This window comes from Streptomyces sp. NPDC051217 (assembly GCF_044455465.1).
Classification (GTDB): domain Bacteria; phylum Actinomycetota; class Actinomycetes; order Streptomycetales; family Streptomycetaceae; genus Streptomyces.
Genome location: NZ_JBITEV010000013.1, coordinates 168,540 through 283,882, shown reverse-complemented (window position 1 = coordinate 283,882; position 115,343 = coordinate 168,540). Strand labels below are relative to the sequence as shown.

102 protein-coding genes, 1 tRNA gene and 1 pseudogene (2 of these 104 cut by a window edge) are annotated in these 115,343 nt (G+C 68.4%); 64 read left to right on the top strand and 40 right to left on the bottom strand.

The features are described from left to right. Positions 1 to 947, top strand: partial view of a PAS domain-containing protein gene (locus ACIBBB_RS27290; RefSeq protein ID WP_398986441.1) — the end only. Its footprint begins 3,271 nt before the window's first position; 947 of the gene's 4,218 nt are visible here — the last part of the coding sequence; its start codon lies off the left edge, out of view; it ends in the stop codon at positions 945 to 947. 51 nt (positions 948 to 998) lie between these two features. On the opposite strand, the gene ACIBBB_RS27285 is transcribed toward ACIBBB_RS27290, so the two are convergent. The 3 genes from ACIBBB_RS27285 to ACIBBB_RS27275 all read right to left on the bottom strand — a co-directional run bounded on the left by ACIBBB_RS27285 (position 999) and on the right by ACIBBB_RS27275 (position 4,267). Beyond that, a complete protein-coding gene (locus ACIBBB_RS27285; RefSeq protein WP_398986439.1) occupies positions 999 to 2,657 on the bottom strand; it encodes a long-chain fatty acid--CoA ligase in 1,659 nt (552 codons plus the stop codon). A 169-nt stretch (positions 2,658 to 2,826) separates the two neighbouring features. Continuing rightward, positions 2,827 to 3,435 (bottom strand): SigE family RNA polymerase sigma factor, encoded by a 609-nt coding sequence (locus tag ACIBBB_RS27280; RefSeq protein ID WP_398986437.1) that lies wholly within the window; start codon positions 3,433 to 3,435, stop codon positions 2,827 to 2,829. Between the two features lie 526 nt (positions 3,436 to 3,961). Continuing rightward, the gene (locus tag ACIBBB_RS27275; protein WP_398986435.1) at positions 3,962 to 4,267 is read right to left on the bottom strand and encodes a hypothetical protein; all 306 of its coding nucleotides are present in this window, start codon (positions 4,265 to 4,267) and stop codon (positions 3,962 to 3,964) included. Positions 4,268 to 4,596: 329 nt separating this feature from the next. On the opposite strand from ACIBBB_RS27275, the gene ACIBBB_RS27270 reads away from it, so the two are divergent. Then, positions 4,597 to 5,625 (top strand): bifunctional DNA primase/polymerase, encoded by a 1,029-nt coding sequence (locus tag ACIBBB_RS27270; protein WP_398986433.1) that lies wholly within the window; start codon positions 4,597 to 4,599, stop codon positions 5,623 to 5,625. 90 nt (positions 5,626 to 5,715) lie between these two features. Here ACIBBB_RS27270 and ACIBBB_RS27265 read toward each other — a convergent pair whose 3' ends face one another. Further along, positions 5,716 to 6,642, bottom strand: a complete 927-nt coding sequence (locus ACIBBB_RS27265) for a hypothetical protein (RefSeq protein ID WP_398986431.1) — start codon at positions 6,640 to 6,642, stop codon at positions 5,716 to 5,718. 206 nt (positions 6,643 to 6,848) lie between these two features. Next, on the bottom strand, positions 6,849 to 7,307 hold the full coding sequence (locus tag ACIBBB_RS27260) for a lamin tail domain-containing protein (RefSeq protein WP_398986429.1): 459 nt from the start codon (positions 7,305 to 7,307) through the stop codon (positions 6,849 to 6,851). 821 nt (positions 7,308 to 8,128) lie between these two features. Between ACIBBB_RS27260 and ACIBBB_RS27255 the strand changes: the two genes are divergently transcribed. Next, the gene (locus ACIBBB_RS27255; RefSeq protein ID WP_398986427.1) at positions 8,129 to 9,205 is read left to right on the top strand and encodes an MrcB family domain-containing protein; all 1,077 of its coding nucleotides are present in this window, start codon (positions 8,129 to 8,131) and stop codon (positions 9,203 to 9,205) included. 179 nt (positions 9,206 to 9,384) lie between these two features. Here the strand turns inward: ACIBBB_RS27255 and ACIBBB_RS27250 are convergent, their stop codons facing one another. Next, positions 9,385 to 9,819 carry a hypothetical protein gene (locus ACIBBB_RS27250; RefSeq protein ID WP_398986424.1) on the bottom strand — a complete coding sequence of 145 codons (435 nt, stop codon included), beginning with the start codon at positions 9,817 to 9,819 and terminating at the stop codon, positions 9,385 to 9,387. A 237-nt stretch (positions 9,820 to 10,056) separates the two neighbouring features. Here ACIBBB_RS27250 and ACIBBB_RS27245 point away from each other — a divergent pair, with 237 nt between their 5' ends. From ACIBBB_RS27245 to ACIBBB_RS27235, 3 genes and pseudogenes are all read left to right on the top strand, one after another. After that, positions 10,057 to 10,890 carry a hypothetical protein gene (locus tag ACIBBB_RS27245; RefSeq protein ID WP_398986422.1) on the top strand — a complete coding sequence of 278 codons (834 nt, stop codon included), beginning with the start codon at positions 10,057 to 10,059 and terminating at the stop codon, positions 10,888 to 10,890. Between the two features lie 18 nt (positions 10,891 to 10,908). After that, positions 10,909 to 11,124: pseudogene (locus ACIBBB_RS27240) on the top strand (helix-turn-helix transcriptional regulator); the annotation flags it as partial. A gap of 117 nt (positions 11,125 to 11,241) precedes the next feature. Continuing rightward, the gene (locus tag ACIBBB_RS27235; protein WP_398986464.1) at positions 11,242 to 12,093 is read left to right on the top strand and encodes an ImmA/IrrE family metallo-endopeptidase; all 852 of its coding nucleotides are present in this window, start codon (positions 11,242 to 11,244) and stop codon (positions 12,091 to 12,093) included. Positions 12,094 to 12,126: 33 nt separating this feature from the next. Here ACIBBB_RS27235 and ACIBBB_RS27230 read toward each other — a convergent pair whose 3' ends face one another. Further along, entirely contained in the window at positions 12,127 to 12,990 is an 864-nt protein-coding gene (locus ACIBBB_RS27230; RefSeq protein WP_398986420.1) for a class I SAM-dependent methyltransferase, read from the bottom strand. A gap of 56 nt (positions 12,991 to 13,046) precedes the next feature. Here ACIBBB_RS27230 and ACIBBB_RS27225 point away from each other — a divergent pair, with 56 nt between their 5' ends. From ACIBBB_RS27225 to ACIBBB_RS27155, 15 genes are all read left to right on the top strand, one after another. Continuing rightward, entirely contained in the window at positions 13,047 to 13,763 is a 717-nt protein-coding gene (locus tag ACIBBB_RS27225) for a GntR family transcriptional regulator (protein WP_398986418.1), read from the top strand. Positions 13,764 to 14,354: 591 nt separating this feature from the next. Continuing rightward, on the top strand, positions 14,355 to 14,645 hold the full coding sequence (locus ACIBBB_RS27220) for a hypothetical protein (protein ID WP_398986416.1): 291 nt from the start codon (positions 14,355 to 14,357) through the stop codon (positions 14,643 to 14,645). Further along, positions 14,642 to 14,974 (top strand): hypothetical protein, encoded by a 333-nt coding sequence (locus ACIBBB_RS27215; protein ID WP_398986415.1) that lies wholly within the window; start codon positions 14,642 to 14,644, stop codon positions 14,972 to 14,974. Before ACIBBB_RS27220 ends, ACIBBB_RS27215 begins: the two co-directional genes overlap by 4 nt. After that, entirely contained in the window at positions 14,971 to 15,855 is an 885-nt protein-coding gene (locus ACIBBB_RS27210; RefSeq protein WP_398986413.1) for a DUF2637 domain-containing protein, read from the top strand. The genes ACIBBB_RS27215 and ACIBBB_RS27210 overlap by 4 nt, the downstream gene beginning before the upstream one ends. Then, a complete protein-coding gene (locus tag ACIBBB_RS27205) occupies positions 15,856 to 16,242 on the top strand; it encodes an RRQRL motif-containing zinc-binding protein (RefSeq protein ID WP_398986411.1) in 387 nt (128 codons plus the stop codon). Positions 16,243 to 16,269: 27 nt separating this feature from the next. Further along, positions 16,270 to 16,494, top strand: a complete 225-nt coding sequence (locus ACIBBB_RS27200; RefSeq protein WP_398986409.1) for a hypothetical protein — start codon at positions 16,270 to 16,272, stop codon at positions 16,492 to 16,494. A 143-nt stretch (positions 16,495 to 16,637) separates the two neighbouring features. Then, the gene (locus ACIBBB_RS27195) at positions 16,638 to 18,182 is read left to right on the top strand and encodes a hypothetical protein (RefSeq protein ID WP_398986407.1); all 1,545 of its coding nucleotides are present in this window, start codon (positions 16,638 to 16,640) and stop codon (positions 18,180 to 18,182) included. Continuing rightward, positions 18,182 to 20,308 (top strand): hypothetical protein, encoded by a 2,127-nt coding sequence (locus tag ACIBBB_RS27190; protein WP_398986405.1) that lies wholly within the window; start codon positions 18,182 to 18,184, stop codon positions 20,306 to 20,308. Before ACIBBB_RS27195 ends, ACIBBB_RS27190 begins: the two co-directional genes overlap by 1 nt. A 212-nt stretch (positions 20,309 to 20,520) precedes the next feature. Further along, a complete protein-coding gene (locus ACIBBB_RS27185; protein WP_398986403.1) occupies positions 20,521 to 20,829 on the top strand; it encodes a hypothetical protein in 309 nt (102 codons plus the stop codon). 153 nt (positions 20,830 to 20,982) lie between these two features. After that, the gene (locus tag ACIBBB_RS27180) at positions 20,983 to 21,768 is read left to right on the top strand and encodes a hypothetical protein (RefSeq protein ID WP_398986401.1); all 786 of its coding nucleotides are present in this window, start codon (positions 20,983 to 20,985) and stop codon (positions 21,766 to 21,768) included. Next, positions 21,765 to 22,667, top strand: a complete 903-nt coding sequence (locus ACIBBB_RS27175) for a bifunctional DNA primase/polymerase (RefSeq protein WP_398986399.1) — start codon at positions 21,765 to 21,767, stop codon at positions 22,665 to 22,667. The genes ACIBBB_RS27180 and ACIBBB_RS27175 overlap by 4 nt, the downstream gene beginning before the upstream one ends. Then, a complete protein-coding gene (locus ACIBBB_RS27170) occupies positions 22,664 to 23,020 on the top strand; it encodes a hypothetical protein (protein ID WP_398986397.1) in 357 nt (118 codons plus the stop codon). Before ACIBBB_RS27175 ends, ACIBBB_RS27170 begins: the two co-directional genes overlap by 4 nt. Further along, a complete protein-coding gene (locus tag ACIBBB_RS27165) occupies positions 23,017 to 24,270 on the top strand; it encodes a DUF3631 domain-containing protein (protein ID WP_398986395.1) in 1,254 nt (417 codons plus the stop codon). Before ACIBBB_RS27170 ends, ACIBBB_RS27165 begins: the two co-directional genes overlap by 4 nt. A gap of 181 nt (positions 24,271 to 24,451) precedes the next feature. Then, positions 24,452 to 24,640: a helix-turn-helix transcriptional regulator gene (locus ACIBBB_RS27160; RefSeq protein ID WP_398986393.1), complete on the top strand. Its 189-nt coding sequence runs from the start codon at positions 24,452 to 24,454 to the stop codon at positions 24,638 to 24,640. A gap of 59 nt (positions 24,641 to 24,699) precedes the next feature. Beyond that, on the top strand, positions 24,700 to 26,085 hold the full coding sequence (locus ACIBBB_RS27155; RefSeq protein WP_398986391.1) for a tyrosine-type recombinase/integrase: 1,386 nt from the start codon (positions 24,700 to 24,702) through the stop codon (positions 26,083 to 26,085). A 144-nt stretch (positions 26,086 to 26,229) separates the two neighbouring features. Here ACIBBB_RS27155 and ACIBBB_RS27150 read toward each other — a convergent pair. Further along, positions 26,230 to 26,316, bottom strand: a tRNA-Ser gene (locus tag ACIBBB_RS27150). Between the two features lie 1,623 nt (positions 26,317 to 27,939). Next, a complete protein-coding gene (locus ACIBBB_RS27145; protein WP_398986389.1) occupies positions 27,940 to 28,266 on the bottom strand; it encodes a hypothetical protein in 327 nt (108 codons plus the stop codon). A gap of 1,001 nt (positions 28,267 to 29,267) precedes the next feature. On the opposite strand from ACIBBB_RS27145, the gene ACIBBB_RS27140 reads away from it, so the two are divergent. After that, positions 29,268 to 30,191: an FkbM family methyltransferase gene (locus tag ACIBBB_RS27140; RefSeq protein WP_398986387.1), complete on the top strand. Its 924-nt coding sequence runs from the start codon at positions 29,268 to 29,270 to the stop codon at positions 30,189 to 30,191. A 262-nt stretch (positions 30,192 to 30,453) separates the two neighbouring features. Here the strand turns inward: ACIBBB_RS27140 and ACIBBB_RS27135 are convergent, their stop codons facing one another. Next, positions 30,454 to 30,843, bottom strand: a complete 390-nt coding sequence (locus tag ACIBBB_RS27135; protein WP_398986385.1) for a hypothetical protein — start codon at positions 30,841 to 30,843, stop codon at positions 30,454 to 30,456. After that, positions 30,840 to 31,574 (bottom strand): GntR family transcriptional regulator, encoded by a 735-nt coding sequence (locus ACIBBB_RS27130; protein WP_398986383.1) that lies wholly within the window; start codon positions 31,572 to 31,574, stop codon positions 30,840 to 30,842. The genes ACIBBB_RS27135 and ACIBBB_RS27130 overlap by 4 nt, the downstream gene beginning before the upstream one ends. A gap of 866 nt (positions 31,575 to 32,440) precedes the next feature. Here ACIBBB_RS27130 and ACIBBB_RS27125 point away from each other — a divergent pair. Next, positions 32,441 to 33,196 (top strand): GntR family transcriptional regulator, encoded by a 756-nt coding sequence (locus tag ACIBBB_RS27125; protein ID WP_398986381.1) that lies wholly within the window; start codon positions 32,441 to 32,443, stop codon positions 33,194 to 33,196. Positions 33,197 to 33,347: 151 nt separating this feature from the next. Here ACIBBB_RS27125 and ACIBBB_RS27120 read toward each other — a convergent pair whose 3' ends face one another. The 3 genes from ACIBBB_RS27120 to ACIBBB_RS27110 form a co-directional block, all read right to left on the bottom strand. Then, on the bottom strand, positions 33,348 to 35,825 hold the full coding sequence (locus ACIBBB_RS27120) for a tetratricopeptide repeat protein (protein WP_398986379.1): 2,478 nt from the start codon (positions 35,823 to 35,825) through the stop codon (positions 33,348 to 33,350). 999 nt (positions 35,826 to 36,824) lie between these two features. Then, positions 36,825 to 37,586 carry a glycosyltransferase family 2 protein gene (locus tag ACIBBB_RS27115; protein WP_398986377.1) on the bottom strand — a complete coding sequence of 254 codons (762 nt, stop codon included), beginning with the start codon at positions 37,584 to 37,586 and terminating at the stop codon, positions 36,825 to 36,827. A 5-nt stretch (positions 37,587 to 37,591) separates the two neighbouring features. Beyond that, positions 37,592 to 38,380 (bottom strand): GntR family transcriptional regulator, encoded by a 789-nt coding sequence (locus tag ACIBBB_RS27110; RefSeq protein ID WP_398986375.1) that lies wholly within the window; start codon positions 38,378 to 38,380, stop codon positions 37,592 to 37,594. A gap of 337 nt (positions 38,381 to 38,717) precedes the next feature. Between ACIBBB_RS27110 and ACIBBB_RS27105 the strand changes: the two genes are divergently transcribed. From ACIBBB_RS27105 to ACIBBB_RS27055, 11 genes are all read left to right on the top strand, one after another. Continuing rightward, positions 38,718 to 39,104, top strand: a complete 387-nt coding sequence (locus ACIBBB_RS27105) for a hypothetical protein (RefSeq protein WP_398986373.1) — start codon at positions 38,718 to 38,720, stop codon at positions 39,102 to 39,104. Positions 39,105 to 39,199: 95 nt separating this feature from the next. Then, on the top strand, positions 39,200 to 39,478 hold the full coding sequence (locus ACIBBB_RS27100) for a hypothetical protein (RefSeq protein ID WP_398986371.1): 279 nt from the start codon (positions 39,200 to 39,202) through the stop codon (positions 39,476 to 39,478). Next, positions 39,475 to 40,422 carry a DUF2637 domain-containing protein gene (locus tag ACIBBB_RS27095; RefSeq protein WP_398986369.1) on the top strand — a complete coding sequence of 316 codons (948 nt, stop codon included), beginning with the start codon at positions 39,475 to 39,477 and terminating at the stop codon, positions 40,420 to 40,422. Before ACIBBB_RS27100 ends, ACIBBB_RS27095 begins: the two co-directional genes overlap by 4 nt. A gap of 108 nt (positions 40,423 to 40,530) precedes the next feature. After that, entirely contained in the window at positions 40,531 to 42,660 is a 2,130-nt protein-coding gene (locus ACIBBB_RS27090; RefSeq protein WP_398986367.1) for a cell division protein FtsK, read from the top strand. Positions 42,661 to 42,822: 162 nt separating this feature from the next. After that, a complete protein-coding gene (locus tag ACIBBB_RS27085; RefSeq protein WP_398986365.1) occupies positions 42,823 to 43,053 on the top strand; it encodes a hypothetical protein in 231 nt (76 codons plus the stop codon). 36 nt (positions 43,054 to 43,089) lie between these two features. After that, on the top strand, positions 43,090 to 43,284 hold the full coding sequence (locus ACIBBB_RS27080; RefSeq protein WP_398986363.1) for a hypothetical protein: 195 nt from the start codon (positions 43,090 to 43,092) through the stop codon (positions 43,282 to 43,284). A 29-nt stretch (positions 43,285 to 43,313) separates the two neighbouring features. Then, positions 43,314 to 43,562, top strand: coding sequence for a hypothetical protein (locus tag ACIBBB_RS27075; RefSeq protein ID WP_398986361.1), 249 nt, complete (start codon positions 43,314 to 43,316; stop codon positions 43,560 to 43,562). 14 nt (positions 43,563 to 43,576) lie between these two features. Next, positions 43,577 to 44,239, top strand: a complete 663-nt coding sequence (locus tag ACIBBB_RS27070; protein WP_398986359.1) for a hypothetical protein — start codon at positions 43,577 to 43,579, stop codon at positions 44,237 to 44,239. Between the two features lie 227 nt (positions 44,240 to 44,466). Beyond that, entirely contained in the window at positions 44,467 to 46,440 is a 1,974-nt protein-coding gene (locus ACIBBB_RS27065) for a DUF3987 domain-containing protein (RefSeq protein ID WP_398986357.1), read from the top strand. A gap of 222 nt (positions 46,441 to 46,662) precedes the next feature. Continuing rightward, on the top strand, positions 46,663 to 46,854 hold the full coding sequence (locus tag ACIBBB_RS27060; protein WP_398986355.1) for a helix-turn-helix transcriptional regulator: 192 nt from the start codon (positions 46,663 to 46,665) through the stop codon (positions 46,852 to 46,854). After that, positions 46,848 to 48,239 carry a tyrosine-type recombinase/integrase gene (locus ACIBBB_RS27055; RefSeq protein WP_398986353.1) on the top strand — a complete coding sequence of 464 codons (1,392 nt, stop codon included), beginning with the start codon at positions 46,848 to 46,850 and terminating at the stop codon, positions 48,237 to 48,239. Before ACIBBB_RS27060 ends, ACIBBB_RS27055 begins: the two co-directional genes overlap by 7 nt. A gap of 173 nt (positions 48,240 to 48,412) precedes the next feature. On the opposite strand, the gene ACIBBB_RS27050 is transcribed toward ACIBBB_RS27055, so the two are convergent. Next, positions 48,413 to 48,592 (bottom strand): hypothetical protein, encoded by a 180-nt coding sequence (locus tag ACIBBB_RS27050; protein WP_398986351.1) that lies wholly within the window; start codon positions 48,590 to 48,592, stop codon positions 48,413 to 48,415. On the opposite strand from ACIBBB_RS27050, the gene ACIBBB_RS27045 reads away from it, so the two are divergent. Next, positions 48,591 to 50,021 (top strand): hypothetical protein, encoded by a 1,431-nt coding sequence (locus ACIBBB_RS27045; RefSeq protein WP_398986349.1) that lies wholly within the window; start codon positions 48,591 to 48,593, stop codon positions 50,019 to 50,021. The two genes, ACIBBB_RS27050 and ACIBBB_RS27045, sit on opposite strands and share 2 nt — an antisense overlap. A gap of 987 nt (positions 50,022 to 51,008) precedes the next feature. Further along, on the top strand, positions 51,009 to 52,499 hold the full coding sequence (locus ACIBBB_RS27040) for a family 43 glycosylhydrolase (RefSeq protein ID WP_398986347.1): 1,491 nt from the start codon (positions 51,009 to 51,011) through the stop codon (positions 52,497 to 52,499). A gap of 39 nt (positions 52,500 to 52,538) precedes the next feature. Here ACIBBB_RS27040 and ACIBBB_RS27035 read toward each other — a convergent pair whose 3' ends face one another. Further along, complete coding sequence (locus ACIBBB_RS27035) at positions 52,539 to 54,149, bottom strand: cytochrome bc complex cytochrome b subunit (protein ID WP_398986345.1); 1,611 nt, start codon at positions 54,147 to 54,149, stop codon at positions 52,539 to 52,541. 306 nt (positions 54,150 to 54,455) lie between these two features. Between ACIBBB_RS27035 and ACIBBB_RS27030 the strand changes: the two genes are divergently transcribed. The 4 genes from ACIBBB_RS27030 to ACIBBB_RS27015 all read left to right on the top strand — a co-directional run bounded on the left by ACIBBB_RS27030 (position 54,456) and on the right by ACIBBB_RS27015 (position 57,391). Next, the gene (locus tag ACIBBB_RS27030; protein WP_398986343.1) at positions 54,456 to 56,222 is read left to right on the top strand and encodes a hydrogenase maturation protein; all 1,767 of its coding nucleotides are present in this window, start codon (positions 54,456 to 54,458) and stop codon (positions 56,220 to 56,222) included. Between the two features lie 200 nt (positions 56,223 to 56,422). Beyond that, positions 56,423 to 57,061: a dihydrofolate reductase family protein gene (locus tag ACIBBB_RS27025; RefSeq protein ID WP_398986341.1), complete on the top strand. Its 639-nt coding sequence runs from the start codon at positions 56,423 to 56,425 to the stop codon at positions 57,059 to 57,061. A 25-nt stretch (positions 57,062 to 57,086) separates the two neighbouring features. Then, positions 57,087 to 57,212, top strand: coding sequence for a hypothetical protein (locus ACIBBB_RS27020; RefSeq protein WP_398986339.1), 126 nt, complete (start codon positions 57,087 to 57,089; stop codon positions 57,210 to 57,212). A gap of 41 nt (positions 57,213 to 57,253) precedes the next feature. After that, positions 57,254 to 57,391: a hypothetical protein gene (locus ACIBBB_RS27015; RefSeq protein WP_398986337.1), complete on the top strand. Its 138-nt coding sequence runs from the start codon at positions 57,254 to 57,256 to the stop codon at positions 57,389 to 57,391. A gap of 170 nt (positions 57,392 to 57,561) precedes the next feature. Here ACIBBB_RS27015 and ACIBBB_RS27010 read toward each other — a convergent pair whose 3' ends face one another. Both ACIBBB_RS27010 and ACIBBB_RS27005 read right to left on the bottom strand, forming a co-directional pair. Next, positions 57,562 to 58,683, bottom strand: a complete 1,122-nt coding sequence (locus ACIBBB_RS27010; protein WP_398986335.1) for an asparaginase — start codon at positions 58,681 to 58,683, stop codon at positions 57,562 to 57,564. Between the two features lie 212 nt (positions 58,684 to 58,895). Then, positions 58,896 to 60,392 carry a S1C family serine protease gene (locus ACIBBB_RS27005; RefSeq protein ID WP_398986333.1) on the bottom strand — a complete coding sequence of 499 codons (1,497 nt, stop codon included), beginning with the start codon at positions 60,390 to 60,392 and terminating at the stop codon, positions 58,896 to 58,898. 269 nt (positions 60,393 to 60,661) lie between these two features. On the opposite strand from ACIBBB_RS27005, the gene ACIBBB_RS27000 reads away from it, so the two are divergent. From ACIBBB_RS27000 to ACIBBB_RS26990, 3 genes are all read left to right on the top strand, one after another. Next, on the top strand, positions 60,662 to 61,471 hold the full coding sequence (locus ACIBBB_RS27000) for a glycerophosphodiester phosphodiesterase (RefSeq protein ID WP_398986331.1): 810 nt from the start codon (positions 60,662 to 60,664) through the stop codon (positions 61,469 to 61,471). Positions 61,472 to 61,546: 75 nt separating this feature from the next. Beyond that, positions 61,547 to 62,149, top strand: coding sequence for an ATP-binding protein (locus ACIBBB_RS26995; RefSeq protein WP_398986329.1), 603 nt, complete (start codon positions 61,547 to 61,549; stop codon positions 62,147 to 62,149). 254 nt (positions 62,150 to 62,403) lie between these two features. Beyond that, on the top strand, positions 62,404 to 63,384 hold the full coding sequence (locus tag ACIBBB_RS26990; RefSeq protein WP_398986327.1) for a DUF5926 family protein: 981 nt from the start codon (positions 62,404 to 62,406) through the stop codon (positions 63,382 to 63,384). A gap of 272 nt (positions 63,385 to 63,656) precedes the next feature. Here ACIBBB_RS26990 and ACIBBB_RS26985 read toward each other — a convergent pair whose 3' ends face one another. Beyond that, on the bottom strand, positions 63,657 to 64,172 hold the full coding sequence (locus tag ACIBBB_RS26985) for a hypothetical protein (protein ID WP_398986325.1): 516 nt from the start codon (positions 64,170 to 64,172) through the stop codon (positions 63,657 to 63,659). Between the two features lie 198 nt (positions 64,173 to 64,370). Next, positions 64,371 to 65,054, bottom strand: a complete 684-nt coding sequence (locus ACIBBB_RS26980; RefSeq protein ID WP_398986322.1) for a bifunctional DNA primase/polymerase — start codon at positions 65,052 to 65,054, stop codon at positions 64,371 to 64,373. 520 nt (positions 65,055 to 65,574) lie between these two features. On the opposite strand from ACIBBB_RS26980, the gene ACIBBB_RS26975 reads away from it, so the two are divergent. Both ACIBBB_RS26975 and ACIBBB_RS26970 read left to right on the top strand, forming a co-directional pair. Further along, positions 65,575 to 67,089 carry a PP2C family protein-serine/threonine phosphatase gene (locus ACIBBB_RS26975; RefSeq protein WP_398986320.1) on the top strand — a complete coding sequence of 505 codons (1,515 nt, stop codon included), beginning with the start codon at positions 65,575 to 65,577 and terminating at the stop codon, positions 67,087 to 67,089. 145 nt (positions 67,090 to 67,234) lie between these two features. Further along, entirely contained in the window at positions 67,235 to 68,758 is a 1,524-nt protein-coding gene (locus ACIBBB_RS26970; protein WP_398986318.1) for an aminopeptidase P family protein, read from the top strand. A gap of 122 nt (positions 68,759 to 68,880) precedes the next feature. Here ACIBBB_RS26970 and ACIBBB_RS26965 read toward each other — a convergent pair whose 3' ends face one another. After that, entirely contained in the window at positions 68,881 to 69,366 is a 486-nt protein-coding gene (locus ACIBBB_RS26965; RefSeq protein ID WP_398986316.1) for an ATP-binding protein, read from the bottom strand. 192 nt (positions 69,367 to 69,558) lie between these two features. On the opposite strand from ACIBBB_RS26965, the gene ACIBBB_RS26960 reads away from it, so the two are divergent. From ACIBBB_RS26960 to ACIBBB_RS26920, 9 genes are all read left to right on the top strand, one after another. After that, on the top strand, positions 69,559 to 70,425 hold the full coding sequence (locus ACIBBB_RS26960) for a hypothetical protein (RefSeq protein ID WP_398986314.1): 867 nt from the start codon (positions 69,559 to 69,561) through the stop codon (positions 70,423 to 70,425). 107 nt (positions 70,426 to 70,532) lie between these two features. Continuing rightward, on the top strand, positions 70,533 to 71,402 hold the full coding sequence (locus ACIBBB_RS26955; protein ID WP_398986312.1) for a YcnI family protein: 870 nt from the start codon (positions 70,533 to 70,535) through the stop codon (positions 71,400 to 71,402). 68 nt (positions 71,403 to 71,470) lie between these two features. Continuing rightward, positions 71,471 to 72,130, top strand: coding sequence for an SCO family protein (locus tag ACIBBB_RS26950; RefSeq protein ID WP_398986310.1), 660 nt, complete (start codon positions 71,471 to 71,473; stop codon positions 72,128 to 72,130). A 59-nt stretch (positions 72,131 to 72,189) separates the two neighbouring features. Continuing rightward, positions 72,190 to 72,633, top strand: coding sequence for a copper chaperone PCu(A)C (locus ACIBBB_RS26945; protein ID WP_398986462.1), 444 nt, complete (start codon positions 72,190 to 72,192; stop codon positions 72,631 to 72,633). A 14-nt stretch (positions 72,634 to 72,647) separates the two neighbouring features. Next, a complete protein-coding gene (locus ACIBBB_RS26940) occupies positions 72,648 to 74,624 on the top strand; it encodes a copper resistance CopC/CopD family protein (RefSeq protein WP_398986308.1) in 1,977 nt (658 codons plus the stop codon). Between the two features lie 4 nt (positions 74,625 to 74,628). After that, positions 74,629 to 75,927: an iron uptake transporter deferrochelatase/peroxidase subunit gene (gene efeB, locus ACIBBB_RS26935; RefSeq protein ID WP_398986305.1), complete on the top strand. Its 1,299-nt coding sequence runs from the start codon at positions 74,629 to 74,631 to the stop codon at positions 75,925 to 75,927. A gap of 83 nt (positions 75,928 to 76,010) precedes the next feature. Then, positions 76,011 to 76,946, top strand: coding sequence for a prephenate dehydratase (gene pheA / locus ACIBBB_RS26930; RefSeq protein ID WP_398986302.1), 936 nt, complete (start codon positions 76,011 to 76,013; stop codon positions 76,944 to 76,946). A 557-nt stretch (positions 76,947 to 77,503) separates the two neighbouring features. Then, the gene (serS, locus tag ACIBBB_RS26925) at positions 77,504 to 78,793 is read left to right on the top strand and encodes a serine--tRNA ligase (protein WP_398986300.1); all 1,290 of its coding nucleotides are present in this window, start codon (positions 77,504 to 77,506) and stop codon (positions 78,791 to 78,793) included. Continuing rightward, complete coding sequence (locus tag ACIBBB_RS26920) at positions 78,790 to 79,638, top strand: HAD family hydrolase (protein WP_398986298.1); 849 nt, start codon at positions 78,790 to 78,792, stop codon at positions 79,636 to 79,638. The genes serS and ACIBBB_RS26920 overlap by 4 nt, the downstream gene beginning before the upstream one ends. A 332-nt stretch (positions 79,639 to 79,970) precedes the next feature. Here ACIBBB_RS26920 and ACIBBB_RS26915 read toward each other — a convergent pair whose 3' ends face one another. The 5 genes from ACIBBB_RS26915 to ACIBBB_RS26895 all read right to left on the bottom strand — a co-directional run bounded on the left by ACIBBB_RS26915 (position 79,971) and on the right by ACIBBB_RS26895 (position 84,556). Beyond that, positions 79,971 to 80,663 carry a hypothetical protein gene (locus ACIBBB_RS26915; RefSeq protein ID WP_398986296.1) on the bottom strand — a complete coding sequence of 231 codons (693 nt, stop codon included), beginning with the start codon at positions 80,661 to 80,663 and terminating at the stop codon, positions 79,971 to 79,973. Between the two features lie 280 nt (positions 80,664 to 80,943). Then, entirely contained in the window at positions 80,944 to 81,663 is a 720-nt protein-coding gene (locus ACIBBB_RS26910) for an ABC transporter permease subunit (RefSeq protein WP_398986294.1), read from the bottom strand. Positions 81,664 to 81,691: 28 nt separating this feature from the next. Beyond that, positions 81,692 to 82,603 carry an ABC transporter ATP-binding protein gene (locus ACIBBB_RS26905; RefSeq protein ID WP_398986292.1) on the bottom strand — a complete coding sequence of 304 codons (912 nt, stop codon included), beginning with the start codon at positions 82,601 to 82,603 and terminating at the stop codon, positions 81,692 to 81,694. Continuing rightward, positions 82,600 to 83,481, bottom strand: a complete 882-nt coding sequence (locus ACIBBB_RS26900; RefSeq protein ID WP_398986290.1) for an ABC transporter permease — start codon at positions 83,479 to 83,481, stop codon at positions 82,600 to 82,602. Before ACIBBB_RS26900 ends, ACIBBB_RS26905 begins: the two co-directional genes overlap by 4 nt. Continuing rightward, positions 83,471 to 84,556: an ABC transporter ATP-binding protein gene (locus ACIBBB_RS26895; RefSeq protein ID WP_398986288.1), complete on the bottom strand. Its 1,086-nt coding sequence runs from the start codon at positions 84,554 to 84,556 to the stop codon at positions 83,471 to 83,473. The genes ACIBBB_RS26900 and ACIBBB_RS26895 overlap by 11 nt, the downstream gene beginning before the upstream one ends. A 264-nt stretch (positions 84,557 to 84,820) precedes the next feature. On the opposite strand from ACIBBB_RS26895, the gene ACIBBB_RS26890 reads away from it, so the two are divergent. From ACIBBB_RS26890 to ACIBBB_RS26860, 7 genes are all read left to right on the top strand, one after another. Continuing rightward, on the top strand, positions 84,821 to 85,663 hold the full coding sequence (locus ACIBBB_RS26890; RefSeq protein ID WP_398986286.1) for a M24 family metallopeptidase: 843 nt from the start codon (positions 84,821 to 84,823) through the stop codon (positions 85,661 to 85,663). After that, a complete protein-coding gene (locus ACIBBB_RS26885; RefSeq protein WP_398986284.1) occupies positions 85,663 to 87,606 on the top strand; it encodes an SDR family oxidoreductase in 1,944 nt (647 codons plus the stop codon). The genes ACIBBB_RS26890 and ACIBBB_RS26885 overlap by 1 nt, the downstream gene beginning before the upstream one ends. An 86-nt stretch (positions 87,607 to 87,692) precedes the next feature. Continuing rightward, positions 87,693 to 88,580: a metal-dependent hydrolase gene (locus ACIBBB_RS26880; RefSeq protein ID WP_398986460.1), complete on the top strand. Its 888-nt coding sequence runs from the start codon at positions 87,693 to 87,695 to the stop codon at positions 88,578 to 88,580. Between the two features lie 30 nt (positions 88,581 to 88,610). Beyond that, a complete protein-coding gene (locus ACIBBB_RS26875; protein ID WP_398986282.1) occupies positions 88,611 to 89,573 on the top strand; it encodes a MerR family transcriptional regulator in 963 nt (320 codons plus the stop codon). Positions 89,574 to 89,738: 165 nt separating this feature from the next. Further along, entirely contained in the window at positions 89,739 to 90,314 is a 576-nt protein-coding gene (locus ACIBBB_RS26870; protein ID WP_398986280.1) for an RNA 2'-phosphotransferase, read from the top strand. A gap of 56 nt (positions 90,315 to 90,370) precedes the next feature. Further along, positions 90,371 to 91,276 (top strand): LLM class flavin-dependent oxidoreductase, encoded by a 906-nt coding sequence (locus ACIBBB_RS26865; RefSeq protein ID WP_398986278.1) that lies wholly within the window; start codon positions 90,371 to 90,373, stop codon positions 91,274 to 91,276. 100 nt (positions 91,277 to 91,376) lie between these two features. Beyond that, positions 91,377 to 92,249 (top strand): Cof-type HAD-IIB family hydrolase, encoded by an 873-nt coding sequence (locus tag ACIBBB_RS26860; RefSeq protein ID WP_398986275.1) that lies wholly within the window; start codon positions 91,377 to 91,379, stop codon positions 92,247 to 92,249. Between the two features lie 134 nt (positions 92,250 to 92,383). Here the strand turns inward: ACIBBB_RS26860 and ACIBBB_RS26855 are convergent, their stop codons facing one another. From ACIBBB_RS26855 to hisC, 5 genes are all read right to left on the bottom strand, one after another. Then, positions 92,384 to 94,225 carry a GAF domain-containing sensor histidine kinase gene (locus tag ACIBBB_RS26855; RefSeq protein WP_398986273.1) on the bottom strand — a complete coding sequence of 614 codons (1,842 nt, stop codon included), beginning with the start codon at positions 94,223 to 94,225 and terminating at the stop codon, positions 92,384 to 92,386. A gap of 10 nt (positions 94,226 to 94,235) precedes the next feature. Beyond that, positions 94,236 to 97,775, bottom strand: a complete 3,540-nt coding sequence (gene cydD, locus ACIBBB_RS26850) for a thiol reductant ABC exporter subunit CydD (protein WP_398986271.1) — start codon at positions 97,773 to 97,775, stop codon at positions 94,236 to 94,238. Positions 97,776 to 97,852: 77 nt separating this feature from the next. Then, on the bottom strand, positions 97,853 to 98,854 hold the full coding sequence (gene cydB, locus ACIBBB_RS26845) for a cytochrome d ubiquinol oxidase subunit II (protein WP_398986269.1): 1,002 nt from the start codon (positions 98,852 to 98,854) through the stop codon (positions 97,853 to 97,855). A 66-nt stretch (positions 98,855 to 98,920) separates the two neighbouring features. After that, positions 98,921 to 100,450 carry a cytochrome ubiquinol oxidase subunit I gene (locus ACIBBB_RS26840; protein ID WP_398986267.1) on the bottom strand — a complete coding sequence of 510 codons (1,530 nt, stop codon included), beginning with the start codon at positions 100,448 to 100,450 and terminating at the stop codon, positions 98,921 to 98,923. Positions 100,451 to 100,661: 211 nt separating this feature from the next. Further along, positions 100,662 to 101,756 (bottom strand): histidinol-phosphate transaminase, encoded by a 1,095-nt coding sequence (gene hisC / locus ACIBBB_RS26835; protein ID WP_398986265.1) that lies wholly within the window; start codon positions 101,754 to 101,756, stop codon positions 100,662 to 100,664. Between the two features lie 484 nt (positions 101,757 to 102,240). Here hisC and ACIBBB_RS26830 point away from each other — a divergent pair, with 484 nt between their 5' ends. The 3 genes from ACIBBB_RS26830 to ACIBBB_RS26820 all read left to right on the top strand — a co-directional run bounded on the left by ACIBBB_RS26830 (position 102,241) and on the right by ACIBBB_RS26820 (position 105,949). Further along, complete coding sequence (locus ACIBBB_RS26830) at positions 102,241 to 103,353, top strand: LacI family DNA-binding transcriptional regulator (RefSeq protein WP_398986263.1); 1,113 nt, start codon at positions 102,241 to 102,243, stop codon at positions 103,351 to 103,353. A gap of 229 nt (positions 103,354 to 103,582) precedes the next feature. Continuing rightward, positions 103,583 to 104,983 carry a metallophosphoesterase gene (locus tag ACIBBB_RS26825; protein WP_398986261.1) on the top strand — a complete coding sequence of 467 codons (1,401 nt, stop codon included), beginning with the start codon at positions 103,583 to 103,585 and terminating at the stop codon, positions 104,981 to 104,983. 147 nt (positions 104,984 to 105,130) lie between these two features. Further along, positions 105,131 to 105,949 (top strand): hypothetical protein, encoded by an 819-nt coding sequence (locus tag ACIBBB_RS26820; RefSeq protein WP_398986259.1) that lies wholly within the window; start codon positions 105,131 to 105,133, stop codon positions 105,947 to 105,949. Between the two features lie 46 nt (positions 105,950 to 105,995). On the opposite strand, the gene ACIBBB_RS26815 is transcribed toward ACIBBB_RS26820, so the two are convergent. The 9 genes from ACIBBB_RS26815 to thiC all read right to left on the bottom strand — a co-directional run. Further along, positions 105,996 to 106,634 carry a response regulator gene (locus ACIBBB_RS26815; RefSeq protein ID WP_398986257.1) on the bottom strand — a complete coding sequence of 213 codons (639 nt, stop codon included), beginning with the start codon at positions 106,632 to 106,634 and terminating at the stop codon, positions 105,996 to 105,998. Positions 106,635 to 106,659: 25 nt separating this feature from the next. Next, positions 106,660 to 107,757, bottom strand: a complete 1,098-nt coding sequence (locus ACIBBB_RS26810) for a sensor histidine kinase (protein WP_398986255.1) — start codon at positions 107,755 to 107,757, stop codon at positions 106,660 to 106,662. A 157-nt stretch (positions 107,758 to 107,914) separates the two neighbouring features. Then, positions 107,915 to 108,469 (bottom strand): hypothetical protein, encoded by a 555-nt coding sequence (locus ACIBBB_RS26805; RefSeq protein ID WP_398986253.1) that lies wholly within the window; start codon positions 108,467 to 108,469, stop codon positions 107,915 to 107,917. A gap of 30 nt (positions 108,470 to 108,499) precedes the next feature. After that, a complete protein-coding gene (locus tag ACIBBB_RS26800) occupies positions 108,500 to 110,218 on the bottom strand; it encodes an AMP-binding protein (RefSeq protein ID WP_398986251.1) in 1,719 nt (572 codons plus the stop codon). Next, complete coding sequence (locus tag ACIBBB_RS26795; RefSeq protein ID WP_398986249.1) at positions 110,194 to 110,565, bottom strand: acyl carrier protein; 372 nt, start codon at positions 110,563 to 110,565, stop codon at positions 110,194 to 110,196. Before ACIBBB_RS26795 ends, ACIBBB_RS26800 begins: the two co-directional genes overlap by 25 nt. Positions 110,566 to 110,569: 4 nt before the next feature. After that, positions 110,570 to 111,088 carry a PaaI family thioesterase gene (locus ACIBBB_RS26790; RefSeq protein WP_189106317.1) on the bottom strand — a complete coding sequence of 173 codons (519 nt, stop codon included), beginning with the start codon at positions 111,086 to 111,088 and terminating at the stop codon, positions 110,570 to 110,572. A gap of 78 nt (positions 111,089 to 111,166) precedes the next feature. Further along, positions 111,167 to 112,423 carry a ferritin-like domain-containing protein gene (locus ACIBBB_RS26785; RefSeq protein WP_398986247.1) on the bottom strand — a complete coding sequence of 419 codons (1,257 nt, stop codon included), beginning with the start codon at positions 112,421 to 112,423 and terminating at the stop codon, positions 111,167 to 111,169. A 24-nt stretch (positions 112,424 to 112,447) separates the two neighbouring features. Further along, positions 112,448 to 113,935, bottom strand: a complete 1,488-nt coding sequence (locus ACIBBB_RS26780; protein WP_398986245.1) for an MFS transporter — start codon at positions 113,933 to 113,935, stop codon at positions 112,448 to 112,450. 277 nt (positions 113,936 to 114,212) lie between these two features. Beyond that, positions 114,213 to 115,343, bottom strand: partial view of a phosphomethylpyrimidine synthase ThiC gene (gene thiC, locus ACIBBB_RS26775; protein ID WP_398986244.1) — the 3' portion only. 660 nt of this gene lie beyond the right edge of the window; only the last 1,131 of its 1,791 coding nucleotides appear in the window; its start codon lies off the right edge, out of view; it ends in the stop codon at positions 114,213 to 114,215.

Genomic DNA, 115,343 nt, shown 5'->3' with positions numbered 1-115,343 from the left:
CCTCCCCGCACGACCCCGAAGACACCGGCACCGGCGCCACCGCCTCCGGCCCCTCCCACGGCGGCCAGGGCGGATCCCTCGGCCACGGCCCTCACTCCGAGGGCCGCGCCTACGCCATAGGAGCTCCGGACGAGGGCGCCGAAGGCCCCCAGCCGCTCGACGGCCCCGGCGGCGCGGTCGAGGTCGCGAACCGCCCCCAGCCCCGGCCCGTCGACGACGAACTGCCCCCCGAGCCGCTGGACAACCCGCGCCGACTGCTGGTCTGGCCCGCCCCCGACGTCTCCACCCAGCAGGCCCTGAGCGACCGCGGCTACCGCCCGGTGATCGTCCACTCCCGCGAGGAGGTCGACGCGCAGATCGCGGCCTTCCCCGCGGCGCTGTTCGTGGACCCGCTGACCGGCCCGATCACCCGGACCGCGCTCCAGTCGCTGCGCCAGGCCGCGGTCGCCGCCGAGGTCCCGGTGCTGGTGACGGCCGGGCTCGGGCAGGCGACGCGCGAGGCGGCGTACGGGGCCGACCCCGCCGTACTGCTCAAGGCGCTGGCGCCGCGCGACAGCGAACAGCACCCGCCGCGCGTGCTGTTGATCGAGGAGAGCGAGGAGATCGCGCTCGCGCTGACGGCGACGCTGGAGCGCCGTGGCATGCAGGTGGCGCGCGCGGGGACGGACAGCGAAGCGGTGACGCTCGCGGGTCAGATGCGGCCGAATCTGGTGGTCATGGACCTGATGCAGGTACGGCGCCGGCGCGCGGGCATCATCGACTGGCTGCGCGCCAACGGCCAGTTGAACCGTACGCCGCTGGTCGTGTACACCTCCACGGGCATCGACCGCGCCGAACTGCCGCAGCTGTCCGCCGGGGAGACCGTGCTGTTCCTCGCCGAGCGGTCCACGAGCGAGGACGTGCAGGCGCGGATCGTGGACCTGCTCGCGAAGATCGGTACCAACTGACCCTCGAAAAGGGCCAGTTGGTACCGGCGTAGCACGAGTCCCCGAGGGGCCCTACACCTCGGTGACGTCCAGCTCCCCGTCCGCGTACTGCTTGCGGATCACCTTCTTGTCGAACTTCCCCACGCTCGTCTTCGGCACCGACTCCACCACCGACCACCGCTCCGGCAGCTGCCACTTGGCGATCTTCCCGGCGAGGAAGGCCTTCAGCGACTCGTAGTCGGCGCTCGCGCCTTCCTTCAACACCACTGTCGCGAGCGGCCGTTCGCCCCACTTCTCGTCCGGCACGGCGACGACCGCGGCCTCGGCGATGTCCGGATGCGCCATCAGCGCGTTCTCCAGCGCCACGCTGGAGATCCACTCGCCGCCGGACTTGATGACGTCCTTCGCGCGGTCGGTGAGGGTGAGATAGCCGTCGGGGCTTATGACGCCGACGTCGCCCGTCTTGAGCCAGCCGTCCTCGCTGAACTTGTCCTCGGGCCTGAGCGGTTCGGCGCCGGCGCCGCCGTAGTAGGAGGTCGCGATCCAGGGTCCGCGTACCTCCAGCTCACCGGCCGACTCGTTGTCCCACGGCAGCGTGTCGCCGCCGGGACCGGTCAGCCGCGCCTCGACGCCGACGGGGAAACGGCCCTGAGTGATGCGGTACGGCCACTCCTCCTCGGCGGTGAGACCGGCGGGCGGGTTGGACGTCGTGCCGAGCGGCGAGGTCTCCGTCATGCCCCAGGCATGGCAGAGCCGTACGCCGAGCTTGTCGTACGCCTCCATCAGCGCGGGCGGACAGGCCGCGCCGCCGATGGTGACGCGGGCCATGGAGGTCAAATCGCGCGGCTTGGCGAGGACTTCGGCGAGCAGTCCCTGCCAGATCGTCGGCACGGCGGCCGCGTGCGTGGGCTTCTCGCTCTCGATCATGTCGGCGAGCGGAGCGGGCTGGAGGAAGCGGTCAGGCATGAGCATGCCGACGCCGGTCATGAAGGTGGCGTGCGGCAGGCCCCAGGCGTTGACATGGAACTGCGGTACGACGATGAGGGTCGTGTCCTTGTCGGTCAGCCCCATCGACTCGGCCAGGTTGATCTGCATCGAGTGCAGATAGATCGAACGGTGCGAGTAGACGACGCCCTTCGGCTCACCGGTGGTGCCGGAGGTGTAGCACATGGCGGCGGCGGTGCGTTCGTCCAGCTCGGGCCAGTCGTACGTGGTGGGCCGGCCGGCGATCAGGTCCTCGTACTCGTGCACCTGGACAGCGCTGCCCGCGGCGGCTTCCGTCAGCGGGCCCCGGTCGCCGGGGCCGGACACGACGACGTGCTCGACGGTCGTCAGATGGGGCAGGAGCGGCGCGAGGAGCGGCAGCAGGGAACCGTTCACCAGGACGACGCGGTCGGCGGCGTGCCGGACGATCCAGACCAACTGCTCGGGGGGCAGGCGCAGGTTGAGCGTGTGGAGGACGGCCCCCATGGAGGGGATCGCGAAGTATGCCTCGACATGTTCGGAGTTGTTCCACATCAGCGTGGCGACCCGATCGTCGCCCGTGACACCCAGCTCGTCGCGCAGGGCGCCGGCGAGCTGTGCCGCGCGTGCGCCGATCTCGGCGAAACTGCGGCGCTGCGGCTCACTCTCCCCGGTCCAGGTGGTGACCTGCGACTTCGCGTGGATGGTCATCCCGTGGCGCAGGATGCGGGTCACAGTCAGCGGTACGTCCTGCATGGTGCTCAGCACGGCGTCCTCCCGGTGGGCGCTGGCGCCAGGCGACAGCGGCGCGGTGTGCAGAAAGGCTTGCGGAGATTCTGCGCACATACCATTCGGTATGTCACTACCCGGGAGTACAAAACAGTCGGTGCGGAGTGGGACACCCGGCATCCGACCCGGCATCCGCCGTGGTTGTGGGTCAGCGGACGGGCCTCAACTCCGGGTCCTCGCGCAGCTTCCCGAGCGCACGCGACACCGCGCTCTTCACCGTGCCGACGGAGACCCCGAGCACCTCGGCGGTCTGGACCTCGCTCAGGTCCTCGTAATAGCGGAGCACCACCATCGCGCGCTGCCTGTCGGGCAGCTTCATCACCGCGCGCCACATCGCGTCGTGGAGCACCTGCTCGTCGGCCGGGTCGGGCGCGGGAAGACCGGTCGGCTCGGGCAGCTCCTCGCAGGCGAACTCGTCGACCTTGCGCTTGCGCCACTGCGAGGTACGGGTGTTGACGAGGGCCCGGCGGACGTAGCCGTCGAGGGCGCGGTGGTCCTCGATCCGGTCCCAGGCGACGTAGGTCTTGGTGAGAGCGGTCTGCAGCAGGTCCTCGGCGTCGCTCGGATTCGCGGTGAGCGAGCGCGCGGTACGCAGCAGCACGGGCCCCCGCGCCCGTACGTACGACGAGAAGGACTTGTAGGGCGTGTGCGGGTGGGACTGCTGGTGCGGTTGGGCGTGAGCGGGTGGATGTGAGTTCGGGTGGTACGGCGAATACGAGGCGGCCTTGGAGGCGCTCGTGCAGACAGGCGTGGTCATGGCTCCACGCTAGGAGCGGGCCCTTCGCAGGGGATCGGCCCCAGGTCCCGAAGGTACGTCCGCCTCAGGGAGTAGAAGTGGTGCCGGCCACACCTCCTGAAGATGGAGGAGGGGATCACTCTCGTCAGGGTCGGCCCCGGGGGCGGGTGGCCCCTGTGGATCTTCGGCGCGGTGCCGTGGAGTGGCCCTGAGACCTTGGGGGGACCGACTCCGCAGGTGGGAGCGGTGCGGGCCGCGCACGCGAGGGCGGGGGTGTCGGAGCCGTACACCTTGGTGATGAGGGGGAGACGCGCCGCGGCGTGTCGTACGGGGGGCGGGACGTACTACCAGAGGTGTCGAGGGGGTGGCACCGGTTGGAGGGGGGCAAGCAGCCGCGCGGCCGGAGGGCTGGCTGGAGGGCTGGCTGGAGGGAGAAGCCCGGCGGGGGGCTGAGGGGAAAAGCGAGGGCGGTCTGCACGGCGGCACCGAAGTGCCGTCGTGCAGACCGCCGCTCACCCCTCAGCCACGCCCCCCGTCGGGCCGCGCATTAGAAGAGATCGAAGAAGTTCACCGCGATGTTCTCGTTGGACTGGTCGATCACGGTGAAGCCGGAGCCGTTCACGTTGGCGGTGTTGTTCTGGTTCGACGCGCCCGCGCCGGTCGCCGTCTGCTGTGTGGTCGTCGAGTTGCCGGAGTTGTCGTCGCCCACACCACTGCCGATGATCGTGGCCACGCTGGCGTTCGATCCGTCGTCCGCGAAGTCGTCGGCGGACGCCGAGCCGGTGAACAGGGCCGCGGCGAGCGGAAGGGCGGCGACGGCGGCGAAGACGCGGGCGGTACGGAAGCTTGCCATGTCAGTTCCTCCAGGAACGAGATCTTCTGAACGAGAAGTACGGCTCTTGCCAGGGCAGTTGGCCGACCGCCCTGACGTTGTTCTCGACGTCGCGGATCAAGAATTGCCCACCGAATCCCCGGCGAACCAGCCCTGAGCGGGTTATTCCCTCGCAAGCGTGAGGACATGTCGATAAACCCCCTTCACGACATCAACAGGCCAGTTCGGTCGGTATGCACCCGTACGGAGCTCATCACGACCCGGTTCCCGCAAGAGGTGAAGCGTTTCGGCACACTTTCGGCCAATCTTTCCCACTCCCTTTCTTCGAACAACAGTGCGAACATGGATCCATGGCCATCACTGCCCCGCACTCGACCACCCTGGCCCTCGCATACGCGCTCTCAGCAGCCGAAAGCGGGTTCCCCGTCATCCCGCTGTCCCCCAACAAGCTCCCCGCCCTGCGCTCACCACATCGGGACCGGCCCGGTTCCGGCGCCGGCCCCTGCCGCGGTGAGTGCGGCCTCCCCGGCCACGGCGTGCACGACGCCACGACCGACCCGGCCGCCGTACGGGCACTGTTCGCCGCCGCGCCCTGGGCGACGGGTTACGGCATCGCCTGCGGACGGGCGCCGCATCACCTGGTCGGCATCGACCTGGACGTCACGCCGACGGCGGCGAGGGTGGGGGCGGGGCGCGGTGCGGATGCCGGGCGCGATGCGGGCGCGGGTATGAGTGCCGGTCCGGGCGCGGGGGTCGGTCCGGGCGCGGGCGTCGGTACGGACGCGGGCGTCGGTCCGGGCGCGGGCGTCGACGCCACGCCGGACTCCGTGGCCGCGCTCCAGCAGCTCGCCTTCCAGCACCTGTTCACGCTGCCCGAGACCGTCGTCGTGCTCACCCCGAGCGGCGGCCGGCACATCTGGCTGTCGGGCCCGGCCGGAGTCACGGTCCCCAACTCGGCGGGCCGCCTGGCGCCCGGCATCGACGTACGGGGCGCGGGCGGCTACCTCGTCGGGCCCGGCTCCGTCTCCGCCCGTGGCGCGTACCGGCTGGCCCCCGGCTCGGCCGGACTCACCCCCGCGCCCTGCCCGCGCGCCCTGCTGCGCCTGCTCACGCCCCCCGAGCGCGCCCGCCACGCGGGACCGGGCGGGCGCCGGGGCCGCCCGGCGCAGGGCCACGGCCTGGTGCAGTTCGTACTCGCCGCGCACGCGGGCCAGCGCAACACCCGGCTGTTCTGGGCGGCGTGCCGGGCGTACGAGCACGGCTTCGGCGAGGCTCTCGCGGAGTCGCTGGTCGACGCCGCCGTACGCACGGGCCTCGCCGAACACGAGGCGCGCGCGACGATCGCCTCGGCGTCACGCCTGACGGCCGGGCCCGCGTAGCGCCGTACGTACGAAGACAGAAGAGGGGCGCTCAACGGCATCGAACCACTGAACGCCCCTCCTCCTCGCTGATGGCTACCGCGCCGGTGGCTACCGCACGTCGATGCTCAACGTGGCCTTGTTGTTGGACTTGTCGTTGTCGTAGACCGGCTCGATGTCGTAGTTCGACGTGGCCTTGACCTCGCCGGACGTATCGGCCCGCCGCCCCTTGTCGATCTTCAGGACGATGGCGAACGCCTCGATCTCACCGACCTCCAGGGTGTAGTCGTCCTCCTGGCAGACGTACTTCGGATGCCCCGGCTCCGAGGGGCCGGTCGGCCCGTCGACCCCGAACGGCCTGCACTCCTCGGGGACTTCGACGGCCTTCGTGCCCTTGGGGATGTTCACGAGGAGCGCGGGGTGGTCGTCGCTCTCGTTGTTCTGGATCCAGCCCGGTCCGTCGTTGCGGATCGAGGGTGTGACGACGACCTTGCTGCCGGGCTTCCCCGCGGCCTCGTCCCCCGCCGCGACGAGATCGGCCGAGCTGTCCGTGTTCAGCGCGAGCCGGCGGTGGGCCTCGTCGTAACCCTCACCCGGTGCCTCGCCGGTACGGTCCGTGCCGTACTCGACGACCTCCATCAGCGCCTTCTTCAGCACCTTGTACGTCACCGGCACCGTGTAGCCCTCGCCGGGCGCGATGCCGACGTCCAGCTCGCACAGCGCCTGCTTGATCTTGTCCCCGACCATCGAGTACGTGCAGCCGTCGACGGGCTCGGTGAAGGCCAGCCCGCGCGTGAGCCGCAGCCGGAAGGTGACGCCGTCGGTGGCGGCGGTGCCGTTGTTGGTGAGGGTGACGGAGTCGGTGCGGACCTCGCCGGGCCTGAGCTGATTCCCCGACAGCTCAGACACGGTCAGATCCGGCGCGACGGGCTCGTCCGCGTACGCGCCGGGCGCGAGGGCGAGCGGCAGGGCGGCGGCAACCGCGGCTGCTGCCACGGCTGTTGATGTCAGGCGCGAGAGGCGCTTGTGGTGGTGCACGGTGGGTCTCCTCGAACATGCGGAGCCGGGACTGCGAGTCCCGCTGGTCATCTGCCAGACACCGAAATTCCATGCCTGGTTGTGCTCGCGGATGTAGAGGAACGATGACCGGGATCGGCGCCCGCCCTCCCCCGCGACGTACGGGATACGAGGACGGGCGCCGACGTTTACGGCCGGACGGTTCAGCCGGTCAGCCGGTCAGCCGGTCAGCAGATCTTGTAGTCGACGCGGGTCGAGTTGTACGAGCAGGTGTCCACCAAGGCCCCGGTCGACTTCTTGAGCGTGGCCTTGTCCCGGTCGTTGTTCCAGACGTACGCGGCACGCCCCTGATAGCGGCTCGTCGCGGTGTTCGTTCCCGAACCCGTGCGTATGGTCACCGTCTTGCCCCGGGCGAGCGAGTAACTGCCGAAGGTGTACTTGTGGCTCGCGCTGTCGACCACCGTCCAGCCCGTCAGGCTGACGGCCCTGGTGGTGGTGTTGCGGATCTGCACGTACTCACCGTTGAGACTGGCGTTGGAGCGGCTGTCCGTGCCGGGACTGTCGTAGTGGACCTTGTACAGGTGGACCGACCCGACGGCCTGAGCCTGCGCGGGCAGCAGAACCGTTCCGGTGACCACCACCGCCGCCGTGGCGGCGACAGTGGAGAGCGTGCGGGAATAGCGCATGTGCGTCCTCTGATCGAGGCCGGGCACCCCCCAAAGGGCCCGGCAGGCGCCCAGATTATGACCAAGCATCCACAACCGGTTCCCTTTTCAAGAACAAGGACATACTGGCCGGTAGAGGCACCAACTCCCGTACAGTGAGGCCCATTTCACCGCCACTGCCCGTTCCCCGACTACACGACAAACCCAGCCGCACTCCCGAGCCTCGTTCAAGGCACTACGGGTTATATCCACCCCCTCGCCCTTCCGCTCCCGTCCCCCTCCACCGCACACGAAGCGCGGCAGACCGACTTCTCTCTTCCTTCCGGACCGGCCGGGCCATCCGTGGCCTCTGGGGCGTTATAGGCACAGACGCGCCGTCCGTCGGCCTCCGTGTGTGCACCCTCGGGTCCCGGCTCACACGGTCAACGCAGAAGGGGCACCTCCCTGACTGGAGGCACCCCATCTGACCTGCAACTACTCGGACTCGCTGCGGTGGGTGTGGGATTTGAACCCACGGTGACATCGCTGCCACGACGGTTTTCAAGAGCGCTCCGCTTGCAGTGCCTACCTGAGGTCTGACCTGCGCTTTTACCTGCCCAGTCCCATCGACGTTGAGCGCTGGCCCACACATGGCCCATGGCGAGGCAATAGACGTCCGCCTCTACTGTCACAACTGCCATTGGGTGCAGGCGAGATGGGAGCGTGCCCGCAGGCCTGCAGAAGCATCAGGGAAGTGGCGCCAAGTCACCTGCGCCGGGCAGGTAGATCCCCAACTTGACCTCGTTTGAAGGCTCTTGTCGTCTCCAGCAGGGTTGTCAGTGGTGGGCCTTAGCATCGTCTCTATGAAGCTCGGAGACTTCCTGTACCAAGTCGGCACTACCTTCGGAGTCGGTGACGACAAGAGCCTCGGCAGCCCCGTGGCCCGCCTGATGCGGGCCGCTCCCGCAGAGATCGGCCCCTTGGTGCCAGGCGGGTATCTGGTCGTGGGAAGCCCCGGTAAGGGCCAGTTGGCTCTCTGCCCCTGGGTTTCGGTCTTCGACCCTGATGAGACAACGACAGCGACGCGTGGGATGTACCTCGTCTACCTGCTCGCTGAGGACCGGAAGACGTTCGCCCTCAGCCTGAACCAAGGTGTCACAGAGATCACCAAGGCGCTCGGGGCGCAAGAAGCGCGCAAGAGGCTCGCCGCGGAAGCCGCTGCCATCAGGGACGCCCTCCCCGCCGACACCAAAGCAGGACTGAGTCCCACGATTGATCTCGGTGGTCGATCAGGCCTGCCCCGCTCCTACGAAGCCGGCAACCTCTTGGCTATCACCTACGAGATTGCCGCGCTGCCGGACGAACTGACCCTGCGGGCTGACCTGAGCCGCATGATCAGCCTCTATCAGGAGGCGTTGGCCGTTCGGGAAGAGGTGCGCCAGACCACGCGGGACACCATCGTCACAGTGATCGAGCAGCCGCCGGCAACGACAACTGAGCTGTTGCTGCACTTCGCACCGAAGGACGATGGCGAGTATCTGCAGACGGTCAAAGCGCGAAAGCTACGCAAGAGCCGTAGCCACGAGACGCTCGTAGCCCGCTACGGCCAACACCTGCGCGCCCAGAACATTGAGGTAGGTACCAACGTCCACCCCCGGGACCTGGTGGTGGTGAAGAACGGCACACACTGGCTCACCGAAGCCAAATTCATCAGACGCGGCAACGCCACCAGCGCAGTACGTGAAGCCCTGGGACAACTGGCTACCTACGCGTTCTGCCTGTACCCGCTCGACGCACAGCCTCACAAGCTGGCGCTGTTTTCCGAGCCAATCGGCGACGTCTACACGCGACTCTTGGAGCACCACCACATCGCGGCGGTCTGGCCCACGGACGAGGGTTGGGCCGGGTCTCCGACTGCGACAGCGGCCGGACTCACCTGACTGCGGACCTGCTCTCTGAGTAGCGCATGCCGCCGGGAGTCGCCAGGCACCCTCTGATCCGTAGGCAGGTGCGGCGCTGCTACGGATCACTCAAGCTCAATGACCGAGCCGCGCAGACCTGCCAGCGGGGTAAGAGGCCCGGAGCGTTCGCCCTGCGTCGTTGTGCGCCCATGTTGATGTCAAGAATTGATGTCAACGGCCCCCTCCTGGCCGGGCCGAGGCGGCGACGACTCCGGCTGGCTCGGAGCTGCAATGTGTAGAAGCTGGAGACCATACATTGCGGCGTGGAACGCGGCTCCGATCTCGCGTGCCCTCTCTTCGGTCTCGATCGGCCACATGGAGATGTAGTCAGCTCCGATGTTGGCCTGCTCCACGGTGCCGTCCAGGACGAGCGCTTCAGCCGCTGATTGCAGGACGGCCATCGCCTGATCCGATACATAGGGCTTGCGGTTGGCCATGACGTCAAGCTGCACCTTCCAGCGCTGCCCATGGCGAGCAATGCATACAAAGATCGCGTCGTTGGCCTTGGCTGTTTTGTAGGCAGCACGGTGGGCTTCCGGCTCGGTGCAGTCGGGGATGAGCGCGGCTTGGAGAGGCGTTCCGGGCTTCGACATGACGACATCGTCGCAGCGCTCGCGCCGTTGATCAGGCGAATGCCGCGACTGTCACCAACATCCAGGATCGATCCTGGCCCCCAGCACTAGCAGAGACGGGGTACTGGTGGGCAGGTCGGCAAGACGATAGGTTCAGCCTCAGATTAGATCACATGTTCGGTTTAGTTGAACGCGCCACCGCGGGCGATTGGTTCATTTTTACGCACCACTTACTTGAATGAGGTAGAGTCATGCGGCATGAGCGAACAGCAGGATGCACTTGAGGACCTTGAGTCCAGTGGTGTTCTCGCGACCCTCACATGGGCTAGTGCGTCGGCCTACCGACGCACTATGGAGGACTACGACCCCGACACGGGTCATGACCAGGGCTGGGTCGGATCTACCGCCCACAAGCTCTTCGTTGACCGGCTGCATCGAGCCTTCTCCACGGGCAAGCACGGCGTGGACTCACCCGAGTCCGCCTCAGCCGGCCTGGACCTCGTGGCCGCCGGACTGGCCCCGGGCGAGCACCGGAAGATGCCCCTCATCACCCCAGGCACAGTCGTCCGGTCCGACCTCAATCAGTCGCCAGGGTGGCGGTACAGGGATTGGCGTTTCCTGCTCACGTCGTTCGTGTTCGGGGAGAGCAATCGCATCCCGTGGCCTCAGAAGAGCCCCACCAAGCAGCGCGTTGCGGCTCAGGGGAAGCCGGCGGGGTGGCTGGACCCTCACCCCACCCTTTGGGAGGACGAGGCCGAGTCGCTCGCCGCCACCATCCAGGCGCTGAGGGAAGAGAACGCGGAGCTCAACGCGACAACGCTCATCATCGCCCACAGTATTGAACGAGAACTGAACATCCGAGAACTTTACTTGGGGCGCTCTCGTTTGAATCGTGGGGGCGGAGATGCCTGGTACTGGAAGCATGATCTACTTGCAGCCGAACCAGGTACTCCCACTTCGGTACCGATTCCCACTTCACCCGACCCTCGTCCCGGATTGTCCGGCATTCAGGACGCACCCGTTCGCCTTCGCCGTCAGTCGTCGGAAGGGAGCGGAGAGCGTCGCCTGGCGTCGGGAGAGAACGACAAGTAATGAAACGAGTGGATAGTCATGGATTCCTCACGCCGCACAGATGTGCAGGTTAGTGACGCCTCTCGCCTCTTCGACGGACGACGTTTGACGCTCGCGCGACAGCTGATCGGCCTAAGAAAGAACGCACTCGCAACGAAAATCGACAAAAGCGCTACCGCTATCGCAGCGTATGAAAACAACACGAAGCGCCCAGCGCCCGCCACGGTTGCTCAACTATGCCTGACGCTTGGAGTGGATCCAGGTTTCTTCCTCCCTGGCCCTCACCAATCTACAGCTAGCGACTCCGTACCCCACTTTCGCTCGTTGCGTTCGACAACGCAGTTGGCGCGAGACCAAGCTTTCGCGTACGGAGTGATCTCTGGAGATGTGGGTGCCGCTCTCGAACGGCACGTCGAGTTCCCGGAACCCAATCTGCCGCGTCTAAGCGTCGACGTGGAAGACGAGTCGAGCACGCTCCCTGAGGAGGCGGCTCGTCTTCTTCGCAAGCACTGGGACATCGGCTCAGGGCCGGTTGGCCACCTCGTGCGCCTAGCGGAAAACCATGGCGTCGTAGTGGTGTTCAGCCCCGCGCAAACTGCCGCAGTTGACGCCTACTCCTTTGACGACGGCTATAGGCCGACGGTGGTATTGAATCCAGCCAAGGAGGATTATTACCGCCAGCGCTTCGACGTTGCCCATGAAATTGGACACCTCGTGATGCACGTGGATGCCGAACCAGGGAGCAAGGTAGTTGAGAACCAGGCTCACCGATTCGCGGCTGAACTTCTCCTTCCGGAGGATGAGTTGCGCGACCTTTTGCCCAGCAAGGCAGACTGGAGAATCCTCGCGACACTGAAGGAGACTTACAGGGTAAGCCTTCAGGCTCTCCTGTATCGCTCCAGGGCTCTTGGCGCAATGAGTGACGTGTCGTATCGCAACGCAGTCGCCTACTTGTCATCGAAGGGATGGCGCCGCCGAGAACCAGGAGAGATGCCCGCCGTGGAGCAACCGTCGCTCTATCCCAAGGCGGTTGAAATTCTGTCGAGCGTAGGGATGGACGAACTCTCATTGGCCAAAGAATCCCGGGTAACTCCGGGAATCTTTCGAACAGTGACAGCAAGGTCCCCCGTACGTGAAGATCTATTTCTTGAACCTCAAGAAGTGGATAGCCAAGACGGCGTGATCCCCCTATTTGGAAGCAAGATTTATAAGCCCGGGACCTAATTCTCGGGCTTGATCAACTCCAATCAGGCCCTGTCAGGAAGAGCGGGTGCTCCCGACCTCGGCAGTCTGCGGCGCCGCGGACGCCGTCGGGTAGGGAGCCCGTCCCACAGCGAGCAGATGCGAGCTGGCGGCTAGTAGCTCTGGGTACGGCTCGGCCATGCGTGCTGCCTCCATGGCAGACGCAATAAGATCGTCCGTCGGCCCTTCGCCCGGCTGTTGCTCGGCTGCCTTCACGAGTGACCAGGCAGGACCTTCGATCCCGAAGACCTGCACGTCCTCCAGACCGGAGGCAGTCAACTCTGCCACCAGCTCTTCAGCGCGGTGGAAGTACGACAGAGTGAACCCGCGTACCCCGTCGTAGACGGCCGTCTCAAGGATCTCGGAAACCGAATCCCGAATCCGCTCGGTGTGCAGGTGGGCGTACGTGACGTGCTCGAAGAGCGACGCGTACCGGTTGATCGCTGCCGCAGCCACCAACCCACCCGGCTTCACCACTCGGTTGGCTTCCGCCAACGCCCTAGTCCGGTCCTCGGGATCGGGCAGGTGGTACAGAGGCCCAAGAAGCTGCACTACGTCGAAACTGTCGTCCGGCTCATGCAGATCACGAGCGTCCCCCACGATCGCCGAGCACACGGCCGAGGCGGTCTCAACATGCAGCGGCACCGGATCCACAAGCCTGACTTCGTAGCCGTCCTTAACGAGCCATTCAGCGTGAATCCCAGTCGCCCCTCCCACGTCGAGTACACGCGCCGGCGCGGGGGGCAAGAAGCGTCGGAGGAGCTCTTGCGTCCTGACCAGCTCCATGCGCCCGTCTGCCGAGGTGCGCAGACGACTGTCCTCGTTCACTGTCTCGCCGTAGAACCGCATCACGGAGGGAGCCAATTCGAGATTCGACATGCCCGCAGTATCGTGTGTACCGGTGGACCAGTCCAGCGTGCGGAAGAGGAAGAACCATGGCTGTTCTGAAGTATGAGGAGATCGCCGAGTCTCTGCGCGCCCGCATCGCCGCTGGTGAGTTCGCCCCAGGGGCGACGATCCCATCCGGTCGGGACCTGGCCGAGCAGTGGGACGTGTCACGGGCGACTGCTATCAAGGCCGTGGACGTGCTGCGCAACGACGGCGTGGTCGTCGCCAAGCAGGGCACCGGTTTCGTCGTCACTGAGACACCTGTGGCGCGTCCTGCCGGCGCTCGCCGTGCCGGGTCAGCGCGCATCTTGGGGGGAATGCCGTTCCTGCGCGTCGGTACGCCCGACTGGGCAGAGCCTCCCGCCCGCGTAGCTGCCGCGCTCGGACTCCCTCCCGGAGTGTCGACACTGCGACGCATCCGCATCCTTCAGCGCCCGGACGGAACCCCTAATAGCTGCGTAGAGGCGTGGTTCCCACCGGAAATCGCAGAGGCAGGACCACGGCTTGCCGATACCGCCCCCATCGCCGAAGGCACGACACGCTATGTCCGTCGGCAGACCGGACGGTTCCCGGTTGAGGGAGTGGACGTCACTACAGTGCGGCTCGCTACGGACGTGGAGGCGGACCGCCTGGGCGTGCCGGTAGCTACTCCGGTCGCCGTACTCCTACACACGGCCCATGACCAGCAAGGGCGGCCACTGGTCTGCGAGGAAGGGGTCACCCCCTCCTCCTTTTTCGAGCAGGTGGACACCTACGCGATGTAGGCAGGCTGCCCAATTGAGCTGGACCGGTCCTCCGGTCCAGCTTTTTTTGTGACTCACTACGTCGCCTGACCTGCCGCTTTTCGCGCCATGGCCTTCTGGATCAAAATTCACACCTTGACTGGACCGGTCCACCGGTCCACTCTCTTGGTGTGGCCATCGCCCAACCCGGAACTTTCGGAGTCGGGCGATCAGGTCATGCCGATAACTCCACAGCGTGATCCACCGCGTTCCGACGGCCGTGACTTCACGGGCCGGGGCGAGTGGAGACCAGTCGAGTCCTCCTGAGGGAGGGGCGACTCAAAAGAACGGATCTGCCCCGAAGGCGGGCACGCCGCGCGATGAGACCGAGAAGGCGATTCCTCGGGAGAGCGGGACAGAGGCGCAGATCCATATCGCGTACGACGGGCTGTCACCTCTCGCACAAGGTGGCCGGCGCGGCTCAGGTCCGCGCATCACGTTCTACCGCCCCGATGGTCGCAAGGCCGGGTTCGACTCCCGGCCGAGGCGCTCCACCCGTGAACGGCGCGGCTCCGGTGCTCGAACACCGGAGCCGCCTCGGGCCGTTCCCACCACTTACGAGGAGTTCGACCCATGAGGATCATCGTTGCTGGTCATACGGCCGTTACGGCCGATGAGTTCGTTGAGCTTGCCCTGGGCACGCCGCTGGATCTGTGGCTGGGTGTCGAGGGTGAGAGCGAGATGGAGCGCGCGGCCCGTGAGGATGCGGCACGCGACATCCTCGCGGACGACCCCGCCCTGGTGGACCGTGCGAGCACGGCCGCCGCGGAGACGATCGAGGCGCTGGCGCCGGACCTGTTCAACGTCGTCACCCTGCCGCGCACGGCCCGCCGGGTGCGTGCGGGGAAGAGGGCCGCAGCATGAACGAGAACGACTCGATGACGTTCGACGCGCTGGCCGCGCCGCTGCGTGTGCTGCGGTTGTTGCACGCGGACTTCGGTCACCTGCCCACCCCCAGTGTCGACCTGTCCGGCATCTACCCCGACCGGCTCACGCTGCGCCTGCACGAGGGTCTGGGCGACTTCGAAACGTGGCGTGAGGCGCTGGCCATCCCGCCGGAGAGCGTCACGCACAGCGTCCACAGCGGCGGTCACACGCGGTCGCTCACGGCGTCGATCGCCTACGGCGGCGCGGACGTGTACCTGCACGGCTACAGCGACGCATCCGGTCCGGACGGGGGTGCGCTCGCATGAACCGCGCTGGCAAGACGCTGCTCGTGCTCGCTCTGGTCGTGGTCGTCGGTATGGCGTTCCGGGTGTCGTGGAACGCGCTGCGTGACGTGGCCCGTGCGATCGGCGCCGACCCGACCGCGTCGCTGCTCTACCCGTTCGTGGTCGACGGCCTGATGGCGCTCGCGCTGATCGCGACCCTGGTCCTGACCGGACGGGACAAGACCGTCGCTCTGTGGATCCTCGGCGGCTACACCGTGGCGTCGCTGCTCCTGAACTACGTCCACGGGCTCGTCCCCGCACTGCACACACCTGAGACCGGCTCCCTGGTCCGGCTCGCCGACTGGGACGCCGCCCACTACGCCCTGGTCCTCATCGCCACGTCACTGCCGGTCGGTGCGATCTTCTTCGGCTCCGACCTGGTCGCCAAGGTGCTTCACCACCGTCCGGCACCCGTGAGCGAACCGGCGAACGAGCGGCGTGCGGACGAGTCCGCACACCGTCCGCACACCCCCGCCCCTGCTCCTCAAGTGGGCGCGGTCGGTTCACCTCCCCGTACGGAGCTGCCTGCGGTGCCGACCGTATCCGCCCTGATGGAGAAGGGTGCGGAGGGTGTGCGGGTTGAGGATCCGCACGGCCCGCACGCTGTCCGCACACCGGAACCAGATGCGGAGAAAGAGGCCGCGCGGCAGGCCCAGTTCGAGGAAGCGGAGCTGGAGCGGACGCGGCAGGACGCACGCCGTACGTACGGCGAATCCGCACAGGCGGGCCGCCCGCTCAGTGCCCGCGCGCTGGGTGAGGCGTACGGCATGAGCGAGTCGTGGGCGCGCAAGCAGATCCTTGCCGTACGCGAGACCAGCGACCCGGACAAGCCGCACCTGATGGCCGTCGGCGGTGAGTGCTAGATGTCGTACGCGTTCGGCAAGTGCTACGACCCCAACGGCGCCCGCCACGGCATACCGACCTTCCCGTGGAAGTTCGCCCCGGACGGATACGCCACCCGCCGGCAGTTACGGGCCCGCGGGCTTCGCCCCGGCGGCCAGCCGGTCGCCGCGCAGTTGATGCGCCGCTCACGCCGCCGCAAGGCCGGCGTCGCGATCGCCTACCTCTACCGCATCGACGCGGCGAAGCCCGTACGCCCGATGACACCGGGCCGCGCGTCCGCGCTGGCCAAGGCGATGCTCGCCCGCCGCACCTGCCCCAACTGCCGCACCGACGCCGGGTACTGCATCCCGCCGTCGCTCGGCATGTGCGTCCCGTGCGCCTACCCCGATGAGCAGCGCGCCGCCTGACCGCCTCGACAAGCCAGGAGATTCCTCGTGACCAGCCAGCCGAACGTCCAGTCGCAGGGCAGCCATTTCTACGTCCTGACGGTGGAGAAGCAGGGCCTTGCTTCGGCCACGTGCAGCGGGAGTTACACCCCGCCGCCCGGGGCGACCCGCCTGGACGCCTTCAACGCCCTCTACCAGGAGCTGACCAGCTCCGCCCCGACTCTGCACCGGGCGAACGTCGTCTTCTTCTCCCTCGAACCCAACCAGATCTGACCCGCACCACAGCAATCGCCCCGATGGTCGCAGGGCCGGTTCGACTCCGGCTCGGGGCACGCACTGCTCAAACAAGGCCCGGCCGCTCACCTCTCACAGCACGCGGCCGGACCCCTGACTCCCCGAAGAGGAGTGACATCAGAATGACCGATACCAGTACGGAAGCGGTAGCAGCCCCTGCGGCTGCACCCCCGCCCACCAGCGATAACACCCCCGAAACTGCCCCCACCCCGACGCCTGCCGGTTCGCAGGACCAGCACACCCCGGGCGGCTGGCCCGTGCTGCCCCTGGCGATGACCGGCGCCAACTCCACCGCGGGCCTGGTCGCGACGGCCGCGCTGGCCGGTGGTCCGGTCGCCGCCGCGGTCGCCGCGACCGGCGCCGCGGTCCTCGGCACCGTCGCCGCCACTCGCGCCACCCGCAAGACCCGCGCCGCGCGCAAGCGCGCACCGGTACGGAGCAATGCCGGTTCGGCGGCATCCCGCAGCTCCGGGCGCTCCGCTGGTGCGGGCGTCGGTGGCCGCAAGGGGCTGAAGCCCACGGGTTCGGCCTCCCGTTCGGCCGGTGCCGGGGTCAAGTCCCGTACGGGCAAGGGGCGGCACACCGCCCCGGCGGGCGGGAGCTCCGGTGGGCGTTCGTCGCTCCCCTCGCCCCGCAGCGCGTCGGGCCGCTCAGCGGCGGGCCGGTTGAAGCAGGTCAAGGCGCTGCGTCAGGCGAGCAAGCAGCAGGCGCCGACGCGTGCAACTGCCCGTACGCAGGGCACCGACGCGCGCCGGAAGGTGGCGGATGCCCGCCGGGCGGCCAAAGCGGCGGCTCGTACGGCGCGTTCGGCGTCGAAGGGCGGCATCGGTCGCGCCGTGTCGAAGGGCATGGGGCAGGTCGGGCGGATGCGGGATGCGGCGGTCGGCAAGGTCCGTGCGGCGCGTGACCGGCGCGCTCAGCAGAAGGTCGACGGCAGGCGTGACGCGCTGCGCAAGGCGAAAGCGCGTCGTCGGGCGCGTTCGGCGTTGCGTCGTTCCGCGGTGCGGATGCATGGCCGGCGGCTGCTCGCCGCGGTGTTCGCGGCGCCGTTGGGTGTGCTCGGCATGCTCACCACCCCGTTGGGTCGCAGGCTCGGGTGGCGCTGGCTGATGTACCCCGGTCGCCGCTTCTACCGGCGCCTCGTCGGTGCCGCCCGGCTGGACCGCGATGTGCGTGACGAGGTGATCCGTGCCGCGCTGGCGGAGGAGGAGGCCGCGCTGGATGACGCGGCCGAGAAGGACGACGACGTGATCGGGGACAGCGTTCAGCGTCCCGCACAGTTCATCCCCGGCATCCCCGTTCCGCAGTTGGAGGTCACTCACGTGTCTGGATTCCGCTTCGAAGAGGCCGCGGCCGAGATGGAGACCGCGGCGCGTACGTACGACCCGGACGGGGGGATGGAGATCCTGGCCATGGTCGAGAACCTGCCCGAGGCCCTGACCTTCGTGGCCAGCACCTTCCAGATCCTGGCGGAGCGCTCGGACTCCGAGTTCCCGCTGGAGAAGGACGTCGCGGTCGGCTTCGACGACATCTTCCGGGCCCTGATGAACGCCGTGTCGGCTGCCGAGGACCTGGGCCCGCTGTTCCGGCAGGCGCACGAGCAGGACATCGCCCGCCACGAGGACCCCCGCAACGGACCCGAGGCCGAGAAGGGTTGGAACGTCTGATGACCACCAACACCACGACCACCAGCGCGAAGAAGACCCTGAAGAAGCAGGATGCCGGCACGGGGCCGGTGTGGGACTGGGCTGCCGGTCACGGACCGGTGACCGGTGCCCTGTCCGCGACGACCGGGGCGTTCGCTGTCGCCACCACCGGCGCGGCCACCGGAATGCCCGCGGGTTGGGCGCTCACGGCCGGTGTCGCCGGGGCTCTCGGCCACACGATCGCCGGGCTGAGGGTGCGGAACGCCGGGCGCACGATCGCCACCCGCGCCGCATCTTGGCTGGTGGGCGCCGGGTGGACGACGTGGGCGATGACCACCGGCCCCCTCACCTGGACCGCCCTCGGATCCCTGGCCACGATTGGGATCGGCATGGGCGCCGCCGCCCGCACCGCCAGCCTCTACGAAGAGGCGCGCGAAGAGGAAGCGCTCGCCGCGGCGGCACGCCAGGTCGCCGCCGAACTCTCGGCGGACCGGCGGGCGATCGCGGCGGAATGGGTCGACCGCATTCAGCGGGTGTGCGGGATCACCCTGCGCGTGCTCGCGGTGGAGATGTGGGCGACGGGGACCGGGTTCACAATCGACGCCGAACTCCCCGCCGGCGGGACGACGTACGACCGGATCGCGAAGGAGTCCGCCAAGCTCAGCGCGGACGCCAGCCTGCCGCACGGCTGCACCGCCACCGCCGGACCCGGCATCCACCAGGGCCGCGTCCTGATCGACGTCACCACCGCCGACGTCCTGTCCGCGGAACTCACCTACCCCACCGACTACGGGCCGCTGTCCATCTACACCGGCCTGCCGTGGGGCTACCGCACCAACGCCGAAGAGATCTGCGCCTACCTGCGCGAGCAGTGCGCCCTGGTCGTCGGGCCGACCGGGTCGGGCAAGACGAACATGGTCCACGTCATCCTCGCCAGCTTCGCCCGCGCCACGGACATCCTGACGTGGGTGATCGACCTCAACGCCGGTTCGGCCGGCCTGCCGTGGGTGCGTCCCGCTCTCGACTCCAGCGGGCAAACCGCGGGCGGGATGCGACCGGGTGTGGACTGGCTCGCTGGCACCCACGACGAAGCGGTCCTGATGCTGGACGCGGCGGTGAAGGTGGCAAAGCACCGCAAGATGGCCTACCAGGACCTCCTCTCCCAGGCCAACACCGACCTCCTGCCGGTGAGCGCGAGCATTCCCCAGATCATGCTCGTGATCGATGAGGGTGCTGAGATCCTGGCGAGCAACGACAAGCGGCTGCGGAAGCTCGGGGAGAAGATCCTCGAAGTCATCCGCATCGCCCGCGCCATGGGCATCCGCACCGTGCTGACCGCCCTCGGTGCCACCGGCTCCGTCCTCGGCAACCTCATGATCCGACGCGAAGCGAAAGTGCGCGTCGCGCTCACCGGGGGCGAGACCGAGGGCATGGACCTGGCCAAGCAGTTCCCCGGATCCCGCGGGCTGCGCGTGGACCAGGCCCCGTACAAGGGCTCCGGGTTCATGGGCACCCCGGAGTCGCCCGCGGCGCTGTTCAAGAACTGGCGGATCCTGCCCAACCAGATCCGTGACATCGTCGCCGCCACCAGCGACCGCCACCCCGTACTCGACGCCACCTCGGCACAGGCCGCCGGACCCGCCTACGCCCGACGCTGGGACGCGGCTCGTACGGCGTGGATGCGCGACCACCTCACCACCCCCGCCGCGTCCGCCCCGGCGGCGACCGGGCCAGCCTCGACACCGGCCACCGGTGATGGGCTGAACCTGTCGGCCCTGCACGACACGAGCGGGAGCACGCCGGACGAAGAGGCAGCGGTACGGGCGTTCATGGAAGAAGTCGACGCCCACCTCGGCAACACCCCCGAACCGCCCCTCGCGGGAGAGCAGCCGGCCGCTTCGGGGCTGAACCTGTCCGCCCTGCGCGACGAAGACAGCACGGACAGCGGTCCGGCATGGCTCGCGCAAGCGGTCGACGCGATCGAGGCCGCGGGCGCCGCGGGCATGAAGCCCAAGGCCGTTGCGGATCTCGTCGGCAGGAGCCGGCAGGCGGTTCGCGACGGGCTCAAGGCCGCGGCCGAACGCGGGGAGCTGGTCTACCGGGACAACGGACCGCACTCCGTCTACGTCCACCCCGACCACGTCTGAGCGGCCACACAGCGCTACCGGCTAGTGGCTACCGCCAACTTGCCACTAGCCGGTAGAACGGCCCTCTATTGGCCACACAGGGGTGTTCAACAGGCCCTTTGTCACTAGCCAGTAGGCAGTAGCCACTAGTCACTACAACCACACACCGTCACCAACGGGCCCCGCCGGAACACGATCCGGCGGGGCCCTTCCGTACCCGGAAGGAGCACGTCATGAACGACCGCGAACCGCCGGGCACCCTCGCCCCACACATCCCCGCCGACCTCTACCACCACGCGCAGACCACCGGCCGGCCCATCGTCATCGTCACCAACACGCCCGCACAGGGTCGCCCGGCACGGGCCTACCTGATCCCGATCGTCGTCGCCACCGCCGGGGCGCTCGGGCTCATCGGCACCGTCGCCGCGGTCCTCGCGCTGCTCGACTACGCCGCCCACACCGCCGCCGCCATCGCGGGCGCCGCGGGGCCGATCGGCATCGGCGGAATCACGCTCAAGCTCACCCGCCCCAAGGGCAAATGACGCCGGGGCGACCGCACCCCCTCGGCAAAAGGATCCGCGGTCGCCCCGGTCTCTCCGGTCCTCAACAGACCTGTGGAGGTCTCCAGCATGACTCAACCTGTCCCGATCCGGCGACCCCGCCGGGAGCTCCCGCCTGCCGCTCCATCGGGCGGTATGCGGTTCTACCTGACCACGCACAAGAAGCACTGGCTTCGGGAGACGGCCGTGCCGTTGTTCCTGAAGTCCGAGCACCTGGCCACGGCCGTGAAGCCCCTGCAGGCGATCGGCCGGTACGCGGTCGACTCCGGCGGGTTCACCGAGCTTCAGCGCCACGGCCGGTGGACACGGACCCCGCGCCAGTACGTGGAGGACCTGCGCCGCATCTGGGAGCACGTCGGCCCCTACGACTGGGCCGCCGGACAGGACTGGATGTGTGAAGACCTCATCATCCACGGCGGCCAGGCTGGACCGCTCACGTTCGCCGGCACCCATCTGAGCATCGCCGAACACCAACGCCGCACCGTTCAGAACTTCCTCGAACTGCGCTCCCTCGCACCGGAGCTGAGGATCATCCCCACCCTCCAGGGGCAAACGATCGAGGACTACCACACGTGCGCCGACCTCTACGAGAGCTACGGCGTGAACCTGCGCAGTGAGCCCACCGTGGGCCTGGGGTCAGTGTGCCGGTTGCAGTCCACGAACAAGGGCGCCGCGATCGTCACCGCCATGGCCCAACGCGGCTACCGGCTCCACGGCTTCGGCTTCAAAACCCTCGGCCTGGCCAAGGTCGGCCACCTGCTGACCTCCGCCGACTCCATGGCCTGGAGCACCCACGCACGCCACCGCCCCCCGATGCCCGGCCACACGCACAAGAACTGCGCCAACTGCCAGCCCTACGCCCTGAAGTGGCGCACCCGCGTTCTGGCCGGACTGCCCGCACAGATGGGAGCTCCCGCATGAGCACCTCACTGTTGACCGCCGCTCTGGGCGCCGCCGATCGCGGCTGGCACGTGTTCCCGCTGCGCCCCGGTGACAAGCGGCCTGCCCTGCACGGTGCGGAGCGCTGCACCCGTACCGGGGACTGCGCGAGCGGCCATCTCAAGTGGGAGCAGCGCGCGAGCACCAGCCCCGGCCGTATCCGGTACTGCTGGGAGTTCTACCCCGCGAACATCGGTATCGCGACGGGCCCGTCCGGGCTGGTCGTGGTGGACCTCGACATGCCCAAAATCAAGAACAAGGCCACAGGCAGTGAGGGCACGCCTTGCGGCGTGACGACCTTTGCGGCGCTCTGCGAGCGCGCCGGGCAGCCCGTCCCGGCCACCTACCGCACCCGGACCGCGAGCGGCGGACAGCACCTCTACTTCACCGCCCCCGCCGGGGTCCGGCTCACCAACACCGCCGGGAAGCTCGGTCCGTTGATCGACACCCGCGCGTGGGGCGGCTACGTCGTCGGCGCGGGCAGTCACACCCCGGCCGGCCGGTACGAGGTCACCGACCATGCTCCCGTCGCCCCGCTGCCCGGATGGCTGCTGAGCCTGCTCCAACCGTCCGCGCCGGCACGGGTGGAGCGGTTCGCGCCGCTGGTCGTCAACGGCGACCGCGCGGCGCTGGCGGCCATGGACCGCGAGTGCGACAACGTCCGCAACGCCCCGGAGGGGGAGGGCAACAACACGCTCAACCGATGCGCCTTCAAAGTCGGGCGCTTCGTCGCGTGGGGCGAGATCGCCCGGCACGTGGTTGAGGAGGCCTTCCAATCGGCGGGGCAGGAGCGGGGACTCACCGCTGCCGAGTGCCGCGCCACGATCCGCAGCGCCCTCGACAACTCCATCCGCAAAGCCCGGCCCAGGGATGCGGCATGAACCACCGCCCAGATCCCCCATTGGAAGGCCACACCCCCACCACCAGCCCCCCGCCGGCCGCCGGACTGCGGCCGGTCCCCCCGGCCGTGGGCGCGCCGACGGGCGTCGCCGAAGGCGTCCCCACTGTTGTTCTCCCTGACCAGCAGATCGGGGACGGGCGGCACGCCACCGGGTGGCTGATGATCCGCGTGCCGCGCAAGGGAACGCCTACCGCCACCTCGTGGTGCGCGTGTGGCCGTGACCTGTTCGCCGCCGGGCACGCCAAGGTCCTGGCCCTGTCTGAGGACCACGCCGCACACCGCGACGCCTGCCCGCTCCGCACCACCACCAGTGAAGGGAGGGCCGCCGCATGAGCGTCCCCGCACCGAAGTCCAGCGCCCCGATCGATGGCGCCGCGCTGCTCGACCAGGTCGAGCGCTTTCACCGCCGGTTCAACGTCTTCCCGCGTGAAGCCGCCTACGTCGCGGTCGCGTTGTGGGACGCGCACGCACACCTGATCGACGCGTTCGACGGCACCGCCCGTATCGCGTTCCTCTCCCCGGAGCCGGGATCGGGCAAGTCCCGGGCGCTGGAGATCATCGAAACCCTTACCCCCCGTGCCGCGACCACCGTCAACGCCTCCGCGAACGCCCTGTTCCGGCTGGTTGAAGCGCCCGAGGGCACCCCGACGCTCCTCTTTGACGAGATCGACACCGTTTTCGGGCCCAAAGCCGGCGGGAACGAGGAGGTCCGCGGGTTCCTCAACTCCGGATACCGCCGCGGGGGCAAGTCGCTGCGCTGCGTCGGGGACGGCTCCAACCAGAACGCCGCCTGGTTCTCTTCGTTCTGCGCGGTCGCCATGGCCGGACTCGGCAGCCTCCCGGACACCATCCTGACCCGCTCGGTCATCATCCGCATGCGCAAACGCGCCCCCAACGAGAAGGTGGAGCCCTACCGTCGTCGCACACACGAGAAGCAGGGCAACGCCCTGCGTGATCAGCTCGCCAAGTGGGCCGACACCGTCCGCGAACAGGTCGCCGTCGCCTGGCCCGAGATGCCCGAAGGGGTCTCCGACCGCCCCGCGGACGTGTGGGAGCCGCTGCTGGCCGTCGCGGACGCGGCCGGCGGTGACTGGCCCAAGCGGGCCCGAGCCGCCTGCCTCGAACTCGTGCACGCCTCCAACGAGAACGACGAAGCATCCCTCGGTATCCGCCTGCTGACGGACCTGCGAGACACCGTGTTCTGCGGTGCGGACCGGATGCCCACCGCGGTCATCCTCGAATGCCTGCTGGGCATGGACGACGGACCGTGGGCCGATCTGGACGACAAGCCGCTGAACTCCCGCTCCCTGGCCAAACTGCTCGGGCAGTACATGACCGTGGGCAACAAGCTCATCAAGCCCCGCGGCATCCGCACACCGTCCGGCTTCCCCAAGGGCTACTACGCGGAAGACCTCACCGACGCCTGGACGCGGTACTGCCCCCCTCCCCCCGCAGAAGCCGCCACGTCCGCCACGTCCGCCACACCGCAGGTCAGCGAGGGTGAGTCCGTGGCGGATACCGCCACCAGCACCCGCCACATGTCCACGGAAACCGACACACCGCTGTTCCCCGTCGCCGGCTGACCAGCCCCGACACCAGGTGCCGCCACATCCCAGGGTGTGGCGGCACCTATCCGCCACACCACCGCCATCCGCCACAAACGCAAGGCCCTGACCTGCGATGTGGCGGCGTGGCGGACGTGGCGGACTCCCCAGAAGGGGACCACGACGACCGAAGCACTCAACTTCGCAAGGAGTCGAAGCCGTGGCACGTCAGCAGATGCTCAAACTCCCTGAGGTCCTTGAAGAGATCGGCATGAGCCGAGCCGCGTTCTACCGGATGCGTGCCCGCAACCAAGGCCCGCGCCTCATCAAACTCCCCAACGGGCAGCTTCGCGCGCGTCGTTCGGACCTGGACGCATGGCTGTCCGGGTGCGAAGAGATTGCCGCCTGATCCAGCCCCACACCGAGGGGGCCCGCCGTACGGCGGGCCCCCTCTCCCTTTGGAGAGCCATGCTCACGTACGACGTAGACATCTGGTCCATCAGGCAGCGCAAGGGCCGTCCGAAGCCGTTCGAGCTGCGGTGGCGCGTCGGCGAGCGCTCGCACTCGCGGAGTTTCAAGCTCAAGCCGCAGGCGGAAGGACGGCAGTCCGAGCTGCTGGCCGCGCTGCGCAACCGGGAGCAGTACGACGAGGAGACCGGGCTCCCTGCCTCGGAGTTCGCGGCGCTGACGACGCCCACCTGGTACGAGCACGCCACCGCGTACGTGCTGATGAAGTGGCCGAAGGCGGCGGCCAAGCACCGTGCGAGCATCGCAGAGACGTTCGCCACGATTACGCCAGCCTTCGTATCCAGTTCTCGTGGTGCCCCCGATGCTGCTGTCCTGCGCCGGGCGCTCTACGGATGGGCTTTCCGCGCGGCACAAGAGGGAGATGGCACGCTGCGTTTGCGTCATCAGGTCGAGGTGCCGCCGGCGGACATCGCGGCGGCCCTCGGCTGGATCTCTGCGAATACGGTCAAGATGACCGAGGTCGGGAAGTCGGAACGGCTCCGGAGTGCGTTGGACGCGCTGTCCAAGAAGCTCAACGGGATGCCGGCGGCGGACAATACGGTGAACCGTAAACGCATGGTTCTGAGCAACGCTCTGCGGTACGCGGTTGAGCGGGGAACCCTCGCCTCGAACCCGCTCGGTCGCGTCGACTGGACCGGCCCCGACAAGGACGACGAAGTCGACTTCCGATACGTCCCCAACCCGGACCAGGCCGCCGCCCTGATCGACGCCGTACGGCAGCTCAGCGCGCGCGGTGAGCACATGGCCGCGTTCTTCGGCTGCCTCTACTACGCGGCCATGCGGCCCTCGGAGATCGCGGCACTGAGGGCCGAGGACTGCAAACTGCCTGAGAAGGGCTGGGGTGAGTTGGTTCTTGCCGGGAGCCAGCCCGAGGTCGGCTCGGGGTGGACCAACGACGGGCAGTCGTTCGAGCATCGAGGACTCAAGCGGCGTGCCCGGACAGCCACTCGATCCGTGCCCATCCCACCCGTGCTCACCGCGATGCTCCGGGGCCACAAAGAGAGGTACGGGGTGGCGGACGACGGCAGGCTGTTCCGCGCCGCGAAGGGCGGGCGCGTTCGGTCCACGGAGTACTGCGAACTCTGGGACTCGGCTCGGCTCAAGGCCCTGTCGGCGAGAGAGGCCAAGACACCTCTCGCGGACGTGCCGTATTCACTCCGGCACGCCGGAGTGTCCCTGTGGATCAACTCCGGGGTGGACCCGATGGAAGTCGCGCAGCGTGCCGGCCACAGCCTCGCGGTCCTCTTCCGCTTCTACGCCAAGATCCTTAAGGGGCAACAGTCCCGCGCCAACGAACTCATTGAGCGGGGTCTGAGTGGTGGGTGAGTCCGCGATTCTGGCCCACACATGGCCCATACGTACTGGTCAACGGTGGGATACAGCCGACTCAGGGTGAGACAGGGTGAGCGCAGAGGGCGGGCCCCCGAGTCGGGGGCCCGCCCTCTGACCTGCATGTTCTCTGACCTGCTGCGGTGGGTGTGGGATTTGAACCCACGGTGACATCGCTGCCACGACGGTTTTCAAGACCGTTCCCTTAGGCCGCTCGGGCAACCCACCCACGCCCCGCCCGACCAGCGACGGAGCGGCTACAGCCTACCGGCTGTCTGATCGAGAGACGCAGCCCTGGCCACAGGTTGGCCACACGACGCCTGGCCAGCCAGCCACAGCGCCGACCTTACGGGGCGGCTCCACCTTCACGGCGCGCGGCTGGCAGCAGCAAATCCCGCTCGGGATGCCGCTCGCCCGAGACCTTTCCCCGCACCCCGAGGTCCACTTGAGCGGGCTCGTCCAGGGCCCAGCGATAACGGGGCCGGTCGGCGGTGGTGTGCGCGATGGCCTCGCACCATTAGCCGGTCTCACTAACGCTGGCCATCACCATGGCCGATTGCCAGGATCGTGAGAGATGAGTTCCGGGGTGACGGTAAGTCCCTGGCCGTTTCCGTGGATGCTGACGCTGCAGACGAGCGAGCTGACAATGTCGAGTCCTCCGCCGCGCAACAGGGCGGAGGTACGTTCTGGGCATCGCCTAGGAGCAGGCCGACGTTCAAGGCCGGTGAGAGCAATGACGGAGGATACGAGATTCGAACTCGTGAGGGTTGCCCCCAACATGCTTTCCAACTCTGCATGGATCCGTTCGTCAGAGTTCGCAGCCGTGCGGGGCAGCGGCTCCCACGCACAAGGGCCTCCTGTTGAACGGCTGCGAACAGGCACGCACGGGACTGCCGATGAGACTGTGGATGCACTCGGCGAGCTCTTAGTCCGTAGCTCAAACCAGATCGATCAACGACGGTCACACCAGCCCGTCCAGGGGCCGACGGGTCGTTGACGGACATCACTGGTTGCTCAGGTTGGTGTACTTCAGTGCTGCACAGCCTGCGGCTCGCGTCCCCTACGACCAGGCTGACGAGCTCTCAAGATCCCCATTGAGCAGGCCTCTTGACAAGGCATCACCTTGTGATACTTTGAAGCTCGCTCGGCACCTTCCGAACATAGAGGTCTCACCCTCGCTGGCAGGCGTTCACCTGTAAATGGTTGGTGCATCAGAGCTCGAAGGTTTATAACTACATACAGTCAAGACGAATTAAGCCTGATTCTATTTGTGTGGCCGAATTTTGCCCACATTAATAGAAGTCGGGCTTTTTTGTTGCCTCAAGCACTAAAGGTTAGAAGGTTTTTCCGCCGAAAAATATATGGAGGTTGATAGTGCGCGAAATGTTCACCCAAGTAGGGCAGACGGTCCGGTTCGCCATTGCCGATGAGTCCCGGACCGCCCGCCTCAAGTCCCTGATTGTGACGACTGCCATCGCCGCAATCGCTGGGTATTACGTCCTGTTCATCATGTAATTTCTCATTGCTCAGGACTCGACTATGGTACGGCGGACTGTGTCGCCTCGGCTACAGCCCGCCGTACCGGTCGTCGAGGCGAGCCGACCGCCCCAACCACAGCGGGTTTCTCCTCAGCGCTGGCGTTCGTTCATGTCGCGCAACCGGCGTAGCCAGCCCCAGATAGGGGCAAGACGCCTTGAAACTCTAGAGGAAGTTAGAACTCAACGGTTTTCAAGAGGATCCATCCGCCCGACGGTGTATGCCGATGACCTGCACGGATCCCCCAACGTCTGCCGCCCGGACCCTCCTGGGGACACCTGGGGAGAGCGCATCGGAGGATACGCACGCTCTGGGTTAGGCAGAGGTGTTGTCCCCCTGCCGACGAGCCGAGGGCAGAAGAAGATCCCGCTCCGGGTGTCGCTCGCCCGACACCTTCCCCTGTACCCCGAGGTCTACCCGAGCCGCCTCGTGAAACTCGTTGATCCCGCGGAAAGCCACACGGTGGAGGTCCCGCCACTCCTCCAGGGTAGCGTTGATCTTCCCGGTTGCCTGCCAGTCGATCGCGCGGATGGCACTGTGCAACTCGTGCGCGGCCTCTACGACGTCATCGCCGCCAAGCAGCATGACTTGCTCGAACGACTGCCCCCGAAAGCGTTCGGCCTCGGCCAGGTCGGCGACCATCTCCGTCTCGGATAGATCGCTCGTCCGGCATCCCTTCCCGATGCTCGTACAGCCGCACCGCCAGGAAGATGCCGGCCCGCACGCGGTCCACGTAGCCGCCGTACGCGTCCAGCTTCCGGTCATCCCACCGAGTCAGCAGTTCCCGCCGATGTCGGCTCCGTTCCATCACGTAGTTGGTCAGATGCGTCGTCAGCGCACCGAGCAACACCGCGGCGACGGTTACCAGTTGCTCGCCGGTCCCCAACTCGTCCCCCAGAGACAGAAGTCATCTACATCTCTAGAGGATCTTAGGAGAGTGAGGAAGAGCATTGAAGGAGGGGTTGCGCGACTATGCCTCTCGTCCTGTACAGGCGTCGGCCCGAGGCACGGTGGCCCGGTCTCCGCAGGGGAATCCTGACGGTCGATCCGCGGGGCACTGCGGCGCAGTTCCATAAAGGCACAGGTCAGAGCCCTACTGCTGGTTGCTCCAGACGGGAGCGTAGGGACCAGTCGTTACCTGGGTGGCATCGCCGACCAGGTCACCCGAACAACCAAGGGAATTCGGGGTTGCGCGGCTTACCGTCACGTTCTCCAAAATGCGCACTGTTCCGCTTCCACCCCGCAAAGGGGCGGAGCAACTACACCCGCCGTTGGCATGCGGCCTCTGCATGCCGAAAACTGGAGGATGCCCAATGCCGAACGCCCCTAAGACTCCGACGTATCTTCTGCTCCTCCTGACTTTTCCTGCCTCGCGATCATGGTGGATCAGCACCCGCGGGTTGCTGAACCTCTGGTCGTCGCTACGACCGGTGTGGGTTGATCACCGTGGTATTGACTCTTTGACGCGGGAGTAAGCGGGCGCCCTGTTGAAGGGCTGCGGATGGGTGGGCGGGTTGCCTGCGGTGGAGTCGCCCACTCCTCGTGCTCCCTCTGGCGATGGCACGACGCCGGACCTGCCGACCCCGAACACGTTGCCAGCGGAGCTACGGTTCTCGTGGGGCTCGACGGAGAGGCAGAGTTGGATGGGTGACGGCTACGCAAACCCGCTGGTCACTGTTGGCCGTGAGTACGTGCGCCATGCTCCGGGTTCTCTCGGCAATTTCCCGCTCGCTGCGCGGTGTCTGAACTCTCGGTTGCGTGAGCGCCCGCGTCAGCGGGTCGTGCGGTCGCGCTTCGGGGCCCGGTTCGCGGTTGACACCCAGGACCTCATCCAGAGGTACCTCTACATGTTCGGCGTATGGGAACCGCACATGACGCGGTGGTTGCAGGGACGTCTACTGCCGGGGGACATCTTCATCGACGTCGGAGCGAACATCGGGTACTACAGCGTGCTCGCCTCGCAACTCGTGGGGGACGGGGGTCGAGCGGTGGCCATCGAGGCGTCGCCTGCGTTCCATCAGAAGCTTCAGCAACAGGTAAGGCTCAACGACTGCAGCAACGTGCGTGCGGTGAATGGGGCCGTATCCGATGAGCGGAAGATGCTGACGTTCGTGCTGGCCAGTTCAGCGAACATGGGGGCTAACAGCATCGTCCCGTACGACGGGCCGGCGGAGTCGTCGTTCGAGATCGAGGCACTCCCGCTTCCGGAGATCCTGACGGCAGCGGAGATCGCTAGTGCGCGCGTCATCAAGATTGATGTCGAGGGCGCCGAGGGGCCCGTCGTACGCGGGCTGGCGCCCTTGCTCGACAAGCTTCGGCCGGACGCCGAGATCACCGTCGAGGTGACTCCCGATCGCATGGCTCAACTTGGCGACTCGGTCGAAGAGTTGCTGGCGACCATGCGCGAGCACGGATTCCACGTCTACCGGCTCGCCAACGACTACGCACCCGAGTCCTACCCTGCGGCAATTCGCGGGCCGCGCGTACTGCCAGTGCGCTGGCGGGGGCCGGTTGTCGAAGAGAGCGATCTGATTTTCTCCCGGATCGACGCGGAAACGCTCGGCTGATTCGCCCGCGAACGCGCCGCGGCCCGGCTCCCCTGGAGTGAGGAGCCGGGCCGCGGTTCGTAGCGGGACTACGACCAGCGGATGGGGTCTCGTCGTCCGCCGGCGCAAACGGGGCATGGGACTCGACGCGTACGACGACACGTTGCGCACCCTCGGAAGCCGCAGCAATCCGGACACCAGATCTTGCGGTGCCCCGCGCAGCACCCGCAGTACGTCGCCGGAGAGACCGCCGCCCGCGTCTCAGGGCGAGCCGCCGTGGTGGTCATCCCAAGGCCTCTGTCGGCAGTTGCGGGCCCTCGTCCCCTTCCCCATCCTCATCGTCTTCGTAGGGGATCGGCAGCCGCGCGCCCCTGCTCTCCGCCACCCGAAGCACGTCACCCAGTGACTCAGTCACTCGCGCGAGCGCGAAGCGGAGTTCCCGCGTCCCGGCGTTCGCGTCGGCGAGTACGGCCTTCGCGCCCCCAAGCACCTCCGAACCCGACTCCGTCTGTGCCTCCTCCACCTCGTCCGCGAGACGCGAGACCACTCCCCCGGTCCCATCGGCACTCAGGTAGCACGGCTTCCCATCAAGCGTGTTCCAAGGCAACAGTCGAAGAGCCAGGTCGCGACCTGCGGCCGTCGGAAGCGTTGTTTCGTTGCGCTGCGCACTCATCCGGCTGCCTCCATTTCCTCGATGTCAGAGCCAGTGGTGAGAAGGATTTCTGTGCGGTCGCCGGGCAGCACCAGAAGCGCTGCCTCGACCACGCGTGCGTCAGCGTCGGTCGCCACCCGCTGCACCGCCAACACAGGTGTCCGCGTGGTGATGTGCAGCGTCTGCGCCTCACTCGCCGTCGGGAATCGGGCAGTGATCTGCTCCGTCATCGTCACCACCCGCACACCGGCCGCGGCCAAGAGGTCCCGCACATTGCCGCCCCAGGGATCGGAGACGTCCTCGGGAAGACCGAGCTCAGCCACGGCGTGTGGAACGTATACGCGAGCCAGGGTCCGCGGTGAGGTGCCGAGATGGCTGACGAAGGCGTACTCAGTCAACGGGCTGCCCGTCTGCACGCGCAGGAGCGTAGACAGTCGGCCGTCGGCCTCCACTGCGGCCGTTTCAAGCGTGACGTCCACCGCCGTGCTGACTATCCCCCGCCGTTCCGCACGCCTGTCGACGGCGTATGTCACCCGCTGTCCGGGTCGGCGTACGAAGTTGCCGCTGCCGTGGCGCTTCTCCACCAGGCCCTCGCCCTGGAGAACTTCGAGCGCGTTGCGCAGAGTTGGCGTACTGACCCGGTAGCGCGCGGCCAGTTCCGGCTCCGAGGGCAGCCGGTCGCCCACCAGCCACGTACCGGCGGCAATGAGGCGACGGAGTTCGTCCGCGATGTGCTGATAGCGGTTAGCCATGGGCGGCCTCCGTACGTGCTTCGTCGGCCTGGTCCCAATGGCACGGGCAACCACACGTCTCGAAGACGACCGACACCGGGGCCGACGGGCTCTTGAGATCCGTCTCTTCACACGCGGTATGCGTGCCTACCCGGCAGATTGACGAGACGTACGGCGTCACCTCTGCCTGAGGCAATTGCTGACGGTGCCCGCGCATCAGCTCACCTCTGGCTGCTCGAAGTACGGCCGGATGAGAAACGTACGGGCCGGCGAACCGCACCACTCCCGCGCGCGTTCTTCAGCGGTCATGACGTACGGACGGATGAGCACGGTCTCCTCCGCGAGGATCGGTTCCGCGTGTTTCGGGTACCACAGCCGTTGCGCCGCCGGCCGCGCCGGAGTCGAGGGGCGCGCCTCGGTCGGCCCGGCCGTCGACGTACGCCGATGGCGATTCTTGGGAAGAGGGACGAACTGCCGTCTGGTCCATGCGGCAGCCCGGCGGATAGGGTCGAACACGCTGATCAGCTCCCTAGGGCTGAAGGCCATGCCCCCGGACAGTGATGGCTGTCCCGGGGGCGTTCTTACTGATGGCGGCCCACACGGTGCGACCGCCGGCGCAGGTGACGATGAGCCCGAATAAATCGGCTGCCTCCAACGCCTGTAACAGTTCTTGCCAGGTCTCGGCGGGGGCCGAACCCGGCACCTCCGTCTCGATGTACGTGTGATCGTCGTGCTCCGTCACGCGCGGAGTGAGCCCGACAGCGGAGAGGCGTGCAGTCACGTGACCAGCACGTTCTTCAGGTGAGGGCACAGAGCCTCCGTCGCCATGCGATCACTATAGGTGAAGTTAGTTAACTAGATTAGAGCTAGTGGACTAGATTTTCTACATGCGTGAGCAACCGCCCTACCTCCGGATCGCCGACGTGCTGCGCCAGCGCATCGCTGACCAGGACTGGACACCGGGCGACCGCCTGCCCTCCCGCGCGCAACTCGCGCAGGAATGCGGGGTCGGCGAGAACGTCATTCGCCGCGCCCAGGAGTTGCTCATCTCGCTGGGCGTCCTGGAGGGGCGTGCGGGATCGGGCACGTACGTCGCCGAGCCGCGCGAGCGCCTGCGCATGGTCCGCTCGCAGTATCGGGAGCAGCGCGGGGGCTCACCGTTCCGGGCCGACATGGCTTCGCTGGGCAAGCGGGGGACGTGGGAGAGCCGTACGGAGGCGAAGGCGCCGGCTCCGGCGGGAATCGCCGCGCGGCTCGGCATCTCGGAGGGCGATCTTTGCGTCCGCACGTCCTACGAGTTCCTGGTCGACGGCAAGCCGGCCCAGATCTCAACCAGTTGGGAGCCGTACGACGTCACGGCAGGCACTCTCGTCGTACTCCCCGAGGGCGGGCCCCACGCCGGCAAAGGCGTTGTCGACCGAATGGCCGCGATCGGCATCACGGTGAGCCACGTCGTGGAACAGCCGGAGCCCGGACAGGCGGATGCCGAGGAGGCAACACTCCTCGGCATCCAGCGCGGCACGCTGGTCACGCGGATCCGGCGGACGTACTACAGCGACGATTCGCGCCCGGTAGAGACGGCGGACATCATCATCCCCGCAACGCTCTGCGAGATCGTCTACGAAGTGCCGATCCAAAATTAATCTTGGGTGAGGCGTTGGTTCAGTCATATCGATAGCGAGGCCCCAATAGGCGTCGGTGAAAAGCCTATCTATACACCTCCTTCACCACCCGCCTGTAGCGACCATATCGCATAACTAATTATTTTTGCATCGTTAAGAAAAAACTTGAACATTATCGGTGATCACCACGAGGTACCGTCGAGTTGTGTACCACTTGAGCCTCGCTTTCATGATCCCCAATCTCGCGAAAAATAGCGGCAGCCTTACCGTATGCATCTTCCGCCTCTGCGGATCGATTTATATCCATCAAAGCGATACCGAGGTTGTTAAGCGCACACCCCTCGTTTCTGCGATCACCAGTCTCTTGCGCTAGGGAGATGGCTGAAGTGCACGCGTCGATCGATTCCTTTATTCGCTGCACTTGCCGCAAGGCGCATGCAAGACCGTTCAACGCTATGCCCTCACCGTGAGGGTCCTCGTTCTCTCGACAAAGGACGAGGTCCCGACTGTGGGCGGTAATCGCCTCGTCAAACTGCTGCGTCTCCTGCAAAGCCATTCCGAGGTTATTTAGTGCCGTGCCTTCACGGATGGGGTCGCCGGCCTCTCGAAAGATAGCGACAGCCTCACTATGTGCAGAAATCGCCTCATCAAACCGACCCACCTGATTCAGTACTATCCCAAGATTATTCAAGGCCTGGCCTTCGCGGTGGCGGTCGCCGGCCTCTCGAAAGATAGCAACAGCCTCACTATGTGCAGAAATCGCCTCATCAAACCGACCTGCCCCTGAAAGAACAGTACCTAGATTACTCAGACCTAACGCTTCCGAATGACGACTACCCAACTCCCGACAAATATCGATGTTAAGATTGTGCGCCTTAATCGCCTCATCAAACCGATGCTCCCGCCCCAGCATTACCCCAAGATTATTCAAAGCGCTACCCGCACCGGCGTGATTACCAGTCGACAGAAACACGGCAGCAGCTGTGCGAGCTGCAGAAATCGCCTCATCAAGTCGGTGCACCTCGGCCAAAGTCGTACTGAGACCGTTAAACGCCGAACCTAACTCACAAAATTCATCGATCTCTCGAAATATGGACACCGCTCTTTGTTGTCTGTCGATTGAATTGACAAAACGGCGACTTTCCCTTGAAGCCGCCCTTAATCCCGTCGACGTAAAGCCTTCACGTCGCCAATCACCAATTATTTCAAAGATAGCGCCAGCCTTCACATACGCGTCGATCGACTCCTCAAACCGCCTGGCTTCCCTGTAACCTGCGCCGAGACTGACCAGAGCCATGCCCTCTCGTTTTACGTTCCCAATCTTTCGGCAGTGCGCAACAGTTGCCTCGCAGAGAGTGATCCACTCGATCAAGTGTCGTCTCTGATCGAAATATTGGGCGAGCACGAAGGTCATTTCCGTGCCGGATTGGTGGTTCATCTCAAAAGCAGCCACCGCAGCTGCGACTAGGTTGGCACGTTCGGCATCAAGCCACGTCAACGCGTGCTCACGGTCGTTGAACAGACCGGAGGAAACAATTTCGCTGCCATCATCCAGATGATAATCTGCAGCCTGCGCGGTGGTGAAGTAATAGTCCAAAAGACGTACTACAGCGCTCTCTCGGCCGTCCGCAGAAGCGCACGCAAGCTGCCCCTTCTCGCTAGCAAATATACGAATTAGATCATGCATTACCCATCGATCATCTGGGGCGGACTGCAAGAGGTGGGCGCGAGCCAGGCTAGCCAACAATCGGCGCACGTTGGGCTGATTCAGTAGGATAGTTGTCGCAGTCGTGCTTATATCTGCCCCCGGGGCTCCAGCTAACAATCGAAATGCAGCAGCTTGCGTGCCAGTTAAATGCTGATAGGACAATTCAAAAGTCGCCCGTACCGCCCAGGATCTTCCTTGCTCATCGACGGCATCGTAAGCCAATACGTCCAAACGCGTTCGAATATCGATGAGCTCCCTGAGCTGGTCCTCCAAAGCGCGGTCTGGTTCATCGCGCAGCAGTGCTGCAATAATCCACAAGGCTAGCGGAAGATATCCGCATAACTTAACCAGATGCTGGGCTGCGGATAGCTGTGCGGTGACCCGTGTGTCGCTGGAGTTGGCAACTCTCAATGCCTCATCAAGGAGGTTGACGGCGTCGGTTTCAGCGAAGGGCTTCAGGCTGACGGAGTAGACCGGCAAGGTGGAAAGAGTATGACGGGAGGTGATAAGCGCCCGATGAGGGGAGCCGGGAAGCAGTCCAGCAACCTGATCAGCAGTACGGACGTTGTCCAGCACGACCAACAGCGGATTCCCCTGCGCTGACATCTTATTTAGCATCATGTGCCAAGCGTCACGCTTACCTTCTGATGTGAAGGGTAGGTTTTGATCTCTTACCCCAAGCACACGCAGAAAACGATCAGCAATACCGCCGATATCCAAAGCTGCGCCCGGGGTGTAACCACGCAGATCCGCAAACAGGATCCCCCCGGTAAAGTAGCCTCGTGCGCTGGCTTGGTGTGCCGCATGCAGTGCGAGGGCAGTCTTGCCGACCCCGCCCATACCTGTCACCGCAATGTGTACAGCAGCTTCAACATGGCTTGTTGCTACGTCGTGATGCTGCTCTGTTTGTTCACGGTTAGGGTCGAGGCGCTCAAGGACCACTCCAATCTCCTCGGTCCGTCCCGTGAAGACGACCGGAGCCGGAGGCAATGTCACCGGTCCCATCAACGAGCCGGGGGTAATCGCCCGACGAGGCCGACCACCGCGAGCCTTGGATCGCTCGTCTCGGGCCTGAGATAGCAGGCGCTGCCACCAACCCTCGGGCCGAGCGACGTACCCATTCTTCGACCGTGCTGCCCGGCTTTGCAGAAATCGGATCAGCACGACGATGTAGGTGCTGTGTCGCGTGCTGGGCACTGTCTCGCCCGCGAGCCAAGCCTGAAGAGTCGAATCAGACACCCTCAGCGGGGGTTGCTGTTCGCCCGCGAGAGCGACCAAGCGGGCCAGCGTCGGTGTACCCGCCGCCTCGTACAGCGTTTTCAGCTCCGCCCAGAACCTGTCAGCGTGCTCTCCCATTGCACCCTCTCCCTTCCTCACGATCTCCGGACACACCATCCTCCGGAAAAGTCACAAACCCCAGGCTGAACAGCCTAGTTGCCCTAGAACGGGACGGATGGCCTTCGCCGGAAACCCTCAGGAAGCCAGTTCATGGCACTGACACCGACTGCAATCGGCAGGCGGTGAATGCACACAGGAGCCCGTCATGACAGACGCTGACGCCAGCGAGATCCGCCGCAGCCGACGCCGCAGCCAATCCATCATTCTCATTGGCCAAATCCTTGCTGGTCTCAGCTCCGGTGCCGTGCAGACACTGGCCGGTTGGGTCGTGAACCGATGATCACGTCCGACAGGAACTGAAGGCACAGCGCTCGGAACTGAAGGTATTAGTCAGCTGCAGCTGTCCGGAGTGGTCCCCGGACAGCTGCCAGCCAGGGCCACCGGACCGACCTGACAACCAGACTCTTGGCCCCGCCCTAAGACGCCTTTGCCGTGAGGGCTGACTAGGGGAGCAACATGCTCCGTTGTCGATGCAGAATCAGGTGGGCAAGGGTGGAAACCCAAAGACGGCGTCTTCCAGCCTGGAGTGGGCGGGGAGGCAGTTCAGTCCGCTACTGGATATCGCCAACCCGAGTACGCCAGTGCCCGCGCCCGCGCCTCCACCACTGCCATCCGGGCGTCGCGCTCACCTGCGTCCGTGTGGGCTGGCTGGCTCGTCGCCTGGCCCGGCCACTTCCGGTACAGGAGACCCACCTCGCTGCTGAACCAGCCGCGGCTCGTCGCGTTCAGGGCCAGCAGCAACCCCGTGTCCTCCGAGGCCGGCAGTGCCATCCAGCCGCCCAGCGCCAGGAGCAGTTCGCGGCGGACGAAAAGCGTTGCCGGGTGGACCTGGGCGCGGTAGTCGTGGGACGACCAGTAGTCGAGTACCGCTCCGCGCTCGATCGGTCCGTTGTCCGGGTCGCCGTCGAACCCGACCGTTGAGCCGTCGGGGAGCAGGTCGAGTACGCGGGACGTCGCCCAGCCAAGAGTGCGGTCGGCTTCGAGCGCCGCCAGGTCGCGGGCCAGTGCGCCCGGGGGCAGTTGGTCGTCCGCGTCCAGGATCCGTACGTACTCGCCGTCCGCGTGCGCGAGAGCCAGGGTGCGGGCCGTGCCCGGTCCACCAGGACGCCCCTGACGGAACGTCACGCGCACGTCATCGTCGGGGACATGCGGGGCGACCTTGTCGCTCTTGCCGTCCTCCTGAATCACCCAGTGCCAGTCCCAGCCGTCCGGCAACTCCTGCCTGCACAGCGACTTGTATGCGTCCGGCAGAAAGTGCGCGGATGGTGGGTGTACGGCCGTGATGATGATGACGCGCCGGCGCACGGCACTCACCACCTTTCCAGGGGAGTGGTGAAGAGCATTTCCGTGCGGTCACCGGGCAGCGTGACGTCCGACATCTCCACCACGCGGTTGTCGAGGTCGAACGACGTCTTGCGGAGGAGCAGAACCGAGGTCCCCGGCGGCAGGTCCAGTTCCTCCGCCTCTTCCGGTGTCGGCGGCCGGGCCGTGACCCGTTCCTCGATGCGGCCGAGCTCGATTCCCACGGTGTAGAGCTGGTTCTGCGTGCCCCCCGGCCAGGGCTCCTTCGTTTCGTCCAATAGGTCCGGGTTCTTCTCCACCAGGGAGCGGATGAGGTAGGACGTGACCAGGTTGAACGGGGATCGCTCGACGGCGTACCGCGTCCGGTACGTACGCACCAGGAGCGCGGTTCCCTCGGGTACGCCGAGCGCCTCGGCGAGCTCCGGACCCGCCACGCCGTCGCTGTAAGCCGCGTGGAAAACGAGATCGTTTATCTCTAGGCCGGTGTCGTGCTCGGTCGCGCCGGTCTTCAGCCGCGTGGCCTCGGGAGCGCGCGCGCGCTCCTTCTCCCACTGATGCCGACTGTTCGCCCGGAAAATCGAGGTGCGGGACTTGCGGACGAAGTTGCCGCGGCCGTGCTGCTTCTCGATCAGCCCCTCGTCCTGGAGAAGCCGAAGCGCATCGCGGATGGTCGGCACGCTCCGCCCGTGCTCCGCCGCGAGCCTCGTCTCCGATGGCAGGCGGTCGCCGGGCAGCAGTTCACCTGCGCGGATGGACTGACGCAGCTCGTCCGCGATCCGCTCGTACACCTTGGCCACTGCGGCTCACCGTCCCGTTCTTGATGACGGCGCCAGCATACGACTCATAAAGAGGTCTTGACGACTGGGGGAGAGGCAGGTCATAGTCAAGGCAACTCATCAAGAGGAGTTGAGGAGTACATCTCCTGCTGAATTGCTGTGCGCCTGGAGGGCCCCGCGAAACGGGTCCGAAGGAAGCGTCCGTGCCTTGAGAACTGAACAGCGTGCCTGAACGAACGAGTGCTTTTGATCTTCGGCACCGCCGCCGAGTGCGGGGCTGCCGGAGGTCATGACCGCTCGTCCCTGTTGAACGGTCGTCTCGAAACCGTCCTGTCCTCCACTCCCGGAAGGAGATCCGATGCACCTCGGAATCGGCGACGTCGTGAGAGATCGCTCCGACATGGCGGTCGGCATAGTCGTCGGCGTGACCAGCCGGGCCACCGGCAACCGCGTGGCCATCTATGTCTCCGGCGACGTCTCCGGCAATGCGGTACGGCTGAGCGAGCCGTACGACCTGGACTTACTGGCTCGCCACACCAGGCGGGTCTCGACCGGCCGACGTGTGCTCGCCCTGGTCGTCATCGTCCTTGCGGTACTCGCCGCTTTCTACGGCTGCCTGTCCGCCCACGCGTTGGGCGCTGACTGGCTGCTGATGTTCCTGTCCGGCCTCGGCGGCTTCACCGCCGTACTCACCGCATATCAGTGGTGCACCCGTCTGACCGGTCCCCGGCGCTTCCGCGTCTGAGTGCTTCCTCAGCCGTCGGGCGGTGGTCGACGGATCACAGATGCACACCGCCCCGGCTCCCCTCCCCGTCCCATCCCATGTATAGGAGAGAACCGATGCGTGTGTACGCCGGTGGCCAGGGGGCCTTCAGCGCCTTCGACGGCGCTGCCCCCGAGGACTTCCGAGATCTGTTCCTCGGCGAGGATGACGAGTCCGAAGGCCAGCGCGCGGCCCGCGAGACGGCGGCCCGCGACGTACTGGCCGAGCTGATCGAACGAAGCGATGACGACGAGTGCGCGCTACTCAATGCGCTCTACGCGGCTCAGCTCATGGCGGTCGTACCGCTGAGGCGCCGAGCCGACGCACTGCCGAATTCGATGCGGCGGGCAGCGTGAGCGCGGCAGCGGAACAGACGTCGCCGCCCCCACTCGGCAGGGCGGACAAAGCGCTGCTGGGAGTGGTCATTCCCGCCGGCGGTGGCGTGGGCGGTCTCGGGCTCGTCGCCTCGTACGACTCCGTCTCCACCGCTGCGACCCGCTGGGGCTTCACCGAGGCGTGGATGCTGCCGGTCGGCATCGACATGGCGATTCCCGTGTTCACCGCGGCCAATCTGCTGTTGATCCGGCTCGGCATGCCGCTGGCGTGGGTGCGGTTCGTGCCATGGGGATTGACCCTGATCACGTGCTGGCTGAACATCGCGGCCGGCACCTCCCTGTCGGCGAAGATCGCCCACGGCGCCATGCCTCTGTTGTGGGTCGTCCTGAGCGAGATCGCCGCGCACGTGTACGCGGTCCGCATCGGCGTCGCCACTGGCGCCCGGATGGAACGCATCCGCCGCTCACGCTGGCTGTTCGCGCCGCGTACGACGCTGATGCTCTGGCGCCGGATGGTGCTGTGGGAGACCACCGACTACCGCGAGGCGCTCGCGCTGGAGAAGCGGCGGCTACTCGTACGCGCCGAGTTGCGCGAGCGGTACGGGCGGCGTTGGCGGAGAAAGGCGCCGGAACGCGATCTGGTGTTGCTGAAGTTGGGGGAGCTAGCGCCGACGGACGAGACGGAGACCGAGCCCGACTCTCCTGACGAGTCCGACTCCGCCCCCGAACCCAAGCCTCCGCGAAAGCCCCGCGGCCGTCGTAAGAGTTCGCGTCTGACTTGGGGCGAGGCGATTGCCAAGGCGCGTGTAGCGACGGCAAGTTGGCCGTACGACGCACTGGACGCCGAGCCCATCCGTAGGGCCCTCGGCTGTAGCCAGGAACGCTCCCGGCAACTGCGCGACGTGCTCAGGTCCGAGCGCGCCCCGGAGGACGCGGAAGCGGATATCTCCCCTGCCGTGGTCTGACTCGCGCCCGAGCCCGTACCCGTAACACCCTTTGAACTGAGGCCCGGCCGCTGCTTTGGCGGGTAGGGCCGGGCCTCGGTTTCCCTCCCGTTCCGGAAGGAAGAACCAGTGAAGCACGACAACCACGAAGACAACGGCGACGACGAAGCCCACCCCAATTGCCCGACCGGGTCGGCCGACTCAGGCCCGTACGAGTCGGGCGACCCCACCAAGCCCGTCATGGTTGACCGCGACAGCCAGTCGACCGGCCCCGGTCTGATGAGTCGGGTGCTCGGCGCGAAGCGCCGCCCGGTCGTTCCGACTTGGGCGAAATCGCGATCCGAGTTCAGGTCGGCAGGGAAGGGCGTTGCCGCGTATGCCTGGCACGTCGCCGTGTACCACGGCGTCCGCACGCCCTGGTACACGGTGCGTCTGGTGCTCCAAGCCCCTTGGGGTGCCGCCAGGTTCGTCAGCGGCTCGCTGCGTTGGGTCGCCGACGCCGAGGGAGAACCGCTCCGGCAGGCCTCGGCCACCCGTGAGGACGTGGACGAGTATCTGAAGCTCTCGCGTCAGCGGGACCGGCGTGTGCGCTGGCGTACGGTCGTCGCCGTCCTCGCCTCGGTCGTGGGGATGACAACGGCGCTGACCTTGTACGTCCTGGCCCCGGCCTGGTTGCTCACCCTGGCTGGTTCGGCCGCCATTCTCGCGCTCGGTCGGCTGGGGCAGCCGGCCGACGCTCCGGTCATCCGCCGAGCGGTCGAGATCCCCAAGGCGACCAAGCTGACCAGTGACATCGTGCTGCGCGCACTGGGCTCACTCGGCATCCCCGCGATCAACCAGGCGCAGTCCAAGGGCGGTCCCGGATTCAGCTTCACCGCACCCATCACGCGGGACGGTCCCGGATGGATGGCCGAGGGCGACCTCCCGTACGGCGTGACCGTGACGGATGTGGTCGACCGACGCGACAAGTTGGCATCCGGCCTGCGTCGGCCGCTCGGCTGCGTATGGCCGGAGGCGGTTCCCGACGAACACACCGGCCGACTGAGGCTGTGGGTCGGAGACCAGGACATGGCCAAGGCACCCAAACCAACTTGGCCACTTGTCGAGCGTGGGTCGGTCGACCTGTTCAAGCCGGTCGGGTTCGGCACCGATCAGCGTGGGCGGTGGGTGGAGATCACTCTCATGTACATCGCGGGTGTCATCGGCGCGATCCCGCGTATGGGCAAGACCTTCCTTCTACGCCTCCTGCTCCTGATCGCTGCCCTCGACGTGCGTGCCGAGTTGCACACGTATGACATGAAGGGCACTGGCGACCTCGACCCCGTGGGCGACGCGGTCTCGCACCGGCACCGGGCGGGGGAGGAAGAGGAGGACTTCGAGTACGCCCTGGCGGACCTGCGCGAGCTGCGGCAAGAGCTGCGGCGCCGCGCGAAGGTGATTCGGTCGCTGCCGCGCGATATCTGCCCGGAGTCGAAGGTCACTTCCGCCCTGGCCAGCAAGGCGAAGCTGGGACTGCATCCGATCGTGATCGGTGCGGACGAGTGCCAGAAGTGGTTCGAACACTCCAAGCATGGGGCGGAATTCGAGGAGATCTGCACCGACATGGTGAAGCGCGGTCCGGCCCTCGGGTTTGTACTTCTTCTCGCGACGCAGCGCCCGGACGCCAAGGCGTTGCCTACCGGCATCAGCGCGAACGCGTCGGCCCGGTGGTGCCTGAAAGTCATGGGCCAACTGGAGAACGACATGGTTCTCGGCACGTCCTCGTATCGCCGGGGCATCCGGGCGACGATGTTCGCCTGGGGTGACAAGGGCATTCACTACTTCGTCGGTGAAGGCGCCGATGCCCGCATCGTCAGCGCCTCGAACATCGACGGTATGGCCGCAGAGCGGATCGCCCTACGCGCCCGCGCTCTTCGGGAAGCGGTCGGCACGCTCTCCGGCCACGCGCTGGGGGAGGCGTTCGCCGCAGGGGAAAGCCCGGCGTACGACCTGTTGGCTGATCTCCTCGCCGTCATGCCCGCCGGAAAGCCGAAGGTGTGGGGCGAATCCCTCGCCGCGCTGTTGGCCGGGCTCCGGCCGGACGTGTATGGCCAGTGGTCCCCGGAGCAACTGACGTCCGCGCTCAAGCCGTTCGGCATCCGCACCACGCAGGTATGGGGCGTAACCGACGACGGTAAGGGCGCCAACCGTCGCGGAATCCAACGCGCCGACGTCCTGCGGGCGGTCGCGGAACGTGACGGAAAGGCCGACGCGGCATAGCTCCACGCGCCGCTAGACCTAGCTGGGACACCCGCTAGGTCTAGCACCCTCGCTAGCAGCACAAACCACCTCTGAACAGGCCACTAGCTTCTAGCGGCCTTCCTCGCGCATGCCCTGATTCCTGCCCTGGGAGGGGTTTCGATGCCGTCCCTGCTCACCGCTATGCCCGCCCTGATATTCCTCACGCTCTGCTACGCGGTGCTGTGCGCCGTCTCGCCGCTCGGTACCTGCCGCAAGTGCCACGGCTGGGGCTTCCGCATGAAGCAGAACCGCCGTGGCCGGATCAAGCGAGGTCGGGACTGCCGCCGTTGCCGCGGTTACGGCAGGCGCGTCCGCGTCGGCCGGCACCTCTACAACGTCGCCTCTCGTCTCCACCGCGCCGACACCCGCTGATCTCTCTTCCTCTGCGCGCTTCAAGGAGGCCGCTCCGTGTTTCTCACCATCTCGGCTCTGGCGTTGACGGGTCTCTTCCTGGCCCTGCTCCTGCGGTTCAGGGCGCTCGGCATCGGCGCTGCCGTCGTCGCCGTGCTCTTCGGCTTCTACCTCTCCCGGACCAGCGCCGCCGGCTCGATCGACCAGATCATGACCGCGCTCGCGAACGCGGTCCGCAACGTCAGCCAGTGACTTCGTACGTACGGGAAGGGAACCCCGCCATGTTCGACGAGTACCAGCAGTACGCACCCGCCCCGCCGCGCATCTCGCTGATGGCGGCCGGCGAACTCCGTGACGCCCTCACCGCCATCGAGGAGGGACGCGGCCCGGCGGCCGTCGCGTCGCTCATGGCCATCGACCCCGTCTCGTGGCAGGCCATCGAGCGGCGTCTCGTCGCGGTGGTGGGCGACGACCTCCGTGCCTTGATCCTGTCGGCCGCCGAACACACCTGGGCGCCCACGCGCCTCTGAGAGGAGGACCATCCATGACCAGCGACACCATCCCCTGGTTCCACAGCCTCACGGACAGCGTGCACGCCCTCGGCGCCGCCGCTCGCGAGTACCGGGCCGCCAATCAGGCGGCGCGGGTCGCGTCCTGGCACATCGACCCGGCTCGGCTGCTCCCCGTGGACGGCTCCGTGCACGTCCCCGGTAGGGACTTCGTCCGTCCGCACGACGACGCTCTGTTGAAGCTTGGTGACCTGTACAGCGATCTGGCGAGCAACACGCAGGACCTGTACGAGAACGCCGCGCTGGCTTACGCGTACGGCACCATCGCCGCAGTGCGGTCCGTTCTCGCGGGCGAACGTCCGCCGCACGTCGAACTCGGCCGCCGTAACGGCCGGTACGACCTGCCTGAGGGGGCGCTTCCCGAGATCAACGGTGCCCTCGGCCAATGGACTGGTGCCAGCGATCTCGCCCGACTACGAGAGCACGTGATCGAGCGTCGGCGCGCCCGCGCTCTCGTATCGGACTTCGAGTTCTACGAGGACCTGGCGGACTACGAGACCGCAGAACTCACCGCCGCGTCGGCGTGCGCCGCCGGACTCGCCGACAGCGCGTACGCGTACGGCGCGGCAGCCGAAAGCGCTCTTCACTTCGTGCTTCTTACGAGCCGAACGGCCAGCTCCTCGGCACGTCGACCCTGACCGCCTAAGCCAGGCATTGCCCGTCGACAACCGCTCACGGCACTCGCCATCAAGCCCGGGGCAGCGGTCGACGGATCAATGAAGCCCGCTGCCCCGGTGCCTCCCATCCCATCCACGGAATCAGGAGGTGCCATCAGAATGCACCACATCCACCGTGCTCGCCCGGTCGTCCCCGCGGCTGACCGAAACACTCTGCTGAACAGCACCACCGCCCGAGGGGCCGCACTGTGATCAGCAAGTTCCCCGATCAAGAGGACCCGAGCACCGCACCGCCGAACGACCAGGAAGCCGAACAGGCAGCGCTCGGGGCGATGTTGCTGTCGCGCATGGCGATCGGTGAAGTCTCCGCGCTGGTCGCCGCGTACGACTACTACCGTCCCGCGCACGGGACCATCCACGCGGCGATCACGACGATGCACATCGCGGAACTGCCCGTCGACCCCATCACCCTGGCAGCCCACCTGCGCGAGTCCGGTGACCTTGAACGTGTCGGCGGCGCCAGCTACTTGCACACCCTCGTGCAGGCCACGCCCACCGCGGCGAATGGCTCGTACTACGCGCAGATCGTCGCGGGCATGGCCAAGCAGCGGCGCTTGATCGAAACCGGAACGCGCCTGATCGCGCAGAGCCGTCACGGCGTAACCGACACCGAACAACTCGCCGCCCACGCCACAGCCGAGCTGGCCACCATCGGCGGCGCCGAACGTTGGCCCGACCCGATCCCCCTCGGTACTCACGCACCGCTGCCCACGTTCCCCGTCGACGCGCTGACGCCGTGGGTCGCCGAACACGTGGCCGCTGTCGCCGAGTTCACGCAGACGCCGCCGGATCTCGCGGCCACGATGGCGCTCGCGGCCGTCGCCACGGCGGCCGGCGGGCGCGTCCAGGTGGAGGTACGGCCCGGTTGGCGCGAGCAGTCGAATCTCTACCTCGTCTGCGCGATGCCCCCGGCGTCCCGTAAGTCGGACGTCTTCGCCGCGATGACCGAACCGATTTACGACGTCGAGCGCCAGCTACAGGAGGAGTCACGCGCCTCGATCATCGAGGCCGAGACCGCGAAAGAGGCGGCGCTCGCCGAGGCCGAAGGGCTCATGGCGAAGGCCCGTAAGCCCGGCGACTCGATCGACCGCGCTGCGCTCGTCGCCGAGGCCTCCGCCGCGAAACTCCTCGCCGAGGAAATCCGCGTACCGCCGCGGCCCCGCCTGACCGTCTCCGGCGACATCACGCCGGAACCGCTCGCCCAGCAACTCGCGGTGCACCGCTGTCTAGCGGCCCTGTCGCCCGAGGGCGACCTCTTCGACATCATCGCCGGCCGCTACAGCGCCAAGCCGAACCTCGGCGTCTTCCTCCAGGCGCACAAGGGCGAGCGGTTGCAGACGGACCGCATCACCCGCGAACAGCCCAGCATCGACAAGCCCGCGCTCACCATCGGCATCACGCCGCAACCGGCAGTGCTGCAAGACCTCGCCAGCACTCCGGGCGCCCGCGACCGAGGACTGCTCGCCCGTTTCCTGTACGCGCTGCCGCCCTCGAACCTCGGCTACCGCAAAACCCGCACGGCACCTGTGCCCGCACAGGTCGCGCAGCGATACCACGGCCGACTGACCCGACTCCTACTCACGTTCTACGCCCTGCCGGAGCCGGTCACCGTCACTCTCACGCCGTCGGCGGACCGAGCTGTCGAAGCCCTCCAGGACAAGCTCGAAGCGTCGCTCCGCCCTGACCAGCCACTCGCCCATCTCCCGGACTGGGCGGGCAAGCTCGTCGGCCACACGGCGCGCGTCGCCCTGCTTCTCCACCTCTCGGACCGCGTTGCGAGCGACGGCTGGGGCCGGCCTGTCGGGGAGACGACAATCGACCGGGCAGCGGAGATCACCGCGTACTACACGCAGCATGCCTTGGCCGTCTTCGACCTGATCGCCTCCGACCCGGCCACCGACGCCGCCCAGACAATTCTCGACTGGCTACGGCGTCCCAGGACGAACGGCACCTGGCGCACGGCCATCAAGCGCCGAGACGCGGTCGCCGCCTCCCGCCGCTTCCGCAGCGTCGCCCAGGTCGAACCGGCGCTGTCCCTGCTCGAAGCGCACGGCTACCTCCGAACGGACGAGCCGCACCGCACCGGTCGCGTGGGGCAACCCGCCTCGGCGACGTACCGCGTCCACCCCTCACTCCAGGAGGGCAGCGCCGATGCCCGCTGACCGTCAGCAGCGTCAGCGCAGTCCGCTGGCCAGCACAGACACCGGCGAACACGCGGTCAGCGCCCGTCAGCCCGGTCAGCGACATCCCACCCTGTTGCTGACACGCGCTGACACCCCGCACCCCAGCAAAACCGCAGTTCAACGAATTCCGCTGACGTTGCTGACGCGTCCCACCCCACCCGCAGACCGCGCCAGCCACGGCACGAAGGGGGACTGACCACCTTGCGCCGCGAGCCTCACCTCAAGCTCTCTGACCTCCTGGACGAACTCGACATCTCCCGCGCCGCCTTCTACCGCATGCGCGCCCGCGGCCAGGCGCCCAAGTGCATCAGGCTCCCCAACGGTCAGCTCCGCTTCCGCCGCTCTGACTTCGAAGCCTGGCTCAACGACCACGAGGAGGCGCCCGCATGCTGACTTTCGACGTACGAATCTGGGGCGTGCGGAGTCGCCCGAGCAAGAGCGCTCCCTTCCAACTTCGTTGGCGGGTTGGGGAGTCGAAGCATCAACAGCCGTTCGCCACCAAAACCCTCGCCGACGGCCGCCGCTCGGAACTCATGTCGGCCCAACGGAACGGCGAGCAGTTCGACACAGAGACGGGTCTGCCAGCCTCCGAGCTACGGGAAGCGAACTCGCCCACCTGGTTCGACCACGCGAGCGCGTACGCACTCATGAAGTGGCCCAAGGCGTCAGCCAAGCACCGGGCAGGAATCGCGGAGGCGCTGGCCTGCATCACGCCCGTGCTCGTCCACAGCCGCCGAGGAATGCCCAACCGCGCCGTACTTCGTTTGGCACTCCGCACCTGGGCATTCCAGATGGTCAAGGACGACCAGGACCAGTGGGCCCCACGAAGGGATGTTCTCGAACCGCCTGCGGACATCGTAAAGGCACTGGCCTGGGCAGCGGACAACTCGCTCAAGGTGAGGGACCTGTCGCAGTCCGACAACCTGCGACCGGCCCTCGAAGCACTCTCACGCAGGCTGGACGGGAGGCGCGCGGCGGACAACACCGTGAACCGCAAGCTCACTGTCTTCAGTAACTCGCTGCGCTACGCCGTGGAACGCGATCTGCTCACGGTCAACCCACTCACACGCATCGACTGGTCACCGCCCCAGACTGACGACGAAGTGGACTTCCGCTACGTGCCGGGCCCGAGGCTGGCCCGCGAACTCCTGGACGCGGTGCAAGCCCAAGGCCCTCGTGGCGAGCATCTGCACGCGTTCTTCGGCTCCCTTTACTACGCCACCACACGGCCCTCAGAGGCGGCGGACCTCCGAGAACAAGACTGCCGCCTGCCTGCGACGGGATGGGGAGAACTCATCCTCGCCGGCAGCCGCCCGGAGGTGGGATCGGGCTGGACGGACGACGGAAAGCCTTACGAACAACGCGGCTTGAAGCGCCGAGCACGCCGAGCAACAAGGGGCGTCCCGATCCCTCCGGTTCTCGTCCAGTCGCTTCGGAACCACCTCGCCACGTACGGAACGACACCGGACGGAAGGCTCTTCCGAGCGGTCCGCGGCGGACGGGTCCGCTCCACCGAGTACACGGGCGTCTGGAAGGAGGCTCGCAGGAAGGCGCTCTCCGAGGAGGACGTGAACACCCCGCTCGCCGAAGTCCCATACTCGCTCAGGCACGCTGGCATCTCCCTGTCGATCAAGGCAGGCGTAGACCCGGTAGAGGTGGCCCGCCGCGCGGGCCACAGCCTGGCAGTGCTTTGGCGCTTCTACGCGAAGGTCCTGGCAGGCCAACAACACCACGCCAACGACCTGATCGACGTCGCGTTGGAGGAGCCTCGAGTCTGAGCAACGCGAGCAAACAAAGCCCCTGACCAGCAGTCCGACCGTGCCTACGGCCAGCAGGTCCGTGACACGGTCGGTGCGGCCAGCGGCACAACGATCTGCACCTCTTCGTCCCATCAGCAACGACACTGGTGTGACCGGCCGGGGCTGCTGCGTACTCCGACCGGTCACGACGTTTAGCGATCAACCAGCCGTGCCGCGAGAGCACGCACTTCAATCAGCAGTTTGCCGCCGGCCTCCTCATCCACCAACCCGCCCGACAGCAGAAGTCTCGCCGCTACCGCTTCGTACCAGGTTCTCGAAGTCACGGCGAAGCTCTGTTGCTGCGGATCCACTTGACGCAGAATTGTGGCCATGCGCGCCATCACACTAGATGTGTTCATCGATGCACCCGACGTCGAGCACAGCAACTTCAGCTCGCACGATTCTATTTTCGAATACGACATCGCATTTTGGGATCCAGCAAATACGCTGCAAACTTACTCTCTGGAGCCCGGAAAGCCATACTATAAAGGATCACCTCGACTCGACAGCCATGACTCCGTAAGAGTCCTTCAAGACATCCTAAGACGAAGGAAAGAATTCCAAGAATTTTTGAACATGGGTCGAACTATCGTCGTATTCATGGCCCCACCTCAACAGTTTTATTTCGACACAGGAAAAAGGGATAAGAGTGGGACAGGACGAAATCAACAAGTAACCGTACTCCTCGAAGTTTTGGACCTCCAGGAGAAGGTTATTCCGTACAAGATCCAAGCATCGGCGGGCCAGGGTCGGGGGGTTTCCCCGAAGCATGACACCTTTCGGGCTCTATGGAGAACCCATAGAGATCGCTGGTCATACCGGGCCGTCCTGGATGAATTTCCAGGAGAAACCATTGCCGTGGTCGAAGGAACAGGTAAATGCATCGCCGCCCAAAAACGAAATAATGCGAACGGAATGCTTATCCTTCTGCCCGATATGGACGGGCCCGACTTTGAAGAGGTGCGCGAAACCCAGGACGTCTCGCAGGGAGACCTCAAGATTGACGAAAACCCTGACACGGAAATCGAGGTGCCTGAAGAATACGATCCAGCATCAGTTGATCTGTTGACGTGGGTTAGATCGCTTCGATCCGAGTCTGGAGATGTTGCGCCCCCGTGGTTGCAGCGTTTCCAGTTCCAAGAGGAAAGAAGGAGTGCCCTAACACTTTCAGAGATTAAAGGGAAAATGGCTCAACTTGCAAGCGAGATGGAGGAGTTGGAAAACACTCAACGAATCGCTAGAGAATGGAAGCGTCTGGTTTACTCTCAAGGCACCCCGCTAGAACAGCAAGCGATTGCGGCGTTCAGACTGCTTGGCTTCGATGCGCATCCTGGCCCAGAAGGGCGAGCCGACATCATCATGACCAGAAATGAGTGTCGAGCCGCAGTAGAAGTTAAGGGACTTTCGAAAAGCGCGGGGGAAAGAAACGCTGCACAACTAGAGAAGTGGGTATCCGGAGAAATAGCCGAAGGCACCCCAAAAGTAAAGGGAATTCTCGTAGTCAATGCTTGGAGGGACCTTGCCCCGGACCTGAGGACCGAACCAGCCTTCCCCGCCCAGATGATTAGTTTTAGCGAGCGTCGCGAGCATTGCCTCATCAGCGGAATTCAATTGCTCGCAATGGTGCGTCACTGCATGGAGAATCCAGATCAAGCCGACTCTATTGCCCAGAAAATAATTCAAACAGTAGGCGTCCTCTCCGGCTGGAATGAACTGCCCAAGCTATTCGGCGACTCGCCCGATGATTCAGAAAGTAAATAAGCGCGATTACACAGGCCCAAGCGCCGGCGGGCTAGGGAATCGGCGGAGAAGATTTAGACAATGGTTGGCAAGGGGCGAGAAATCGCCCCCCCTTAACATGGCTCGGGCATCTCTGGGATTTCCCATAGCAGCTAGATGTGGACCCCACCTTGAAAGCTCATCTCACGGTGCCGGCTTCAACCGTGGCGTGGCCGTCCCCAACGGCGACGTAGTGATTTTCTGGCGTACGATGATTGATTGGACGCAGGGAAAGGGCCCTGGCTCGGCTAATGCGGGGTGGTGACAGTAGTGCGGGCGGCGCCCTGGGCCACAGGTCTATGTGGTGAGCGGAGCGAGGCGCCTTGAAAAAGTGGAGAACTGCATCGTGCGTCGCGTGCGTGGATACATGGCTGAAGTGCCAGCTAGCAAGACCTGACCACAGGTTGGCCACACGCACTGATCCACATCGAGATCAGGTGGCGCAGGGTGAGACAAGTGGACGTAGCGGAGGGGCAGCCGAGGGGTACGGCAGCCCCTCTCACGTGCAGCTTCGTGAGCTGCGAAAGGTCTGTGATGCGGGTTCAGATTCGAACGCCGAGCCGATCGCGGATTTCAAGACCGTTCCCTTTGGCCGCTCGGGCAACCCACCCACGCCCCGCCCACCAGCGACGGAGCGGCTACAGCCTACCGGCTGCGGCTCCGCGGTGCTCATTCCTGGGCAGGGGGTGGGCATGGCCTCCGTCGGAACGTGCCTGCGGGCCGCTTACCCTGCTCATCTCCTGGAGACCGTGACCGACAGACGAGCAACAGGCCCCGGCCGAACCCGTTCCGTCGGGCCTGAGGTGCGGCCCCGGCGAGGTGGCGTGGGTATTGACGGCTCCTCAGATGGGCGGGCAGCATTGATGGAACGTGTACGTTCCTGTTACTTACTGTGCGGGAATGTTCTTGCGAGACCGGTGTTCGTGCTGCCGACCCCCACATGCGGAGCTGCCGACGATGAACGCTCGAATGCTCAGAGTCCACGCAAAGGCCGTAGCCGCACTGCTCGCGGGCTGCCTGGTCGCCATGTTCTCGCCCGGCGCCGCCGTCGCGGTGCCCGGCCGGCACGTCGTCGGTGCGGGCAATCCGTTCGTCGACGGCTGGTACGCCGATCCTGACATCGCCGTGTACGACGACACCTACTGGGTGTATCCCACCACGTCGAAGACATACGCGGAGCAGACCTACCTCGACGCCTTCTCCTCGACCGACATGGTCAATTGGACCAAGCACGAGAACGTGCTGACCACCGCCGACATCTCCTGGGCCGAGTACGCCGTGTGGGCGCCCGCGCCGGTCGAGCGCGACGGCAAGTACTACCTGTTCTTCGCGGCCAACGACATCCAGAGCGACGACAGCCTCGGCGGTATCGGCGTCGCCGTCGCGGACAAGCCGGAGGGGCCGTACGCCGACGCCCTCGGCCACCCGCTGATCGGACAGTTCCACAACGGCGCCCAGCCCATCGACCAGGACGTCTTCATCGACGACGACGGTCAGGCCTACATGTACTACGGAGGCTGGGGACACGCGAACGTCGTCAAGCTCAACGACGACATGACCAGCCTCGGCACATTCGCCGACGGCAGTACGTACAAGGAGATCACGCCCGCCGACTACGTCGAGGGCTCGCAGATGTTCAAGCGCGACGGCAAGTACTACCTGATGTGGTCCGAGGGAGGATGGACCGGCCCGGACTACTCGGTCTCGTACGCCATGTCCGACTCACCGACCGGCCCCTTCGCGAAGATCGAGAAGGTGCTCGCCCAAGACCCCGCCGTGGCCAAGGGCTCCGGCCACAACTCCGTGGTCAACGTGCCCGGCACGGACATCTGGTACATCGTCTATCACCGCAGGCCACTCAGCGAGACCGCCGGAAACAACCGCCAACTCGCCTACGACCGGATGTACTTCAACTCCGACGGCACGATCGAGCCCGTCACGATGCAGGTCAAGGACACCTTCGCCGACGACAACGCCCTGGGCTGGAAGACCTACGGAGGGTCATGGTCGGTCGACGGCGGACGCTACCGAGCGGCTGCTTCCGCAGGTGGTAAGGCACTGCTCGACACGAACTTCGCCGACTTCACCTACGACGCCGACGTCGAGGTCACCTCGGGGCGCGGCGACGCGGGCCTGATCTTCCGCGCGACACGCCCGTCGGCCGGCGTCGACAGCTACACCGGCTACTACGCGGGCATCAGCCCGGCCGGCAAGGTGGTACTCGGCCGGGTGAACGACTCCTGGACGGAGTTGGGGTCCGCCCGGATGTCCAGCGCCGCCGGCTCGTCCCACCGCGTGAGAATCTCGGCCGTCGGCTCCGCGATCAAGGTGTACGTCGACGACATGGCCAGGCCGAAAATCTCGGTGACCGATGCCACGTACAGCAGCGGAGCCAACGGAGTACGGGTCTTCAACACCGCCGCGGCCTTCGACAACGTCTCTGTCGACAAGGCCGGCTGAGCCCCGACCCCCTGGGCCACGACGCCCCAGGCCGCAACGTCAGTGTCCGCTGGTGATCTCCTCGTATTCGCTGGCCGTGGGTTTGGCGATCTGCGCCTCGGCGCCGTAGTAGCCGCGGCTGAGTCTGACGCGCAGGCGTCGGGTCCAGCCGCGGTCGCTGTCCGGAGGGAGGGGCTCATACTGTTCGTGGGCCGTGAGCGTGTGCAGTTGTTCCGGGGTGAGTGGTTCATGCACCTCGACGAACTCGCCGTACGAGAGGCGCTTGATGACGCCCGTCTCGCGGCCGTGCAGCACCTTTTCGCGGTCGCGGCGCTGGAGGCCGAGGGCGCAGCGCTTCGCGAACACGTAGGTGACCAGCGGGACCACGAACAGGCCGAACCGGACCGCCCACGTCACCGTGTTGACGGAGAGATGGAAATGCGTGGCGATCAGGTCGTTCGCGGCGCCGAGAAGTGCCACCAGGTACACGCTCAGCCACGCGACGCCCAGCCCGGTGCGGACCGGGCGGTCGCGGGGTCTGTCGAGAAGGTTCTGTTCCCGGTCGTCGCCGGTGACCCAGGCTTCGATGAAGGGGTAGACGGCCATGGCCAGGAAAAGGCCCACGCCGACCAGCAAGGGGAGGAAGTTGTCGAGGGCCAGGGTGTGGCCCCAGTAATTGATCTCCCAGCCGGGCATGACGCGGAGAAGGCCGTCGGCGACACCCATGTACCAGTCGGGTTGCGACCCCGCCGAGACCTGGTCGGGCCGGTAAGGGCCATAGGCCCAGATGGGGTTGATCTGCGCGATGGCCGCGGCAATGAAGATCACGCCGGTGACCATGAAGAAATACCCCGCCGACTTCACGGCATATACCTGAACAGGCAGACCGACCACATTGTTCCTCGTGCGGCCGGGTCCGGCGTACTGCGTGTGCTTGTGGTAGAGCAGAAGGGCCAGGTGGGCGACGACAAGTGCCGCCATGAGGCCAGGGAGCACCAGGATATGGATGGTGTTGAAGCGGGCGATCAGATCGTTTCCCGGGAAATCCCCGCCGAAGAGAAACATCGACAAGTACGAGCCGACGATCGGCGTGGAGAGAAGCGTTCCGTTCACGATCGCGAGCCCGGTGCCGGACAGTTGATCGTCCGGCAGGTCGTACCCGGTCAGCCCCGCGAACATGGCGAGGACCAGCAGCGCGAATCCGAGCAGCCAGTTGACCTCGCGAGGCTTGCGGAACGCGCCGGTGAAGAAAACGCGCATCATATGCACCAGCACGGCGGCGACGAAAACCAACGCCGCCCAGTGGTGGGCCTGTCGGATGAGCAGGCCGCCGCGGACGTCGAAGGAGATGTCCAGCGTCGATTCGAATGCCTCAGAGACCAGCTGACCGCGCAGAGGCGCATAGCTTCCGTCGTACGTCACCTGTGCCGATGACGGGTGGAAGTAGAAAGTCAGATACACGCCCGTGAGGACGATGACGACGAAGCTGTAGAGACAGATTTCCCCCAGCATGAAGGACCAGTGATCCGGGAAAGCCTTCCGCATGGTGGCCCTGACCACTCTGTGGAATCCCAGTCGGCCGTCCGCCCAGTCCGCGAATTTCTCCCCAGTTCCCCTTTGACGTTCTTGACGCCCTTGCGGGGACTCGGCCGGTCGGTCCCTGGTGACCATCTTCTTTACCCCTCTTGCGGTGGGGGGTACTCGATGCGGTCCTCGCCCGGGAAGATGAATACCTCGTACGGCTGCGACCAATGGGTGCCGCGACCGCTTTCACCAGTACGTGGCACTTTCCGGAGCGGGGACAGGACCTGGCGCTCGCGCTGGGGGCGTCGCAGTCCGCCGTTTGGCCGGTCGGCGGCGAATCGGACGGTGCGCGACCGTCCGGGCGGGGCTCCCCGGCCCGGCGGTGCGGGTGGGTCATGATCGGCGGCGGGTGGCGTACGGCCACCTCGGTCGGTCGGCGTGAAGGAGCTTGTCGTGGACATCCTGCTGGTCGCGAGTGCGTTCAACAGTCTGACCCAGCGCGTCTTCGCCGAGCTCGGGGACCGCGGGCACTCCGTCGGCGTCGAACTGGCCCTGGGTGACGAGCCCTTGCGCGAAGCCGTACGCCGGACCGCCCCCGACCTCGTCATCGCCCCCATGCTCAAGACCGCGATCCCGGCCGACATCTGGTCCGCGCACGTCTGTCTGATCGTCCATCCGGGACCGGTCGGCGACCGCGGGCCGTCCTCCCTGGACTGGGCCCTTCACACGGGCGCCGCCGAATGGGGCGTCACCGTCCTGCAAGCCTCGGCGGAGATGGACGGCGGGGACGTGTGGGCCTCGGTCCGGTGTGACGTGCCGGCGGCGATCGGCAAGAGCGACCTCTACCGCAACGAGGTGTCCGACGCCGCCGTCGAAGCCGTGCTGCTCGCGGTGGCGCGCTTCGCCTCCGGGACCTACGTTCCGCGGCGGCAGGACACCACCGCTTCGGTCGCGGCGATGGGCACCGCGACAGGCACCACGACGGACACCGCGACAGGCACCCGGACAGGCACCGCGGCGGTCCGCGCCCGGCCCTACTTCGACCAGAGTCTGCGGCGCGTCGACTGGGCCTCGGACCCGACCGAGACCGTCGTACGCAAGCTGCGCGGCGCGGACTCGCAGCCCGGCGTATTGGACGTACTCCTCGAAGAGGAGTGGTATCTGCACGGCGGCCACCCCGAGGACACCCTGCGCGGGAAGCCCGGAGAGCTGCTGGCCACCAGGTCCGGTGCGCTCTGCCGGGCGACCGTGGACGGCGCGGTGTGGATCCCCGAGTTGCGACCCCGCCGGAAGGCCGGCGGCCCGGCCGCCTTCAAGCTGCCGGCCGTCCTCGCCCTCGGCGACCGGATGCCGGTGCTGCCCGAGGTCGACGCCCCCTGGGAGTTGCCCGCCGGGCGGCGGACGTGGCGTGACATCCGCTACCGGGAGGAGGGGGCGGTCGGCTTCCTTTCGTTCGCCTTCTCCGGTGGTGCGATGAGTACGGGGCAGTGCCGGCGCCTGCTCCAGGCGTACGAGTTCGCCCGCACGCGGCCGACCACGGTGCTGGTCTTCGGCGGGGGCCGGGACTTCTTCTCCAACGGCATCCATCTGAACGTCATCGAGGCGTCCGCCGACCCCGCGCGGGAGTCCTGGGAGAACATCAACGCCATGGACGACCTCGTGGAGGCCCTGCTGACCACGACGGACCGGCTGCTCGTGAGCGCGCTCGGCGGCAACGCGGCGGCGGGCGGCGCCATGCTGGCCCTGGCCGCGGACCAGGTCTGGTGCCGGGCCGGAGCCGTACTCAACCCGCATTACCGGCTGATGGGGCTGTACGGGTCGGAGTACTGGACGTACACGCTGCCCCGCCGGGTGGGGAACGAGGAGGCCGGGCGTCTGACGCGGCGTGCCCTCCCGGTGACGGCGGCCCGCGCGCGCGAGATCGGGCTGGTGGACGTCGTCATCGACAGCACGCCCGGGGACTTCGGCTCCGCGGTCGCGCGCCACGCCTCGCGGCTCGCGTCGGCGCCCGGGACGCAACAGCGCATCAGTGAGAAGAAGGCGGCGCGCGAACGGGACGAGGCCGTCGCGCCGCTGAGCTCGTACCGGCAAGCGGAACTGGCCCGGATGCGGGACACGTTCTTCGATCCCGGCGCTCCGTACCACGCCCTGCGGTCCGCCTTCGTACGGAAGACGAAGCCCTCGTCGACGCCGGACCATCTCCGGACCGACTGCCGCTGACCGGGGGATTCCGCCGGTCATCTCCTGGTGTCGCTCGGGCGGCGCCGTACACCTCGCGTCCGCGCCTGAATATTTGGTCTCTCTCGCCCTGTCGATTGCGGGCGATCCCGTTCGCCGTTGTCAGTGAGGCCGCCGCGGCCGGGGCGGCACAAGCGTACGAACGTGAAGAGCTTGCGAGCTTACGAGCGAAGGAAACGCGCATGCGAAAGCTGATGGTGACCACATTCCTCTCCCTCGACGGGGTCATGCAGGCCCCCGGTGGCGGCGACGAGGATCGCGACGGCGGATTCGAGCACGGGGGATGGTCCGCGCCGCTCTTCCGGATGGATCTCCTCGACCGGATGACCGACGTGGTCGGCCGCGCCGACGCGCTGCTCCTCGGGCGCAGGACGTACGAGATCTTCGCCGCCGCCTGGCCGCTCGCCGCCGACGACGATCCGATCGGGTCGAAGCTGAACACCATGCCGAAGTACGTCGCTTCGAGGACACTGGACTCCGTGTCGTGGCAAAACTCGACGCTGCTGACGGGCGACGTCGCCGACGCCGTCGCCGCGCTCAAGGAGGGCGACGGCGGTGAGATCCAGGTGCACGGGAGCTGTGAACTGCTTCAGACGCTGATCGAGCACGACCTCGTGGACGAGTACCACCTGCTGGTCTTCCCGGTGCTCATCGGCTCCGGCAAGCGGCTCTTCGGCAAGGGCACCGTCCCGACGGGGCTGAAGCTGATCGACACCACCAAGTCCGAGAGCGGTGTCGTCTTGAGCACGTACGCGCGGGGCGGCAAGGTCGAGTACGGGGCGATGGGCCCGGAGACGGACAGTTGGCGGACCGAACGGTGAGCGGGCGGAGCGAAGGGCGAGTGACATGCCGCAGTACGCGATTCTGATCTACGGGAAGCAGACCCCGGGCGGCGTCGCCGGCATCCCGCCCGACGTCATGGAGGCCAGCACGCGCGTCGGGGAGCGAATCGCCGCGCCGGCCGCGCGCTGACCAAGGACGACATCGCCGGGCACGCGCTCGACCTGGCCCGGATGCTGCACGAACTGCTGCCGGACGAGCGGGAGATACGGGGGCTCCTGGCGCTGCTCCTCGCCAACCACGCCCGCCGAGGTCGAGGCCCTCGAACAGGATCAACGCCTCGCCGGCCACCGCTGTCTGCCCGCCGTTAAAGCCGATCCGCTGCGGCGGCTGGGGCGGGCCGGGGAGGCCGCCGTCGCGTACGAGCGGGCCATCGCGCTGTCCGGCAACGACGCCGAGCGCGCCTTCCTCACCGACCGCCTCGCCGAGGTCGACCGCCCGCGCTGACGCCCGCCCGTCGGCCGCCCCCGGCCCCTCCCCACTACCCGTGGCTGGTGAACTCCGCCGTCCCCAGCGTCGTGAACCACCCGCGGATCTTCTCCACGTCGTCCGTCTTCGCCAGCGAGAGCAGCAGCAGGATGCGGGCCTTCTGCGGGCTGAGGTCCGCCGCCCCGACCACCGCGCCGTCGTCTCCCTCGTCGTAGACGGCGCCGTTGCCCGTACGGGTGGTGGACGCGAACACCACGCCCTGCTTGGTGGCGTCGGCGCGGGCCGCGGACATCGAGGACGAGATGCCGCCCGCGCCCGTGCCCGCCGTGACGACGCCGTCCGCGCCCGCGTCGGCGAACGCCTTCACGGCCTCGCCGCCCGCGCCCTGGTAGCTGTACGCGATCTCGACCTTCGGCAGGTTCTTCTCCGGGATGCCGCCGACGTCGAAGGGGGTACGCCAACTTGACTTGCCGCACTTCTCGACGCGCGCGGGCGCCCTGTTGATCCGGACGCGGTCCTGGTCCACCACACCCAGCGACCCGCTCGCGCCGCTGTTGAAGGTGTCCATGCGCAGCGCGTCCGTCTTGCGCACCTCACGCGCCGCCTGGATCTCGTCGTTGAGCATGATGACGCTGCCGAAGCAGGTGGTCTTACGGCTGGCGGCGAGCTGGATCGCGTTGTACAGGTTCGCGGGGCCGTCCGTACCGAGGACGGTCCACGGGCGCATCGCCCCGGTGAGGATCACCGGCTTGTCGCTACGGACCGTCAGATCGAGCCAGTAGGCGAACTCCTCCATCGTGTCCGTGCCGGTGGTGACGACGGCCGCGTCATTCGTACGGAGGGCTTTGTCGACCGCCAGGCTCAACTCGCGGAAGTCGGCTATGGAGTAGCTGCCCGATCCCTTGTTGCCGAACTGCACGGTGGACACGTCGGCGATCTCGTTCACCTCCGGTTTGAGGTCACCGACGAGTTCGGCGATGGGGATCTTGCCGGACTGGTAGTCCTGGAAGTCCACCCTGCTGTCGCTCACTCCGGCGATCGTGCCGCCGGTCCCGATGACCGCCACCTTGGGGCGCTTGGCGGGGGACTTGTGCTGTTCGGCGGCGGTGGCTGTGCCGGCGGTCAGGGCGACGACCGCCGTCAGCAACGCGGTTCGACGCAGGATTCCTCGCATGCCGTACCTCTCCCAGACGGGCCATCACGTCAGATCTGGGAGAAAGGTGTCCGAGGCATATTTCACGGCCTGGCCGCCGCGGTTAATTCAGCGTTTCGCGGCTGACGGGCGAGGACCGGCCGCACACAGACAGACAGACAGACGGGGCCGCCGAACCCCAATCCGGCGCCCCCGTCCGTCTGCCCTTCGCCCGCTCCCCTTGCGTGTCGCCCCTACTGCGTGTCGCCCTTGCGCTCGCCCAAGGTGACGTCGACCTGTGACCCCTTGCCGTCGCGCGTATACGTGATCTTGATCTTGTCGCCCGGCTTGTGCGTCCAGATCTCGCTGATCAGCGTCGGACCGCTGTCGATCTGCACGTTGTTGAACTTCGTGATGACGTCTCCGGACTTGAGCCCCGCCTTCGCGGCCGGCCCGCCCGGCGTGACCGCCGGGGTGCCGCCCGCGTCGTCGCCCGAGATCGTCGCGCCGTCGCCGCCCTCCGACATGGAGACCGTCGCGCCGATGACCGGGTAGACGGGCTGGCCGGTCTTGATCAGCTCCCCCGCGACGTTCCTCGCCTGGTTGATCGGGATGGCGAACCCGAGGCCGACCGAGCCCGACTGGGCGCCGCCACCGCCACCGCCGCCCGTGGGCTGGATGGCGGAGTTCATGCCGATCACAGCGCCCCGCGCGTCCAGCAGGGGACCGCCGGAGTTGCCGGGGTTGATGGAGGCGTCGGTCTGGAGGGCGCTCATGTACGAGTTCTTGTCGCTGGTGCCGTCGCCGGAGGCCACCGGGCGGTTCTTGGCGCTGATGATGCCGGTGGTGACGGTGTTGGAGAGGCCGAACGGCGCGCCGATCGCGATCGTCGAATCACCGACGGCCACCTTGTCCGAGTTGCCCAGCGCCAGTGGCTTCAGCCCGGACGGCGGGTCCTTCAGCTTCATCACGGCGACGTCGTAACCCTCGGCGCGGCCGACGACCTCCGCCGCGTACTCCTTGCCGTTGGAGAACGTCGCCGTCAGGTCTCCGCCGTCGGCGGCCGATGCCACCACGTGGTTGTTCGTGAGGATGTGGCCCTGCTTGTCGTAGATGAAGCCGGTGCCCGTACCGCCGTCGCCGCCCTGCGCCTGCGCGGTGATGGTGACCACGCTCGGGAGCGCCTCGCCGGCCACCGCGGCCGTGCTGCCCGCCTCGCGCTTGAGAGCCGGGTCGGCCGCGGAGACCGTGGTCGATCCGCCGCCGACGCTGTCGTCGCTGTTGTCCGCCGCCCAGAAGCCGATCCCGCCGCCGACCACACCGGCGACCAGCGCCGACGCGAGGACCGCGGCGATCAGCCCGCCGGGGCGCTTACGCGACGGCTGGGGGCCGGACGCGGGCGGCTCGCCCCATCCGCCACCGCCTCCGTAATGAGGCTGGGTCGGCGGGGGCGGGGGCGGCGGCCATCCGGCGTCGGGGGCCGAGCCGGTGGGTCCCGTCGAGCCGGGGTGGTACGCCGGTACGGCTCCGGGCAACTGGGTGGTGGGCTCGGAGCCGTGACCGGGCTCACCGGCCTGGCCCGGCTGCTCAGGGGTGCCTCCCTGGCTCGCGTAGCCCTCCCGGCCCGCGTGCTGCCGCTCGTGGGTGAACTCCCCCGGAGCGGACGCGGGCGTGCCCTCGGGAGCGGCAACCGGCACGGGAGGTACGGACGGGGCGGATGGGACCGCTGTGCCCTCGTTCTCGGTGCTCACAGTCTTTTACTCCTCAGGTTCCGCATCAGTCTTCGGCAAGAGTTCCGCTGTTTTCCGCCGCGTTCAGGTGTCGGCACACCACTTCGGCATGTACATGTCTCTCGTACGTCTCTGCCCTCAGCTTTTCCCACAGCACGTCAGGCCACGGTAAGCAGGACCTGTGCGTCTCCCCGCCATCCTTTATTACTGGACAAACGGGACGCATCCGCAGTACGGCCCAGCAGGGGCACCGCCGCACGCTTACCCCGTCTCGGTGACACCATGGCGGGGTGACTCAAGCACGGCAGCCCAGCATCCAGGTCGTCGCCCACCGAGGAGCCTCCGAGGACGCCCCTGAACACACTCTGGCCGCATACAAGAAGGCCATCGAGGACGGCGCCGACGCACTGGAATGCGATGTACGGCTGACCGCCGACGGGCACCTCGTGTGCGTACACGACCGTCGCGTGAACCGCACCTCCAACGGACGCGGCGCCGTCTCCGCACTGGAGCTCGCCGATCTGGCCACCCTCGACTTCGGCTCGTGGATGGAGACGATGGACAGCGAGGAGAGCCCGGACTGGAAGGACCGCTCCCTCACCTCCGTACTGACGCTAGAGCGGCTGCTCGAACTCATCGCCGACACCGACCGGCGCGTCGAGCTCGCCATCGAGACCAAACATCCCACCCGCTGGGCCGGACAGGTGGAGGAGCGGCTGCTCCAGATGCTGGCGCGCTTCGGACTCGACGGTCCGGCCCCCGGGGAGTCGCCCGTACGCGTCATGAGCTTCTCGGCCCGCTCGCTGCACCGCATCGCCGACGCGGCGCCGCAACTGCCGACCGTCTATCTGATGCAGTTCGTCTCACCCCGGCTGCGCGACGGCCGGCTGCCGGCGGGAGCCCGGATCGCCGGGCCCGGCATCCGCATCGTGCGCAATCAGCCGGGCTATGTGGAACGGCTGCACAGAGCGGGCCACCGTGTCCATGTGTGGACCGTGAACGAACCGGAAGACGTCGAACTCTGCGCGAGTCTCGGAGTGGAGGCAATCATCACCAACCGCCCCAAACAAGTGCTGTCCCAACTGGGGCGCCTTGCCTGATTTGCCGGGGATTAGGGTGCACAGAGGGTGACTTGGAGTGCACCGGCGCGTTCGGTAAGCGTTCGAGCCTGTTGAGTGCGTCACTGCTCTCACCTTGGCCGGTTTCCGGTCCAGGCCATTGGGGCATTCACACCGTGGCGTGGGGCAAAGGAGGTCTCGGGGGTGGCGTTTGTGGTGGCACAGGAAGTGCCCACGTCGTCGAGCATGGCCGTTCCCCATGGCCCTGCGGGCGTGGGACAGGCAAGGCATCGGATGCGCGAGCAGTTGCGCCGCCGAGGGATGCCGGACGCGGTCGTCGACGATGCCGTGCTGATCCTCTCCGAACTGCTGAGCAACGCCTGCCGGCACGGCAGGCCGCTGGGCCGGGCGGAGATCGGTGACGGCGACGTACGCGCGGCCTGGGAGGTCGACGGGGCGGGCCGGCTGACCGTCGAGGTGACGGACGGCGGCGGCCCGACGCGACCGGTTCCGGCCACACCCTCGGTGACCGCGCGCGGCGGCCGCGGTCTGAACATCATCAGCTCGCTCGCCCAGGACTGGGGCGTACGGAGCGGCTCCGCCGGCGAGGTGACCGTCTGGGTCATCGTCACCGAAGGACGCCACCGGGACGATTTCGCTACGCGCGTCGACGTCTCTGAACTGGACTTCGCCGACGCGTTCGACCCGGTCGACGACTGATCTGACAAGCGGGACGCGGCGCGGGCCCGGAGAAAGGCCCTCGCCGGGCAGGACCACAGGCCGGACCACCGCCGACGTCCAAGGGGACCCTCCCGGCAGACCGCCCCGTACGCGGAGCGTGCGCACCGAGCGCGTACGCGAGCCCCGCACGCGCCCCCACCCGCCCTTCCCCGATGGGGCGTTGCGCCCACGGCAATACGCGGTACGGCTAGGCTCGCGCCGACACCGCACTGCCGCTATCGGGAGAAGCCACCATGGCCAAGAAGCGCCCCCAGACCAAGGCCGCGAAGGCTCAGTCCGCCAAAGCTCAGCTCACTGACGGGCCGATTCCGGTCGTGGGCGCCCGCGAGCCCTGCCCGTGCGGCTCGGGCCGCCGCTACAAGGCCTGCCACGGCCGGGCCGCCGCCCATGCCGTCACCGAGCTGGTCCAGCGCCCCTTCGACGGGCTGGCCGGCGAGTGCGACTGGATCGCGCTGCGCGAGCTGGTGCCCGCCGCGACCGCCGAGCTGACCCTCAAGGGCGGCCTGCCCGACGGCGTACCGTCCGTGACGCTCGCGACCGTCCTGCCGATGGCCTGGCCCGCGCTGCGCCGCGACGACGGCTCCGTCCTGCTCGCCCTCCAGAACGACACGTCCTCCGGCGACCTCAGCCGCGACCTCGCCGACACGCTCCAGCGGGCGCTGACCGCCGAGCCCGGCAACCCGGTCGCCGCGCAGCGCGTTCCCGCCGACGGGCCGCGCCTGCAGGACCTGCTGGACCCGGAGGCCGATTTCACGCCGGTCGTGCACCCCGGCTTCGAATTCTGGGTGCCGGACGCCGAGAACGCGACCCCCGAGGTGACGGCGTCGCTGGAGCGCGCCAACGCCGCGGCGATCCCGACGGTGAAGCTCACCGGCACGGACGCGGCGTACTGGTGCGAGACGCCCGACAAGAACCACCTGCGGTGGGTCATGCCGCACCCCGAGGAGAAGCTGCTCGACGCGCTCGCCCGGCTGCACGCCGCCGGCACGTCGAGCCTCGGCGAGGGGACGCGGCTGGTCGGCTCCTTCCGGGCGCACGGGCTGACGGTCCCGGTCTGGGACCTGCCGAGCGCGATGCGCGCGGAGGACTGCGAGAAGCCCGCCGCGGAGCTCCAGGAGCGGCTGGCGGCGGCCCTCAAGGTGGACGCTCCGCTGACCGGGGACGAGCGGCGCGCGCGGGGCGGGCTCACCAACCGCCAAGTGACCCTCAGCTGAGCGTGACGAAAATCGTCGCGCACAGTGACAGTGGTCACAACTGCCCGTACCGGCAAGTAATTTCTTGTCCGAATACATCAGATCGAATTTGCTAACCGCCGATCTCTTGTTACCGTTCTAGAAGCCCGGTCGCTGGTGCATCCCCCGTCGCCAGCGACCGGGCGCCTTCGTTCCCCGGCGCCCTTCCTGCAATTTCCGGAGTGAAGACTGCAGAGTTGTCGCGGCGTTGTGGTGCCTCTCGGCCGTCGCTACCGCGAAGCGGACGCGACCCCTCAACTGGCCGACCGAGCAGCCGAGTTGCTGCCGGACCTGAGCAACAGCGGCCCGGTCCCGTCGCCACTTCCCGCGAACTCGGCCACTGCCCAGTACCGCTCGGGTTTTCCCGCCGTACGTTCACGCGGTGTTTCACAAGAACCCGGCTCGTCGCCGTCTTCGACCACACAGTGGGACTGAACAGTCCGCCCCTCGGGCCCCATCAGGCTGAGCGCGGAACGCAATTCCCCACCCGACGCATTCCGGTAGTACGTACGGCCCCAGGTGTCCCCATTCTCGGTCAGAACGCAGGTCTGGGCCTCGATCCCGTCACGCGACGTGAGCGCCGGGCCGCAGCGCTCGACGGAGGGCGCCCCGCCGTTCTCCGGCTTCTGGAGCTCCTGGAGCACGGCCGGGGGTGCGGCCGGGGGTGCGGAGCGCGCCGGGGGGCCGCCCGTGGGCCCCGCCGAGGCGGCCAGCGGCAGCAGGGCGGTGAACACCACCACGGTGGCGAGCCCGATCACACGAGGATTCATGGGGCCCACCTGCCGCTGCCGGAAAGATCCTTGACCTCGGCCGAAGATATCGGCGCGATCGGGGCGCCCGGCACGACGCGCGCCCATTTCCCGTACAACTCGGGCCACCTCGCACCCGTACGAGTGACAGACGGAACGGAAACCGGGCCGCGCCTCGCAGGGCACGGCCCGGAATGTCGGTGCTTACGCACCCGGTGTTCAGTAAGCGAGCCTGCTGCCGCCGTCCGGCGCGCTCGTGCTCGCCTCGACCAGCGCGTCCACGACCGCCTCCACGTCCGGCAGCCAGGGCGACAACGAGCCGGGCAGTGGCGCCCGCTCCCAGCGGACCTGACCGCCGACCGCCTCGGACGGCGGGAGCACCAGATAGCCGCCCTCGCTGTGGAAGCGGAGCGAACTGGGCACCCAGTCCTTGGCGAAGAGCAGCTCGCCGAGCCGTTCCAGGGAGTACGGGGCCACGAGCAGCGACCAGCGGGTGGGAGTCGCCACGACCGGGCCGAGGCGCATACCCATCTCGTCCAGTGCCACCAGCGCGCGCTCTCCGGCGGCGGCGGGCAGACTCACCGCGCACGGCGCGGCGCCTCCGGTGGCGAGCACGATCGGGGCCGTGGGCCGGTTGGCCCACCACCAGCGCACCATGCGTTCGTCTGTCGTGGCGGCCAGCAGGCCTGGGTCGAAGGGGTGCGCGCCGGGTACGGCGCACTCGGGATCCGGGCAGGCGCAGCCGCGGCCACGATCGCCCCGTCCGCCGGACGTCTTGAGGCCGGCTCCGGGAAGTACGGGCCACTGCCATGCCGTGGCGCATGTCAGCGCCGCTTCGAGTGGGGCAGGCATCCCCTTGCGCCTGAACAGGAGCCTGCGTCGCCTTCCGAGGATCTCGCGCATGAGCGCTCGTTCCTTTCCGTTGAACGCCGAGGTCCACATGCCACACCGGTAAATCTGTGTGCATGGCTTCACTGTGCGTATCGCTGTGCGTACAGTCGACGCGTTGTCGTCGACGCTCCGCCGCCCCTTTGGACGGGGCACAGTCGGACTTCGTCAACCTGCGGCAGGGCTCACCGCTCCTGGGCCGAACGCAGTCTGTCTTCATTAACGCGTGGCGATGGGTGGCGCACTCAATGGTCTGTCGTCCCGCTGTGACAGCCCCGCCACTCCGGGATGGCGCGCGGGCTACGGCGATTAAGACGCCGGAGCCGTCCGTCAGGTTCCGGGGCCGTCCCAACTGCCCCTGTCCGTCACCGTTTACGTACCCATCACGTGCGGAATGACGCTCCTCCTCGATGTCGCCTGCGCTTCACCGGGGAGGCCCCTGTCGAGTTCCCTCAGTCGATCGCAGAATACTGCGGTGGGGTCATTTTCTCGCCAAGTTAACCGTCGCACAGACACCAGTAGTTCCGCCAGGACAATGCTGGACATCGCCTCAGTTGTGCGTGTACATGTGGATGCACTGATAGTGGCGCAGAATCATCTGGTGGTTTGCGATGCTATTGCGCGAAACGCACCAGTCAGAAAGCCGGTTGCCATGAGCGCTCCGCACATGCCGAAAGTGGCTGGAATCGATTCAGCAGTTCCGGCTCCCGCGCACACTGTCGCGGCCCTCGACGAGTCCCCCGGCGCGCCGGTGGTGATGATCCAGGACCGGCTGGCCGGCTGGGTCTCCGATCTGACCACCCTCCACGAGCTCACCGAACGCCTGGCCAGGACGGGGTCCACGGACGCCGCGGTCAACGAGGTCGTACGGGCGGGCGCGGCCCTCGTCGGCTCCTCGCGCGGCTTGGTCGTCCTCGAACCGGCGTCCCGCGCGGACGAGCACATCCCCCGTACGACGGTAGGACTCGGTTTCAGCCATGGAGACCTCGGACAGCTGGAGACCGTGCCGCGCGCCGCGACCTCCTACGGAAGGCTCCTCGACGAGATCACGGGGCCCGCGACCGCCGCCGAGTCCGTAGGAGACGTACTCGGCGACCCGGGCCTGGACCCGCGCCACCGTGAAGTGGCCGTCCGGCTCGGCTACAGCGCCACGTACGCCGTCTCCCTCACGGCCGAGACGGCGGGCCGGATCGGCGCCGCTGTCTGGTTTTACGACGAACCCGCCGAACCGGTCGAAAGGCAGCGCCATCTGGTGGGTCTCTACGCCCGGTACGCCGCCGAGCATCTGGCGCGCCTCCTGGAGCTGGAGTCGTCCCGCGCGCGTGAGACCACGATCGCCGACGAGCTGCTGCCCGGCCGGCTCCCCCGCGTCCCCGGCGTACGGCTCGCGGTACGGCACCGCGCGGGCGGGGACGGCGGCGGCGACTGGTACGACGCGCTGCCGCTGCCCGACGGCGCGCTGGGGCTGGCCGTCGGCTCGGTGAGCGGATCGGGGCCGAGCGCTCTGGCCGCGATGGGGCGGCTGCGTGCCTCCCTGCGGGCGTACGCGGTGATGGAGGGCGAGGACCCCGTCGCCGTCCTGTCCGACCTCGAACTGCTGCTGCGGCTGACCGAACCCGCGCGCACCGCCACCGCGCTCTTCGCCTACACCGAACCCGCGCTGCGCAAGATCGTGCTCGCCGGGGCCGGGCACGCGCCGCCGCTGATCGTGGGGGAGCGGCGTACGGAGTTCGTCGAGACCACTTTGTCGGCGCCGCTGGGGATGCTGTCCTGCTGGGAGGCGCCGAGCGTGGGGCTGTCGCCCGCGCCAGGAGAAACGGTGCTGCTGTACACCGACGGCCTGCTGCGCCGCACCGGCGACCCGATGGACCGGGCCTTCGCCCGGCTGCACGCGGCGGCCGCGAGCGTGCCCCGGAGCCTCCGGGACGACCCGGGGGCGATCGCCGACCATGTGCTGAGACTGGTGCTGCCCGGCGGGGCGGACGCGCGCGGCCCGCACGCGCGCGGGAGCGCGGAGGACGTCGTGATTCTCGCCGTCCGCTTCGAGTGAACCGGAGGGTCCCTCTCCGGCCCGACGAGCCCCTGTGGTCCACCCGTCCGAGGAGTTGTCCACAGGCCCCCTGGCCAGCCGCCCGTACAGACATACGATGGTGCCGGGACCCGAAAGGTCCAATGTCGTACAGAGGAGGCAGACCGTGGCCGAGGAGCTCATCCCGGAAACACCGGAGACCCCGGAAACGCTGGGAGACCTGGACACAGTGCTCGACGACGCCGACGAGGCGTCGGCCGGTAAGCCCGTGAAGCAGCGCAAGAACGGCCTCTATGTGAGCGTGTCCGACGAGCTGGCCGAGAACATGAAGTCGGGCTGGGCCGACACCGAGCTCCGCGACCTGGAGCCCGTCGCTCAGGCGTCGTACGCGGCGGACCGCCGTGCCGCGCTGTCCGCGCGATTCCCGGGCGACCGCCTCGTGATCCCCGCGGGCGGCCTGAAGACCCGGTCGAACGACACGGAGTACAGCTTCCGTCCCTCTACGGAGTACGCGTATCTCACCGGCGATCAGACCGAGGACGGCGTCCTCGTGCTGGAGCCGGCACCCGGCGGCGACGGCCACCGGGCCACGATCTATCTCACCCCGCGCTCCAACCGGGAGAACGGCGAATTCTGGCTCGACGGCCGCCAGGGCGAGCTGTGGGTCGGCCGTCGGCACTCGCTCGCCGAGGCCGAGCAGTTGCTCGGCCTGCCCGCGAAGGACGTCCGGGAGCTGGCCGCGGCGCTGCGCGAGGCGACGGGCCCGGTGCGGGTCGTCCGCGGGCACGACGCGTCCATCGAGGACGCCCTGGCCGACAAGGTCACGGCGGAGCTCGACGACGAGCTGCGGGTCTACCTGTCCGAGGCGCGCGCGGTGAAGGACGAGTTCGAGATCGGCGAGCTCCAGAAGGCCGTGGACTCGACCGTCCGCGGTTTCGAGGACGTCGTGCGGACCCTGGAGAAGGCCGAGGCGACCAGCGAGCGCTACATCGAGGGAACGTTCTTCCTGCGGGCCCGGGTGGAGGGCAACGACATCGGCTACGGCTCGATCTGCGCCGCGGGACCGCACGCCACCACCCTGCACTGGGTGCGCAACGACGGAGACGTACGCCCCGGCGATCTGCTCCTGCTCGACGCCGGCGTGGAGACCCACACCCTCTACACCGCCGACGTCACACGCACGCTGCCGGTCAACGGCCGGTTCGACGCACTGCAGCGCAAGATCTACGACGCGGTGTACGAGTCTCAGGAGGCCGGTATCGCCGCGGTGAAGCCGGGCGCGAAGTACCGGGACTTCCACGACGCCTCACAGCGGGTGCTCGCCGAGAAGCTCGTCGAGTGGGGCCTGCTCGAAGGCCCGGTCGAACGGGTCCTGGAGCTGGGCCTCCAGCGTCGCTGGACGCTGCACGGCACGGGTCACATGCTCGGCCTGGACGTTCACGACTGCGCGGCGGCGCGGACGGAGGCGTACGTGGACGGCACGCTGGAGCCCGGAATGTGCCTCACGGTCGAGCCGGGCCTGTACTTCCAGGCGGACGACCTCACGGTGCCGGAGGAGTACCGGGGCATCGGGGTCCGGATCGAGGACGACATCCTGGTCACGGAGGACGGCAACCGGAATCTGTCGGCGGGGCTGCCGCGTACGTCCGCGGACGTGGAGACATGGATGGCGGCCGTCAAGCAGGGCTGAGCCGGGACGGTCCCGGTCCCGGCTCCGGACAGTCGCCGGCCCGGTCGCGCCTCACGCGCGGCCGGGCCGGCGCGTCCCTGAGAAGGGAGCGGCGAGGAGGGAGCGGCCGAGGGGGGAGCGTCTCAGACTCCGGCGGTCGTGCCGCCCAGGGCCACCAGCGGGGTCTCCTCGCGCCACTTCAGGATCTTGTCGAAGCTGATCACCGCTCCCCGACCCGGCCGGTTGCGGAAGTGGACGTGGTCGGCCAGTTGCTCGATCAGGGAGAGCCCCCGGCCGTTCTCGGCGGTGAAGGCGGCCCGGGGCGCGGTCCGGTGGACGGCCCGGCGGGAGGGGAATCCGGGCCCGGAGTCGGACACTTCGATACGGCACTTCTCGCCGTCCAGATAAGCGGTCACCCGGTATGCCGCCGACGCCTGGGACGGTTCACCGGGCCGGTCGTCGCCGCCGTGCTCGACGGCGTTCGCGCATGCTTCGGTCAGTGCGACGGACAGATCGAAGGAAATGTCCGGGTCAACGCCCGCGGTCTCCATCGTGCCGATCAGAAGACGGCGTGCGAGCGGGACGCTCGCGGCTTCGCGCCGCAAATGGAGGGACCACCAGATGCTCATGCTCCAGCCTCCTGGCCACAGCTCGACATACCGATACGTATTGCCCCTGTAGGGGACTCGTAAGCACATCGTCCGCATGAAACAACTCATTCGGCGGACGCGCATAGGGTGTCTGCCGTTGTAGGGGACAGAAGCTGATCTTCCGGACCTGCCGTACGAAGCCGCCGGTCGCAGTGCGATGATGACCCGGCCATGCCGGATCGTGTCGCACACGCCGGAGCCGGTCTGCGGCTCCTGAGGGCCGCGGTGTTCACCGCGGTCTGTGTCGTGCTGTCCGGGACGGGACATGTGATCGCGGCCTGTCAGGCCGTCCCGTGGTGGACGCTCCTCGTCGGTTTCGCCGGTGTGTTCGCCGTGGCCGCGCCGCTCGCCGGACGCACCCGTTCACTGCCCGCCATCGCACTCGCGCTGACCGGTGGACAGCTCGCGCTGCACTCCCTGTTCGGCATGAGCCAGCACCACCTCACGATGCGCGGCGGCGCCGACGACGTACTGATCCGCATGGCGGCCAAACTGATCTGCGGCGCCGGCCCGGCATCGCTGAGCGCCGGGGACGCGCGCCGCATCGTGACCGACGCCGGGATCGACCCCGCCACGGTCGGCGGCGGGCTCGCGCAGGGCGGTCACCTGCACGGCACGTCCGCCGGAACAGCCGCGCAGGCGGCGGCCGGTGGGACCGGCGGGGCCGGTGGCACCGCCGGACTGCTGCCCGAACTGCCGACCCTGCCCATGTTCCTCGCGCATCTGCTGGCGGCCCTCGCGACCGGCTGGCTCATGCGCCGCGGCGACCTCGCGCTCGCCCGGCTCGCCACACTCTCCTCCCAGAGCCTCGGCGACGGCTTCGGTGAAGTCGTCGCCGACAACGCGCGGCTGCGGGCCCTGCGGGCCGCCCTCGGCCTCGTACGCGCCCTGAGCGCCGGACTGCCGCTCACGCCCGCCCCCGGGCCGGCCGCCCGGCCCGGCCCGCGCCCCGACGCTCCGCCGTCGTACACGGGGGAGACGCTCCAGCATTCGGTGATCAGGCGCGGCCCGCCTGCCGTACTGACTCTCGCCGCCTGACGCGACGACACCTTCCGTACGGAGTACGTGGGGCGGTGACGTCGCGATGCCGACGCGTATCCGCGCGCGGCCCATCGTCTCCCCCACACCGTGGAGTGTCTTCTGTCATGAACGCCTCTCGTACGAACACGTCTCCTCACGCTGTCTCGCGGCCGTCCACCACCGGCCGTACCCGCACCGCGCGCCGGGTGGCGGTCGTCGGTGGCATCGCCGCGTCCGCCGTCGTGCTGCTCGCCGGTCCGGCCCTCGCGCACGTCAGCGTGCAGCCGGTCGGCGAAGCCGCCAAGGGCGGTTACGCGACGGTCAACTTCAAGGTGCCGAACGAGCGCGACGACGCCTCGACCGTCAAGCTCGAAGTGAACTTCCCGACCGAGCACCCGCTGGCCTCGGTGGCACCGCAGGCCGTGCCCGGCTGGAAGATCGCCGTCACCAAGAGCAAGCTCGCCAAACCGATCGAGATGCACGGCAAGCAGATCACCGAAGCCGTCTCGAAGGTCACCTGGACCGCCGCGGCCGGCGGCGGGGTCGCGCCCGGCTACTTCCAGCAGTTCCCGCTCTCCGTCGGCCAGTTGCCCGAGGACGCCGACCAGCTGGTCTTCAAGACCCTCCAGACGTACGACAACGACGAAGTCGTGCGTTGGATCGACGCCCCGACCGAGGGCGCCGAGCCCGAGAGCCCGGCGCCGGTGCTGACCCTGACCGCCGCCTCCGAGGACGGTCACGGCGCCGCGGCCGACGACAAGACGGGGGACAAGGCGGGCGACGACGCCAAGGCCGGCGCCGACCAGGCGTCGGACGAGAGCGAGGGCGGGGACGCCGAGAACGCCGCCTCCTCCGACAGCAGCGACGGAACGGCCCGTGGCCTCGGCATCGCCGGCATCGTCATCGGCGTCGCCGGTGTCGCCTACGGCGTCCTGGCCGGGCGCCGCCGCACCTCGTCCACCGGCACCTCGTCCACCGGCACCCCCGCCAGCTGATCAGCGGGCGCGGGCCCGGCGACGGGCCCGCGCCCAAAGCCCGTACTCCACCAATGGGAACTACCTCCATGCGCAAGAAGACCGTGCTCACCGCCGCCGCACTCGCGGCGGTCGCGGCACTGACCCTGTCCGCCTGCGGAAGCGGCGACGACGACGCCTCGAAGCCCGTGGCGGACGTCTCCGCCCAGCCGAAGACGAAGGCGGCGACCGTCCTCGACAAGCCCTTCGAGAAGCCGAACCTCGTCCTGAAGGACACCAAGGGCAAGACGTACGACTTCCGCGAGGAGACCAAGGGCAAGCCGACGCTGATCTACTTCGGCTACACGCACTGCCCCGACGTCTGCCCGCTGACGATGAGCAACATCGCCATCGCCAGAAAAGCGCTCCCCAAGGCCGACCAGGACAAGCTCCAGGTCGTGTTCGTCACCACCGACCCCGAGCGGGACACCTCCGCCGAACTCGCCAAGTGGCTGCCGAGCGCGGGCGACCCGTCCTTCGTCGGCCTCACCGGCGACTTCCCGACCATCCAGGCCGGCGCGCGTCAGGTCGGCATCGGCATCGACCCGGCCACGAAGGAGAAGGACGGCAGCGTCGTCTCCATGCACGGGGCGCAGGTCATCGCTTTCTCACCGAAGACGGACGGCGGTTACGTCCTGTACGGCGAGGACACGACGGCCGACGACTATACGAAGGACCTGCCGAAACTCATCAAGGGCGAGACCCCGTGAGGGCGTGCGGCGGCCGTCCCGTACACCGCGGGGCGAGTCGTCTCACGGCCGCCCGGGTGGTGCTGGTGTCCGCCGCGTCAGTGGCGTCGCTGGCCTCGCTCGCCGGGTGCTCGTCGGCGGACGCCTCCGAGGACGAGCCTCAGTTGAAGGTCACCGGGGCCTTCATGCCCCAGCCCGTCAGCGACATGGCGTCCGGCTTCCTCACGGTCGCCAACAGCGGTGGCGCGGCGGACAGACTCACCTCCGTCACCGGCGACATCTCGGACGACATCACGATCCACGAGACCAAGGACCAGAAGATGCGGCAGGTGAAGTCCTTCGACATCCCGGCCGGCGGCGAGCTGAATCTGGCCCGAGGCGGCAACCATCTGATGTTCATGGGCCTGAAGAAGAAGCCGGAACAAGGCCAACGGATCTCCGTGGAACTGCACTTCGAGAAGACCGGCCCGATCAAGGTCGACCTTCCCGTGAAGGAGACCACCTACAACCCCACGCGGCACTGAGGGACTGACTCACGATGACGGCCACCGCCCCCCGCTTCGGAACACGGCTCACACGGCTGCTGCTCGTCACCGCCGTACTGATCGTCGGTCTCTTCGGCGCGCTCTCCGGTACGGCGTCGGCGCACGCGGCGCTGACGGGAAGCAACCCGAAGGACGGGGCGGTGGTCGATGTCGCTCCGCGGGACGTCACCCTCACCTTCTCCGAACAGATCGCCATGGGCGACGACTCCATCCGGGTCCTCGACCCCACCAGCAAGCGCGTCGACGTCGCGAAGATGCGCGATCTGAGCGAGGGCGGCACCGTCCGCTACGCCGTCGACCTCAAACCCGGGCTGCCGGACGGCACCTACACCGTCGCCTGGCAGGCGGTCTCCGCCGACAGCCATCCCGTGTCGGGGGCGTTCACCTTCTCCGTAGGAGCACCGTCGAAGACGACGGCCACGGTGCCCGACCAGGAGGCCGGGGGCGGACCCGTCGGCCTGCTGTACGACACGGTGCGCTACATCTCGTACGCCGGGTTCGTGCTGCTCGTCGGTGGTGCGGCGTTCGTCCTCGCCTGCTGGCAACGCGGCACGTCCGTACGGCCGTTGCAACGCCTCGTCGTCGGCGGCTGGGTCACCCTGACCGCCGCGACACTCGTCCTCCTCCTACTGAGGACGCCGTACACGGGGTCCGGCAAGCTCGGCGACGCGTTCGACCTCGGCGGGCTGACGGACGTACTGGACACCAAGACGGGCGCCGCGCTCGTCTCGCGGCTGCTGCTGCTCGGCGCGGCGGCGCTCTTCATCGCCGTGCTGTTCGGCGCGTACGCGAAGCGCGTCACGGATGCGGAAACGGAGTCCGGGGCGAGGGCTGGGGAGGGGCCCGGAGAGGCGTCCGACGCGGGGAAGGCGAAGGCCGACCTCACCTTCGGGCTGGGCCTGGGCGGCACGGTCGTCGCCGCGGGCATCGCCGGGACATGGGCACTGTCCGAACACGCGTCCACCGGGATCCAGACCGGTCTCGCCATGCCGCTCGACGTACTGCATCTGCTGGCCGTGGCCGCCTGGCTCGGCGGCCTCGTGTCGCTGCTGATCGCTCTCTACCGGACGCCGGACATCGAACGCGCCGCCGTACAGCGCTTCTCGCGGATCGCCTTCGGCAGCGTCGTCGTCCTGGCCGTGACCGGGCTCTACCAGGCGTGGCGGCAGATCGGCTCGTGGTCGGCGCTGACCGACACGTCGTACGGCAAGCTCCTGCTGGCCAAGGTCGCGCTGATCGCCGTACTGCTCGGTGCCGCCTGGTTCTCGCGGCGCTGGACGGGGTTGCTCGGCGAGGTCGCGAAGACCGGGGCGGAGGGAGACGTCGAGGCCCAGGAAGAAGCGGAGGCTGAAACGGAGGGCGGGGCCCTTGCCGGGGACGAGGCCGATCCCGAGCGTGCCGCTCAACTCGCCCGCCAGCAGACCGCGTTGGCCACCGCCCGCGAGAGGCGCGTCCGCGACGCCGACACCGAGCGGTCCGGGCTGCGCCGCTCCGTCCTTACGGAGGCGTGCATCGCCCTTGTGGTGCTCGCCGTCACGACCGCGCTGACGGGCACCGAGCCCGGACGTACGCAGGAGAAGGAGGTCGGCCGCTCGGGCACCGCTGCGTCCGCGCCCGCGGCGCCCGCCGGTCCCGTCAACCTCACGGAGCCGTTCGACACCGGCGGTGTGAAGGGCAAGGGCACCCTGCGGCTCACCGTCGACCCCGCGAGCCCCGGCACCAACCTCATGCACCTCTGGGTCGACGGCCCGGACGGCAAGCCGATGGACGTGCCCGAGGTGAAGGTCGCGTACACCCTTGAGTCCGAGCAGATCGGCCCCCTCCCCGTCGTGCCGGAGCGCGTGGCGGCGGGACACTGGAGTTCGAGCAACGTACAGATCCCGATGCCCGGCGACTGGCATCTCCAGGTGACCGTGCGGACCTCGGACATCGACCAGACCACCATCGAGAAGAACGTGAAGATCGGTTGACCCCGTGAGCGACACCCGTACGACCAGCGGCACCGACACCGCCACCGGCGGCGCAGGAGCTGACTCCACCCGCGCGATCTCGCGGCGGCGGCTGATCGGTACGGCCGGTGCGGCCGGCGCCGCGGGCCTCGTCGCCGGAGCGGCCGGCGGGAGCGCCACGTACGCCGCCACCCGTCCCGACGAGCCGACAGCGCTCGCCACCGTCGGCTCGGCCTCCGTCGCCTTCCACGGCGCCCACCAGGCCGGTATCACCACACCCATGCAGGCCCGCGGCCATCTGGTCGCGCTCGACCTCGCACCGGGAGCCGGCCGCAAGGAGGCCGCCGCGCTGCTGCGCCGCTGGTCGGAGACCGCGCGGCGGCTCATGGCGGGCGAACCGGCCGGGGAGCGCGACACGGGTGTCGCGCTGGACGCGGGGCCGTCCGCGCTGACGGTCACCTTCGGCTTCGGCCGGACCTTCTTCGACCGTACGAAGCTGGCCGCCCGGCGCCCCTCCGCGCTCGACCCGCTGCCGGCCTTCTCCTCGGACCACCTCGACGCGCGCCGCAGCGACGGCGACCTGTGGGTGCAGATCGGCTCGGACGACGCGCTCGTCGCCTTCCACGCGCTGCGCGCCCTTCTCAAAGAGGCGGGCGACGCGGCGCACGTGCGGTGGCAGATGAACGGCTTCAACCGTTCGCCCGGCGCCACCGCCCGTCCGATGACGGCCCGCAATCTGATGGGACAGGTCGACGGCACCAACAACCCCAAGCCGGCGGAGCCCGACTTCGACCGGCGGATCTTCGTCCCCGCGAGGCCGTCGGCCGGGACACCCGACTGGATGGCGGGCGGCTCGTACGCCGTCGTACGCCGGATCCGTATGCTGCTCGACGACTGGGAGGCCCTGCCGGCCGACCGCCAGGAGCTTGTCATCGGCCGCCGCAAGTCCGACGGCGCCCCGCTCACCGGCGGTACGGAGACGACCGCGCTCGACCTCGACAAGACCGGTCCGGACGGCAAGCTCGTCATCCCGGACAACGCGCACGCCCGGATCTCGGCGCCGGAGCAGAACGGCGGGGCCGCGATGCTGCGCCGCCCGTTCTCCTTCCACGACGGGATCGCCGCGGACGGCACCCCCGACGCGGGCCTGCTCTTCATCTGCTGGCAGGCCGATCCGCTGAAGGGCTTCGTGCCGGTGCAGCGCAAGCTCGACCGGGGGGACGCCCTGTCGGCGTTCGTACGGCACGAGGCGAGCGGGCTGTACGCGGTGCCGGGCGGACCGCGCGAGGGCGAGTACGTGGGCCAGCGTCTGCTGGAGTCCTGAGCCTGTGGCCGGGCGGGGGGCCGGGCGGGGTGGGGCTTGAGCCGGGGGCCCGCGCTGTCCGCCGGTCGGACTAAAGTGACCACATGTCGGCCACGCGCTATACGTACCTCGGCCCCGAGGGCACCTTCACCGAAGCCGCCCTTCGCACCCTGCCGGAAGCCGCCACCCGGGAGCTGATCCCGATGGTCTCGGTGCCCGCGGCCCTCGATGCCGTACGGCACGGGGACGCCGCGGCCGCCCTCGTACCGATCGAGAACTCGGTGGAGGGCGGCGTCACCGCGACCCTCGACGAACTCGCGTCGGGCGAGCCGCTGATGATCTACCGCGAGGTGGTGCTGCCGATCGCCTTCGCGCTCCTCGTCAGGCCGGGGACATCGCTGTCCGACATCAAGACGGTGACCGGTCACCCGGTGGCACAACCGCAGGTGCGCAACTGGCTGCGGGCCAATCTGCCGAACGCTCTGTGGGAGTCGGCCGCGTCGAACGCGGACGGCGCGCGGCTGGTGCAGGAGGGCCGGTTCGACGCCGCCTTCGCGGGTGAGTTCGCGGCGGCGACGTACGGGCTCGAAGCCCTGGTCACCGAGATCCACGACGCCGAGAACGCGGAGACGCGCTTCGTCCTGGTGGGCCGGCCCGCCCGGCCGTCGGCGCCGACCGGAGCGGACAAGACGTCGGTCGTGGTCTGGCTCGGGGAGGACCACCCGGGCGCACTGCTCGAACTGCTCCAGGAGTTCGCCGTACGCGGGGTCAACCTGATGCTCATCCAGTCGCGTCCGACGGGAGCGGGCATCGGTAACTACTGCTTCGCCGTGGACGCCGAGGGTCATATCGCGGACCGGCGGGTGGGCGAGGCGCTGATGGGGCTGAAGCGGATCAGCCCGAAGGTCCGCTTCCTCGGGTCGTACCCGAGGGCGGGCGTGGCTCCGCAGGACGTGCGGCGGCTGCGCGCGGGGACGTCGGACGCGGAGTTCATGGACGCCGCCGACTGGCTGGCGCGGAGCCAGGACGGCCGGATCTGAGCCGCCGGGGACGGTGGGGGCGGCGGCGGCCCCGTTGTCCCCAGAGTTATCCACAGGCTGACCTTCCACCCTGGGGACAAGTCGACAGCATCGGCCGACTCGGTCGACAAATCTCCTCAGCGACCGTTCTTCCGTCCACAGGACATAGAAGTGGCCTGTGTCACCCCCATTCCCTTGCCCAACTCGTTAGGGGGACCAAGTCCCACCCGAATGAGCGCGCGAGGCCGGTTCAGGAGAAGAATCCCCTCAGCCCCACTTGGGCTTTCACCGCGATATCGCTCGTGATCCACAGATCCCCCACACAGCCTGTGGATAACTTTCCGGGCGCCCCCCTCTCTGTGGACAACGTCGCCTCAAGTGCCGTGCGGCACAAGGGAAATGAGTCAACGGGACACGGACGGCGCCTCATTCCGGCGAATTGGCAACCCGTTATTGACGTAAGCACCCCCTCCTTTTCACTCTTCCCTCACCGTCCCCAATTACGGCAATCCGGACAAAATGCATCACGCTGGAAAAGCGGGTGGGGTGGCGGAACCCCGCACCGGTAGCCTGGTGGGGTGATTGACCTTCGCCTGCTCCGAGACGACCCCGACCGTGTCCGCGCCTCGCAGCGCGCCCGTGGAGAGGACGTCGGCGTCGTCGACGCCCTGCTCTCCGCCGACGAGCGGCGAAGGGCCTCCGGCGTCCGCTTCGACGAGCTGCGTTCCGAGCAGAAGTCGCTCGGCAAACTCGTGTCCAAGGCCAGCGGCGAAGAGAAAGCCGAGCTGCTCGCCCGCACGCGCGAGCTGTCCGCGGCCGTGAAGGCGGCCGACGCGGAACAGCACGAGGCCGACGAGGAGGCCAGGCGGCTGCTCCTCCAGCTGGGCAACATCGTGCACCCCGACGTGCCCGTGGGCGGCGAGGAGGACTTCGTCGTCCTGGAGACGGTCGGCACGCCGCGCGACTTCGCCGCCGAGGGGTTCGAGCCCAAGGACCACCTGGAGCTCGGCGAGGCGCTCGGCGCCATCGACATGGAGCGCGGCGCGAAGGTCTCCGGCTCGCGCTTCTACTACTTGACGGGCGTCGGCGCCCTGCTCGAACTCGCCCTGGTGAACGCGGCGATCGCGCAGGCCACCGAGGCCGGCTTCATCCCGATGATGACCCCCGCGCTGGTGCGCCCGCGCGCGATGGAGGGCACGGGCTTCCTCGGCCAGGCGGCGGAGAACGTGTACCACCTGGAGAAGGACGACTTCTACCTGGTCGGTACGTCGGAGGTGCCCCTCGCGGCGTACCACATGGACGAGATCATCGACGCCGACAAGCTGCCCCTGCGGTACGCGGGCTTCTCCCCGTGCTTCCGCCGTGAGGCGGGGACGTACGGCAAGGACACCCGGGGCATCTTCCGGGTGCACCAGTTCGACAAGGTCGAGATGTTCTCGTACGTCGACCCGGCGGACGCCGAGTCCGAGCACGCGCGGCTGCTGGAGTGGGAGAAGCAGTGGCTCAGCGGCCTCGGGCTGCCCTTCCAGGTGATCGACGTGGCGACGGGCGACCTGGGTGCCTCGGCCTCGCGCAAGTTCGACTGCGAGGCGTGGATCCCGGCGCAGGGCAAGTACCGCGAGCTGACGTCGGCGTCCAACTGCGACGGTTTCCAGGCCCGTCGGCTCTCCGTACGGATGCGTGCGGCGCAGGACGGCAAGCAGCAGGTGAAGCCGCTCTCGACGCTGAACGGCACCCTCTGCGCCGTCACGCGCACGATCGTGGCACTGCTGGAGAACCACCAGCAGGCGGACGGTTCCGTGTGGGTGCCGGAGGTGCTGCGTCCGTACCTGGGCGGGCGCGAGACGCTGGAGCCGATCGCCAAGTGAGCTCCGCCCCCGCCGCCGGCCCGGTGGCCGCTTCCGCCTCCGCCTTTCCGTACAAGCTCGTCGCGACCGACCTCGACGGCACACTGCTGCGCGAGGACCACGAGGTCTCCGCGCGGACGCGTGCCGCCCTCGCCGCCGCCACGGAGACGGGCGCCGCGCACATCATCGTCACCGGGCGGGCGGTGCCGTGGACGCGGGCCATCCTCGACGATCTCGGGTACGACGGGTTGGCGGTCTGTGGCCAGGGCGCGCAGGTTTACCACGCCGGCGAGCACAGACTGCTGACGTCGGTGACCCTGGACCGTCAGGTGGCCGTCCTCGCGCTGTCGAAGATCGAGGCTGAGGTCGGCCCGCTGGCGCTGGCCGCGAGCCGTGACGGTCTCGACGGCGACGTACTGATCGGGCCCGGATACCGGGTGCAGGACGGCCCGCTGCCCGCGCTCTTCCTGGACGATCCCGCCGAGATGTGGACCGCGCCGATCAACAAGGTCTACATCCAGCACCCGCGGCTGAGCGACGACGAGTTGGCGAGGGTCGCGCAGGAGACCGTCGGGAACATGGTCGCCGTGGTGATGGCGGGGCCGGGCGTCGTGGAGATCCTGCCGCTGGGCCTGAGCAAGGCGACGGGGCTCTCACTGGCCGCGCGGCGGCTCGGTGTGACCGCGGCCGACACGATCGCGTTCGGCGACATGCCCAACGACATACCGATGTTCGGCTGGGCGCGGCACGGCGTGGCGATGGCCAACGCGCACGAGGCGCTGAAGGCGGTGGCGGACGAGGTGACGGCGTCGAACGACGACGACGGCATCGCGGTGGTGCTGGAGAAGCTGCTGCGGCACCACTGAGGCGGGGTGTGCTCACGGGAGTGGGGAGGGGGCGGTCCGCGCGGACGCGCGCTCGAAGCGACCGCCCCCTTGGGCGGGTCACCGTCGGCCGCACGGAGCGGAAGTGGTTACTCCGGTGCCGGGTCGGGACTGCCCTGTCGGGAACTCGACGGACTCGAACTACTGGTCATCGCCGCGCTCCTCTCCCGGTCCAGTGGTACCTGCCACCACCACTGTGCACCGGGGCGGGAGTTCGGCGCCACCGAGTTATTCGTGACATGCCCCGGAAAGCCCGTGTACGGCCCGCGTCCGCCCGCGAAAGTGCCGCGGACGGACGCGAGCCTGCCGGAGGGTCAGCGGCGCTTACGGCCGCGGCGCAGATCCTTCAGCTGATGGACGACATCGTCCACCCTGGCATCCACGCGGTTGATGTCCTCGGACATCCGGCACAGCCGGTTGCTGATCGCCGCGACGACCTGGTTGGTGGCGTCGAGCCGCCGGTCCAGGCTGTCGAGCCGGTACGACATCCGGTTCAGAACCGGCCCCAGCTCCTGGAGCGCCACACCGACCCCACCGAGGCAGGACTCCACGTCGGTGACGCGCCGGTCGAGCGACGCGTACCCCTCGCGCCAGCCTTCCTCGGCGTCGAGGAGGTACGTACGGACGCGTCGGGCGATGTCGCTGTCGCGAAGGAGCATCGCGATGTTGAGGACGGCCCGGCGGGTGTAGAGCGTGAGGCCGGAGCGCCTCTGTGGATAACTTCCATCACTTCCGGATGAGAGTGACATGTTGTCACTCTGATATTCACGCAGGTCAGGACCGCGCAGGACCTGCATCCCATTCTCGGCCAGCTCCGCGCGGTGGCGCGCTGTCAACTGCCTGATGACGTCTGTGGATACTTCGAAGTAGCGCGCGACTCCCTCTGTCGTGTTGTGCATACCGTCCGGCAGCATGACCAAAGCCTTCACCTTGTCGAGCGCTTCGACGCTCCCCAGATGCTCGACGCGCATGGTGCGCGACTCGACCAGGGTGACTTCCGATGGCATGGGTGTGCCTTCCATTCGTGAACCGGTGATGGGCGGCCCTCACCCCGGGCTTCAGGGGCGGAGGTCGGCTCACGGTGGCTACTCACTCAATGACCGGTGCGGCTTTCGATCCGGCACCGGCAATCCCCAGTTTCACGAACGCTCGACGTCACGGACTCCAGTTGCCTCCACGCAGACGGAACAACGAGCCGATAAACGTACAGTTACGCGGCAACCCCCACCCGGAGGGAGGGGGTCGCGGCGTCGCGCACACTCACGTACGGCGGTGGGAAACCCCCGCTCACTCCTCGCCGGCGAGTGTCAGCGTCCGAAGCTTCTGCCCCGCGTACCAGGTCGCGACCGCCGTCACGCCGACCAGCAGCACGATGGCCAGCGGCAGTCCGACGTCCGAGGTGATCATGCCCTCGCCGCTGGTCTTCTCGGCGACCGCCAGGGACCACTGCTGGACGCTGAGCGTCCGCGCGCCGGCGACCAGGCTGCCGAACAGCGTCTCCCACACCAGCGCGTAGACGAGGCCGATGACGACCGCGTGCCGGCTGACCGTGCCGAGCAGCAGGAACAGCGCGCTGTAGGCGATGGAGGCGACCAGCGCGGCGATGGTGTACGACACCGCGATCTGCTGGCCGTTGCCGTTGAGGATCATTCCGGCGATGAAGGTGGGGACCGCGGAGAACACCATGGTCACGGAGATCGCGACGATCAGCTTGGTGAAGATGATCGAGGGGCGGGTGACCGGCTTCGCCAGCAGGTAGACGATCGATCCGTCGTCGATCTCGGGGCCGATGGCGCCCGTTCCGGCGATCACGCCGATCAGCGGGATCATCGTCGCGAGGGCGAAGCCGCCCAGGACGTCCGAGGCGATCTGGTCGTCCACGCCGTTGAAGGCCCGCACGGCCACGGCGATGAGGATCAGCAGCGCCGGCAGGATGAGGAGGACGGCGGCCCGGCGCCGGCCGAGCAGGGCCCGGTAGGTGAGCCGGGCGACTGTGGGGTGGTACATGGACGTCACAGCTCCTTGTCAAGGCCGCTCAGGCCGCTACGAGGTACGAGAAGACCGATTCGAGGGACTCGTCGGACGGCGAGACCGTGAGCAGCCGGATGGAATGCTCACGGGCGACCCTCGGCAGCAGCTCGGTGAAGCGCCCGAAGTCGACGGCCTGGATGCGCAGCGCGCCCTCGGTGAGGTCGACCTCGATGCCGGCCGTCGAGGGGTCGGCGATCAGCGCGGCGGCGAGGACGCGGTCGTCGCTGGACCGTACGAGATAGCGGTGCGGCCGGTCGGTCATCAGCCTGCGGATCTTGCGGAAGTCGCCGGAGGCGGCGTGCCGGCCCGCGACGATCACCTCGATGTGCGAGGCCAGCTGCTCGACCTCCTCAAGGATGTGCGAGGAGAACAGGACGGTGCGGCCTGAGTCGCCCATCCGCCGCAGCAGGCCCATCAGTTGCATGCGCTGGCGCGGGTCCATGCCGTTGAAGGGCTCGTCGAGGAGCAGCACGGACGGTTCGTGGACGAGGGCGGACGCCATCTTCACGCGCTGCCGCATGCCCTTGCTGTACGTCGCGATCTTGCGGTCCTGCGCGTACTCCATCTCGACGGTGGCGAGTGCCTTCTGGGCCGCCTTCTTACCGAGGCCGTGCAGTTCGGCGTTGGCGACGACGAAGTCGAGCCCGGTGAGGAAGTCGTACATCCCCTCGCGTTCGGGGACGATGCCGACCTGGCGGTAGATGGACTCGTTGCGCCAGATCGTGTCGCCGTCGAGGGTGACGCTTCCGTTGGAGGGCGACAGGAAGCCGGCCATCATGTTGATGAGCGTGGACTTGCCCGCGCCGTTCGGTCCGAGCAGTCCGGTGACGCCGGGGCCGACGGTCATCGTCACATCGTTGACGGCGACCACGTTGCCGAACCAGCGCGACGCGTGCTCGATGTTGATGGTGGTCACAGCCCGACCTTCCGGTAACGGCGCATGAGGACGGCGTACGAGCCGAGGATGAGCGCGAGAACGACCAGCAGATAGACGACTCCGACACCGGCCGAGGGACCTGCCGAGCCGGGGAACGACGTGGTGGCACCGAGGAACGCGGTCTGTACGCCGTCGATGAGCGTGATGGGTGAGAAGAGGCCGAGCCACTGGACGGCGCCGGACGATCCGGTCTCGAAGGCGATCGCCTGGACGGTGGAGACGGCGCCGTAGGTGATGGTCAGCGTGGCGATCACGGCGGCGACACCGAAGCCGCGGCGCGGGGTGAGGGCGGCCATCACCAGGCCGAGTCCGCCGAAGAGCAGCGAGAGAAGTGCCACCGAGACGAGTCCCTGTCCGAAGCCCTTCGTCTGGTCGACGAAGTCCATCTTGGCGAGCAGCGAGCCGATGTAGAGGACCAGGAGCGGTGCGGCGGTCAGGATGAAGAGGGCGGAGGCCATCGCGCCGTACTTGGCGATGACGTAGTCGAAGCGCTCGATCGGGCGCGAGAAGTACAGCGGCACCGTCTTGAAGCGCAGGTCGCGCGAGACGGCCTGCGGCGCCTGGGCGGCGAGGTAGAGGGCGATGAGGGCCTGGGTGAAGATCGCGTACCGCGTGTACTCGACCGGCAGGTCGTTCGACTTGGTGGCGACGGCGACGGCGACCATGATGGCCGCGGGCACGCACATCACGGCGAACAGGATCATCGGAAGGATCTTGGACTTGGCGGACCGGCCGAGGCCGTAGGAGCCGCGCAGGGACTGCGAGTAGAGGGAGCGGCGGGCGTAGGCGCGGCCGAGCCGCGGACCGTCGTAGTTGCGGTAGCCGATGTTGTGGATCTGGGTGAGATCAGCGCTCATCGCTGCCGCCTCCCTTCTGAAGTGCGAATTCCGCGGTGCCCGGCTGTGCCGGTACGGCCTGCCCGTCGCCGGTGGCCGTCCGGGCGTCACGCGCGGATTCCCGCGCGGCGTCCTTGGCGCGGAAGACCTCCGCGATGTGGTGGCGGCGCTGTTCCATCCGTACGAGGCCGAGGCCGAGTTCGGCGACGGTGTCGCGTACGACGTCGTACGTCTCCTCGCCCGTCGCCTCGATGAGCAGGATGTGGCCGGCGCCGGGGAGCCCGTCCTCCTCGCCCACATGGAGCGAGAGCCCGGCCGCAGTGAGGGCCTCGCGCAGGGCGCGGGTGCCGTCCGGGTGGGTGTCGGTGTCGGTGACCTCGACGGCGAGCGTCGCCGTGTTCTGCGTGAAGTCACTCGTGGAGCTGGAGCGCAGCAGCTTGCCGCCGTCGATGACGACGACGTGGTCACAGGTGCGTTCGAGCTCGCCGAGGAGGTGCGAGGTCACGAGGACGGAGATGCCGAACTCCGTGTACACGCGGCGGATCAGGTTGAGCATCTCGTCGCGGCCGACGGGGTCGAGGCCGTTCGTCGGCTCGTCGAGGAGGACGAGTTTGGGGTCGTGGACCAATGCCTGCGCGAGTTTGACGCGCTGCTTCATGCCGGTCGAGTAGCCGCCGATGGGGCGGTACCGCTCCTCGTACAGGCCGACGTGGCGCAGCGTGTCCGCGGTGCGTTCACGGGCGGCGGTCGGAGGGAGGCCGGACATGCGCGCCATGTGGACGACGAGTTCGGTCGCCGAGACATCGGGCGGCAGGCAGTCGTGCTCGGGCATGTATCCGACGCTCTCGCGGATGGCGGCGCCGTCGGTGGCGACGTCGAACCCGAGCACGGCGGCCCGGCCTTCCGTGGCGGGGGACAGACCCAGCAGGATCTTGATCATGGTGGACTTGCCGGCTCCGTTGGCACCCACCAGACCGGTCACGCCCGGTCCGATGTCCAAGGAGAGCCGGTCAAGCGCGGTTACCCGGGGGAACCGCTTACTCAGGCCTTCAGTGGCGATCACAGTCACGTTGAAGACGGTAGTGGCGCACACCACAGCGGACGTCAGCCCTGGCGGCTGTCTCGGGGTCCCCCTTGAGGCGTACGGACCCGTAAGGGCAGCATAAAAAGTTAAGCCGAAGGTTCCGGGTCGGGGAGGTTATCCACAGGCTTGGCCGGCCCCTTGACGCAGCCGCCGGACATTGTCACATTCATCAGTGTCAAGTTACGGACGCGTACCGCTATCGGGCGGCGCGATCGGGCGCCGTGATTCGGACGCCGTGATCAGGCGGCGCGTCCGCGATCGGCACGGAGGGGTGACATGGCTTCAGCGGTGAGGGCCGAACAGGCCGCGGAGCTGCGGGGATTCAGATCCGTGCAGCGGTTGGCCTACGAGTGCGCCGAAGCGGTGGCCGCACGTCTGCGGCCGGGTGTCACGGAGCGCGAGGCCGCCCGGATGCAGCGCGACTGGCTGCGGGCGCGCGGCGTGCGCGACTGGTTCCATCTGCCCTTCGCCTGGTTCGGGGACCGCACGGCCTTCACAGGGTTCCGGATCCCGCTCCAGTTCTTCCCCACCAACCGCAGGCTGGCGGAGGGCATGCCGTTCATCCTCGACATGGCCCCGGTCCACGGGGGTTTCACCGCCGATGTCGGCTACTCGGGCTGTCTGGGGCCCAATCCGCTGCACGACAAACTGCTCGCCGATCTCCGGGCGCACCGTGAGCTGCTGTTGCGCGAGGTACGGGAGCGGCGGTCGCTGCGGGAGATCTACGAGGACGTGGACCGGCTGATGGTCCGGCAGGGGTACGAGAACAGACACCGGGCCTACCCCTTCGGGGTGATCGCCCACAAGATCGACCGCGTGAAGGACCGGCGCTGGTCACCTCATGTTCTCGGCTTCGGTACGCAGGCGCTCAAGGGCCTGGCGAGCGACGCGCTGCACGGACACCGGGACGGCTGGTCGCCGCTGTGGAGCCCGTACAGATTCTCCGACCACCCGCCGAGACCCGGGCTGTGGGCGGTCGAGCCGCACCTCGGATTCCGGGGTACGGGCGCCAAGTTCGAGGAGATCCTGGTGGTCACCGACTCCGGGGACCCGGCCGAGAGCGCGTTCTGGCTGGATGACGATCTGCCGCATGTGCGGCGTTGGGCGAAGGGTGCGTGATGTCGCTTCAGTCTGTTCCGTCGCCGTCGGGCGGCCCCGTGGTGGTGCGTGAGCGCCGGGTGCGCACGGGCGGGATCGATCTGTGCGTGGCCGAGCTGGGTGACCCGGCGCGGCCGACGGTTCTGCTCGTGCACGGCTATCCGGACAGCAAGGAGGTCTGGTCCCAGGTCGCGGGGCGGCTCGCCGAGCGGTTCCACGTGGTGCTGTACGACGTCCGGGGGCACGGCGGGTCGACGGCGCCGAAGCCGCTGCGCGGCGGCTTCACCCTGGAGAAGCTGACGGACGACTTCCTGGCGGTCGCCGACGCGGTGAGCCCGCACCGGCCGGTCCATCTGGTGGGGCACGACTGGGGGTCCGTGCAGGGCTGGGAGTTCGTGACCGTACGGCGCACGTCGGGCCGTATCGCCTCCTTCACCTCGATGTCGGGGCCGTCGCTGGACCACTTCGGACACTGGATCAAGCGGCGGATGACCCGGCCCACCCCGCGCGCGCTGGGCCAACTGCTGGGCCAGGGAGCCAAGTCCTGGTACGTGTATCTGCTGCATACGCCGGTGCTTCCCGAGCTCGCGTGGCGCGGGCCGCTGGGGAGACAGTGGCCGAGGCTTCTGGAGCGGTTCGAGAAAGTCCCGTCGGGGCGGCGGCCCCTGGCACCGGGCGGCGGGGCGGAATCCGGGAGCGGGCAGCAGCTCGACGCGTATCCGACGGCCTCGCTGCCGGACGACGCCGCGCACGGCACCTGGCTCTACCGGGACAACATCCACGCCCGGCTGAGCAGACCGCGCACCGACGCGCACGCGCACGCACCCGTCCAGCTGATCACCCCGACCGGGGACGCCTTCCTCTCCGAGCGGCTCTACGACGATCTGGAGCGGTGGGTGCCGCAGCTGGTGCGCCGTACGCTCCCCGCCAAGCACTGGGTGCCGCGTACGCGACCGGAACAACTGGCCTCCTGGATCACGGACTTCGTCACGGCCCACGAGCCCGAACCGGAGACCGGGGCGGAGGGCGTGGCGCTCGGGGGCGCGGTGCTGGGGGGCGTGGCGCTCGGGCCGGCGGAGAAGGCCCGTCGGGAGAGCCGGGCACGCCGGGCACGGGACCTGGTGGCGAGCGGGCCCTACGGAGAGCGGTTCGGCGGGCAGCTGGTCCTGGTGACGGGGGCGGCGAGCGGCATCGGGCGGGCCACGGCGTTCGCGTTCGCCGAGTCGGGCGCCCGGGTCGTCGCGGTCGACCGCGACGCCGAAGGGGTCGCCAGGACCGCCGAGATGGCCCGGCTGATCGGTGCCCCGCGGGCATGGGCCGAGACCGTCGACGTCAGTGACGAGGAGGCGATGGAGAAGCTGGCCGAAAAGGTCGCCACCGAGTGCGGCACGGTGGACGTGCTGGTGAACAACGCGGGGATCGGGCTCTCCGGGGCGTTCCTGGACACCACGAGCGAGGACTGGAGGAAGGTCCTGGACGTCAATCTCTGGGGCGTCATCCACGGGTGCCGGATATTCGGCGGGCAGATGGCGGCGCGCGGCGAGGGCGGACACATCGTCAACACCGCGTCGGCGGCGGCCTATCAGCCGTCGCGCGCGCTGCCCGCCTACAGCACCTCCAAGGCGGCGGTGCTGATGCTCAGCGAGTGCCTGCGCGCGGAGCTCGCCGGACAGGACATCGGTGTCAGCGTGATCTGTCCCGGCTTCGTGAACACCAACATCACGGCCACCGCGCGGTTCACCGGAGTCTCGGCGGAGGAGGAGAAGCGACGGCGGAAGCGGACCGCCAGGCTGTACGGGCTGCGCAACTACCCTCCGGAGAAGGTCGCCGACGCGATCCTGCGAGCCGTGGTCCGCAACGAGGCCGTCGTACCGGTCACGCCGGAAGCCCGGGGTGCCCGGCTGCTGTCCCGCTTCGCGCCCAGGACGCTGCGCGCGATCGCCCGTCTGGACCCGCCGCTGTGAACCGGGACGCGGAAGCCGCGAACCGGGGCGGAGAAGCCCCGAAGTCCCGGGCCCCGGAGGAAAGCGCCGCGGCCGACGGGCCCTATGTGATCGCTCCCCGGCGGGTGTCTTTCGACTGGCGGGAGACGCCGCTTCACTGGATACCGGACGAACCCACCGCCACGCACGTCATCAACGTGCTGCATCTGCTGCTCCCCGCCGGCGAGCGCTGGTTCGTCAAGGTCTTCAAAGAAGCCCTGCCGCTGGTTCGGGACCCGGTGCTGCTCAAGGACGTCAAGGGGTTCATGGGCCAGGAGGCGACGCACAGCGTGCAGCACGCGTATGTGCTGAACCACCTCGCGGAGCAGCGGCTGGACACCGAGCCGTACACGCGGCACGTCGACCACCTCTTCGAGATACTCCTCGGCGAGAAGCCGCCGTTCGGGCCGCCGTGGCCACCGGGAAGCTGGCTGCGCTTCCGGCTGGGGATCGTCGCCGCGATCGAGCAGTTCACGGCGGTCCTGGGGGACTGGGTGCTGCGCGCGGACGCGCTGGACCGGGCGGGGGCGGACGAGGTCATGCTCGACCTGCTGCGCTGGCACGGCGCCGAGGAGGTCGAACACCGGTCGGTGGCCTTCGACATGTACCAGCACTGCGGCGGCCCCGATCCGGTGCGCTATGCCCGTCGGGTGGAGACGATGGCCGTCGCGGCGCCGGTGATGCTCTGGTTCTGGGCGCGCGGGGCGGCGTATCTGATCCGGCACGACCCGCGGCTCGCGGGCCGGCTGCGCTACTCGCTGCGCGAGCACAACCGCGCCGTGGCCAAGGGCCTGCTGCCTACGTGGGGCGAGCTGGGCGCCGCGGTGCCCCGGTACTTCCGGCGGTCGTACCATCCCTCGCAGGAAGGCTCGCTCCGCAGGGCCGTCGACTATCTCGCGACCTCGCCCGCGGCCCGCGCTGCCGCCGGAGCGGTCGGCCGCGCGGCGCTGGGATAGGGGCGTGCCGGGGCCGTGGGAGGAGTGAGCGTGTCGGAGGACTCGGGGACGTCGCTGCCCCCGGCCGGGGGTCGGTACCGGATCGAGGACCTGGCGCACGCGAGCGGAGCCACCGTCCGGACCATCCGCGGCTACCAGGACCGCGGGCTGCTTCCCGCCCCGGAGCGGCGGGGCCGGGCCAATGTGTACGGGGACCCGCACCTGGCCCGGCTGCGGCAGATCGCGGACCTCCTCGACCGGGGCTACACGCTGGCGTCCATCAAGGAACTGCTGGAGGCGTGGGACGCCGGGCGAGGTCTGGGCGGGGTGCTGGGCCTGGTCGCCGAGGTGCACGGACCGTGGACCGACGAGCGGGCCGGCCGGATCACCCGCGCGGAGCTGGACGAGCGGTTCGGCGGTTCCCCCGACGAGGCGGCGCTCGCCGAGGCGGTGGAGCTGGGGGTGCTGGAGCGGATCCCCGGGCGGGACGACGAGTTCCTCGTACCGAGCCCTCAAGAGCTGGCGGTGGCGGCCGAGTTGTACGCGGCCGGGGTGCCGCTGTCCGCGATCTCGTCCCATCTGCGGGAACTTCGCGGGCAGGTCGAGCACATCGCCGCGCGTTTCCTGGAGTTCACGACCGAGCACGTCTTCGCGCGGTATCTGGGCCATCGCCCGCCGATGGACACGGACGCGGCCGAAGCGGCCTCGCTCGTACGACGGCTGCGCCCGCTCGCCCGTCAGACCGTCGACGCCGAACTGGCGCGCGCCATGCGGCTGTTCGCGACCCGGCATCTCCAGAAGCACCTGATGCCGGAGGACCCGGAGCCGTCAGGAGCCGAGACCCGGTCCGTGGCGCTCCCGGCCGGGACGATCGACGCGGTCCAGCGGCTCGTTGGGGAGGAGAGCGTCCCGGCGTTCATCGCGGCGGCCACCGAACGGGAGGTGCGGGCAAGAACGTTGGACATGCTCACCGCAACCCACAGACAGAACACCCAACTTGACCAAATAGGTTAATTCAGGCATCCGTTGTCCACAGATTCGCCAAATGGCTTGTGGATAACCCGAGTTGACTGTGGATCAAACATTTCAGCACTGATCGTTTTTGGATCGGATCGAAGCGCCCCCGGACCGGACCGAAATGAGTGGCGCCCGCCCGACGCCACCGGGCACGCTGTGCGAATGACCCGAACACACACACCGGGCGCGGGAACGCCCGACGAACGACGCACCGTGAAGGTGTCGAAATACCTCTCGAAACACCTGCGCCACCAGCCCGGACGCATCGGCCTCACGCTCGACCCGAACGGCTGGGTGGAAGTCGACGCCCTGCTCCGCGCCACTGCCGACCACCGCTTCCCCATCACCCGCGCCGAGCTCGACCACGTCGTGGCCGTCAACGACAAGCAGCGCTTCACGATCGAAGGCACCAGGATCCGCGCCAACCAGGGCCACACGGTCGAGGTCGACCTGGACCTGCCCCCGGCCGAGCCGCCCGCGTACCTCTACCACGGCACGGTCGCCCGCAGCCTCGACGCGATCCGCACCGAGGGCCTGCGCCCCATGAACCGCCACCACGTCCATCTCTCTCCCGACCGCGAGACAGCCACCCGCGTCGGCGCCCGCCGCGGCCGCCCGATCGTCCTGCCGGTGGACGCGGCGGCGATGCACCGCGACGGCCACGTCTTCCGGGTCAGCACCAACGGCGTCTGGCTGGCCGACGCCGTACCCCCGCGCTACCTCCGCTTCAGCGCCTGAGCCGCGCGAGGAGACCGCCGCCTCGGCCGCCGGAAAGGCGGACGTAGGCTCGGAGCATGAGTCTGCGTCTGAGCACCGTGATCCTTCCTGTCGACCGCTGGCACCGGGGAGGTCGCGCGAAGTGGCAGCGCGCCGAGGAGCTGGGCTTCCACGCCGCCTACACGTACGACCATCTGTCCTGGCGGACCTTCCGGGACGGCCCGTGGTTCGGTGCGCTGCCCACACTCACCGCCGCCGCGGTCGTCACGGAGCGGCTTCGGCTGGGGACCCTCGTCACCTCGCCCAACTTCCGGCATCCGGTCACCCTCGCCAAGGAGCTGATCTCCCTGGACGATGTCTCCGGCGGCCGGATCACCCTGGGCATCGGCGCGGGCGGGAGCGGGTTCGACGCCACCGCCCTGGGCCAGGAGGCATGGAGTCCGCGTGAACGGGCCGACCGGCTCGGGGAATTCCTGTCTCTTCTTGATCAGTTGCTCACCGAGGACGCGGTCACCCGGCACGGCACCCATTACTCCGCCGTCGAGGCCCGGAACATCCCCGGCTGCGTCCAGCGCCCCCGGCTCCCCTTCGCGGTCGCCGCGACCGGCCCGCGCGGGCTGAGGCTCGCCGCCCGGTACGGCCAGGCGTGGGTGACCACCGGTGACCCGAGTCTGTACGAGGAGGGCACCCCGGCCCAGTCGGTGGAGGCCATCCGCGGCCAGATCGGGAAGCTCGGCAACGCGTGCGCGGAGGCCGGGCGGGATGTCACCGGGCTGGAAAAGATCCTGCTCACCGGCTTCACCCCGGACCGCGCCCGCCCCCTTGAGTCCCTGGACCGGTTCGTCGACTTCGCGGGCCGGCATCAGGATCTCGGTTTCACGGAGCTGGTCGTCCACTGGCCCATCCCCGATTCGGACTTCGCCGCCGACCAGGCCGTCTTCGAGAAGATCGCCACCGAGGCTTCCGCCCAGCTCGGCGCCTGACCGCCCGCCGCAGTAACCGGAGGGCGACTTCAGGGCGTGAGAGGTCTCAGATGTGCGCCCCTCCGCACCCCCGTGCACACCTGTGCGGGAGTATGGACAGGTGACCTCAGCTAGCGAGTCCTCGCTCCCCGCCCGCCCCCGGCTGATCGCCACCGATCTTGACGGAACGTTGCTGCGCGACGACAAGACCGTCTCGGACCGCACCGTCGCCGCGCTTGCCGCCGCCGAGGAGGCCGGGATCGAGGTCTTCTTCGTCACCGGGCGGCCGGCCCGGTGGATGGGGATCGTCAGCGATCATGTGCACCGGCATGGGCTGGCCATCTGTGCCAACGGCGCCGTCGTCGTCGATCTGCGCGGTGGCGGAGAGCTGGTCAAGGTGCGGGGCCTGGACCGGTCCGCCGCGATCGACGTCGTACAGGCGCTGCGTGACGCGGCGCCCGGCACGGTCTTCGCCGTCGAGACGACGGGGAGCTTCGACTACGAGCCGGAGTACCCGCCCTTCATCAACGACCCGGGTGCGCACGTGGCCCCCGCCGAGAAGCTGCTTCAGGAGGCGGAGGACGGCGCCGGCGACGCGGTCGTGAAGCTGCTGGCGCACCACCCGACCCTGACGCCCGACGGTTTCCTCACACTGGCCCGTACCGCCGCCGGGCAGCTGGCCTCCTTCACGCGTTCCAGCCCCACCGCGCTGCTCGAAATCAGCGGGCTCGGGGTCAGCAAGGCGAGCACGCTCGCGCTCTGCTGCGCCGAGCGCGGCATCTCCTCCGACGAGGTCGTGGCCTTCGGGGACATGCCGAACGACGTGGAGATGCTGGCGTGGGCCGGTACGTCGTACGCGATGGGCAACGCGCATCCGGATGTGATCGCGGCGGCGTCGGGGCGCACCGTGGCGAACAACGAGGACGGTGTCGCCGTCATCATCGAGCAGCTGGTCGCGCGCGTACGGGCGCGGAAGCCCGACCCGCGCCAGTGACCCGAGTCGGAGATTCTTCGGTAGTTCTCGCCAGCGAGCTGGTGGGGCTCGGCTGCCACTGACCTGGGTCGCAGTCCACTGGACCCGACTCGACGAGACGCCTCGAACCACCAGGGAATCTTTGATGCAGGTCACTAGAGCGGGGCCTGCCAGATCACCGTCGTACCCGCGCCGTTCTCGCCCAGGCCCGGCCCGACCTCGCTCGACCCGCCCAGCGACTCGGCGCGCCGGCGCAGATTGCGCAGGCCACTGCGCCTGCCGCCCTCCGGGATGCCCACGCCGTCGTCGGCGACCGACAGCCGTACGGCCGGAGTGCCGTCGGGCAGTTCGGCGTTCGCGTCGAGCGTGACGTGGATACGTGATGCGCGCGCGTGCCGGAAGGTGTTGGACAGCGCCTCGCGGAGGGCCGCGATGAGGTTCTTGCCGGTGAGTTCGCCGACGGCCGAGTCGACCGCGCCCACGAAGCGGTGGCCGGGTTTGAAGCCGAGCGGTACGGCCGCCATGTTGATCTCGCGCAGTACACGGGTGCGCAGTCCGGACGGCGCCTCGGCCGGGCCCTGTTGCAGGGCGAAGATGGCCGTACGGATCTCCTGGATGGTGACGTCCAGTTCGTCGACGGCCCTGCCCACACCCGAACGCACCTCGGGCACGTCCGACCGCCGCTGCGCGGTCTCCAGCGTCATCCCGGCGGCGAACAGGCGCTGGATGACCAGGTCGTGGAGGTCGCGGGCGATGCGGTCGCGGTCCTCGAACACCGCGAGCCGTTCCCGGTCGCGCTGTGCCTCGGCCATCATCAGCGCGAGAGCGGCCTGCGAGGCGAACTGGGTCGCGAGGGTGCGCTCCGCCTCGGTGTAGGGGCGGGCGCCGATCGCGCGGGGTGTGACGAGTACGCCGAGCACCCGGCCGTCGCTGTGCAGGGGCAGCAGCATGGCCGGGCCGAAACGGGCGGACAGCGGGGAGACCAGGCGCGGGTCGGTGCTGGGGTCCACCACGTACACCGCCTCGCCGGCCAGCAGTTGGGCGACGACGGGGCTGTTGCCCGGGATCCGGGCGCCGATGAAATCCTCCGGCTCGTCGGCCGAGACGGCGACGACCTCCAGTCCCCCCTCGGGCGTGGGCAGCAGGACGAAGCCCGCGGCCGACTCGGCGAGCCTGCGGGCCTGTTCGGCGACGACGGTGAGGGCGTGGTGGGCGTGATCGACGTGGTGGGCATGGTGGACATCGTCGACGTGGTGGGCGTGCTCGGCGTCGTCGGTGTGCTCACCGCTGTCCGCGGGCTCGGCTGCCTCTCCTGTCAGCAGGGCCGTCGTGACGGCCACCGAACCGTCGATCCAGCGCTCGCGCTGCCGCGCCGCCTCGTACAGCCGCGCGTTGCCGATGGCGAGGCCCGCCTCGGTCGCGAGCACGCGCATCATGTGCTGGTCGTGTTCGGTGAATTCGGCGCCGTCGTGCTTCTCGGTGACATAGAGATTCCCGAGGATCTCGCCCTGGACGCGGATGGGAACGCCGAGAAACGTCCGCATCGGCGGATGGTGCGGCGGAAATCCGACCGCGCGCGGATCGGCGGTGAGGTCGGCGAGCCGAATGGGTTCGGGATGGCGGATCAGCTCACCGAGCAGTCCACTGTGGCCGTCCGGACGGCGGCCGATCCGCCGCGCGACATCCGCGTCGACGCCGTAGGTGACGAAGTCGGAGAGGGGGCCGCCCGCCTCGTCGACGACACCGAGCGCCGCGTAGCGGGCGCCGACGAGGCGGGCCGCCGTCTCGCAGATCCGGTCGAGGGTGGAGTGCAGTTCGAGGCCGGTACCGACGGAGCGCATGGCTTCGAGCAGCTGCGGGACACGGGCGGTGAGCTCGGTGGATCTGCTCTGGAGTCGGCGCTCGGAGTCGCCGTCCGCGTCGCCGGAGGCGGTCCCCTCGTCGGGACCGTCCTGAGGGAAGTCCTGAGGGAAGTCCTGAGGTTCGGGCGCCTTCATGTCTTTGACACTAGTTAGTCCTATGTGGAGTGGAAAGTCGGGGGCCTTGGCCGATCAGTCCCACCGGCCCCCGCTCGCGCTCCCGCATCCTCCGCAGCGGCCCCTCCACCGCCACCAGCTCGGCGTACGGCCCGCGCTGCACCACCCGCCCGGCGTCGACCACGATCACCTCGTCGACCGCGTCGAGACCCTGGAGCCGGTGGGTGATGAGCAGCGTCGTACGCCCTTCCGTCACCGTCAGCAGGTCCGCCGTCAGCGCGTCGGCCGTCGGCAGGTCGAGGTGTTCGGCCGGCTCGTCCAATACGAGGACGGGGAAGTCGGCCAGGAGCGCGCGGGCCAGCGCCAGGCGCTGCCGCTGGCCCCCGGAGAGCCGCGCGCCGTGCTCGCCGACGTGGGTGTCCAGCCCGGCGGGCAGCGCGTCGACCCACTCCAGCAGGCGGGCGCGGCGCAGGGCGTCGCGGAGGTCGTCCTCGGTCGCGTCCTTGCGGGCGAGGGCGAGGTTCTCGCGTACGGAACTGTCGAAGAGGTGCGCGTCCTGCTCGCACAGCCCGACGAAACGCCGCACCGTGTCGCCGTCCAGCGCCGCCGCGTCCGTCCCACCGAGCCGTACGCCGCCCTCGCGCGCGTCCAGGAAGCGCAGCAGCACCTGCGCGAGGGTCGTCTTGCCGGAGCCGGAGGGTCCCACGACGGCCACCCGCTTCCCGGCGGTCAGCGTCAGATCGATGCCGGTCAGCGCGTCGCTCTCCTGCCCCGCGTACCGGGCCGAGAGCCCCCGTACCTCCAGCGGGAACGGCGTCGCGGGAGCGGCGGCCGGACGCTCGGGCTCCCGTACGGGCACGGGCGCGTCCAGCACCTCGTACACCCGCTCGGCGCCGCGCGCGGCCCGCTGCCGGTACTGCACCGCGAGCGGCAGACCGGCGACCGCCTCGAACGCGGCGAGCGGGGTCAGTACGACGACGGCCAGCGCGACACCCGCGAGCCGCCCGTCGTGCACGGCGCCCGCACCGGCGTACGCGGCGGCCGCCACGGTCAGCCCGCAGATCAGCGCGGACAGGCCGCCGCCGAGCGCGGTGGCGGTCGCGCCGCGCGAGGCGATGGCCGTCAGCGTCGCGTCGGCGTCGCGGGCCGCGGCGATACGGCTCCGAAGGGCGCCGGCGACGGTCAGTTCGGCGCAGCCGTCGAGGAGTTCGGCGATCCGGGTCGCGAGCAGGCCGCGCGCGGGGGCGAGTCGCCGCTCGGCGCGGCGCGCGCGGGCGCCGCTGACCAGCGGCACGCCGACGCCCGCGGCGAGCAGGCCGACGGCCAGTACCGCTCCCGCCTCGGGGAGCAGCCAGCCGGTGAATCCGACCGCGCCCGCGCCGACGAGCAGGGCGGAGCCGACGGGCAGCAGCCAGCGGAGCCAGTAGTCCTGGAGGGCGTCGACGTCGGCGACGAGCCGGGAGAGCAGGTCACCGCGCCGGGCCTCGCGCAGCCCGGCGGGGGCGAGGCGTTCGAGCCGCCGGTAGACGGAGACCCGGAGGTCGGCGAGCATCCGCAGCACCGCGTCGTGGGACACGAGGCGTTCGGCGTACCGGAAGACGGCGCGCCCGATCCCGAAGGCGCGGGTCGCGGTCACGGCGACCATCAGATACAGAACGGGCGGCTGCTCGGACGCCCGGGAGATGAGCCACCCGGACACGGCCATGAGCCCGACGGCGGACCCGAGGGCCAGGCTCCCCAGCACCAGGGCCAGCACGAACCGCCCGCGCAGGGCCCCGACGGCGGCACGCGTCCGGGCGAGAGGATGACCACCGGCACCAGCACCGGAGTCGCCACCGGGCCCCCCGGCGCCCGCCTCCGGTCCCCCACGCGCCGACCCGCCGACCGCGCCTCCCGTACGGGCAGCCACAGCGGACTCGACGCCCACACCCGCCGCTCCTCCCCCCAGCTCGATCACCCGGTCCGCCACCGACAGCAGCGCGGGCCGGTGGATCACCAGCACCACCGTGCGGCCCACCGCCAGTCGGCGGACCGCGTCCACGATGCCCGCCTCCGTCTCGCCGTCCAGCGCCGCCGTCGGCTCGTCGAGCAGGAGCAGCGGGCGGTCGGCGAGGAAGGCGCGGGCCAGGGCGAGGCGCCGGCGCTGCCCGGCCGACAGGCCCGTACCGTCCTCGCCCAGGGGGGTGTCCACACCCTGGGGGAGCGCGGCCGTGAAGTCGTACGCCCCCGCGTCCCGCAGCGCGTCGCGTACGGCGGCGTCGTCGGCGTCCGGGCGGGCCAGGCGTACGTTCTCGGCGATCGTCCCCGCGAAGAGGTACGGGTGCTGCGGCACCCAGGCGATCTGTTCGCGCCAGCGGTCCAGGTCCAGGGACGACAGGTCTCTCCCGCCCACCCGTACGCGGCCCTCGGTCGGTGCGGTGAAGCCCAGCAGCACGTTCAGCAGCGTCGTCTTGCCTGCCCCGCTCGGGCCGACCAGCGCGACCGTCTCCCCCGGCTCGACCACCAGCGTGGCGGCGTCCAACGACGGTTCCGCACGGCCTTCGTGGCGGACGGTCACGGCCTCCAGCTCCAGCCGCGGCGAGGCCGGTACGTCAGCACCTCCGCCCGAGCCCGAGGGCCCCGTCTCCAGCACCGCGAAGATCTCCTCCGCGGCCGCCAGACCCTCCGCCGCCGCGTGGTACTGCGCGCCCACCTGCCGCAGCGGCAGATACGCCTCCGGCGCCAGGATCAGCACCACCAGGCCCGTGTAGAGGTCCAGGTCCCCGTGGACCAGCCGCATCCCGATGCCCACCGCGACCAGCGCCACCGAGAGGGTCGACAGCAGCTCCAGCGCGAAGGACGACAGGAAGGCGATGCGCAGCGTACGAAGGGTGGCCCGCCGGTACGCGGAGGTGATCTCCCGCACCGACTCCGCCTGCGCCTTCGCCCGCCCGAAGACCTTCAGCGTCGGCAGCCCGGCGACCACGTCCAGGAAGTGGCCCGACAGCCGCGACAGCAGCTGCCACTGACGGTCCATCCGGGACTGGGTGGCCCACCCGATGAGCACCATGAAGAGCGGAATCAGCGGCAGGGTGAGCACGATGACGCCCGCCGACACCCAGTCGTCGGTGACGATCCGCGCCAGTACCGCCAACGGCACCACCACCGCGAGCCCGAGCTGCGGCAGATAGCGCGCGAAGTAGTCGTCCAGCGCGTCCACGCCACGGGTCGCCAGCGCGACGAGCGAACCGGTGCGCTGCCCGCTCAGCCATCCCGGCCCCAGTTCGGCGGCCCGCTCCAGCAGCCGCCCACGCAGCTCTGACTTGACCGCCGCGCTCGCGCGGTGCGCGGCCAACTCCGTCAGCCAGGCGACCAGGCCGCGCCCGACGGCGACCGCGCCCAGCAGAAGGAGTGGCGTACGGAGCCCGGAGACGTCGAGTCCGTCCTCGAACGCCCCCACCACCACCTCGGCGATGATCATCGCCTGGGCCACGACCAGCCCCGCACCGGCCAGTCCCAGGACCACCACGGCCACCAGGAAGCCCCGGGTGGCCCGTGCGTACCGCAGCAGACGCGGATCGATCGGTTTCACGTGAAACACCCACCCACCAGTTCGAGAGCAACGACGGCTCCAGGGCCTGTCTGTCGGATCGAGCAGCCGGACAGGGCCTAGTGCGCGTCCGCGATGTGATGCGTACCGATGCGCTTGCGGAAGACCCAGTACGTCCAGCCCTGGTAGAGCAGCACCAGCGGCGTCGCGATGCCCGCGCACCAGGTCATGATCTTCAGGGTGTACGGCGTCGACGACGCGTTCGTCACCGTCAGGCTCCACTCCTCGTTGAGCGAGGACGGCATGACGTTCGGGAAGAGCGTCAGGAAGAGCATCGCGACGGCGGCCACGATCGTCAGACCGGACAGCGCGAACGACCACCCCTCCCGCCCCGCCCTGATCGCCACGACCGCGCCGGCCAGCGCGAGCACGGCGACGAGCATCGCGGCCAGGCTCCCGCCGTCACCGCTGTCGAGCTGCGTCCAGCCGAGGAACCCGAGCGCCGGCACGGCCGTGAACAGCCCCAGCGTGATCGCCAGCTTCCGCGCCCGCGCCCGGATGTCCCCCACCGTCTTGAGCGCGGCGAACACCGCGCCGTGGAAGGTGAAGAGGGTCAGGGTCACCAGCCCCCCGAGGAGCGCGTACGGGTTGAGGAGATCGGCCAGGTTCCCCACGTACTCCATGTCAGCGTCGATCTTCACGCCGCCCACGATGTTCCCGAAGGCCACGCCCCACAGCACCGCTGGCAGCAGCGAGGTCCAGAAGATCGCGTGTTCCCAGTTGCGCTGCCAGCGCTCCTCGGGCCGCTTGGCGCGGTACTCGAAAGCGACACCGCGCACGATGAGGCAGACCAGGATGACCAGCAGCGGCAGATAGAAGCCCGAGAAGAGGGTGGCGTACCACTCGGGGAACGCGGCGAAGGTCGCGCCGCCCGCCGACAGCAGCCACACCTCGTTGCCGTCCCAGACGGGCCCGATGGTGTTGATCAGGACCCTTCGCTCCTTGCGGTCCCGCGCGAGCAGCTTCGTCAGGACGCCGATCCCGAAGTCGAAGCCCTCAAGGAAGAAGTAGCCGGTCCACAGGACGGCGATCAGTACGAACCAGACATCGTGGAGTTCCATGACTCACATCAGCTCCTCAAGTCCTCAGCTCTCGGTCCTCGGTCATCCGTCATCGGTCATCAGTCATCAGTACGAGAAGGCCATCGGGCGGTCGGCGTCCTTCGCGTCGTGGCCGCCGATCTTCGTGGGTGGGTTGAGGTCGTCGTCGTCAAGGTCGGGCGGTCCCGCCTTGACGTACTTCACGAGCAGCTTGACCTCGACGACGGCGAGCACCGCGTAGAGCAGGGTGAAGACGATCATCGAGGTGAGCACCTCGCCCTGCGACGTGCCGGGGGAGACAGCGTCGGCGGTGCGCAGCACCCCGTAGACGACCCAGGGCTGTCGGCCGGTCTCGGTGAAGATCCAGCCCCAGGAGTTGGCGATCAACGGGAAGAGCATCGTCCACAGGGCGACGAGCCAGTACATATGGGCGAACCGGGGGCTCAGCGCCTTGTTGCGGAAGAGCACGAGATTCGGCACCTCGTCCTCGCCGGTCCGCATCGCCTTCGGCAGCAGGAACCTCCGCCGGGTCAGCCAGAGCCCGAGGAGGCCGATGCCCAGCGACGCCATGCCGAAGCCGATCATCCAGCGGAAGCCCCAGTACGCGACGGGGATGTTGGGCCGGTAGTCGCCGGGCCCGTACTTCTCCTGCTCGGCCTTCTGCACGTCGTTGATGCCGGGCACGAAGGACTCGAAGTCGCTGTGGGCGAGGAAGGACAGCAGGCCGGGGATCTCGATGGCGACCTTGTTGTGCCCCTTGTCCACGTCCCCGTACGCGAAGACCGAGAAGGGCGCGGGCGCCTCGCCGTCCCAGAGGGCCTCGGCGGCGGCCATCTTCATCGGCTGCTGCTCGTACATGATCTTGCCGAGCGTGTCGCCGCTGACGGCGGTGAGCAGCCCGGCGGTCACCAGGGTGACCAGGCCGAGCCGTAGCGAGGTCCGCATCACCGGGATGTTCCGCTGATGCCCCTCGCGCTTACGGCGTGCGAGGTGGAAGGCGGAGATGCCGACCATGAACGCGCCGCCGACCATGAAGGCCGCCGTCATGGTGTGGAAGAACTGGGCGAGTGCGGTGTTCTGCGTCAGTACGGCCCAGAAGTCGGTCAGCTCGGCCCGGCCGCGCTCCTCGTTGATGCGGTAGCCGACCGGGTGCTGCATCCAGGAGTTGGCCGCCAGGATGAAGTAGGCGGAGAGGATCGTGCCGATCGAGACCATCCACATGCAGGCCAGATGGATCTTCTTGGGCAGCTTGTCCCAGCCGAAGATCCACAGTCCGATGAAGGTGGACTCGAAGAAGAAGGCGATCAGTGCCTCGAAGGCGAGCGGGGCGCCGAAGACGTCGCCGACGAAGCGGGAGTAGTCCGACCAGTTCATGCCGAACTGGAACTCCTGCACGATGCCGGTGACGACGCCCATGGCTATGTTGATCAGGAAGAGCTTGCCCCAGAACTTCGTCGCCCTGAGGTACTTCGGGTTCGACGTCCGCACCCAGGCGGTCTCCAGGCCGGCGGTCAGCGCGGCGAGCGAGATCGTGAGGGGGACGAAGAGGAAGTGGTAGACGGTGGTGATGCCGAACTGCCATCGCGCGAGAGTCTCGGGGGCCAGTGCGATGTCCACGTCGTCTCTCTCCTTCTCCTTACGGCCCCGCGCCGGGGGCTCCGACCTGTCCCGAAAGTCCCGGTAGGAACCGGACGAAACAGGAAGCATCAAGCGTGCTTGTGAACGCGTTCACATTCACAAGCAAAAGTATGGCGCACGGCCCGACCGGATCTTCAAGGGGGGGGTCCCCTTCGAACATCCCGCCGTGACCACGCGCCGTGGGGCCCGCTCAGATCTCCTTGCGGAAGGACTCGGCCGTCCGCAGGAACAGGTCGTTCGCCTTGTACTCGCCGATCGTGACCCGTACGCCCTCGCCCGCGAACGGCCGGACCGTCACGCCCGCCCGCTCGCACTCCACCGCGAAATCGGTCGTACGGTCCCCCAGCCCCAGCCACACGAAGTTGGCGTGCGTGTCGGGCACGGTCCAGCCCTGGCCGCGCAGCGCCTCGCAGACCCGGGCGCGCTCACCGACCAGCTCCGCCACCCGCTCCAGCAGCTCGTCCTCGGCGCGCAGCGAGGCCACCGCCGCGTCCTGTGCGATCTGGCTCACACCGAAGGGCACCGCGGTCTTGCGCAGGGCGGCGGCCACCCGCTCGTGGGCGATGGCGAAGCCGACCCGCAGGCCTGCCAGGCCGTACGCCTTGGAGAAGGTCCGGAGCACCGCCACGTTCGGGCGCTCCCGGTAGATCTCCACGCCGTCGGGGACAGCCCCTCCTCCACCTTCGGCGGCACGGATGAACTCGCGGTACGCCTCGTCCAGCACCACCAGGATGTCCGTCGGCACCCGGTCGAGGAACCGCTCCAGCTCGGCCCGGCGGACCACGGTGCCCGTGGGGTTGTTGGGGTTGCAGACGAAGATCATCCGTGTCCGGTCGGTGATCGCGTCCGCCATCGCGTCCAGGTCGTGCACCTCGTCCGCGTCCAGCGGCACCCTCACCGACGCGGCGCCCGTGATCTGCGTGATGATCGGGTACGCCTCGAAGGACCGCCACGCGTAGATCACCTCGTCGCCGGGGCCTGAGGTGGCCTGGAGCAGCTGCTGGGCGACGCCGACGGAGCCCGTGCCCGTCGCGACGTGCGAGACAGGCACCTCGAAGCGGTCGGCCAGCTCGCTGATCAGCCCGGTGCACGCCATGTCGGGGTAGCGGTTGAACGCCCCGGCCGATGCCAGCACCGACTCCATCACGCCGGGGAGCGGCGGGTAGGGGTTCTCGTTCGACGACAGCTTGTACGAGACAGGCTCGCCCGCGGCGGCCGGCCTGCCGGGCTTGTAGGTCGGGATGCCGTCAAGCTCGGCGCGCAGCTTCGGGCTCGTGTCGCTCACCGCGGGTCCTCCTCGGGCGCTCTGGGGTCCGTACACATGATCGGCCCATCTCATGCGGATGTACCAATACTGCTCACCTTAAGAGGATTGACGGGCTCTGCGAATACCCCTCCGGGGAGCGGGCTCGGCGGCGGCCGTCCCACCGCCCCGGAACCGGGCCCCGGACCCGGACCGGCACGGGCCGGGAGGCGCCGCCGGCCCCGGGAAGACCGGGCTCCGATGGGGGGAGCGCTCGCGAACCTGGCGCGCGCCGGTGGCTCACTCCGTGGCGCGCGTCACCCGTAGGGGTGAGTTGAGACCTCTTCGAAACATCGGACAGTCGCCAGGCCCATCCAGCTCCACACTTGACAGACAACAACTGAATCGCTCAACGACCTTGATTTCCACGTCTTTCGAGCGTTGTTGATCATGCAGAAACGTGACTCTTGGGAGGTGAAGATGCGACCGGCCCCACCACCTTGATGAGCCCTACTATCGGCTCGCCATGACACCAGCAGGGAAACACCAGGTGAGCCGGACGGACACATCCCGCCGGGGCAGCCGGCAAGGTCGGGCGGGCATCCGGGACGTGGCCGCCGCAGCCGGTGTCTCCATCACGACCGTCTCCGACGCGCTCAACGGCAAGGGGCGGTTACCCGACGCCACACGCCGACATGTCCGAGAAGTCGCCGAGCGGCTGGGCTACCGCCCGTCCGCCGCGGCCCGAACCCTCCGTACCGGCAAGTCAGGGCTGATCGGCCTGACCGTCACCACGTACGGGGATGAACCTTTCACCTTCACCGAATTCGCCTACTTCGCCGAGATGGCACGGGCCGCGACCTCCGCGGCGCTCGCCCGCGGTTACGCCCTCGTCATCCTCCCCGCCACCTCACGCCACGACCTCTGGTCGAACGTCGCACTCGACGGCACCGTCGTCATCGACCCCTCCGACCACGACCCGGTCGTCACCGAGCTCGTCCGCCAGGGCCTGCCCGTCGTCTCCGACGGCCGCCCGGCCGGCACCCTCCCCGTCACCGCCTGGGTCGACAACGACCACGAGGCCGCCGTACTCGATCTGCTCGACCATCTCGCCGCGGCCGGCGCCCGCCGGATCGGGCTGCTCACCGGGACCACCACCGACACGTACACCCGGCTCTCCACCACCGCGTATCTGCGCTGGTGCGAGCGCGTCGGACAGGACCCCGTCTACGAGTCCTACCCCGCGCACGACCCCTGCGCCGGGGCCGTCGCCGCCGACCGGCTGCTCGCCCGGCCCGACCGGCCCGACGCGGTGTACGGGCTCTTCGACCCCAACGGCACCGATCTGCTGGCCGCCGCGCGGCGGTACGGCCTGCGGGTGCCCGAGGACCTGCTGCTGGTCTGCTGCAGCGAGTCCACCGTGTACGCGACCACCGAACCGCCCATCACGACGCTCTCGCTCAAGCCGCGCCGTATCGGCACCGCCGTCGTCCAGCTGCTCATCGACGCCATCGAGGGGATCGACACCGGTCGTCCCGTCGAGCAGGTGATACCGACGGAGCTGATCGTCCGGACCTCGTCCCAGCGGCGCCCGCCCCGTACCACGGTCAGCGCTCCGAGGTCTCCCGCCCGGGACTGACGCGGACGCACGCACTCCGCCTCACACAATTCGGGCGATCCGCGTGAAAACAGTCGGCGAAACGTGGGTGGAATCGGATTGACCACCCCTGGTGCGTCACACAGGGGTGGCTGCATTCCTATGATGGGCGCACGACACCGCGGACCTTCCCCTACCTCCGGTGGGGATGTCCCGCCCGAACAGGCGGACCCGAGAGGTGTACGGAGGCGCGACGGTGGTGGAGGGGTCGATGACTCAGGGGGCCGGGACCGGTCAGGGACCCGTGGTGCGCACGGCGACGCTGCGCGATTTCCGGGTGCCGCCGTACACACAGGTCCCCGTGCGGCCGGAGCAGCCCGCGCCGCCCGATGAGGCGGCGCCGGCCGGGGAGTCCGGTCGGTCCGACGAGTCCGCGCCCCAGGTGACCGTGGTCGGGGCCGTTTCGGCGGGGCTCGGCATCGCGCCGCGTACGGACCCACGAAGCATCACGTTCCCGACGCCCGACGCGGCGGAGCCCGTCTCCGCGCCTGCGCCGGTGGCCGCAGAGGTTCCTGACGCCCCGTCACGCCCCGATCCGCGCGGCCTCGTGGGCGCGCCCCCCGCGGTCCCGGCCACGGCCGCCACGCCCGCCGCCAGGCCGGCCGTGACACCCGCCGCGCCCGCCGCCGACGTCACCCCCACGGACCATCCCGGCAACGCAGTCCCCCGCGACGAGGTCCCCGAGGGCTACACCCCCACCGAGCGCGACCTCCCGGTGATCAAGCGCGGTGACACCGTCCAGGTGAGCGTCGAGCCGGTCGAGAGCCCCGGCACCACGGACGGCCTCGGCCCGCTCTTCGTCGTCGGCGACGTCCACGGCTATTTCGACGAACTCGTCACCGCCCTCGCCGAACAGGGCCTCATCGACAGCGAGGGCGGCTGGGCCGCGGGCAACACCCGCCTCTGGTTCCTCGGCGACTTCACCGACCGGGGCCCCGACGGCGTCGGCGTCATCGACCTCGTCATGCGGCTCTCCGCCGAGGCCGCCGCGGCGGGCGGCTACTGCAAGGCCCTGATGGGCAATCACGAACTGCTGCTGCTCGGCGCCCGCCGCTTCGGCGACACCCCGGTCAACTCCGGTGCGGGTACGGCCACCTTCCAGGCCGCCTGGCTGCTGAACGGCGGCCAGAAGACGGACATGGAGCGCCTCCAGGACGTCCATCTCCAGTGGATGTCCCGGCTCGACGCCCTCGTGGAGGAGGACGGGCATCTGCTGATGCACTCCGACACGACCGCTTATCTCGACTACGGCGGCAGCATCGAGGACGTCAACGACAACGTCCGCGCCATCCTCACCCGCAACGACGCGGACGAGTGCTGGGACATCTTCCGCAAGCTCACCAAGCGTTTCGCGTTCCGCGACAACGGCGGTTCGGACGCGGCCAGGGAGCTGATGGCCGCGTACGGAGGGCGGCGTATCGTCCACGGCCACAGCCCGATCCCCTATCTGCTCGGCGAAGTCGGCACCGAGGACGCGTCGGACGGCGAGGAGAACTCGGGGCCCGTGGTCGACGGGCCGCATGTGTACGCGGACGGGCTCGCCATCGCCATGGACGGCGGAGTGACCATGGCCGGAAAGCTTCTGGTCGTACGGCTCCCGCTGCATAACTGAACAGAGTGGGGGCAGGTGTTTTCGGTGAACCCCCTGTCACCCCGTGCCTTAACCGCTCTACCATCGGCTCATCCGTAGCAGGCTCTCCTCCGTTTTCGCCAATCGTCCGCGCTGTGCGGACAATCCGGCCCTACGGAGCATCGGGGGATGCACATGAACAGCGCTCCGCATCTGCTGAACGAGGATCGCGCCGATTTCGAGCGGATTCTCGACGAGACGCTGCGCCATGCGCACGACCGTCCGGATCTGGCCGATGTCGGGCAGCGCCTCAACACCGAACAACTGCGCACCATGGCTCTGGGCGCGACGTCTCTGATAACCGCCGCCGCGGCCGCCGAGTACGAGCACTACGCGAAGGTCCGGGAGGAATTCCGTACCCCGGCCACCTCGTCGGTGGGCAGTTCCGTACTGAGCCCGGCCGTGCACGGGGCCGGCGAGACCGGCGCGGGCCTGGCCGCCGTCGTCGCCGTCCTGGTCCCGGCACTCGGGGGTGCGGCGGCCGTCGTCTTCCTGCTGGTCGGCTTCACGCTGAGAGTGCTCAGCCCGGTGCCCGCCTTCTCCGACACCCTGGTGACCGTCGGCCTGTTCTTCTGCGCCGTCACGGCCGTCGGCCTGGCCGTCGGCGGAGCCGGGCTGCTCATCACGGCCCTGCGCAACGGCCCGACACAGGTCCCGGCCGGCCAGACGGACGGCGGGTGGCCCGACGAGGTGTCAGGAGCCCGTGAGGCGTGGCGCACCGCCCTGCTGGAGCGGGGGATCCTGCCGTTCCTGCGGGAGGCCCTGGCCGCGCCCGGCGTGGAGCCGGCGCCGAAGGTCCGCCCGGCACGGCATCTGCCGAAGATGGGCTACAGCCGCCCGGACTTCTCCAGCCCGGACGACGGCGCGACGACCGGCCAGCGCCCCACGTACTCCAGCCCGGACTTCTCCAGCCCCGACTTCGGCGGACCGGAGCACCGGCCGGAGTGAGTTCGGCCGGAGTGAGTTCGGCCGGGTGACTCACGGCCCGAGTGAGTCACGGCTGCTGGTACGGGGCGATGATCCCGGCGTCCATCGCCCGGCGGATCGCGTCCACCCGCGACACCGCGCCGAGCTTCCGGTAGGCGTTCGTCAGATGCCGCTTGACGGTGGTCTCGGCCAGGAACAGCGCGGAGGCGATCTCCGCGTTGCTGCGCGCCTGTGCGACGTAGTTGAGAACCTCGACCTCGCGCGCGGACAGAAGCCGGTCGGCGACCGGCCCGCCGAACTCCTTGATCATGTTCCGGGAGACCGAGAAGTGGATCCTCTCCGGCTCGCGGATCACGGAGTGGATCGAGGTGACCAGTTCCCGGCTGGAGACCGACTTCAGCAGGTAGGCGGTGGCGCCGTCGTCCAGTACGTCCCTGAGCAGCACGGGGTCGTCATGCATCGTGAGCACGATGCAGCGGGTATCGGGGCAGTGCCTGCCTATCTCCCGTACGGTCTCCCGGATGCCCGGACCCGGCATCTGTACGTCGAGTACGGCGATGCCCGGCCGGTGTCTGCGGACCAGCTCCACGGCCTCGGTGCCGCTCGCACCCTGGGCGACGACTTCCAGCCAGTCCTCCAGGGAGAGCAGATCGGCCAGCAGCTCCCGGAAGAGGGTGTGGTCGTCGGCCACGACGACGCTGGTCACGCCGGCTCTCGCGGGCACCCCGGCGTCAGCCATGCCGGCGCCAGTTGATCAGCGGGATGGAGACGTTGACCGTCGTCCCGCCGCCGACCGAACTGTGGATGCTGGGATTTCCGCCGAGCAGTTCGGTCCGCTCGCGGATCGAGATCAGGCCACCGCGCCGGGTCTTGGCGAGGGTGGCCACCTCGAAGCCCGCGCCGTCGTCGATCACGGACGCCTGGACCAGCGTGTCCGTGACCCTGATCGTTATCCACAGTTCGTCGGGGTCGGAGTGGCGCAGAGCGTTTCTGGCCGCCTCGCGAATGATGAAGTAGAGCTCCTCCGCCGCTGCCGCCGGTATTTCGTCGACATTTCCCGTTACGGTCAATTCAGCCCTGACGCCGTCCGGGACCGTGGAGTCGATGAATTTGGTGAGGGCACGCTCAAGATTGGTGTCGGAGACCGATTCCCTCAACTCACCGGAGAGATCACCGATTTCCCGCAGTGCCACCTTGAGCGCTTCCTCGGCCGATTTCAGCTTCGACCGTACGACCGCGCTCTCGCTCTGGATCAGCGGTTCACACAGCTCCAGTTCGAGCATGGCCACCAGAACTTCGTGGGCGACCCGGTCGTGCAGGTCCCTGGCCAGCCTGTGACGTTCGTCGAGATGGGAACTGTGCAGTTTCTCGCGAAGGAATTTAATGTAGCCGACACAGCCGAGCGCGATTTGTGTCATCACCGCGTCGTTCAGCGTCAGCGCGGTGTCCAGGAATTCGTCCGGAGAGGGCGTGGCGGGCAGGAACTCGCGTACGACGACGGGAAGTGCCGTCTCGTAGAACAGCTCGGCGGCGCGGACCGTCTCGGTCGGATGGATACCGCGCGACGCCCGGGTCCTGCTGAATTCGGCCGCTCCCCGAAGGGATTCCTTGCTCGGCGCGGTCCTGGTGCGGAAACCGGTTCGCGCGCCCCGCGCTATGTCGTCGAGGAGTAATTCGACTTGATTAACAAGTAACGCGCTTATTTCAGGTTCTTCGAGCAACGGGCTGTTCATCGCCCGCAATCGCTGAAAGAATGGTTCAACAATGTTCGCGCGAACTTCGTTCGGCAGCCCGGAATTCCCGGCATGCCCTTCCGGATCGATCGCCACGGCAGCCCCCCGCCATTATCCCGCAGCCTCCCACGTGATATTTAGGGAGTATACGTGGCCAAGCGGGGCTTTCAAGAAACAATATTCACCACAATTCCGCCAAACACCTACATTCCGTAGTAAAACTCTGTTATGAGTTAGGTCAAGTTCCGCGATCTCACGATTCGTGCGGCAGGTCGACTTTGAGCCGGTAACCGCAGGAGCCGGTGTGGGCCATCTGACAGAGCCCGACGTCCGGATCGATGTCGTCCGGCAGCTCCATCGCCTTGAGCCAGCCGGTCAGCCGCTCGCCCGGACCACAGTGGTAGACCTTGTCGATTCCCGCCTTCTTGACACCCTTGTAGGCGAAACACGTGATGACCTTGAGGTCGTGCGTGCCGTCGTCGAACGTCTCCTCCGCCTCGAACAGCGAGCCGAGATAGAGATCCACGGCCGCCTGGAACAGCCGGCGGTACTGCTCGACGGTCTCGACCTTCTCGACACCGAGACCGCGCATCAGCCGGACCATCTCCTGGCGCCCGAACTCGCGCACCACCGCGATGTTGGCCTCGTTGGCGCCGTCGATGCCGCCCGACATCGCGGTCTGGTAGTACCAGAGCCCGTCGGTGGCCATCCACGAGCGGCGCAGCAGCTCCTCGCGCTGCGTCGCCGTGAGTTCCGGAGTGGGGCCGGTCGCCGGAGTGGGAGTGGCCGGAGTGGGGTCCGCGCTCATGAGGTCAGTCACCTTCTCTTCGTCGGTCCGTCATACGGGGTCGGCGCCGGCCGCTGCCAACACCTCTTCCACCCCGTGCCGTTGAAGCTTCCCGCTGGAGGTGCGCGGGAGTCGCCCCCTGCGTACGAGAACGATGTCGCGCGGTGTGAGTCCGAGCGAGTCCGACACGGCGAACCGCAGCCGGGCGATCAGATCCTCGCGGGCCGCTGCCCCGGACTCCTTCGTCTCCGCGACGAGGACCAGCCCCTCGCCGTCGGGGAACGTCACTCCCGCCGCGAGGACCGCGCCGTTCGCGACCCCGGTGACCCGGCCCGCGACGGACTCGATGTCGCTCGCGTAGTAGTTCTGGCCGAAGACGATGATCACTTCCTTCTTCCGCCCGGCGATGAAGAGTTCACCGTCCTGCCGGAAGCCCAGATCCCCGGTGGAGACCCAGCCGCCGGACAGCACGGTGGCCCGGGTCGCCGCTTCGTTGTCCTCGTAGCGGCGCATCACCGAGTCGCCGCGGATCTGGATCTCGCCGACCAGCGCGCGGTCGGTCAGCTCCGTACCGTCCTCGCCGACCAGCCTGACCTCGGTGTTCGCCACCGGGACGCCGACCGAGACGATCTCCCGGCCCGCCTCGGCGCCCTCGCCACCGGCTGCGGCGGAGGCCGTCTCCACGATGCCCCGGGAGAGCGGCCCGCGCCGCACCCACGTACTGCGCACCGCCCTGCCCGTCGGCGCGAACGTCACCGCGAGGCTGCCCTCGGCCAGGCCGTACACCGGCACGAAGGCGTCGGGGCGGAATCCGGCCGGGGCGAAGTGCGCCGAGAACCGGCGCAGCGTGTCGGGGTCGATCAGCTCCGCCCCGTTGAGCGCGAACCGCCAGCGGGACAGATCGAGTTCGGCTACACGCTCGGCCGGGGTACGCCGCAGGGCGTACAGATAGCCGGAGTTGGGCGCCGTCGTCGCGGTCACTCCGTACCGGCTGATGATCCGCAGCCACCTGCCGGGATCCCGGAGGAAATCCTCGGGCGGCAGCAGATACGTCTCGGCGTCGTTCAGCGTCGGCGAGAGGAACGCGCCGATCAGACCCATGTCGTGGAAGAGCGGCAGCCAGTTGCAGCTCACATCGGTGTCGTCGATGCCGAGCCCCCCGGCAATCGCATCGACGTTCGCGAGGAGATTGGCGTGGGTCAATACGACGCCCTTCGGGCTCGCGCTGGTCCCCGAGGTGTACTGCACGAGCGCCGGATCATCCGCCGCCACGTCCACGTACACCGGCGACGGCACGCGCGTCATGGCCACGTCGAGGATCTGGAACTCGCCGCCCGCGCCGCCGAGCGTCGGCTCCAGGAGCCCGCCCAGCATCTTGTCGGAGAGCACGACGCGTACCTTCGACTGGCGCATCACGAGCGCGATCCGGTTCAGATGGATGTCGAGCGAGGCGAAGCGCACCGGCGGCGGTACCGGCACCGGCACCGCACCGGCGGCGAGCACGCCGAAGAACGCCCTGGCGAAGTCGATCGAGGTGGGGAGCGCGATCGCGACCCGCTCCCCCCGTACGACGCCGCGCTCCAGCAGCCCGCAGGCCAGCTCCCCGGCCTCGGCGTGCAGCTGGCCGAACGTGACGCGCTCGGCCTCCTCGTCCCCGCGGAACAGGCGCATGCCGTGGCCCGATCCGCGGGCGGCGACGGCGGCGAGCGCGTCGACCAGGCCCCCGCCCTCGCCGCCGCCCGTGATCATGCCGAGGTCTTCTGCCGGCACAGGCCCTCCACCACGCCCTGGAACTCCCCGATCGTCTGGACCCGGAAGGTGACCTCGTCCTCGATCTCGATGTCGAACGCCTTCTCGGTGTTGAGGACGATCTGGAGGACGCGCATCGAGTCGACGTTGGGGAGCGAGCGGAAGTGCTGGTCGGGCGTCAGGCCGGCGGCCGGGGTGTCGAGTTCGTCGCCGATGATCTGACAGATCTTCTCGCCAATGGCCTCGGCGCTGATGCCGGCGGCCTCGGTGGCGTCGGTCGCGGCGGCGCCGGTGCCGGCGGCCCCGGTGACGTCGGTCGCGGTGGCCTCGGTGGCCTCGGTCGCGGTGATGATGTCCGTGGTGTCCATGTGATCAATCCCCCTGGGTGACGGTTCTGTTGGAGGCGCGGAGCGCGTCGACGAGTCCGGTCGGCAGGCGCTTGTCGTACGTACCGAGGACTTCGTCCGTGAGCAGATGGAACGTGCCGTCGGCGGCGGCCACGAGATCGCCGCCCGGCAGCCGGATCTCCCCGGAGGCACGTACCGACAGGGCATCGCGCTTGGTGATCTCGGCGTGGGCCGTGTACTCGGCGCCGGTCTCCATGGGCCTCCCGTAACGGATACGCAGGCCCGTGGTGAAGGCCGAGATCCGGTCGGACCGGTAGACGGCCTGGGCCAGCGTCTCGTCCAGGATCGCGGCGACGATGCCGCCGTGGATGACGCCGGGGAACGACTCGTAATCGGCGCCGAGCTTGATCCGGGTGCCGAATCCGTTGCCTTCCTCCTCGAAGACCAGCCGCAGCCCGATGGGATTGTGCGGAGCACAGCCGAAGCAGTTGGCCGTGTCGGCCGCCGCCCCGGTGGCGCTGTCGTTGAACGCTGACTCGGGCAAAACCCCGCTCCTCAGGTCGTCAGTCGTCGGCTGCTGTCCGGTCGTCGGCCGCCGGCTCGCGCCGGCGGCGACGCCGGGTCAGATGAGCGAGCGGAGCTTGCGCTTGAGGTCCTTCGACGACTCGATGGAGTCGTCCTCGACCAGCCGTCGCACCATGGAGAGCACCTTGCCGTCGGCGGCGTCGGTGGCGCCGTCCTGGATCGACTCGATGCGGCGCACGCCCTTCGCGGAGGTCGAGTGCGGGTAGAAGTGACCGGCGGGGTGCTTGAGGCCGTCACTGCGGTCCGCCAGCCAGACGTACGCCATCTTGAGCGCGGCGATCTGGCTCTCCCGGTTGCCGTCGCACAGCTCCTGCGTGAAGACGTAGAAGGCGCGGGCGTGCCGGGACTCGTCGCGTCCGAGGAGCTTCCAGATGCCCCTGACCACGGGCTCCTTGGTCTCGGCGGCGAGCGCGCGGTAGAGCTCGGCGGCGCGGGCCTCGGAGATGATGTTCATCATCAGGGTGCCGACGCGGGTGTCGCCGATCGGGTACGGCTCGCGCTTGTACAGCGCGTGCTTGGAACGGACCTTGACGCCCAGCTTGTCGAGGCAGCGGGCCTGCACGAGCGAGTGCCGTGCCTCCTCCGCGCCCCAGCTCAGCGCCCAGGACGAGAAGCTGGTCTCGCCCTCCCACTCGCGCAGGAAGTTGTGCGCGCCCGGCAGGGTGCCGAACTCGATGATCGCCGCCTCGGTGAGGAAGTCGACCTCCTCGGCACTCATCAGCTCGGGGTTGAGCTTGTCGAGGTCCAGCTCACGCCAGTCCCAGCGGGTCGTCTCGAACCAGTCGAAGATCTTGTTCCACGTCATGTCGAGGTAGAAGTCGGTGTACAGCGGGTCGAGGATCAGCGAGCCGTGGGCCCGCATGCCTATCTCGACGGTGTCGGCGAAGCCGAAGCCGTCGAAGGCCGCGGGGGCGATGATGTCCTCGACGTCGTGCACCTCGGCCCAGCCGGGTACGGCGCCGCCGGCGCCGTCGCCGACGACGTACACCCGGGTCTTGGCGAAGCCGCGCATACCGCGCAGGCTGCGGACCGCCGCCGGTGCCGAGGAACCGCTGCCTCCGATGAAGGCGACGGCCAGTTCGGTGCCCGGTTCGAGGTCGTGCAGGTAGCGCTCGAAGGTGTCGGGGGTGGACCGGTCGAGGCCGATCTCACCGAAGCGGGCCAGCGAGAGCTGCGGGCCGAGAGTGAGCGCGGGCAGACAGTCGACGAAGACGACGCGCGTCTTGCTCGTGCTCACACCGTCGGTGCCGACGGCGAGGTTGGTGCCGCTGCCCAGGTTGAGGCCTGTGTTCATGACGTTTCCTCTCGAAGGAGATGGTTACGTGCTCGCCGGCGCCCGGGATCCGCGGGCGGCAGGACGCGAGGTCATACCGAACGCGGTCGCGGCGCCGAGCATCATGAAGATCCCGATCGCGATCCAGGCGTTGACGAACGCCTCGTGGGTCGCGTCGTAGGTGAGCGGGGTGCCGAGGATCGCGACCAGCAGGCTGATCCCCAGCACGCTGCCGATCTGCCGGCTCATGTTGACCACCGCGCTGCCCGTGGAGAACCGGGCCGCCGGCAGGTCGGTCGTGGCGGTCGCGAGGATCGTGGGGAGCGCGAGGCCCACCCCGACCCCGCCGATCAGCCAGCCGGGCAGCAACTCGCTCGCGTAGTGCGGGCTCTGCCCAATGCTCGCCGCCATCAGCAGCACACCGACGGTGCACAGCAGACAGCCGGCGGCGACCATCCGGCCCGCCGGGACGCGTGCCGCGAGCTTCGCGGCGACGATCGCGGCCAGCGGGACCATCAGCGGGCCCGGGGCGATCCCGAGTCCCGTACGCAGTGCGGAGTAGTGCCAGACCTGCTGCATCCACAGGATCGCGGTGAGCAGGTTCGCGGCGAACGCCGCGCTGAAGGCGACCGCCGTCAGGTTCGACCAGACGAAGGCCCGCACCCGGAGCAGCGCCGGTTCGATCACCGGGGAGGCATGGCGCCGCGACCGGAACCAGAACACCGCGATCCCGAGGACCGCACCGGCCAGCACGGCGGACGTCCGGACCCCGGACCAGTCGTTGATCTTCACCAGGCCGAGTGCCAGCAGCGCGATCGAACCCGTCAGCAGCGCGGCTCCCGGCAGATCGGGCAGCCGGGTCATCGCCGCTTCCTTGGAGTCGGGGACGATACGGAAGGCCACGACCAGCGCGAGGACACCGATGGGGATGTTCACCAGGAAGATCCACCGCCATGACGCGCTGACGAGCAGACCGCCGAAGACCGGCCCGGCCGCCGCCGCCAGCGCGGCGCTCGCCGACCAGATCCGTACGGCACCGGCCCGGCGCTCCGGCGGGAACGCCGAGAGCAGCAGACCGAGACTGGCGGGCGTCAGCGCCGCGGCGCCGACCGCCTGGAGCACCCGGAAGAGGACGAGCTGCCACAGCGATGTCGATACGGCGCAGGCCGCGGACGCCGCGGTGAACAGGGCGACGCCGAGCAGGAATCCGGCCTTGCGGCCGTAGCGGTCGGAGAGGCGGCCCAGGGGCACCAGGAGTGCGGCGAAGACGATGGCGTAGGCGTTGAGGACCCACGAGAGGTCCGCGAGGGAGGCGCCGTCGAATTCACGGCCGATGGCGTCGAAGCCGACGTTGACGATGAAGAGATCGAGCCCGGCCATGAAGGCGGCCAACGACAGGATCCCGAGCAGGAGTCCGGAGTGCGGCGGCAGTGCCGAGGCCGGTGCCTGCGCTGATGCCGGTGACTTCGCCGGTGGGACGGGGTTCGGTGTCGAGTCGGGTGTCGCTTGTCCGGTGCCGGCTTCTGTGGCCATGCAGGTCTGTCCCTCGGAACGCTGGGGATGTCGGTGATGCGCTCTGCCGCCTGCCGTCTACAGGACTCATCCGATACGTTCGCCACTGCCCGGTACAAGGGATTCCGGCCCATCCCCACCTTTCGCGGCCTCAACCACCACTTTGGTGGGAGTCCCGGCTACGACCTACGGAGCCGGAGCACCGAGTTCCGCGGGCCCCGGACATACGGAGACACGGAGACACGGATGCCCCCGACCGGTCTTCCGGTCGGGGGCATCCGTCGTCAGGCGCCGCCGGTCACTCCGCCAGCGGCAGATAGACCCGGTTGCCGCTCGCCGCGAACTCCTTCGACTTGGCCGCCATGCCCGCCTCGATCTCGTCCTGCGAACCTCCGTGGTCGCGCCTGATGTCGTGCGAGATCCGCATCGAACAGAACTTGGGTCCGCACATCGAGCAGAAGTGCGCGGTCTTCGCCGGCTCGGCGGGCAGCGTCTCGTCGTGGAACTCCCTTGCCGTGTCCGGGTCGAGCGCCAGATTGAACTGGTCCTCCCAGCGGAACTCGAACCGCGCGTCCGACAGCGCGTCGTCCCACTCCTGCGCCCCCGGATGCCCCTTGGCCAGATCCGCCGCGTGCGCCGCGATCTTGTACGTGATGACACCGGTCTTCACGTCGTCGCGGTTGGGCAGGCCCAGGTGCTCCTTGGGGGTCACGTAGCAGAGCATCGCCGTACCCCACCAGGCGATCATCGCCGCGCCGATGCCGGAGGTGATGTGGTCGTACGCCGGGGCGACGTCCGTCGTCAGCGGGCCGAGCGTGTAGAACGGCGCCTCCTCGCAGATCTCCTGCTGGAGGTCGATGTTCTCCTTGATCTTGTGCATCGGGACATGGCCCGGACCCTCGATCATGGTCTGTACGTTGTGCCGCTTGGCGATGGTGTTCAGCTCGCCCAGCGTCCGCAACTCGGCGAACTGGGCCTCGTCGTTGGCGTCGGCGATCGACCCGGGGCGCAGCCCGTCGCCGAGGGAGTACGTCACGTCGTACGAGGCGAGGATGGAGCACAGCTCCTCGAAGTTCTCGTAAAGGAACGACTCCTTGTGGTGCGCCAGGCACCAGGCCGCCATGATCGAGCCGCCGCGCGAGACGATGCCGGTCTTGCGGCGGGCCGTCAGCGGCACGTACCGCAGCAGCACGCCCGCGTGGACGGTCATGTAGTCGACGCCCTGCTCGGCCTGTTCGACGACCGTGTCCTTGTAGATCTCCCAGGTCAGCTCCTCGGCCTTGCCGTCGACCTTCTCCAGCGCCTGGTAGAGCGGCACGGTGCCGATGGGGACGGGGGAGTTGCGCAGCACCCACTCGCGGGTGGTGTGGATGTTGCGGCCGGTGGAGAGGTCCATGACCGTGTCGGCGCCCCACTTGGTGGCCCAGGT

Coding starts and splice junctions, on each gene's coding strand:
- ACIBBB_RS27280 (WP_398986437.1), bottom strand. CDS start 3,435: ATGACCACGCCTGTCTGCACGAGCGCCTCCAAGGCCGCCTCGTATTCG.
- ACIBBB_RS27275 (WP_398986435.1), bottom strand. CDS start 4,267: ATGGCAAGCTTCCGTACCGCCCGCGTCTTCGCCGCCGTCGCCGCCCTT.
- ACIBBB_RS27270 (WP_398986433.1), top strand. CDS start 4,597: ATGGCCATCACTGCCCCGCACTCGACCACCCTGGCCCTCGCATACGCG.
- ACIBBB_RS27260 (WP_398986429.1), bottom strand. CDS start 7,307: ATGCGCTATTCCCGCACGCTCTCCACTGTCGCCGCCACGGCGGCGGTG.
- ACIBBB_RS27255 (WP_398986427.1), top strand. CDS start 8,129: ATGAAGCTCGGAGACTTCCTGTACCAAGTCGGCACTACCTTCGGAGTC.
- ACIBBB_RS27250 (WP_398986424.1), bottom strand. CDS start 9,819: ATGTCGAAGCCCGGAACGCCTCTCCAAGCCGCGCTCATCCCCGACTGC.
- ACIBBB_RS27245 (WP_398986422.1), top strand. CDS start 10,057: ATGAGCGAACAGCAGGATGCACTTGAGGACCTTGAGTCCAGTGGTGTT.
- ACIBBB_RS27230 (WP_398986420.1), bottom strand. CDS start 12,990: ATGTCGAATCTCGAATTGGCTCCCTCCGTGATGCGGTTCTACGGCGAG.
- ACIBBB_RS27225 (WP_398986418.1), top strand. CDS start 13,047: ATGGCTGTTCTGAAGTATGAGGAGATCGCCGAGTCTCTGCGCGCCCGC.
- ACIBBB_RS27220 (WP_398986416.1), top strand. CDS start 14,355: ATGAGGATCATCGTTGCTGGTCATACGGCCGTTACGGCCGATGAGTTC.
- ACIBBB_RS27215 (WP_398986415.1), top strand. CDS start 14,642: ATGAACGAGAACGACTCGATGACGTTCGACGCGCTGGCCGCGCCGCTG.
- ACIBBB_RS27210 (WP_398986413.1), top strand. CDS start 14,971: ATGAACCGCGCTGGCAAGACGCTGCTCGTGCTCGCTCTGGTCGTGGTC.
- ACIBBB_RS27205 (WP_398986411.1), top strand. CDS start 15,856: ATGTCGTACGCGTTCGGCAAGTGCTACGACCCCAACGGCGCCCGCCAC.
- ACIBBB_RS27195 (WP_398986407.1), top strand. CDS start 16,638: ATGACCGATACCAGTACGGAAGCGGTAGCAGCCCCTGCGGCTGCACCC.
- ACIBBB_RS27190 (WP_398986405.1), top strand. CDS start 18,182: ATGACCACCAACACCACGACCACCAGCGCGAAGAAGACCCTGAAGAAG.
- ACIBBB_RS27185 (WP_398986403.1), top strand. CDS start 20,521: ATGAACGACCGCGAACCGCCGGGCACCCTCGCCCCACACATCCCCGCC.
- ACIBBB_RS27180 (WP_398986401.1), top strand. CDS start 20,983: ATGCGGTTCTACCTGACCACGCACAAGAAGCACTGGCTTCGGGAGACG.
- ACIBBB_RS27175 (WP_398986399.1), top strand. CDS start 21,765: ATGAGCACCTCACTGTTGACCGCCGCTCTGGGCGCCGCCGATCGCGGC.
- ACIBBB_RS27170 (WP_398986397.1), top strand. CDS start 22,664: ATGAACCACCGCCCAGATCCCCCATTGGAAGGCCACACCCCCACCACC.
- ACIBBB_RS27165 (WP_398986395.1), top strand. CDS start 23,017: ATGAGCGTCCCCGCACCGAAGTCCAGCGCCCCGATCGATGGCGCCGCG.
- ACIBBB_RS27155 (WP_398986391.1), top strand. CDS start 24,700: ATGCTCACGTACGACGTAGACATCTGGTCCATCAGGCAGCGCAAGGGC.
- ACIBBB_RS27145 (WP_398986389.1), bottom strand. CDS start 28,266: ATGGTCGCCGACCTGGCCGAGGCCGAACGCTTTCGGGGGCAGTCGTTC.
- ACIBBB_RS27140 (WP_398986387.1), top strand. CDS start 29,268: ATGGGTGACGGCTACGCAAACCCGCTGGTCACTGTTGGCCGTGAGTAC.
- ACIBBB_RS27135 (WP_398986385.1), bottom strand. CDS start 30,843: ATGAGTGCGCAGCGCAACGAAACAACGCTTCCGACGGCCGCAGGTCGC.
- ACIBBB_RS27130 (WP_398986383.1), bottom strand. CDS start 31,574: ATGGCTAACCGCTATCAGCACATCGCGGACGAACTCCGTCGCCTCATT.
- ACIBBB_RS27125 (WP_398986381.1), top strand. CDS start 32,441: ATGCGTGAGCAACCGCCCTACCTCCGGATCGCCGACGTGCTGCGCCAG.
- ACIBBB_RS27105 (WP_398986373.1), top strand. CDS start 38,718: ATGCACCTCGGAATCGGCGACGTCGTGAGAGATCGCTCCGACATGGCG.
- ACIBBB_RS27100 (WP_398986371.1), top strand. CDS start 39,200: ATGCGTGTGTACGCCGGTGGCCAGGGGGCCTTCAGCGCCTTCGACGGC.
- ACIBBB_RS27085 (WP_398986365.1), top strand. CDS start 42,823: ATGCCCGCCCTGATATTCCTCACGCTCTGCTACGCGGTGCTGTGCGCC.
- ACIBBB_RS27075 (WP_398986361.1), top strand. CDS start 43,314: ATGTTCGACGAGTACCAGCAGTACGCACCCGCCCCGCCGCGCATCTCG.
- ACIBBB_RS27070 (WP_398986359.1), top strand. CDS start 43,577: ATGACCAGCGACACCATCCCCTGGTTCCACAGCCTCACGGACAGCGTG.
- ACIBBB_RS27055 (WP_398986353.1), top strand. CDS start 46,848: ATGCTGACTTTCGACGTACGAATCTGGGGCGTGCGGAGTCGCCCGAGC.
- ACIBBB_RS27045 (WP_398986349.1), top strand. CDS start 48,591: ATGCGCGCCATCACACTAGATGTGTTCATCGATGCACCCGACGTCGAG.
- ACIBBB_RS27050 (WP_398986351.1), bottom strand. CDS start 48,592: ATGGCCACAATTCTGCGTCAAGTGGATCCGCAGCAACAGAGCTTCGCC.
- ACIBBB_RS27040 (WP_398986347.1), top strand. CDS start 51,009: ATGCTCAGAGTCCACGCAAAGGCCGTAGCCGCACTGCTCGCGGGCTGC.
- ACIBBB_RS27035 (WP_398986345.1), bottom strand. CDS start 54,149: ATGGTCACCAGGGACCGACCGGCCGAGTCCCCGCAAGGGCGTCAAGAA.
- ACIBBB_RS27025 (WP_398986341.1), top strand. CDS start 56,423: ATGCGAAAGCTGATGGTGACCACATTCCTCTCCCTCGACGGGGTCATG.
- ACIBBB_RS27020 (WP_398986339.1), top strand. CDS start 57,087: ATGCCGCAGTACGCGATTCTGATCTACGGGAAGCAGACCCCGGGCGGC.
- ACIBBB_RS27015 (WP_398986337.1), top strand. CDS start 57,254: ATGCTGCACGAACTGCTGCCGGACGAGCGGGAGATACGGGGGCTCCTG.
- ACIBBB_RS27010 (WP_398986335.1), bottom strand. CDS start 58,683: ATGCGAGGAATCCTGCGTCGAACCGCGTTGCTGACGGCGGTCGTCGCC.
- ACIBBB_RS26990 (WP_398986327.1), top strand. CDS start 62,404: ATGGCCAAGAAGCGCCCCCAGACCAAGGCCGCGAAGGCTCAGTCCGCC.
- ACIBBB_RS26985 (WP_398986325.1), bottom strand. CDS start 64,172: ATGAATCCTCGTGTGATCGGGCTCGCCACCGTGGTGGTGTTCACCGCC.
- ACIBBB_RS26980 (WP_398986322.1), bottom strand. CDS start 65,054: ATGCGCGAGATCCTCGGAAGGCGACGCAGGCTCCTGTTCAGGCGCAAG.
- ACIBBB_RS26975 (WP_398986320.1), top strand. CDS start 65,575: ATGCTGGACATCGCCTCAGTTGTGCGTGTACATGTGGATGCACTGATA.
- ACIBBB_RS26965 (WP_398986316.1), bottom strand. CDS start 69,366: ATGAGCATCTGGTGGTCCCTCCATTTGCGGCGCGAAGCCGCGAGCGTC.
- ACIBBB_RS26960 (WP_398986314.1), top strand. CDS start 69,559: ATGCCGGATCGTGTCGCACACGCCGGAGCCGGTCTGCGGCTCCTGAGG.
- ACIBBB_RS26955 (WP_398986312.1), top strand. CDS start 70,533: ATGAACGCCTCTCGTACGAACACGTCTCCTCACGCTGTCTCGCGGCCG.
- ACIBBB_RS26950 (WP_398986310.1), top strand. CDS start 71,471: ATGCGCAAGAAGACCGTGCTCACCGCCGCCGCACTCGCGGCGGTCGCG.
- ACIBBB_RS26940 (WP_398986308.1), top strand. CDS start 72,648: ATGACGGCCACCGCCCCCCGCTTCGGAACACGGCTCACACGGCTGCTG.
- pheA (WP_398986302.1), top strand. CDS start 76,011: ATGTCGGCCACGCGCTATACGTACCTCGGCCCCGAGGGCACCTTCACC.
- ACIBBB_RS26915 (WP_398986296.1), bottom strand. CDS start 80,663: ATGCCATCGGAAGTCACCCTGGTCGAGTCGCGCACCATGCGCGTCGAG.
- ACIBBB_RS26910 (WP_398986294.1), bottom strand. CDS start 81,663: ATGTACCACCCCACAGTCGCCCGGCTCACCTACCGGGCCCTGCTCGGC.
- ACIBBB_RS26900 (WP_398986290.1), bottom strand. CDS start 83,481: ATGAGCGCTGATCTCACCCAGATCCACAACATCGGCTACCGCAACTAC.
- ACIBBB_RS26890 (WP_398986286.1), top strand. CDS start 84,821: ATGGCTTCAGCGGTGAGGGCCGAACAGGCCGCGGAGCTGCGGGGATTC.
- ACIBBB_RS26885 (WP_398986284.1), top strand. CDS start 85,663: ATGTCGCTTCAGTCTGTTCCGTCGCCGTCGGGCGGCCCCGTGGTGGTG.
- ACIBBB_RS26870 (WP_398986280.1), top strand. CDS start 89,739: ATGACCCGAACACACACACCGGGCGCGGGAACGCCCGACGAACGACGC.
- ACIBBB_RS26865 (WP_398986278.1), top strand. CDS start 90,371: ATGAGTCTGCGTCTGAGCACCGTGATCCTTCCTGTCGACCGCTGGCAC.
- ACIBBB_RS26855 (WP_398986273.1), bottom strand. CDS start 94,225: ATGAAGGCGCCCGAACCTCAGGACTTCCCTCAGGACTTCCCTCAGGAC.
- cydB (WP_398986269.1), bottom strand. CDS start 98,854: ATGGAACTCCACGATGTCTGGTTCGTACTGATCGCCGTCCTGTGGACC.
- ACIBBB_RS26830 (WP_398986263.1), top strand. CDS start 102,241: ATGACACCAGCAGGGAAACACCAGGTGAGCCGGACGGACACATCCCGC.
- ACIBBB_RS26825 (WP_398986261.1), top strand. CDS start 103,583: ATGACTCAGGGGGCCGGGACCGGTCAGGGACCCGTGGTGCGCACGGCG.
- ACIBBB_RS26820 (WP_398986259.1), top strand. CDS start 105,131: ATGCACATGAACAGCGCTCCGCATCTGCTGAACGAGGATCGCGCCGAT.
- ACIBBB_RS26805 (WP_398986253.1), bottom strand. CDS start 108,469: ATGAGCGCGGACCCCACTCCGGCCACTCCCACTCCGGCGACCGGCCCC.
- ACIBBB_RS26795 (WP_398986249.1), bottom strand. CDS start 110,565: ATGGACACCACGGACATCATCACCGCGACCGAGGCCACCGAGGCCACC.
- ACIBBB_RS26785 (WP_398986247.1), bottom strand. CDS start 112,423: ATGAACACAGGCCTCAACCTGGGCAGCGGCACCAACCTCGCCGTCGGC.
- ACIBBB_RS26780 (WP_398986245.1), bottom strand. CDS start 113,935: ATGGCCACAGAAGCCGGCACCGGACAAGCGACACCCGACTCGACACCG.